The organism is Nocardia farcinica, from assembly GCF_001182745.1.
Lineage (GTDB): Bacteria > Actinomycetota > Actinomycetes > Mycobacteriales > Mycobacteriaceae > Nocardia > Nocardia farcinica.
The window spans coordinates 2227582-2341850 of the sequence record NZ_LN868939.1; the positions used below are offsets into that span (position 1 = coordinate 2227582).

Here is a 114269-nt window from a genome sequence, read left to right on the forward strand (position 1 = left end):
GCCTTGCGCACCCAGCGGCCGGTGCGCACGGTCGAGACCGTGTAGCCGCCACCGGGCCGCGGGCGCACGTCGGTCACGGTGGTCAGCGGGTGCACCGTCGCCCCGGCCTGTTCTGCGAGGTAGAGGTAGTTCTTGACCAGGGTGTTCTTGGCGTTGTGGCGGCAGCCGGTCATGCACTCGCCGCAGTGCGTGCAGGTGGCCCGCGCGGGCCCGACACCGCCGAAGAACGGGTCGGGCAGGTTCTCGCCCGGTCGCACGCCCTTGCCGCCGAACAGCACACCCACCGGGGTGCTGCGGTAGCTCTCCGCCACACCCATCTCCTCGGCCACCTCGGCCAGCACCCGGTCGCTGGGGGTGGTGGCCGGGTTGGTCGTCACGCCCAGCATCCGTTTGGCCTGGTCGTAGTGCGGGGCGAGTTCGGCCTTCCAATCGGTGATGTGGGCCCACTGGCGGTCGCGGTAGAACTTGTCCGGCGGCTCGTAGAGGGTGTTCGCGTAGACCAGCGAGCCGCCGCCCACCCCGGCGCCCGCCATGATGAAGGTGTCCTTCAGCAGGGTCAGCCGCTGGATGCCGAAGCAGCCGAGCGCGGGCGCCCACAGGTATTTCCTGGCGTCCCAGGAGGTTTCGGCGAACTCCTCGTCGGCGAAGCGCCTGCCCGCCTCCAGCACGCCCACCCGGTAGCCCTTCTCGGTCAACCGCAGCGCGGTCACGCTGCCGCCGAAACCGGAGCCGACGACCACCACGTCGTAGTCGAACGTCATCTGATCTCCACCACTTCTCGTCGTCAGGAAACGGGCTTGCACTCGAAGTCCGCCGGGTCGAACCGGCGGGTCTGCCACCGGTAACTGGTGACGGTGCCCGGCCAGTTGTTGGTGATGCGTCCCGCGGCGTTGCGATACCAGCTCGAGCAGAAGTTCCAGGGGGTGCGGTCGAGCCGGGCCTGGAGCTTGCGGTCGAACTCGGCCGCCACCTGCGGGCGCACGTCGAGCACGTGCCCGGGGCGCCGGGCCAGGTGCGCGACGGCCTGGCGGATGTAGCGGGCCTGCGATTCGATCATGTAGACGATCGAGCCGACGCCCAGGTTGGTGTTCGGGCCGTACATCAGGAACAGGTTGGGATAGCCGGGCACCGTCATGCCGCGGTAGGCCCGCGCCCCATCGGCCCACTCGTCCTGCAGCTTGCGTCCACCGCGCCCGGAGATCCGCATGGGCCAGAGGAATTCGGTGCCCTTGAAGCCGGTGCCGAACACGATCGCGTCCACCTCGTGCAGCACGCCGTCGGCGGTGCGCACCCCCTCGGGGGTGATCTCGGTGATGGCGGTGGTCTCCACCGCGACGTTCGGGCGGGTCAGCGCGGGCAGGTAGTCGTTGGAGAACAGCGCCCGTTTGCAGCCGGCCGGGTAGTCCGGGGTGAGCACGGCGCGCAGCCGGGGGTCGGGTACCTGGTTCTCCAGATGGCGCAGGCCGATGTCGGTCACGAGTTTCCGGATCACCGGGACATCCACGATGCCCAGCGACAGGAACTCGCAGAACGCCCAGAACGCGAACCGCTCCGAGAGCCGGGTGATCGGCAGCAGGTCGAACGCACGATGGTGCCAGGGCCGGTATTCGACGTCCGGCTTGGGCATGATCCAGGCCGCCGAGCGCTGGAACAGCGTCAGGTGCGCGACCTGCGGCGCGATGGCGGGCACGAACTGCACCGCGCTGGCGCCGGTGCCGATCACCGCGACCCGTTTGCCGGTCAGATCGGCCTCGTGGTCCCACTCGGCGGAGTGGAAGGCGGTGCCGCGGAAGGTCTCCACGCCGGGGATGTCCGGCAGCGCGGGCCGGGAGAGCTGGCCGACGGCGGAGATCAGCACGGCGCAGGTGTATTCGGTGCCGTCGGCGGTGCGGACGCGCCAGCGGCCGGTGGCGTCGTCGTATTCGGCGTCGGTGACCTCGCTGCGGAAGCGGATCTTCGGCAGCAGGTTGTTGTCCCGGGCGATACCGCGCAGGTAGTCCAGGATGTCGGGCTGCTGGGAGAACCGCTTGGGCCAGTCGGTGCGCGGGGCGTAGGAGTAGGAGTACAGCGGCGAGGGGATGTCGCAGCCCGCACCGGGATAGGTGTTCTCCCGCCAGACGCCGCCGACGTCCTCGGCGCGCTCCAGGATGACGAAATCGTGCACGCCGGCACGCTGGAGTTCCATCGCCATGCCGAGCCCGCCGAAGCCGGTACCGATGATGACGATCGACGGTGTGTTCATGAACACAACGCTAGGACCTGGACAAATGACTCCGGCAAACACCTGAGGTCAACAAATCAATACTTTCGGCCATAATCGGGGGGTGAGCACCATCCACCCCGAGGTCCGTACGTGGGATTTCCCGCGCGGCGTCGCCGGGGTCGCGGTCATGGCCGAGTTCGCCGCCCGGCACGGGGTACCGGTCGAGCGGGTGCTGGCCGGCACCGGACTCGACGAGCAGGCGCTGGCCGAACCCGACCGCCAGATCCCCGCGCGCACCGAGCTGGCGGCGGTGCGCAACCTGCTGGCCGCCTTCGACGGTGAGCCCGGTCTCGGCCTGCGGGTCGGCCGGCGGTACCGGGTGAGCACCTTCGGCATCTTCGGCTACGCGTGTGTCACCAGCCCGACCCTGCGCGAGGCCATCACGCTGGCGCTGCGCTACTACCGCCTCGGCTACGCCTTCTGCACCCCGATCGTGGAGTTCCGGCCCGGGGAGGTGGTGGCCTGGATCAACCATGAACTGATCCCCGCCGACGTGCGGAACTTCCTGGTGGAACGCGACGTGGTTGCCATCCACCGGGTGATGAGCGACCTGCTCGGCGAGCGGCTGAACCTCGCCCGCGCCGAATTCGCCTGTCCCGAACCCGAACACGCCGCCCGGATGGCCTCGGTGTTCGGAGTGCGTCCGCGGTTCGGCAGCGAGCACACGCTGTTCGCGATCGACCCCGAGGTGCTGAATCGCCCTCTGCCGCAAGCCAATCAGCCGACCTGGCAGATGTGCGTGGCGCAGTGCCACGAGCTGATCCGCCGCCGCACCGCCCGCACCGGCATCGCCGCCGAGGTGCGCGAGCGGCTGCTACCCGGCAGCGGGGCGATGGGGGTGGGCACGCCACCCACCATCGACGCGGTGGCCCGCGACCTGAACATGAGCGCGCGCACCCTGCGCCGCCGCCTGGACGAGGCGGGCACCAGCTACCGCGCCCTGCTGGACGAGGTGCGCCGAGCGCTGGCCGAGGAGATGCTCACCGCCGCACCGCTGTCGGTCGACGACATCGCCATCCGGCTCGGCTACGCCGAGGCCACCCCGTTCATCCACGCGTTCAAACGCTGGACCGGACTCACGCCGGCGGCGTACCGCCGCGCGCATCACCGGCCTTGAGCGGGGTGGGCAGTCCGCACAGCCGCGCGCTCACCTCGACCAGCCGCGCGCCCAGCTCGTCGTCGGTGGCGCGCCGGCCCGGCTGCTTAGGTCTGTTGCGCTGGAAGTAGCAGCCGGTGGTGTCGGCCACCTCGGGGTCGGTGGCCAGATAGGTGAGGGCTTCGGCGCCCTGCTCCGGCGAGATCATGAAGATCCGCTTGGCGATCGCGGCCAGCGGCTTGCCGTACCAGGGCATGGTGTCCCAGATGCCGGTCGCCACGGCGCCCGGGTGGAAGGCGTTGACCGTCACGCCGGTGCCGTCGAGCCTGCGGGCCAGCTCCCGGGTGTAGAGGATCAGCGCCAGCTTGGAACGGCTGTAGGCCTTCTCGCCGGTGTAGCCGTGTTCGAAGGGCAGATCGTCCAGGTCGAGGCGGGCGCCGAAATGCAGCACCGAGGAGGTGAACACCACCCGCGCGGGGGCGCTGTCGAGCAGCAGGTCCAGCAGTAGTTCGGTGAGCAGGAACGGGCCGAGATAGTTGACGGCGAAGGTGGTCTCGACACCGTCCTCGGTGAGCGCGCGGTCGGGGAAGTGCCCGCCCGCGTTGTTGGCCAGCACGTCGAGGCGGTCGTAGCGCTGCCGGACCTGCTCGGCCAGCTCGCGGATCGCCGCCTGCGAGCCGACATCGCAGCGCAGCGTGTCGACCGCGCCCGCGCCGGCCGCCCGCACCCGCTGCTCGGTGGCGGCCAGTTTCTCCGGGTTGCGACCGACGAGAATCAGATGCTCCCCCCGCGCGCCGAGCTGCTCGGCCGCCGCCGATCCGATACCCGATGTCGCCCCCGTGATCAGGATCGTCTTCATATACGCCACCGTGCCACAGCGGCGGACGTCGCGCCGGGACGCGCCGAAATCCGCGCCGGCCGGGCTCGGCCGGGGCCCGCGTCAGTCGGTCTTCGCCGACGCCTCCGCCTGGTCCGGGGGCGGCGGTGTGGTCACCAGATCGATCTGCTCGCCGACGTAGCGCAGGATCACCGCCGCCACGGCCGCGACCGGCACCGCGAGGAACGCGCCGACGATGCCGTAGAGCGAGCCACCGGCGGTGACCGCGAGCAGCACCACCACCGCGTGCAGCTGCATGCTGCGGCTCTGCAGCACCGGTTGCAGGATGTTGCCCTCCAGCTGCTGCACCGCGATGATGATCGCCAGCACGATCAGCGCCGTGGTCACGCCGTTGGCCACCAGGGCGACCAGCACGGCGAGCGCGCCGGCCACGAACGCGCCGACGATCGGGATGAAGCCGCCGATGAAGGTCAACACCGCCAGCACCAGCGACAACGGGACACCGAGGATCACCAGGCCCGCGCCGATCAGCACCGCGTCGATCAGGCTCACCAACGCCTGGGTGCGGATGAATCCGCCCAGGGTGACCCAGATCCGGTTGAGCACCTCCTCGAAGTGCCTGCCCGCGCCCGCCCCGGTGACGCTGTGCAGCCAGGGCAGGAACTTCGGCCCGTCCTTGATGAAGAAGAACGCCAGCACCAGCACCAGGAACAGGGTGATCAGGGCGGAGGTGGCGGTGGTGACGCCGCTGAAGACGCCGGTGGCGATCTGCTCGGCACTGGACTGCAGGCGGTTGCCGATGGTGTCCACGGCCTGGTCGAGCTGTTCGTCGCGGATGCGCAGCGGCGGGCCGCGCAACCAGTCGCGCACCTTGTTGATGCCCTCGCTGGCCTTGTCGGCCAGGTCCGGCGCCTGATCGGCGACCGAGGGCACGATCAACGCGATCACTCCGGCCAGTATGCCGAGGAACCCGAGCACCGACAGCGTCGCCGCCAGCCCGGGCCGCACCCCGTGGTTGGTCAGCCACCGCGTCGGCGGCCACAGCACGGTGGCCACCACCAGCGCCAGCGCCACCGGCAGCACGATCACCCACAGCAGCGCGATGGTCCAGCAGACCACCCACACCCCCGCCGCGACCGCGACGATGCACAGCGACCATTTGGCGAGCCAGAACAACCCCTGGCCGATGACGTCGCCCCGGTCCCGCGCTGTCCGGGCGCCCGTTCCGATCTCCTTCGTGGGCTTGCTCTCCTCGCTCACCGGCCCAGTCTTACACGACACACCGGCGCGGGCCCGCCAACGACGAGCCCCGATTGCGTCACTCGGCACCGGGTAAGGCTGCCGGTGAACGGACTTTCCGCGAGGGCAGGAGGCGAGGCATGGTGGCACCGACGGCGTTGGCACTGGTGTGCACGTTGAAGAAGTCTTCGGCGCAGTCGAGTTCGGAACTGATCGCGCGACAGGTGCTCGACCGGCTGGGCGGGCACGGGGTGCGGGGAGAGCTGGTGCGGGTGGTCGACTACGACGTCCGGCCCGGCGTCACCGCGGACGAAGGGGACGGCGACCAGTGGCCGCAGCTGCGGGAGCGGATCGCCGCGGCCGACATCCTGCTGGTGGCGACGCCGACGTGGGTGGGGCACATGTCGTCGGTGGCGCAGCGGGTGCTGGAACGACTCGACGCCGAACTGTCGACCACCGACGACCAGGGCAGGCCCGCCATGGTCGGCAAGGTCGGACTGGCCGCGGTGGTCGGCAACGAGGACGGTGCGCACAAGATCGTCGCCGATCTCTTCCAGGGGCTGAACGACATCGGCTTCACCATCCCGGCGCAGGGCTGCACCTACTGGAACGGCAACGCCATGCAGACCACCGACTACATCGACCTGGACGAGACGCCCGAGACGGTGGCAAGCACCACCGCGGCGATGGCCCGCAACGCCGCCCACCTCGCCGGGCTGCTGCGCGAGCGGCCCTATCCCGCCTACGAGTAGCCCCCGGTTGACCGCGGCCGGGCCGGGTATCCCGCGCCACAGAGGAGGTGTGTCATGCCGAAGGAATGGACCGACAAACAGGAACGGCAGTACGAGCACATCAAGGACTCGGCGAAGGAGCGCGGCGCGGGCACCAAGCGCGCCAAGGAGATCGCCGCCCGCACCGTGAACAAGAACCGCGCGCAGGCCGGCCAGACCAAGACCGCCAGCCGCTCCTCCACCAAGGACCGCTCCCCGCAGCAGCGCGGCGGACAGCGTTCGCACAGCGGCTCGAAGGGCCCCACCCGCGACCAGCTCTACAACGAGGCCAAGAAGCGCGGCATCAAGGGCCGCTCGAGCATGAACAAGAGCCAGCTCGAGCGCGCACTCGGCCGCGGCTGAACCCGCCGCGGCACGCCCGCGCGGTTCAGCCCGCCGTCCGGCCCTCCGGCTGGTAGAACCACTCGTGCAGATCGAAGTCCTGGCGGATCTTGCCCTGGTTCACCAGGAACTCCTTGGTGCCGGTCAGCAGCCGCACCCCGGCCTCGTCGAACAGGCCGGTGGGGATGTAGTCCGGGTGGGCGGTGGCGCGCACGACCGCTTCCGGCGCCTTGGACTGGGCGACCTCGTAGGCCACGTACTCCTCCCAGTGCGCGGCGGCGTAGGCGTTGGCCTCGGTCAGCGCCCGCTGCCAGGTCGGCCCGAACTCCGGGTGGGTGTCCAGGAACGGCTGGCTGCTGACCGCCGCGGTGGTGCCCGCCAGCTCGGGATGGTTCTCCCGCACCGAGTCCACCAGCCGGAATCCCTTGGCCAGGAAGGCCTGCAGGAAGGACGACGGGTTGACATCCGGCAGCGCGACCGCCGCCACGTCGCCGTTGGTCAGCGGGGCCTCCGCGTCGGCGGAGAGCAGGTGCACCAGCTCGGCCTCGATGCCCTCGGCGCGCAGCGCGCCCTGCAGATAGCGGTCGATGTAGGAGCCGGACTGCACGCCGATCTTCTTGCCCGCCAGGTCGCGCAGCGTGCGCAGCGCCGGATCGCGCACCACCACACCGGCGTTCAGTCCGACGGCGTTGACCGCCAGCAGCCGGGTGGGCAGGCCGCTGCCCTTGGCGACCAGGGCGGGGGTGTCGCCGTAGGTGGCGACGTCGAGCCTGCCGCCCACCAGGGCCTGGTTGAGATCGGGGCCGTTGGGGAAGCTGTAGACCTCGATGGCGTCGACGCCCAGCGGTTGCAGCGCAGGCAGCAGCGCGCCGCGCTGGTGGGCGAAGCCGAGCGTGCCGGTGAGCACGTTGCCGGTGCCGATCACGCCGACGCGCAGCGTCTGGATCTCGGCCCGGGTCGCCGACTCGTCGGAGCCCGCGCCGCAGCCGGTGAGCGCGACGAGGGCGGTGGACAGCAGGAGCGCGGCGGCCAGCCGCAGGGTACGCATGGGATGGAGCTTCTTTCCGGTGGTGGGATCAGGACCGCAGTCGCGGCGGTGGGGTGCCGTGCGGCAGCTCGGGGCCGAGTGCCACGAGGCTGCCCGGCCTGCGGCCGCGACCCCAGCCGAGCTTCTCGCGGTACCGGCCGATCTGGTCGGCGGGAATGGCGGTCGGGTCGGCCAGCGGGGTGTCCTGCGGGGCGACGTAGAGCGCGTCGGCCGGGCAGTAGGCCTCGCACATGAAGCACGTCTGGCAGTCACTCTGCCGGGCGATCACCGGGATGCCGCTCGCGGTCCGGTCGAAGACGTTGGTCGGGCAGGCGTCCACACATTTGTCGCAGCCGATGCAGTCCTCGGTGCGCAGCAGTTCGATCACGACGCCACCGCCAGTCCGCTGTGGTGCGCGGGCCCGGTGTCCGTCCACACCCGGTCCAGGCCACCGGCCAGGATGTGGTGGTGCTGGGCCGGGTCCTGCTCGGGGTGATCGGCCCGCTTGTTCATGCCGCGTGTCTCCGGACGCGCCAGCGCCGAGCGGTACATCAGCCTGCCCACGGCGGTGATGGCGGCGGCCTGCCGGGCGCGCACCCGCTGTTCGCCGGTGTGCCCGCCCAGGCCGGACGCCGCCGCGGTCCACAGCGCGTCGAGCTCGGACAGCGCCGGGCGCAACCGGTCGCCGTGGCGCAGGTAGTTCTTCTCGAACGGGATCAGCTCGCGCTGCGCGGCCGCCACCACCTCGGCGGCGTCCACCGCGCCGGACCCGCTGGGCCGCAACCCGACCCGGCCCGCGCCCCGCAGCCGGGCGTCGGCCGGTCGCCCGGAGCGCAGCGCGAACCGGGCCGCGCCGCGCCCGGCCCAGCTGCCCGAGGACATCGCCCACGCGGAGTTGTGGCTGCCGCCGCCGGTGAATCCGCCGCAGATGCGCTCCCGGGTGGCGGCGTCGCCTGCGGCGAACAGACCGGGCACGGTGGTGGCGCAGTCGTCGTCCACCACGTCGATGCCGCCGGTGCCGCGCACGGTGCCCTCGGCGAGCATGTCGATCTCGAAACGCTGCCGGAACGGGTCGATGCCGCGCCGGTCGAACTGCAGGAAGAAGTTCGGCTGGCCCAGCCGCATCTGCGCCTGCACCCGGTCGTCGGCGCGATCGATCTGGGCGAAGACCCGCTCGTGCAGCAGCGCCCGGGCGATCACCGACCGGCCCTTCTGCGATCCCGCGCCCTCGAGCACCCGGCCGTCCTCGTGGAAGAAGGTGGCGTAGCCGTAGTAGGCGGTCTTGGTGATCGTGGAACCCTTGGGCACGATGGCGTAGGCGTTGGAGAACTCCATACCGGAGAACCGGGCCCCGACCTCGGCGGCCATCAACGCGCCGTCGCCGGTGTCGACGTTGGTGCCCAGCGCGCGGGACAGGAACGCGCACCCGCCGGTGGCCAGCACCACCGCGCCCGCGGTGATCCGGTAGTCGCGGCCGAGCTGGCGCTGATGGCCCGCCGCGCCGCGTACCACCCCGGCGTCGTCGACGAGCAGCTCCAGCGCGGGGGAGTGGTCGAGGATGCGCACGCCGATCCGCTTGAGCCAGGCGCGCATCCGGCGCATGTACTCCGGGCCCTGCACGCCGGTGCGGATCTGTTCGCCGGTGGCGGGGTCGACCGGGAAGGGATAGCGGCCCTCGACCGCGAGGCGGTGCATGTTGGTGTAGGTCTGATCCAGCACCCGGTCCATCCAGCGGTGGTCGGCCAGGTGTCCGCCCAGTGCCTCGCGGCTCGCCTTGGCCCTGGCGCGGGCGGCCGGCTCCGGCGCGACGTACCAGACGCCGGTACCCGCGGGTGCGGTCGCGCCGCTGGTACCGCAGTAGCCCTTGTCCACCAGCGTCACCTCGGCACCGGCTTCGGTGGCGTGCACGGCGGCCCAGGCCGCGGCCGGGCCACCGCCGATGATCAGCACGTCGGTGCTGCTCTGCCAGGTTGCGTCGGCTCGGGTCTCGTTCATGACTGCGCTCCTGTCGGTGCGTCGGGGTCCACGCCGAGAGCCAGCAGCAACCTGCGGCGCAGCGCGGAGAATTCGGGATCGACCACCGCCGGCCGGTGCTGCTGCCACAGCCGCGCCACCAGCGCCTGGGCTTTGAGCCGGGTGAGCGCGTCCAGCGCGCCGAACGGTTCGTCGAGCAGCAGCAGGTCGGGGTGACGCACCAGCGCGCGGGCCAGTGCCACCCGCTGTGCTTCGCCGCCGGACAGCGTCGCCGGCCACGCGTCGGCCTCGGCCGACAGGCCGACCTCGTCGAGCGCGGTGCGGGCGCGCGCGGCCAGGTCCCGGCCGCGCACGCCGAGAACCACATTGCGCCACACCGAGATCCACGGGATCAGCCGGTGCTCCTGGAACACGATGGCCTTCGAGCGCGGCGCCTCCAGCGTGCCGGTGAAACCGCGGTCGAGGCCGCCGATGGCGCGCAGCAACGTGCTCTTGCCCGATCCGCTGGCGCCCAGCAGCGCGACGAATTCGCCGGGCGCGATGTCGAGGTCGACGCCGCGCAGCACCTGCCGCCCGGCGAAGGCGCGGCCCGCACCGCGCACTCGCACCGCGGCGGTCGTCGTGGTGGTCGTCGTCGTGGTGGTGGAGCCGGCCATCACTGCCCCTCGAATCCGGTGCGCCAGGCCAGGAACCGCCGCTCCAGCAGCCGCACCAGCAGGTCGCTGAGCAGCCCCAGCAGCGCGTAGACGACCAGCACCAGGAAGATCTGGTCGGTGCGCAGGAACTCCTTGGCGTCGTTCATCAGGAACCCGAGCCCGACCGGCGTGGTCTGCATCTCCGCGACCACCAGCGCGAGCCAGCCGATGCCGAGTGCCTGGCGCAGACCGACGAAGATCTGCGGCAGCGCGCCGGGCAGGATGATGCGGGTGGTCAGCTCGAAGCGGTTGAGGCCGAGCGATTCCCCGGCCTCCACCAGCCGCCGGTCCACCGAACGGATACCGGCGAAGACGTTGAGGTAGATCGGGAAGACCGGCGCGACGGCGATCAACGCGATCTTGAAGGAGTCGCCGATGCCGAACCAGATGATGAACACCGGCAGCAGCGCGAGCGCAGGCATCATCCGCAGCGCCTGTACCGGTGCGTTCACCAGATCCTCGGCCAGCCGGAACAATCCGGCCGCCACACCGAGGACCAGTCCGATCCCGATTCCGAGCGCCAACCCGGTGCCCACCCGGCGTGCGGACGCCGCCAGATGCCGCCACAGCTCCCCGGAGCTGATCAGATCCCAGCCCGCTGCCACCACCTCGGTGGGAGCGGGTGTGGTCGCGCCGAGCCAGCCGCGCGCGCCGAGCTGCCACAGGATCAGTACGAGCACCAATCCGGCGGATTTGCGCGCCAGGCCGGTCGCGCGCCGCCACGCGGCCGACAGTGGTGCAGTGGTGGCGGGGGTGGGCACCGGCACGGCCGTGGGCGGGGGTGCGGTGGCGACCGGATCCAGTTGGAGTGTCATCGGGCAACGGTCCTAACGCGAGGGAGTGCGTTGCCACGCTAGGGGCCGCCTGCGGGCCGGAACACGGTTGCGATCAGCGAGATTCGAGGGGCGGCACGACGGCGCCCGCGGCGAGGCCGGGCCGGTCAGCCGGGGGTGTCGCCGCAGTGCGCGGCGAACGCGGCGAGCGTGGGCGAGCAGCCCGCGTCCAGGCGCAGGGTGGCGAGGTCGTCGCCGCGGGTGGGTCCGCGGTTGACGATGACCACCGGGTGGCCGTTGCGAGCGGCGCGGCGCACGAAGCGCAGGCCGGACATCACGGTGAGCGAGGAGCCCGCGACGAGCAGGGCGTCGCAGGAGTCGACGAGGTCGTAGGCGGCGGCGACGCGGTCCTTGGGGACGTTCTCGCCGAAATAGACGATGTCGGGTTTGAGCATGCCGCCGCAGTGCGCGCAGTCGACCATGCGGAAGTGCTCGGTGTCCTCGACCACCGCGTCGGCGTCCGGGGCGACCTCGATGCCGGTCGCGGTCGCGGCGTCGGCGAAGCCGGGATTGGCGGCCTCGAGCAGGTCGGCCAGCGTCATCCGGGACATCAGCGCCCCGCAGCCGAGGCAGCGGACCCGGGCGTAGGTGCCGTGCAGGTCGATGACCCGGCGGCTGCCCGCCTTGGTGTGCAGCAGGTCGACGTTCTGGGTGATCACCCCGCCGACCGCGCCGAGCCGTTCGAGCCGGGCCAGCGCGCGATGGCCGGGGTTGGGGCGGGCGGCGTCCATGCGCCGCCAGCCGATGTGATTGCGCGCCCAGTACCGGCGGCGGAACACCGGATCACCGACGAACTGCTGGTAGGTCATCGGATTGCGCGGCGGTGAGTCCGGCCCGCGGTAGTCGGGGATGCCGCTGTCGGTGGACAGGCCCGCCCCGGTGAGCACCGCGACGCGCAGGCCGGCGAGCAGATCGATCAGCCGGTCCACGCCGGTGCCGAGCGGCGACGGGGCGAGCTGCGTCATGAGACGAGCGTACCGACCCGCTCGGCGGACCGGCGCCGCCTCAGTTGCGGATGAGCAGGACCACCCCGGCCACCACCAGGCCCAGGATCACGAACCCGAGGCCGGAGGCCAGGCGGGGGTAGCGCAGCGCGGGCACCGCCGCGTCGACGGAGATGCGGCCCGCGCCGGTGAAGGCGAGCGTGGTCGCGCCCAGCGCCAGCAGCAGCTCGTATTCGATGCCCTTGGGCGCCCAGAAGCCGCCGCCCCATTTGACCGAGATGGCGTTGACCATCGTGCCGAGGATCGCGGCGGCGGCCAGCGGGGTGAGCAGGCCCAGGGCCAGCGCCAAGCCGCCGAAGGTCTCGGTGACGGCGGTGATGACGGCGAAGATCTGCGGCGAGGGATAACCCATCGATGACAGCATGGCCTCGGTGCCGTCCAGGCCGGGGCCGTCGAACCAGCCGAGCAGCTTCTGCGACCCGTGCGCGGCCATGGTGAGGCCGACGGCCAAGCGCAGGATCAGCAGGCCGACGTCGACGCCGGGGTTGACCCGGGCCGGGGTGAGTGCGGTGGATGCGGTGTTGCCGGTCGTGGTCGTCATGCCGTGTCCTTACTGTCCGGGTTGTTCGGTGGGTATACGCCGGTGGACCGGGGTGCGGTTCAGCCGACCTGGATGGAGCGGCGGGCCATGCCGTACCAGTAGCCGTCGATGACCGTTCGTAACGTGTCCAGCTCATTCTCGCCCGCGCCGAGCGTGACGAACAGGGGTGCGAAGTGGTCCGCGCGCGGGTGCGCGAGCCGGGCCGCCGGCGCCTTGTGTTCGAAATCGAGCAGCGCGTCGAGGTCGCGGTCGGCCAGGGCGCGGGCGCCCCAATCGTCGAACTCGGCGGTGAAGCGATGCACGTGGACGTCGTCCTCGGTCATGGCACGCAGGTTGTGGGTGAAGAATCCGCTGCCGACGACGAGCACGCCCTCCTCGCGCAGCGGGGCGAGCTTGCGCCCGATCCCGAACAGCGCCTCGGGGTCGAGGGTGGGCATGGACAGCTGCAGAACGGGCACGTCGGCGTCGGGGTACATCTGCGTCAGCGGCACGTAGGCGCCGTGGTCCAGGCCGCGGTCGGGGACCTCGGCGACACCTGCCCCGAGCAGGCCGCGGACCGTGCGCGCCAGGTCGGGCGCGCCCGGCGCGGGATAGCGCACCTCGTAGTAGTGCTGAGGGAAGCCCCAGAAGTCGTAGACCAGCGGCACCGTGGTGGTGGCGCCGAGGGCGATGGGCGCGGCCTCCCAGTGCGCGGAGACGATCAGGATCGCGGTGGGCCGCGGCAGCTCCGCGGCCCACGCCGCCAGCTCGGCGGGCCAGCGCTCGTGGTCGACCAGCGGCGGCGCGCCGTGCGAGAGGTACAGCACCGGCATGCGCTCGGTGGTGGTGCTCGCCATGACTCACTCCGTTCTCGGTCCAGATAGTTCAAATTTGAACGATGCCAGCATAGCGCCTAGTTCAAATTTGAACAACATGGTTAGGGTGGTGGTGTGACCGAGACACGGTGGCTCGACGCCGACGAGATGCGCGCCTGGGAGGCATTCCTGGGTGCGGGGGCCCTTGTCAATCGGGAGATCGAACAGCATCTCAAGCGGGAGGGGTTGTCCCATCCCCAGTACGAGACGCTGGTCCGGTTGTCGGCGGCGCCGCAGGCGCGACTACGGATGACCGAGCTGGCCGATGCGCTCTTCACCTCCAAGAGCGGGCTGAGCTATCAGATCGGCCAGCTGGAGAAGGCCGGGTACGTGCGGCGCGAAGCCGCCGACGCCGACGATCGCGGCGTGCTCGCGGTGCTGACGCCCGCGGGCCGGGAGCGGCTGGCCGAGGTGGCGCCGGGACACGTCGCGACGGTGCGGCGCGCCCTCATCGACGTGCTCACCGAACAGCAGCGGCGCGCGCTCGCCGACGGGCTCGGCACCGTGGTGGCGCGGCTGAGTACGCCGAAGGGCGGGTGAGCCACCGGCCCACCCGCCCTCCGGGGTGTTCTTATCGGTTGTCGTCCTGGTGGGCGCGCTGGCGCGCCTCGTCCACGTCGGCCTCCGAACGCGCCTTCTCCGCAGCGGCCTCCTTCTCGGCGGCCTTGCGCTGGGATTCGGCCTTGTCCTGCTGGGCGCGGCCCTCCTGCTCGAGGTCGTCGTGGCCGGTGAGGACGCCGGCGGCTTCCTTCACCTTGCCCTTGGCGTCCTCGACGACGCCCTTGATTCCCTCGCGCGGACCACTCTCGTGCTGTGTCATTCTGACACCTCCGAATTATCGGCTCGGTCGCTGACATCAGCCGCATACCCGGTCGAGCCGGCCTCAATCGTGGACTGTGACCGGCGCCGCGTCCCCCGGCCACCGAGCGGACGGGTGACGGCGGCCGGGAGAGCGGCGGATCCGCAGAATCCTTGTCGTGTCAGGGTTTTCGCCGGCTCAGGCGCGCCAGATCTGCTCGCCCGCGCGGGAGAGCACGATGTTGGGCACCACCGCGTTGCGAGACAGCCGGGTGATCGCCAGCACCATCTCGGCCACATCACCGGTGGTCAGCATCGCCGCGCGGTCGAGTTCGTCGCGCTTCCACGCCGTCATGTCGGTGTCCACATAGCCGGGCGAGATGGCCGTGGCGCTCACCCCGCCCGCCGACTCCTCGAGCGACACCGTCTCGCACAGCGAGATCAGCGCCGCCTTGGTCGCGCCGTAGGCAGCCAGGCCCGCCTCCCCGGCGACGCCCGTGATCGAGGCCAGCGCAACGATTTTCGCACCGCGGGCGGCATCCTCGGCGGCACTCTTGCGCAGCAGCGGCAGCGCCGCCTGGATGAGGGTGATCGGCCCGCGGAAGTTGACGTCGAGCATCCGCTCGTAGGTCTTGGCGGGCATGTCGGCGACCGCGCCCGCCGTGCCGGTGCCCGCGCTGAGCACCAGCACGTTCATTCCGCCGAACGCCGCATCGTGCGCGGCGGCCAGCGCGCGCACCTGCTCGGGCTCGTTCATGCGCGCGACCACCGGCTGCACCCGCACGCCGTACTCCGCGCGCAACCGCTGGGCGGTCTGCTCGAGGGTGTCGGCGGTGCGGGCGGCGAGGGTGAGCTGGTAGCCCTCGGCGGCCAGCCGGGCGGCGATCTCGGCACCGATGCCCCGCGACCCGCCGGTGACCAGCGCCGATCGCGTGCCCGTCATCCGAGCCGCTCGATGATCGTGGCGTTGGCCAGCCCGCCCGCCTCGCACATGGTCTGCAGGCCGAACCGGCCGCCGCTCTGCTCGAGGTGGTTGACCAGGGTGGCCAGGATGCGGGTGCCCGACGCGCCGAGCGGATGGCCCAGCGCGATCGCGCCGCCGCGCGGGTTCAGCTTGGCCGGGTCGGCGGCCAGTTCGTGCTGCCACACCAGCGGTACCGAGGCGAACGCCTCGTTGACCTCGTAGGCGTCGATGTCCTCGATGCCGAGGCCCGCGCGCTCGAGCACCTTGCGGGTGGCCGGGACGACGGCGGTCAGCATCAGCAGCGGGTCGTCGCCGACCACGGCGAAGGAGTGGAACCGGGCCCGCGGGGTCAGCCCGAGTTTCGCGGCGGCCTCCTCGGTCATGATCAGCGCGGCGGAGGCGCCGTCGGTGAGGGGGGAGGAGTTGCCGGGGGTGATCGACCAGTCGATCTCCGGGAAGCGGGCCTGATAGGCGTCGTCGGCGAAGGCGGGACGCAACCCGGCCAGCCCCTCCACCGTGGTTCCCGGACGGATGGTCTCGTCGGCGGTGAGTGCGCCCGCGGCGACCAGCTCGCGGTCGAAACCGCCCGCGGCCGCGGTCGCGGCGGCCAGCCGGTGCGAGCGGGCGGCGAACTCGTCGAGCGCGGCGCGGTCGAACTTCCACCGGGCGGCGAGGATTTCGGCGGCGATGCCCTGCTGGATCAACCCGTCCGGGTAGCGGTGCGCGAGCGGGCCGCGGTTGGTGTCCTTGTCCTGGGCGTTGGAGAACATCGGCGCGCGGCTCATCATCTCCACGCCGCAGGCGATGGCGACGTCGTAGGCGCCGGAGATCACGCCCTGCGCGGCGAAGTGCGCGGCCTGCTGGCTCGAGCCGCACTGCCGGTCGACCGTGGTGGCGGGCACCGTCTCGGGGAAGCCGGCGGCCAGCACGGCGGTGCGGGTGATGTTGAGCGCCTGCTCGCCGCTCTGGGTGACGCAGCCGCCGATCACGTCGTCGACCACGGCGGGGTCGAGGTCGTTGCGCGCGACGAGTTCGGCGAGCACGCCCGCGAGCAGCGTCGCCGGGTGCACCTCCGCCAGGCCGCCCCCGGCCTTGCCCTTCCCGGACGGTGTGCGGACGACGTCCACGATGACGGCGGACCTCATAGCTGGCTCCGATCGCTCCGTAAGTTAATACTCATTCGGAGTTAAGTTAACACGGATTCGCCTGCGCTCGTCCAGTGTCCCCGGCGTCGCGCGGGCGGCCGGGACCGATGGCCCCTGGCGCGCATCGCAACTCGGGCTACCCTGGGCTGATGCGATTCCAGCGGGTGCGCACGCGCCTCACCCGGCACACCGGCACGGCGAGCAGCCTCGACGTATGGCTGGTCGCCCGCAGCGCGCGGGTGCGGCCCACCCGCGCCGACCGCGCCCTGCGCCTGCTCAGCACCAGCGCGAACCACAACCGGCTGTGGCTGGGCTTCGGCGCGGCCATGCTGCTGCTCGGCGATCGCCCCACCCGGCGTGCGGGCGCGCGCGGACTGCTGGCCGTCGCGCTGGCCAGCGGCATCGCCAACGGCGTCGCCAAGCCGCTGTTCCCGCGCAGGCGGCCACCGGACGAATCGGTGCCGTTCGTGCGCAGGCTGGTCAAGCCGCCGGTCTCCTCGTCGTTCCCCTCCGGGCACGCGGCCTCGGCGGCCGCCTTCGTCACCGGGGTCGGGTTGGAGAGCCCGGCCGCCGCGGCGGTGGTCGCCCCGGTCGCGGCGGCCGTGGGATATTCGCGCGTGCACATCGGCGTGCACTGGCCCTCCGACGTGGTCGCCGGGGCGCTGCTGGGCGCCGGGGTGGCGCTCGGCACGCACCGGTGGTGGGCGGTGCGGGTCGACGAGCCCGCGCTGGTCGGCGTCGCCGAACAGGTCGATCCGCTGCCCCAGGGCCGCGGACTGCTGCTGGTGGCCAACACCCTCTCCGGCAGCGGAGCCGCCGAAGTGCACCTGGCGCAGGTGCGCGCCGGGTTGCCCGCCGCCCGCATCCTGGCCTTCGACCCGGACCGCGATCTCGACGAACAGGTCACCGACGCCGTGCGCGCGGGCGAGGTGACCGCTCTCGGCGTGCTCGGCGGGGACGGCACCGTCTCGGCCGTCGCCGAAATCGCTGTGCGCGAGAAGCTTCCACTGGCCGTGTTCGCCGGCGGCACGCTCAACCACTTCGCCAGGGACGCCGGGGTGGACTCGGCCGAGGCGACGGTCGCGGCGCTGCGCACGGGGACGGTGGTGCGGGTCGACACCGCCCGCGTGGCCCTCGACGGCGACGGCTCGCGGGTGTTCGTCAACACCGCCAGCCTCGGCGGCTACCCCGACTTCGTGCGACTGCGCGAGCGCTGGGAGCACCGGATCGGCAAGTGGCCCGCCGCCGGTATCGCCATGGTGCGGGTGCTGCTGCGCGCCCAGCCACTGCACGCGCTGGTCGACGGTGTGCCGGTCGCGCTGTGGATGCTGTTCGTGGGCAACGGCCGCTACAGCCCCGCCGACCAGATCCCCATGTCGCGCCCCGAGCTGCATCGCGGCACCCTCGACGTGCGCTACCTGCGCGCCGACGTCGCCTTCTCCCGCACCCGGCTGATCTGGGCCACCCTCACCGGCACGCTCGCCCACTCCGCCACCTACGTGCGCCACGAGACCGACCGCCTCGAGGTCCGGGTCGGCGGCGGTGCGGTCTCCCTCGCCACCGACGGGGAAGTCGGTTACCGCGGAACCCATTTCGTGTTCGGCAGCGAGCCGGGCGCGCTGGCGCTCTTCCGCGCGGGGGACTGAGGCCGCGCGCACCGGCCGGGCTGTCAGGCCGGATAGACGTGGGTCTCGGTCGCCTTGACCGCCGCCCACAGCCGCGCGCCCGGCGTCAGGTCCAGTTCCGCGAGTGCGGCGGGCGTGACGTCGGCGAGGACGGGCGGGGCGCCGTCCAGCCGCACCCGCACGGTGTGGGCGTGCTGTTCGACGGCCGACACCACCACCGGCCAGGTGTTGCGCGGGCTGCCCGCCGGGCGCTCGGGATGCAGGCCGACGGCGTTGGGCGGGAAGGCCAGGTGCACCGGGCCGGTGCCGGGTTCCACGGTGGTGAACGACCCGCCGCCGTCCACCGCGACGGCCGTGCCGTGCGCGGTGCCACGGTAGAGGTTGAGGCCGACGAGATGGGCGACGTAGTCCGAGCGCGGGCGACGGGCCACCTCGGCCGGGGGACCCTGCTGCACCATCCGGCCGTGCTCCAGGATGACCAGGCGGTCGGCGAGCACCATCGCGTCGAGCGGGTCGTGGGTGACCAGCACGGTGTGGCCGGGGTAGTCGCGCAGGTGGCCGCCCAGTTCCGCGCGCACCTGCGACCGGGTGGCCGCGTCCAACGCGGCCAGCGGCTCGTCGAGCAGCAGCAGGCTCGGTTCGGTGGCCAGCGCGCGGGCCAGCGCGACCCGCTGGGCCTGCCCGCCGGAGAGCGCGCGCGGTGACCGCGCGGCGAACTCGGCCAGCCCCACCCGGTCCAGCCAGCGCGCGGCGGCCGTGCGGGCGGCGTGGCGGGCGGTGCCGCGGGCGCGTAACCCGAAGGCCACGTTGTCCAGCACCGACAGGTGCGCGAAGAGCAGGTAGTCCTGGAACACCACGCCCACGTGCCGCCGCGGCGCGGGCACGAACACGGCCGGTGGCGCGTCCCAGGTGCGGTCACCGAGGCGGATGCGTCCACCGTCGAGCGCGGTCAGTCCGGCCAGCGCGCGCAGCGCCGTCGTCTTGCCCGCCCCGTTCGGCCCGAGCAGGGCCACCACCTCGCCCGCGGCCACCTCCAGGTCCAGCTCCAGCGCGAAAGCCCCGCGCCGCACGCGTAATTCGGCCCGCAGCGTCACAGCGCGCCCCGCATCCACCGCTCCCGCAACGCCACCAGCACCACCACCGAGACTGCCAGCAGCACCAGGCTGAGCACGATCGCCGCGTCGGGATCGGTTTCCAGCGCCAGATAGACCGCCAACGGCATGGTGGTGGTGCGCCCGGGGAAGTTGCCCGCGAAGGTGATGGTGGCGCCGAATTCCCCCAGTGCCCGTGCCCAACACAGCACCGCGCCCGCGAGCACACCGGGCAACACCGAGGGCAGTGTCACTCGGCGGAAGGTGTACCAGCGGGTCGCGCCGAGCGTGGCCGCGGCCTCCTCGAATCGCGGATCCGCCGCGCGCAGTGCGCCTTCCACCGAGATCACCAGGAACGGCATCGCCACGAACGCCTCCGCCAGCACCACCCCGGCGGTGGTGAACGGCAACGAGATGCCGAACCACTCGTGCAGGTGGCTGCCGATCAGCCCGCGCCTGCCCAGCACCAGCAGCAGCGCCACACCGCCGACGACCGGCGGCAGCACCAGCGGCACCGTCACCAGCGCGCGGATCAGTCCCCGGCCCGGCACGTCACCGCGGGCGAGCAACCAGGCCAGCGGAATACCGAGCACCAGGCACAACCCGGTCGCCAGTGTCGCGCACACCAGCGAAAGGCGTAGGGCCTGGAGCACTTCCGGCTCGGCCACACGCTGCGGCATGGTCGCCCACGGCGCCCGGGCCACCAGGCCGAGCAGCGGCGCCACCAGGAACGCCAGCGCGAGCACGGCGGGGACCAGCAGGATCAGCGGCCGTCGCCCGTGTACCGCTCGCCGCCGCGCCACGGTGTTCACGGCGCGGCGAACCCCGCGCGGTCGAAGATCTCCCGCGCCTGCGGTGACCGGACGAAGTCGACGAACGCCGCCGCGGTGGCGGGTTCGGGGGCGGCGGCCAGCGGCGCGATCGGGTAGTCGTTGAGCACACGCTCGGATTCGGGGAAGTCGATGCCCTCCACCCGCTCGGCCGCGGCGGCCACATCGGTGCGGTAGACCAGTGCGGCGTCCACCTCGCCCAGGGTCACCTTGGTGAGCACCGCCTTGACGTCGGCTTCGCGGGTGTCCGGCTGGGCGGTGATGCCCGCCAGGTCGAATACCTTCCGCGCCGCGGCACCGCAGGGCACCTGCTCGGCGCACAGCGCGAGCACCGGTTCGGGCCTGCCGAAATCGGCCAGCCCGGTGATGCCCGCCGGGTTGCCGGCCGGCACCGCGATCTGGAGCCGGTTGCGCACGAACGTGACCGGGGTCGCGGTGATCCGGCCCGCGGCCACGACCTGGCCCATGTTCTCCGGTGACGCGGCGGCGAAGACGTCGGCGGGCCCGCCCTGGCGCAGCTGCTCGGCCAGGGCGGAGCTGGCGCCGAAGCTGAACACCACCTCGGTGCCCGGGTTGGCGGCTTCGAAGCGGTCGCCGAGCTCGGTGAAGGTCTGGGTCAGCGAGGCCGCGGCGAACACCGTGATCGTGCGGGTGGCGTCCGGCTCGCTCGCGCAGCCGGTCGCGCAGGTGGCCAGGACGACGACGGCGGCGACTGCGCCGACCAGGCTTCTCATCCGCGGGTACCTTCCGGGATCTCGACCACGACGTGGGTGGACTTCACCGAGGCGACCGCGACGCTGCCCACCTCGAGGCCGAGTTCGTCGACCGATTCCCGGCTCAGCAGCGACACCAGCCGGAACGGGCCGGCCTGCATCTCCACCTGCGCCATCACCGTGTCCTTGACGATCCGGGTGACGATCCCGCGCATCCGGTTACGGGCCGACGCGGCCACGGTGACGCCGGGTTCCGGCGCCTCGGCGGTGCTGCGCAGGAATTCCGCGAGATCCTTGCCCGCCACCCCCTTGCGCCCGTTGTCCAGCTGGATGGCGGGCAGCTTCCCCTGATCCATCCAGCGCCGCACGGTGTCGTCGCTGACACCGAGCAGCGCGGCGGCCTCGCTGATCCGCAAACTCGTCACGGATCGCACAATACAGGCGCATCTGCGGAATAAGCACCTGATCCGATCCTCATCTGAGATCGAAGAGCGCTTTCTCGTGGAGGCCGGCGTAGCCGATCGGGTCACCATTGTGTGACGAGCGTCACGATTGCCGGTTTGGTGCCTGGTGAGCGGGTATGCGTTCGCCGGATGGTTGCGCCCCGGTGAGTTTGCCCCGTGCGGAACGTGGGTAACGGTTCTTTTCGTGCCCGGACCGAACGTAGCGGGACGGGTGCGCGAGAGGCAGAACCGGAGGTCTGCGGACGCGGGCCGGTGAGGAGGCGCAATGACCGAGACGCAGAATCCCGGGCGGCTGCGACGATCGGTCGCCGCGTCGGCGATGGGCAACGCCACCGAGTGGTTCGACTACGGCGTCTACGCCGCGACGGCCACCTACCTCACCGACGCGTTCTTTCCCGGTGAACTCGGCACGCTGGGCACCATGCTCGGCTTCGCCATCTCGTTCGTGCTGCGCCCCCTCGGCGGCATGGTCTGGGGCCCGCTGGGTGACCGGCTCGGCCGCAAGCGGGTGCTGGCCAGCACGATCCTGTTGATGTCGGCGGCCACCGGCGCGATCGGCCTGCTGCCCACGCACGCCTCGGTCGGCGTGCTCGCGCCCATCCTGCTGATCCTGCTGCGCGTGCTGCAGGGCTTCTCCACCGGCGGCGAGTACGGCGGCGCGGCGACCTACCTCGCCGAATCCGCCAGCGACCGCCGTCGCGGCTTCTTCGGCAGCTTCCTCGAGTTCGGCACGCTCGCCGGATTCGTCGGCGGCTCGGCCGTGGTACTGGCCTGCCAGCTGGTGCTCGGCTCGGACGCCATGCACGACTGGGGCTGGCGCATCCCGTTCCTGATCGCGGTGCCGCTCGGCCTGACCGGCCTGTACCTGCGCTCGCGGTTGGACGAGTCGCCGGTGTTCAAGGAGGTGGCCCAGAACCCGCACCCGCCGACCGGCCTGCGCGAGCTGATCCTGCACTACCGCCGCGAGCTGCTCACCCTGGGCGGCCTGGTGATCGCGCTGAACGTGGTCAACTACACGCTGCTGACCTACCAGCCGACCTACCTGCAGAAGACCATCGGCATGTCCGAGTCCGCCACCACCACGATGATGCTCATCGGGCAGGTGGTGATCATGCTGGTGTTGCCGTTCTTCGGCGCGATCTCCGACCGGGTCGGCCGCCGACCGATGTGGTTGTTCTCGCTGGTCGGCCTGGCCGTGTGCGCGGTGCCGATGTACTGGCTGATGGGCCAGGGTCCGGTGTGGGCGGTTCTCGGCTTCGTGGTGCTCGGCCTGCTGTACGTGCCGCAGCTGTCCACCATCAGCGCCACCTTCCCGGCGATCTTCCCCACCCATGTCCGGTACGCGGGCTTCGCGCTGGCCTACAACGTCTCGACCGCGGCCTTCGGTGGCACCGCGCCGCTGGTGAACGAGGCTGTCATCGAGTCGACCGGTTGGGTGCTGTTCCCCGCCCTCTACATGGTGGGCGCCTCGTTGCTCGGCCTGGTCGCCTGGGCCTATCTGCGCGAGACCGCGGGCACGTCGCTGCGCGGTACCGAGGTTCCCGACGCCCAGCGGGCGGCCGTTCCGGTCGCCGCCGCGGCGGCGGGCTGACCGGCGGCGCCCACGGTCACGGTCCGGCGTCGGGGGTCGGGCCGGGTTCGGGGGTGCGGTCGCCGGGGCGGCGCCGTCGAGGGTGCGGGTGGATCACTCACTCGTCCTCGGCGGCGATCGCTTGCTGCGTGGTTGCCGAAAGCGCCGTGCCCCGGCCCGAGCGCGCATGGTGCGCGGAACATCGTGCGGCGCAGACCCTTTCGAGCGCGCAGCCTAGGTGACCGTTGCCGGTGTGACAAGAGTGCGGTCGACTGTTTTATGTCACAACGGTTCCCGCTGGCGTGTAGGTGTCCGGTGAGTAACCTACTGTCGAGTAGCCCGTCATCGGGCCCGCCGGAGCGTGATGCGGCACAGTTCGTACAAAACGGGCACAGCACGAAAGCGTAAGGGACAGTGGTGAACCAGCAGGCTCGTCCGGTCGTTCGCCGAGCCACCCACCGGGACGCGGACGACATCGTGCGAGTCATCGCACAGGCCTTCGAGACCGACGATCCGATCGAGGAGTACGTCTTCCCGTCGCTCGCGGAGCGGCGCAAGCGCACACCGGCGATGCTGCGGGTGATGCTCCGCCATCGTTTCCTGCCGATCGGCGGCGCCTCGGTCGCGCTGCTCGACGACCGCGTCGTCGGCGCCGCGCTGTACTACCCGCCGCGGCACCGCACACCGCTGTGGCACCAAGCGGTGGCCGGTCCGCAACTGATGCGGGCGATGGGGGCGGCGGGCACCCGCCGCGGCATGGCGGTCGACGCGGCGATGGCGCGGGTGGCGCCGAACCGACCGCACACCTTCCTGGTGTACCTGGGATGTGCGCCCGGCCTGCAGCGCCGCGGCGTGGGCAAGGCGCTGTGGGGCGCGCTGGCCGAGGCATCCGATGCCGCCGAGGCGAGTCTCGGCGGCATCTGCAAGGACGACAATGTCGCCTACTATCGCGCGCTCGGCTGCGACGTGGTCGAGCGCGTCCGGGTCGGCCGGGACGGGCCGGAGATGAACATGGTGCTGCGCCCACCCGCGCGTCCCGCCCCGCGCTGATCAGCCCCCGGCGCCGGGTTGTTTCGAGTTCGCCGGGTCTTTCGAGTTCTACGAGGAGTCGTTGTGTCTGACATCGCCGTTGTCGGTATCGGTTGCCGGTACGCGGGCGGTATCGATTCGCCGGAATCGTTCTGGGACTTCCTGATCGACAAACGCGACGGCGTGGTCGACATCCCACCGCAGCGCTGGGACTACCGGCGCTTCTACGACCCGGACAAGCGCACCCCGGGCCGCATGTACACCAAACGCGCCGCCTTCATGACCGGCGATCCGTGGGAATTCGACCCCGATTTCTTCGGTATCTCCCCGCGCGAAGCGGCCTCGATGGACCCGCAACAGCGCCTGATCCTCGAGGTGGCCTGGGAGGCGCTCGACGACGCGGGCATCGCGGGCCGGGTGGCGGGCAGGCCGGTCGGCGTCTACGTCGGTGCGTTCACCCTGGACCAGCTGGCGGTGTCGGTGGCCGGTGACGCGCTGCCGCACGTGGACATGCACACCGCCGTCGGCGCCTCCTACACCATGCTGTCCAACCGGATCGCCTACGCGCTCAACCTGGTCGGGCCCGCCGTCACCGTCGACACGGCGTGCTCGTCCTCGCTGGTCGCCCTGCACCTGGCCTGTCAGGCGCTGGACAACGGCGACTGCGAGGTGGCGATGGCGGGCGGCGTCACCATGCTGCTGCAACCCGAACCGTTCGTGTCCATGTGCAAGGGCGGCTTCCTGGCCGCCGACGGCCGCAGCAAGCCGTTCGACGCCGCCGCCGACGGCTACGGCCGCGGCGAGGGCTCGGGCATGGTCGTGCTCAAGAAACTCGCCGACGCCGAACGCGACGGCGACCGGATCTACGCGGTGATCAAGGCGACCGGGTCCAATCAGGACGGCCGCACCACCGCCATCACGGTGCCGAACGCCGATTTGCAGGAGGCACTGGCCAAGTCGGTCACCGAGCGGGCCGGTATCGCGCCGCACCAGGTGACCTACGTCGAGGCGCACGGCACCGGCACCCCCGTGGGTGACCCGCTGGAGCTGCGGGCCATCGGCCGCGCCTACGGGCAGGTGCCCGGCCGCACCCGGCCGCTCGGGGTCGGTTCGGTGAAGGGGCAGCTCGGGCACACCGAGGCCGCCTCGGGCATCGCGAGCGTGATCAAGTCGGCGCTGGCCATCGCGCACCGCACGATCGCGCCGCAGGGCTGGCTGAACGAGCCGAACCCGGAGATCCCCTTCGACGAACTGGGGATCCGGCTCCAGCTCGAGGCCGAACCGGTCGGCCCCGAGGTGGAGCGGATGACCATCGCGGTCAACGGTTTCGGCTACGGCGGCACCAACGCGCACGCCATCCTCCAGGAGTACGTGGCGCCGCCGCGTCCGGCGCGGCCACCCCGCCATCACGGCGTGCTGCCGCTGTCGGGCCGCAGCGAACCGGCCGTGCGGGAGCTGGCCCGCGGCTTCGCCGAACAGATCGCCGCGGGCGGCGATCCGCAGCGCCTCGCCGAAGCCGCCTGGACCCGCCGCCAGCACCACCCCTACCGCACCGCGGTGCCCTTCGGCGACGAGGCCGACCTGGTGCGCGGCCTGGTCGAGCTGGCCGAGGGCAGCGCGCGGGGGGCGACCAAGGTGATCCCGCGCCGCGCCGCCGAGCCGGTGTTCGTGTTCACCGGTATGGGCCCGCAGTGGTGGGGGATGGGCAGGCAGCTGCTGACGGCCGACGGCGCCTTCGCCGCCGAGGCCCGCCGCATCGACGCGGTCTTCCGCGAGATCGCCGGCTGGTCCATCGTCGAGGAGCTGCTGCGCCCCGAGGACGACTCGCGGGTCACCAGCACCGCCATCGCGCAACCGGCCAATTTCCTCGTGCAGGTGTCGCTGGTCGCCGCGCTCGCCGAACTCGGCATCCGCCCCGCCGCGGTGGTCGGGCACAGCGTCGGTGAGGTGTCGGCGGCGTATGTCACCGGCATGCTGTCGCTGCACGACGCGCTGCTGGTGAGCTACCACCGGGCGCGCTTGCAGGCAGGCACGGCCGGCTCGGGCGGCATGCTCGCGGTCGGTCTCGCACCCGCCGCGGCCCGCGACCTCATCGACGGCGACACGCGGGTCGATATCGCCGCGATCAACAGCCCCGGCGCGGTGACCCTCGCCGGGGCGGTGGACCGGCTCGACGAGATCGCCGAAAGCCTCACCGCCCAGGGCGTTTTCGCCAAGCGGTTGCACGTCGAGGTGCCCTACCACAGCTATCTGATGGAGCCGATCCTCGACGAGCTGCGGGGCGCGCTGGCCGACCTGAAGCTCACCGATCCGGTGCTGCCGCTGTATTCGACGGTGACCGGGCAGCGGGTCACCGCGGGTGACTGGGATGCCGAATACTGGTGCGGCAACGTGCGCAACCCGGTGCGCTTCGCCGACGCGGTGAGCGCCCTGGTGGCCGACGGCAGCCGGGTGTTCCTCGAGGTCGGCCCCCACCCGGTGCTCGGGGCCAACATCCGCGAGATCCTGATCGGCGCGGGCGAGACCGGCACCACCGTCGCCACCCTGCATCGCAAGCAGGACGATCACGACAGCCTCCGCCGCACGCTGGCCGGGCTGTACACCGCGGGCGTGCTCGACATCGACGCGCTCTTCGCCGACCTGCCCGCCACCCCGCACGCCGACCTGCCGCGTTACCCCTGGCAGCGCACGAAGCTGCGCGCGGACCTGCCCGCCTTCGAACAGCGCAGGCACGGCACACCCGGCGCCTACCCGATGCTCGGCGACCCGGATCTCGGTGATCCGCGCACCACCTGGACGGTGCAGCTGAGTGTGGGGGCGATGCCGTGGCTGGCCGACCACGTCGTCGGCGGCACCCGTATCCTGCCCGGCGCCGCCTACCTGGACGCGGCGTTGAGCGCGGCCGCGGTCCGCACCGAGACCACCCGGGTCGCGGTGGAGGAGGTGCGTTTCGTCGCGCCGCTGGTCGTCGAGGACGGCGACGCGCCCGTGATGGAGCTGCGGGTGGCCGAGTCGACCGGGCAGTTCGTCCTCCGTTCGCGCGGCGCGGCGGCCGACGCGTGGACGGTCAACGCCACCGGCAGGCTCGTCGACGGCGTGTTCGCGCCCACCGAGGTGCGCCTGCCCGACACCGCGGGCATGCACGAGATCGCGCCCGAGGACTTCTACGGCGGGCTGGCCGAGCGCGGTCTGCAGTACGGTCCGGCCTTCCGCCGGGCCACCGCCGTGCGGGTGCGCGAGACCACCGTGTTGGCCACCCTGGACGCGACGATCGCCGCCGACTCGGGGCATCTGGCGCACCCGTGCGTCGTGGACGCCGCGCTACAGAGCATCGCCGCCCTGCTGGTGGGCAGCGGCAACAGCCGGGACGGGGCGATGGTGCCGGTCGGTGTGGACTCGGTACGCGCCTTCGCGGCACTGCCCGAGCAGGTGACCGTGCTCGCGCGGCTCGACACCGTCGACGAGCCGCGCGCCGACATCGACCTGCTCGGCGCGGACGGGGCCGTGCTGATGCAGATCCGCGGCATGCGCTTCGGCTCCATCGCTCCCGGCCGTGGCGCACTGGCCAGGATGACCGACTTCTTCTACGAGAACCGGTGGGAGATGCGCGATCCGGTGGACCGCGGCGCGCTGCCGCCCGAGGACGCGGTGCACACGCTGGTGGTCGATCTGGCCGCCGAGCCGTCCGCGCGTGCCCGCCGCATCGCCGGGCTCGTCCCGCGCGGCGAACTGCTCACCGTCGGCGAGCCGGGCCGCGCGGATCTCGAGGACGAATTCGTCGCCCGGCTGCACGCCGCCGTCGCCGCGGCGGATGTGGACCGGGTGCACGTGGTGGTCGTCGCGGGCTCGGGCTACACCGACCTGGACAACCTGTGGACGCTGCGCAGGCTGGCCGTCGCGCTGGAGGGCTTCCTGGAGGTCCGCATCGACCAGCTCGGCATCGACATGCCGATGACCGGCGACGGCTCGATCCACGCCACGGTCGTCACCGAACAGGCCTACGCCCATCCCGACGGCGACACCGCTCCCGACCCGGTGCACGCCGCCGTCGCCGGTGCGCGCCGGGTACTGCTCAACGAACAGCCCCGGCTGCGTTGGCGACTGGTCGACCTCGACGCCGACACCGCCGACCCCGAACTGGCCGCGGAGCTGGCCGTGCCCGGCGCCTTCAGCTACGACCACGCCGACGAGGTGTTCCTGCGCCACGGCGTGCGGTGGGTCACCGTGGTGACCGCGAGCCTGCCCGAGCGGATCGAGGCCCTCGACCAGGCGGCGCCGCTCACCGATCCGGAGGCGAACTTCGCGCTGGAGATCCCCAAGTCGCGGGTGCTTTCCCGGCTGGCCTGGCGCGAATGCGGCCGCCGCGCACCGGGTCCGGGCGAGGTGGAGGTGCGGATGCGGGCCGTCGGCCTGAACTACAAGGATCCGCTGAAGATCCTCGGCGTGCTCACCGAACGCGATCTGGCGCAGACCTTCTTCGGCGGCTCGCCGGGCATGGAGGGCATCGGCACGGTCGTCCGGGTGGGCGCGGGCGTCGACCACGTCGCGGTGGGTGACACGGTCAGTCTGGGCTGCAAGGACATGATCCGCCGCTACAACACCGCCGACGCCGACCTGATCAGCCGGCTCGACCCGGACACCGAGCCGGGGCACTGCACCAACTCCACCGCCTTCGGCACCGCCGAATACGCGCTGCTGGAGCTGGCCCGGGTGCGGGCGGGCGAGACCGTGCTGGTGCACGGCGCGGCCGGTGGTGTGGGTTCGGCGGCGGTGCAGATCGCGAAACTGCACGGCGCCGTCGTGATCGGCACCGCGAGCACCGACGAGCGCCGCGCCTACGTGCGCACCCAGGGCGCCGACCACGTGCTGGACTCCCGGTCGCTGAACTTCGCCGAGGACGTGCACGCGCTGACCGACGGCCGGGGCGTGGACGTGGTGATCAGCACCGCCCCCGGTGACATCCTGCGGCGCAACTTCGTCGCCGTCGCGGAGTTCGGGCGCATCGTGGAGGTCGGGAAGGCCGACATCTACACCGGCGGCATGCTCGACATGCGCCACTTCGACAAGAACGTCTCCTACCACTCCCTCGATCTGGACCGGATGCTCGCCCGGCGGCGCGCCGAGACCGTGGCACTGCTGCGCGGTGTCAACGCCAAGCTCGCCGACGGCGTGTACCGGCCGCTGCCCTACGAGCTGTACGGCACCGCCGATGTGGCGAAGGCGTTCGAGGAGGTGGCCCGCTCGACGCGGATCGGCCGGGTGGCGCTGACCTTCGAGGAGCCGGCGCCGCTGGTGCGGCCGCGCATCCCGGAGGTCGAGATCGACCCGGCGGCACAATATCTGGTCACCGGCGGCTACGGCGCTTTCGGCCTGGCGGTCGGCCGGTGGCTGGTGCGCAAGGGCGCCACCCGGCTCGCCCTGCTCGGCCGTGCCGGCGCGAGCAGCGAGGCGGCGCGCAGGCAGCTGGCGGTCTGGCAGGAGATGGGCGTGGCGGTGACCGCCGCGCGCGGCGACGTCACCGATCCGGCGGCGATGACCGAGATCCTGCGTGAGCTGCACACCGCCGAGCATCCGCTGCGCGGCATCTTCCACACCGCGGGTGTGCTGGACGACAAGCGCATCACCATGATGGACCGCGACAGCCTGGCCGCGGTCTACCGGCCGAAGGTGGACGGCACCCGGGCGCTGGTCGATGCGCTCGCGACCATCGGTGCCGAGTTGGACATGTTCGTGCTGTTCTCCTCCGGCAGCGCCATTTTCGGCGGCGTCGGCCAGTACTCCTACACCGCCGCCAACATCGCGTTGCAGGCCCAGGCCGATGCCGTCGTGCGCGCCGGCGGCACCGCGCTGGCCATCGGCTGGGGCCACATGTCCGGCGGCGGCATGGCCGAGCACGACGACAACATGGCCCGCTACCTGCGCAACACCGGCTTCGACTCGATGCCGCTGGACGAGGGCACCGAGTACATGGAGAAGGCACTCGAACTCGGCCTGCACCACCACGCCGACATCATCCCGATCGACTGGGGCAAGGTCGCCGCGTCGGGCCCGCACTTCGCCCAGACCGGGCGGGTGGCGGCACTCATCGCCGCCGCCGCGCAGGACGATTCGGAGACCGCCCGGCTGGCGGCGGCGCTGCGGGAACTCGACGAGGGCAAGCGCGGCGAGGTGGTCGCCTACATGCTGGCCGAGCAGCTGGCCACCGTGATGGGCGTGGCCGCCGAATCCATCGACCTCACCGTGCCGGTGCCCGAACTCGGCCTCGACTCGCTGATGGCGGTCGAGTTCGGCGCGCTGGTGACCAAGACGCTCGGCATCGACATGTCCTCGTTGAGCATGGGCCGCACGTTCACCCTCGAGCAGGCCGGTGCCCGGATCGCCGAGCATCTGGTCGGCGGTTCGGGGGACGGCGGTGACGCCGGGGCCGGAGCGGCGGGGGCGGCAGCGCCAGGGCCGAACGGCGGGACAACCGATCCGGACGGCGCGGCGGTGGCGCCGAACGGTGCGGCGGACGCAGCGGCCCCCGCGGAGGTGCGGTCGTGAGCGAGTCCGCCCGCGAGTTGGCGCGCAAGTTGTTGTCCGCCGGCGGCGCCGCCGCGGGAGCGCCCCCCACCGGCGGGCCGGGCAGGCCGGGGTCGGGCGTGCCCGCCGCGGCCCCCGCGCGCCCCGCCACCAGTCCGGGACGGCCGGGCGGCACGGCGGCCCGTCCCCGCCGCGGCCCCGGCAAGCAGTTCGCCGACCACCCCGAGGTGGCCGCGACGGTGGCCAAGCAGGCCGCGATCGACAAGCTCTACGGCGACAGCGACATGCCCAATCCGCTGTTCCTGGTGCGGTCGGGCCCCAACGACGCCACGATCCGTGCCGACGATCGCGACCTGATCAACTTCAGCGCCTACAACTACCTCGGCCTGGCCAACCATCCCCGGGTGGTGCGCGGCGCGAAGGAGGCGCTCGACCGCTACGGCGCGTCCGCCTCGGCCAGCCGCATCATCGCCGGGGAGATCCCGCTCTACCGTGAGCTGGAGGCCAGGCTGGCCGCACTCTACGGTGTCGGCGACGCCATGATCACCACCAGCGGCTACCTCACCAACGCGGGCGCGCTCGGCTTCCTGCTGCGCGAGGGCGACGTGGCGGTGTGCGATGCGCTGATCCACGGCAGCGTGGTCTCGGGGACGCAATGGTCGGGGTGCCGCCGGATCACCTTCCGGCACAACGATCCCGACGCGCTGCGCGCCGTCCTGCGGATGTCGCGCGCGGGCTTCGACCGCGCCCTGGTGGTGCTGGAGGGGCATTACAGCATGGACGGCACGGTCGGCCGGGTCGACGAACTGGCCGCCGTGGCACGGGAATACGACTGTGCCGTGATGGTCGACGAGGCGCACTCGTTCGGCGTGTTCGGCGACCGTGGCCACGGCATCCGCGAGCACTACCGGATGCCCGCCGACGCGGTGGACATCTGGATGGGCACGCTGTCGAAGGCGCTGGGCAGTTGCGGCGGGTTCCTGGCCGCCGACGCCGACCTCATCCGCGCGATGAAGGCCGCGGCACCGGGCATCGCGATGCTGACCGGCGGGCCCGCACCGGCCGCGGTCGGCGCCGCGCTGGCCGCGCTCGACGTGCTCGCGGACGAACCCGAGCGCCTGACCCGCCTGTGGGCCAACGCGAAACAGTTCACCGCGCTGCTCACCGAACGCGGCCTCGACCTGGGCAGCTCGGAGGGCACGCCGATCTGCCCGGTGATCGTGCCCGGTGAGGTGCGCTCCGGATTCGTCTCCTCCTACCTGCTGCAGCGCGGGGTGTACGCGGGCAACATCTCCGCGCCCGCGGTGCCCGCCGGTCAGGAGCGGCTGCGGTTCTTCCTCACCAGCGAACACACCGACGAGCAGCTGGTCACCGCGGCGGATCTGCTCGCCGAGGCCATCGGTCACGCGCGGCACCTGCCCGACCCGACCGTGCAGTAGTGCGAGAGCCCGGCCGGGCCCTGTTCCCCCCTCCTGGATCAGGGACCGGCCGGGCTGGAACAAACCATCCCTCGGGGGTCTTGACAGGGGCTTACAGAGCCCTTAATGGCCCGGTCGTGGCGCTCAGCCGAGGCGCCGCACCACCGCGTCGGGCAGGCGCGGCAGCACCGGGTCGAGCAACCGCCACGGCCAGCCGGGCACGCACGCGCGGCGGCGTTCCCGCTCGATGGCGTCCACCATCGCCGCCACGCCCTTGTCCAGGGGTGCGACCAGCTGCGCGTCCCCCGCCTTGGCCGCCATGTCGGTGGCGATGAAACCGGGCAGCAGCGTCGTCACCGCGATGGGCGAATCCGCGAACTCGGTGGCCAGCGCCTCGCCCAGCGCGGCGAGCCCGGCCTTGCTCGCCGAATAGGCGGCCTTCTTTCCGGGCAGCCCGCGCACGGCGCTCATCGAGGAGACCAGCACCAGGTGTCCGCCGTCCTGGCCGCGGAAGATCTCGAGCGCGGCCTCGGCCTGGGCCAGCGCGCTGACGAAATTCGTGGTGGCGGTGGCGAGATTGGCGTCGGCGCGGCCGGTGCCCAGCCGGGCGCCCTTGCCGATACCGGCGTTGACGATCACCCGGTCCAGGCCGCCGAGTTCGGCACGCAGCTCGGCGAAGACGCGCGGGACGGCGGCGTGGTCGTCCACATCGAGCGCCCGCACGGCGACGGTGATGTCCGGGTGGGCGGTGGTGAGTTCGCTCCGCAACTCCTCGAGCAGCTCCAGCCGCCGCGCGCACAGCGCCAGATCGCGCCCCTTGCGCGCGAACTCGCGTGCCATGCCCGCGCCGAGCCCGGAGCTCGCGCCGGTGATCAAGATCCTGGTCCTCGTCATGGGCCGACCCTAGCCGCGGACCGGGGCCGGGTCACTGCCCGCGGAACCGCTCACCCCCGCGGAATCGGCGGCCGGGAAACTCGACAAAGAGATACACGTCACAACGCTCGCGTTCGCGCATGAATTGCGGTCGGGGTGTGGCGGCGGTAACAGTTCGGCAACTGGGGGTTGTCTGGGTGATGCTGGCGTTGCCAGAGTGAAGCGTTGGGTTTGGTGTTGCCAATGGGAAGGGAGGGGTGCTCCGTTCCGGGGCACCGACCGAAACATGAAGCCGACCGTCATCACCGCCGCCTGCGCCCTCGCACTGGCCGTCGTGGGAACCGGGCCCGCGGTCGCCGAACCGGTGTCCCCGGAGATGGCCACCAAGCTGGCCGGCCGCACCGTCTTCCTGGACCCCGGGCACCAGGGACCGAACCACTCCGAAGACCTGTCCCGCCAAGTCGACAACGGCCGCGGCGGTACCAAGGACTGCCAGACCACCGGCATGACCACCGTCAACGGGGTCGCCGAACACACCATCAACTGGAACGTCGCCCAGCTGGTGAAGGCGTCGTTGGAGAGCCTCGGCGCGCGGGTCGTGCTGAGCCGGCAGGACGACAGCGGCTGGGGCGGCTGCGTGGACGAACGCGCCCGCGCCGCCAACGAGTCCGGCGCCGCCGTCGCGGTCAGCATCCACGCCGACAGCGCACCCGCGAGCGAGCGTGGCTTCCACCTGATCGTCCCGCAGTTGCCGGTCCCCGATCCCGAGGTCGATCGGGTGCAGTCCGGACCCGGACTGGCGGTGTCGAAGGCCGTGCGGGACGCCTACGTGCAGGCCGGTTTCCCGGCCGCCACCTACGCCGGCGTCCGGGAGGGCCTGCAGTCGCGCGCCGATGTCGCCGGGCCCGCGCTGACCGCGGTGCCGAACGTCTTCGTGGAGATGGGCAACGGCGCCAACCCCGAGGACGCCGCCGTACTCGAATCCGGCGACGGACAACTGAAACACGCCATCGCCATCACCACCGGCGTGGTGAGCTACCTGCTCAACGCCCCCGTCGACCCGGGCTCCGGCTCGGCCGACCTGCCCGCGGGCGCGGCCCCCGCCCGCACCGAGCCGAGCGACCCGCTGCCCGCCGCCCCGGAGAACGCCGCCCCGGAGAACGCGCCCACCTCGCCGTCGCCCACGACGCCAGGCTTCACCGCACCGACCGCCACCGCACCCGCACCGGGTGGGGCACCGGCACCCGCGCCCGGCGCGACCGCACCCGCTCCCGGCACGGCGACCACTCCGGGTGGCGCGACTGCTCCGGGCGTCGCGCCGTCACCTGCCCCCGGTGCCGCACCGACACCCGCGCCCGGCGCCGCCCCCACGCCGGGCACCACCGCCACACCCGCGCCGGGCGCGCGCACGACGCCCGCACCGGCCGGTACCGGCACACCCGCCACCCCGACCTCATCGGCCGCCCCCGCGGTCACCGGCCCGGCGGGCAAGGCACTGGAGCTGCTCATGCCCCTGGCCCGCGCGCTGGGCATGGACCAGGAGGCCGTCACCGCCGAACTGATCAACCTCGCCTACACCCTGGCCGCCACCCTGTTCCCGCCCACCAGGTAGGAAACCTGCCCGACCACCGGGCTCCGCTCAGGCACGCACGCTCGGCCGGCCCGAGCGAGGTGAACGCCGACCGTCTCCACCTCCGGTCCGGATCCCGCCGCGGTGATCCGGACCGGCGAGCAACGGGTTCCACGGACCCGAATCCTGGGGTTCTCGGCGGCGAGGGTGTCGGACGGCGGCCTCCTGGTCGCTCGCCTCGGCCGGTGCGGCGCGGGCAGCGCCCGCGACCGCTCGCTCACACCTGCGGCGGGCGGCCCGGTGGCGGCGCCTAGGGTGGTCGGGGTGAGCGAGCGGATTCCTGTGCTGATCGTGGCCGGCTTTCTCGGCGCCGGGAAGACCACCATGCTCAACCACCTGCTGCGTGACGACAGCGGCACGCGGATCGGTGTGGTGGTCAACGACTTCGGCGCCGTCAACATCGACGCGATGCTGGTCGCCGGGCAGGTCGACGCGATGGTCTCGCTCGGCAACGGCTGTGTGTGCTGCGCGATCGACGTGAGCGAACTGGACGAGATGTTCGAGCGGCTGACCCAGCCGCAGGCCCTCATCGACGTCATCGTGGTGGAAGCCAGCGGCCTGGCCGAGCCGGGCAATCTGATCCGGATGGTGCTGGGCAGCGAGAACCCGCGCATCCGCTACGGCGGGCTGATCGAGGTGGTCGACGCCGAGCAGTTCCCGGACAGCCGGGCCCGCCACCCCGAGCTGGCCGGTCACCTGCGCATGGCCGATCTGGTGGTGCTCAACAAGGCCGATCGGGTCGAGCCCGGCGTGCTCGACCGGCTGCGAGCCGAGATCGCCGAGCACGCCCGCGGTGTCCCGGTGTACGCGACCGCGCACGGCCGCATCGATCCGGCCCTGCTGTTCGACCCGCCCGCGCGCGAGCGAACACCGGTGGCCGAGCAGCTCAGCTTCGACGAGTTGTGGCGCGAGCACGACCACGGCGACCCCGGGCACCGGCATCTGCACGACGACTACACGAGCGTGTCGTTCACCAGCGACCGAGATCTGCACCCGCGCAGGCTGATCGGCGTCCTGGAGGATCCGCCGCCCGGGCTGTTCCGCGCCAAGGGCGTGCTCGCGTTCGCCGGTGACCACCGCAAGTTCACCCTGCACGTGGTGGGCAGGCACATCCGCCTCGAACCGCAGTCCTGGCGGCGCGACGAGGCACGCGCGAGCTCCCTCGTGCTCATCGGCGCGGGCCTGCCCGCGGACACGGCGCTGGCCCGGTTGCGCGACACCGTGCACGCCGAGCCCGAGCCGCCGGACGAACAGGCCATGCTCGGCGTGTGGCGGTACGTGCCGCACTGACCGCTCAGGTGCAGGCGTTCACCCATTCGGAGAGGCCGTCGGCGAAGAGTTGACGCTTCCAGATCGGCACCTCGTGCTTGATCCGGTCGACCAGTTCGGCGCAGGCGGTGAAGGCCTCGGCCCGGTGCGGTGCGGCCACCGCCACCACGATGGCCGGATCGCCGATCCCGAGCGCCCCGACGCGGTGCTCGGCCGCGACCGGCAGGCCGCTGCTCGTCGCGATCGCCGCGCAACATTCGCGCAGGAAGCGCTCGGCCCGCGGGTGGGCGGAGTACTCCAGCGCCGCCACCGCCTGCCCGCCGTCGTGGTTGCGGACCTTGCCGGTGAACACCACCACCGCCCCGTGTTCGGGGCCGGTGACGGCTGCTTCGGCCCTCGTTGGGTCGAGCGGCTGGTCGCTGATGCGGGCCAGCCGCACCCCGGTCGTCGTCTCACTGGTCATGGGCACCGCCTCCGGCTACTTGCGCGAGCAGATGGTCGAGCAGCGGCTCGAGCACCGACATACCGTCCTTCACCCCGCCCGGGGAACCCGGCAGGTTCACGATCACGGACCGGCCGGCCAGCCCGGCGACCCCGCGGCTCAGCGCGGCCAGCGGGAACTTCGCCGCGCCCTTGGCCCGGATGGCCTCGGCGACCCCGGGCAGTTCGCGGTCCAGCACGGCCAGCGTCGCCTCCGGTGTCGCGTCGGAGGGTGCCGCGCCCGTGCCGCCGGTGGTGATCACCAGGTCGGGGCCCGAGCACAGCGCGTCGGCGAGCCCGACGGCGATCTCGGCGTCGGCACAGACCAGCGGGCCGCGCACCTCGAAACCGAGCCCGGCCAACCAGGCCGCCAGCGCCGGGCCGGTGGTGTCCTCGCGGGTGCCCACCGCCGCACCGGTGGAGGCGACCAGGACCACCGCGGAGCGCACCGGCCCGGCGGCGCTACCGGCTGCCGTGCCTTCGGTGACCGCACCGGCCGCGCGGTCCTGCGCGGCGGTGCCGTGCCGGTGATCCTCCGCTCGGGCGGGTTCGCCGGGCCGCTCCCAATGCCCGTGTTTCCCACCGTCTTTGGTGAGCAGCCGGACGTTGTGCAGGCTGGCGGCCGGATCGACGGCCTTGACCATGTCGTGCAGCGTCAGCCCCGCCACCGCCACCGCGGTGAGCGCCTCCATCTCGACGCCGGTGGGGCCCTTGGTCTTCGCGGTGGCCTCGATGGTGACGGCGCTGTCGGTGAAGCCGAATTCGACCGTCACCGAGGACAGCGCGAGCTGATGGCACAGCGGGATCAGTTCGGAGGTCTTCTTGGCGCCGCCGATACCGGCCAATCGCGCGGTGGACAGCACATCGGCCTTGGGCAGATCGTCGGCGCGCACCAGGGCCACCACTTCGGGCGTGGTGCGCAACTCGCCCGCGGCGACCGCGACGCGCGCGGTGTCGGCCTTGGCGCTCACGTCCACCATCCGGGCACGGCCCTCGGCGTCGACATGGGACAGCTCGCTCATGAACTCCAGCCTGGCACAGTCGCCGCCGCGGTCGCCGCGCCGGATCTCACAGTTCCCGCACCCACACCGGGGCGCCCGCGGCCAGTTCGGTGGCCTCGGCGGGCACGTCGATGAGCACATCGGCCCGCGCCATGCCCGCGATCAGGTGCGACCCCGGCCCGGACACGGTCTCGACACCGTCGTCGGTGAGCCGCCCGCGCAGGAACTGGCGCTTGCCCGCGGGGGAGCGCACCGCCTCGCGCAACGTCGTCTCGAAGCCGCGCAGAGGCGGCAGGCCGGACAGCCTGCGCAGCACCGGCCGGGCCAGCACCTCGAACGAGACCAGCGTGCTCACCGGATTGCCGGGGAAACTCAGCACCGGCGTGCCGTCGACTACGCTCAGCCCCTGCGGCCCACCCGGTTGCATGGCCACCGCACCGAACGCCCCGCGCGGCCCGAGCACCTCCTTGACCACCTCGAAATCGCCCTGGGACACCCCGCCGGAGGTGAACACCACGTCGGCGGATTCGGTTGCGGCGGTGAGCAACCGGCGGAAGGCCGCGGGATCGTCGGTGCTGTGCTCGACCGAGACCACCCGCACCCGGTCGGCGGTGAGCGCGGCGGCGAGTGCGATGCCGTTGGAGTTGTAGATCTGTCCGGGCCGCAGGGTGCTGCCCGCGGGCACGAGTTCGTCGCCGGTGGTGATCACCGCGGCGCGCACCGGCTCGAACACCCGCACCCGCGCCACCCCGACCGCGGCCAACGCGGCGATGTGGCGCGGAGTGAGCCCGGTGCCCGCCGCGACGAGCAACGCGCCCGCGCGCACATCGGTACCCGGCTCGCGGATGAAATCGCCTGCCGCACGGCCACGTTCGACGACGACCCGATCTCCCTCGGCGCGCGCGTCCTCGACCGGCACCACACAGTCCGCGCCCGGCGGCACCGGGGCGCCGGTCATCACCTTCCACGCGCCGCCCTCGGGCAACGGCGTGTCGCCCGCCTCGCCCGCGGCGACGACCCCGGCCAGCCGGAGCGTCACCGGCGCGTCCGCCACCGAGGCCGCGCGCACGGCGTAGCCGTCCATGGACGAGTTGCGGAACACCGGCAGGTCGACCGGCGAGTGCACGTCCTCGGCGAGCAGGCGGCCCAGCGCCGCGGGCACCGGCACCGTCTCCAGCCGGCGCGCCGCCAGTGGCCGCAGGACCTGCTCGATGGTGTCGCGGTACTCGTCGACGGTTCTGGCGGCACCGTCCGCGGCCCGTGCGTTCATGGCGGTCAGCCTATCGCGACACCCCGATCTCACGGCCTGACGTGGTGATTTGTGAGAGCCCCAGGTCGAACGGGTTCTCCCGTCGGGCCTGCCCGTGTCGGGGGCAGCGGTCATAATGGAGCGGTGACGTTGGTCGATATGGGCATCCCCGCCGTGCGATCCGGGCGGCCCTCGCTCGACGGACGGCCCGATACGCCCGTGCTCATCGACCGCTTCGGCCGGGTCGCCCGCGACCTGCGCGTGTCCATCACCGAGAAGTGCTCGCTGCGCTGTACCTACTGCATGCCCGAGGAGGGCCTGCCGCCCATCCCGGCCGAGGAACTGCTGACCGTGGACGAGATCGTCCGCCTGGTCGCCCTGGCGGTGGAGGAACTGGGGGTGCGGGAGGTCCGGTTCACCGGCGGTGAGCCGCTGCTGCGGCGTGACCTGGAGCGGATCATCGCGGGCTGCCATGCGCGGGTGCCGCAGACGCCGCTGGCCATGACCACCAACGGTGTCGGCCTCGCGCACCGGGCGCGGGGGCTGGCCGCCGCCGGGTTGCACCGGGTGAACGTCTCGCTCGACACCGTCGACCGGCTCGGCTTCGCCCGCCTCACCCGCCGCGACCGCCTCGACTCGGTGCTCGCCGGCATCCGCGCCGCGCGGGCGGCAGGCCTGGCCCCGGTCAAGGTGAACGCCGTGCTGATGCGCCAAACCCTCGCCGACGCACCGGATCTGCTGCGATGGTGTCTGGACGAGGAGTGCGAGTTGCGGTTCATCGAGGAGATGCCGCTGGACGCCGACCACGAGTGGGCGCGCGCCAACATGGTCACCGCCGCCGAACTGCTCGACGTGCTCGGCACCCGCTTCGCGCTCACCGAGGCCGGTCGCGCCGACCCGTCCGCGCCCGCGGAGAAGTGGCTCGTCGACGGCGGCCCGGCGACCGTGGGCATCATCGCGACGGTCACCCGCAAGTTCTGCGACACCTGCGACCGCACCCGGCTCACCGCCGACGGCATGCTGCGCTCCTGCCTGTTCAGCGATCAGGAGTTCGACGTGCGCCAGGCCATGCGGGCGGGCGCCGACGACGCCGAGATCGCGGCCATCTGGCGCGGCGCCATGTGGCAGAAGTGGGCCGGGCACGGCATCGAATCGGAGAACTTCGTCCCGCCCGAACGCACGATGGGAGCCATCGGTGGTTGAGATCCGCTATTTCGCCGCCATCGCCGACGCGGTCGGCAAGGAGACCGAACAGCTCGACCTGCCACCCGGCGCCACCGTCGCCGACCTGCGCACCACCCTCGCCGACGCCTACGGTCCCGACCTGGACAAGATGCTGGGCGTGTGCGCCTACCTGATCGGCGACGAGCTCACCCGCGACCCGGCCGCCGCGCTCGGCCGCCAGGTCGACGTGCTGCCCCCCTTCGCAGGCGGCTGACACCGCCGCAAGAACTTCTCGCGCGGATGTAGAAGAAGCCCGATCCCGATCGTCGTCCTCATAGCCGGGGGTAACCGCTCCCGCCGAATCGAGAAAGGATGACGCCATGCACTACCTGGTGACACTCGCCGGACCCGAGGACGGGCCGGTCTACCAGCCGGGCACGCCCGAGTTCGAGGCCGAGGTGGCGCAGTTCGCCGAGTTCGAGCGGCGCTCGGGGCACGCGATCGCCGGCGGTGCCGCGCTGCACCCGTCCGAGACGGCGCTGACGATCCGCCGCGGTGAGGGGCGCACACTGGTGACCGACGGCCCGTTCGCCGAGCAGGCCGAGGTGGTGGGAGGCTTCTACGTCTTCGACGCACCCGACCTGGACGCGGCCATCGAACTCGCCGAACAGTTGCCGATGTCGGAGACCGGCTGCTTCGAGGTGCGGCCGATGGTCATGTGGAACCCGCACGAGGAGCCGGGACCGGACTGGTGGCTCGCGCTGCTCTGGGAGGCTCCCGACGCCGTGCTCGCGCCCGGCACCCCGGCGTGGGACGCCGCGGTCGAGGAGCATCGCCGGTTCGGCGAGAAATACGCCGAGGCGATCCGCGGCGGCGGGGCGCTGCATCCGCCCGCGACCGCGACCACCCTGCGCAAGCGCGACGGCCGGGTGCTGCTCACCGACGGCCCGTTCGTCGAATCCGCGGAGGTCGTCGACGGCCTCTACCTGTTCACCGCCCCGGACCGGGCCACCGCCGCCGAGATCGCCGCGCAGATCCCGCTCGGCGAGCGCGGACACACCGAGGTGCGCCCGATCGTCCACCTGGGGCAGTGAGGTGGCGGGCCCGGCCGTCGACGCGGTCTACCGCGCCGAGTTCGGGCGGGCCCTGGCCACCGTCGCCCGGCTGGTGGGCGATATCGCCGCCGCCGAGGACGCCGTACAGGAGGCCTTCGCCGAGGCGTTGCGCACCTGGCCCGCCCGCGGCACACCCGCCAACCCGGGCGCCTGGATCACGACCGTCGCCCGCAACCGGGCGCTGGACCGGTTGCGGCGCGAGGCCACCCGCGCCGACCGGGAGGTCGAAGCGGCGCGGGTGCGTCCGCCGGACGAACCGCAGGAGGTGACCCCGGTGCCCGACGACCAGTTGCGGATGATCTTCACCTGCTGCCACCCGGCGCTGTCGAGCGAATCCCAGGTGGCCCTCACCCTGCGCCTGGTCTGCGGGCTGCGCACGAGCGAGATCGCGCGCGCCTTCCTGCAACCGGAACACACCGTGGCCCAACGGCTCTCCCGGGCCAAGGCGAAGATCCGCCGGGCCGCCATCCCGTTGCGCGTGCCGCCGCCACACCTGCTGCCCGAGCGGCTGCCCGGCGTGCTGGCCTGCGTCTACCTGGTCTTCACCGAGGGCTACTCGGCCACCGGCGGCCCGGCGGCGGTGCGGGCGGAGCTCTGCGACGAGGCGATCCGGCTGGGCAGGCTGTTGTGCGCCCTGCTGCCCGCCGAGCCGGAAGCCCACGCCCTGCTCGCGCTCATGCTGCTGCACGACAGCAGGCGCGGGCAGCGCCGCGGCCCGGACGGCGCGGCCGTGCCGCTGGAGGAACAGGACCGCGGGGGCTGGAACCGCGCGGCCATCGCCGAGGGCCGGGCGCTGCTGGCCGACCTCGCCGACGCGCGCGGGCCCTATCTCGCGCAGGCGCGCATCGCCGCCGCGCACGCGAGCGCCCCGGACTGGTCCACAACCGACTGGGCGCGGGTGGTGGCGGGCTACGACGAACTGCTGCGGTACTCCGCGTCCCCGGTGGTGCGGCTCAACCGCGCGGTCGCCCTCGGTTTCCTGGCCGGGTTCGACGCCGGGCTGGCCGCGATCGACGAGATCGCCGGGCATCCCCGGCTCGCGGCCACGCACATGGTCGCCGCGAGCCGCGCCGACCTGCTGCGCCGGGCCGGACGGCCACGGGAGGCCGCCGAGCAGTACCGGATCGCGCTCGACCGCGCGGGCAACGACGAGACCCGCGCGTTCCTGGCCCGCCGGCTACGGGAGGTGCAGACCGCGCTCAGCGGCGGGTGACGCCGCTGTGGTTCAGCGCCACCAGGAATCGAGCGGCGACACGGGCACGGTGCGCTTGTGCCGAGTGGCGGTGTAGAGCTGCTCGACCCGTGCGGCCACCGCCTCGGTGACCTCCTTGCCCTCGAGGTAGTCGTCGATCTCGCTGTAGCGCAGTCCCAGCGCCTCCTCGTCGGGCAGCGCGGGCCGGTCGTCCTCGAGGTCGGCGGTGGGCACCTTGGACCAGGTGCTCGGCGGTGCGCCGAGTTCCTGCAGCAGCGCGGCGCCCTGCCGCTTGGTCAGTCCGGTCAGCGGCGTCAGGTCGACACCGCCGTCGCCGTACTTGGTGAAGAACCCGGTCACCGCCTCGGCCGCGTGATCGGTGCCGACCACCAGCAGGTTCTCCTGCCCGGCGATCGCGTACTGGATGATCATCCGTTCCCTGGCCTTGATGTTGCCGCGCACGAAATCGCGCAGCGCGTCGAGGCCGAGGCCCTCGGCGACCGCCCCGGCCGTCGCGTCGACCCCGGGCTTGACGTTCACCGTCACCGCCCGATCGGGGCGGATGAACTCCATCGCCACCGCCGCGTCGTGCTCGTCGGCCTGCACCCCGTAGGGCAGCCGGACCGCGACGAAGGTCGCCTCGCCGCCCTCGGCCCTGACCTCCTCGGCGGCCAGCTGGCACAGCCTGCCGGTCAGCGTGCTGTCCTGCCCGCCGCTGATGCCGAGCACGAAACCCTGTGCGGGCGTGGACCGCAGGTAGTCCTTGAGGAAGTCGACCCGGCGGCGCACCTCGGTCTTCGGTTCGATGACCGGCTGGACGCCCAATTCGGTGATGATCTGTTCGCGCAGGCTCGCCATGGCCTCACTCTACTGGCGCGACGACCCCGGCCACCCGTCGAACGAAAGCTTCCCAGTTGTCGCCGATCTGCGTGCGGCTGTAACCGAGCACGTCGAGCTGGTGCATCACCAGCGGCGCGCTGAGCAACGCGAGCAGGCCGTCGGCGAGCAGATCGGGCTCGCCCGCGGTGCGCGCCTCCCGCAGCAACATCCGGACATGGGCCTTGAGCAGGCTGTACGGCGCGCCCACGTACCGTTCGCCCGCCTCGCCCACCTCGGCGGCGCGATACAGCTCGCCCTCCACCTCGATGTCGAGCAGCCGGGCGCGGCCGAGCGCGACGAGCCGGTCGAGCGGCGGCGCGCCGGGGCCGAGCGGGGGCGGGCCGAACATGAAGCCGTGCTGGAACTTTCGTTCCGAGTGGTCGAGCAGCGCGCGCAGCAGGCCCGAGCGGTTGCCGAACCGCCGGAAGACCGTGCCCTTGCCGACACCGGCCCGGCGGGCCAGCGCGTCCATCGTGAGGCTGTCGACGCCGTGCTCGCGGACCAGCTGCTGGGCGGCGTCGAGCAGCAGCTGGCGGTTGCGCGCGGCGTCGGCGCGCTCGCCCGGCTCGCCGGTACCGGGCAGTGGAGCGCCGACGCGCGGCAGCGAACGGTGCGCGCCGTTCGGCGCGGGTGTGATGGAGCCCACGTCTGTGTGCACCCCTCCCGGGAATGTAATCGGACCGTGGTCCGGTTGAGTCGGTTGAGTCAGACGACCGCAACGGAAACCACCACCATCAGTACACCAGGAGTTGTGATGAGCCAGACCCGAATCCTCGCCCTCTCCGGCAGCCTGCGCAGCGCCTCCATCACGCGTCAGCTCGCCGAGGCGGCGGCGCAGACCGCGCCCGAGGGCGTCGAGGTCACCGTCTACGACGGCCTCGGTGAGATCCCCTTCTACAACGAGGACATCGACGTCGAGGGTGCGGTGCCCGCGCCCGCCCAGCGGTTGCGCGACGCGGTGGCCGACGCCGACGGCGTCCTGCTGGTCACTCCCGAGTACAACGGCACCCTGTCGGCCGTGCTGAAGAACGCCATCGACTGGATCTCGCGCCCCTACGGCGCCGGCGCGCTCAAGGGCAAGCCGGTCGCGGTGCTCAGCGCCTCCATCAGCCCCAACGCCGCCCGGTGGGCCCACGGCGACGCGGTGAAGGCCGTCGGCATCGCCGGTGGCACCGTCGTCGAGGCCGCGCACGCCCACTTCGGCACCATCGGCGAGCGGTTCGGCGCCGCCCATCCGCGCGAGGACGCCGAGGCGCTCACCGAACTCGGCGCCAGCGTGCACGAGCTGGCCGAGGCCGCGCGCAAGCTCGTCTCCGCCTGACCCGACCCGCCGGAACCGACCCGCCGGATCCACCACGCGCGACACGCAGGGGCCGCTCCCGTCCGGGAGCGGCCCCTGCCGCTGTTTCGCCGGTCTACCGGAGGGAATGCCGGGGTCGATGCGGCTGGTGTGACCAGCGTGGCGGGAGGGTTTGCTGGGAGGGCGCTGCGCGACGAAATTGTGATGTCGGCCACCGCCGTGTCGGGTTGCGAATCGCGTGTCCTGGGGCTTACGCCGCCGAAATTTCATCTTTGTTGTTCGCAACATGTCGTGTTGTAGAGAACTGTCGGCCACTAGGTGTAGTGTCTTCCCTGCTGGAACACGGGGTGAGGCCCCAGGCGCTCGGCGACACCGCAGGTGGTGTGAGCAGGGTCTTCTGCACCGGATCCAGGAGTTTGCGCAGCGTACGTCGATCAAGGCCGATCAAGGCACTGCACATGGATCACCGGCTGTGGATCAGGCATAGGAGAGAGGGACTGTCATGACCGTCACTGTGTACACCAAGCCCGCTTGCGTTCAGTGCAATGCCACCTACAAGGCGCTCGACAAGGCCGGGGTGGACTACGAGGTCGTCGACATCACCGAGAACCCCGAGGCGCGTGACTACGTCATGGCGCTGGGCTACCTGCAGGCGCCGGTCGTCGTCGCGGGCGAGGACCACTGGTCCGGCTTCCGCCCCGACCGCATCAAGGCACTGGCGACCGTCGCGGCCTGACCGGCCGCCGCGCTGCCGGTTCATCCGAGGAGAGGGCAGGTGGGCATGGCTGTGTCACCCGAGGGCGTCGCGTCGCGCGGCACCGAGGCGTTCGGCGACACCGCGCTCGTCTACTTCTCCAGCGCATCGGAGAACACGCACCGCTTCGTCGAGAAGCTGGGACTCCCGGCGACTCGCATACCGCTGCACACCGCCGACTCGCTGCGCGTCGGCGAACCCTACGTGCTGATCGTCCCCACCTACGGGGGCGGTCGGCACGTGCTCGGTGGGGCCAGGTCCGACAAGGAGTTCGTGCCGCGCCAGGTCGCCAAGTTCCTCAACGATCCGCACAACCGGTCGCTGCTGCGCGGCGTCATCGCGGCGGGCAACACGAACTTCGGCGACACCTATTGCTATGCGGGCGAGGTCATCTCGCGGAAATGCGGGGTGCCGTACCTGTACCGCTTCGAACTGATGGGAACCGCGCAGGACGTCGAGCGCGTCCGAGAGGGATTGGGATTGTTTTGGCAACAGCAACGACAGCGCCGGCCGGAAAGTCGGCCCGCCTAGAGCAGCCCGCGGCGCGTACCGCCGACACCGCGGGCGAGGTACTCGACTACCACGCTCTCAACGCGATGCTGAACCTGTACGGCCCCGACGGCAAGATCCAGTTCGACAAGGATCGCGAGGCGGCGCGCCAGTACTTCCTGCAGCACGTCAACCAGAACACGGTCTTCTTCCACAATCTCGACGAGAAGCTGGACTACCTGGTCGAGGAGAACTACTACGAGCCCGAGGTGCTCGACCGGTACAGCCGCGCGTTCGTCAAGAGCCTGTTCCAGCAGGCCTACGACAAGAAGTTCCGGTTCCCCACCTTCCTCGGCGCGTTCAAGTACTACACCTCGTACACGCTCAAGACCTTCGACGGCAAGCGCTACCTGGAGCGCTTCGAGGACCGCGTGTGCATGGTGGCGCTGACGCTGGCCGCCGGTGACGAGGAGCTGGCCCGCAAGCTCGTCGACGAGATCATCGACGGTCGCTTCCAGCCTGCCACGCCCACCTTCCTCAACTCGGGCAAGAAGCAGCGCGGCGAGCCGGTGTCGTGCTTCCTGCTGCGCATCGAGGACAACATGGAGTCCATCGGGCGCTCCATCAACTCCGCCCTGCAGCTGTCCAAGCGCGGCGGCGGTGTGGCACTGCTGCTGAGCAACATCCGCGAGCACGGCGCGCCGATCAAGAAGATCGAGAACCAGTCCTCCGGCGTCATCCCCATCATGAAGCTGCTCGAGGACTCCTTCTCCTACGCCAACCAGCTCGGCGCGCGGCAGGGCGCGGGCGCGGTGTACCTGCACGCGCACCACCCCGACATCTACCGCTTCCTGGACACCAAGCGGGAGAACGCCGACGAGAAGATCCGCATCAAGACCCTCTCGCTGGGCGTGGTGATCCCCGACATCACGTTCGAACTGGCGAAGAAGAACGAGGACATGTACCTGTTCTCGCCGTACGACGTGGAGCGGATCTACGGCAAGCCGTTCGCCGACATCGACGTCACCGAGAAGTACTACGAGATGGTCGACGACAAGCGCATCCGCAAGTCGAAGATCAAGGCGCGCGAGTTCTTCCAGACCATCGCCGAGCTGCAGTTCGAGTCGGGCTACCCGTACATCATGTTCGAGGACACGGTGAACCGGGCCAACCCGATCGCGGGCAAGATCACCCACTCCAACCTGTGCTCGGAGATCCTGCAGGTCTCCACGCCCTCGGAGTTCAACGACGATCTGTCCTACGCCAAGGTCGGCAAGGACATCTCCTGCAATCTGGGCTCGCTCAACATCGCCAAGGCGATGGACTCGCCGGATTTCGCGCAGACCATCGAGGTCGCGATCCGGGCGCTGACCGCGGTGTCGGACCAGACCCACATCACCTCGGTGCCCTCCATCGAGCAGGGCAACCAGCAGTCGCACGCCATCGGCCTCGGCCAGATGAACCTGCACGGCTACCTGGCCCGCGAGCGCATCCACTACGGCTCGGACGAGGGCATCGACTTCACCAACATGTACTTCTACACCGTGGTGTATCACGCGCTGCGGGCGTCGAACCGGCTCGCGATCGAGCGCGGCACCTACTTCGGCGGATTCCCCGAGTCCAAGTACGCCAGCGGCGAGTACTTCGACAAGTACACCGAGCAGGTGTGGGAGCCCAAGACCGAGCGGGTGCGGCAGCTGTTCGCCGACGCGGGTGTGCGCATCCCCACCCAGGACGACTGGCGTGAGCTGAAGGCCTCGGTGATGGAGCACGGCATCTACAACCAGAACCTGCAGGCCGTGCCGCCGACCGGCTCGATCTCCTACATCAACCACTCCACCAGTTCGATCCACCCGGTGGCGTCGAAGATCGAGATCCGCAAGGAAGGCAAGATCGGGCGCGTCTACTACCCGGCGCCCTACATGACCAACGACAACCTGGAGTACTACCAGGACGCCTACGAGATCGGCTACGAGAAGATCATCGACACCTACGCCGCGGCCACCCAGCACGTGGACCAGGGCCTGTCGCTGACGCTGTTCTTCAAGGACACCGCCACCACCCGCGACCTGAACAAGGCCCAGATCTACGCCTGGCGCAAGGGCATCAAGACCCTGTACTACATCCGCCTGCGGCAGATGGCGCTGGAGGGCACCGAAGTCGAGGGTTGCGTGAGCTGCATGCTCTGATCCGCGGTTCGCGCCGAACGGGCCCGGGAGCTTCCGTCGCGGAAGCTCCCGGGCCCGTGGCCGTTTCAGCGCAGGGCGGGGATCACCTCGCGTTCGAAGAGTTCGATGCCCGAGGTGTCGTAGGCGGATTCGGGGAAGTTGAGGATGGCGTAGCCCAGGCCGACCTTGCTCATGTTCTCGGCGACCTGCTCGGGGGTGCCGACGGCGAGGCTGGTGCCGAAGAGGCGATCGACCCATCCGTCGGCGACCTCGGCGGTGACCGCTCCGGTGAGGCGGGCGCGCAGGGCGGCGAGGCGGTCCGCCACCTCGGCCCGGTCGGCGCCGATGATCGCGTTGTAGTTGGCCGAGCGCACGATGGCGTCGAAATCGGTGCCGACCTCGGCGCAATGCCCGCGCAGGATCTCCGATTTGCGGGCGAATTCGTCGGGCTCACCGGCGAAGTTGGTGTAGTTCGCGTACTTCGCGGCGATCCGCAGCGTCTTCTGTTCGCCGCCGCCGGCGATCCACACCGGGATGCCGCCGTCCTGCAGCGGGAGCGGTCGCACGATCGCGCCGTCGACCTGATAGTGCTTGCCCGACAGGTGCACCTCGCCGGTGGTCCACGCCTGCCGGAAGATCTGCACGCCCTCGTCGAGCCGGGCCAGCCGCTCACCCGCGGACGGGAAGCCGTAGCCGTAGGCCCGCCACTCGTGCTCGTACCAGCCGCCGCCGATGCCCATCTCCACCCGGCCACCGGAGACGATGTCCACGGTGGCCGCCACCTTCGCCAGATAGACGGGGTTGCGGTAGCTCATCGCGGTACACATCTGTCCCAGCCGCACCCGCTCGGTGCTCGCCGCGAACGCCGACATCAGCGTCCACGCCTCGTGCGTGGCCTCCTGAGTCGGCTCCGGCACGGTGTGGAAGTGATCGTAGACCCAGATCGACTCCCACTCCGCGTGCTCGTCGGCCCGCCGGGCCAGCCCCCGCATCACGTCCCAGTGCCGTTCGACCTCGATCCCCACCAGATCCAGCCGCCATCCCTGCGGGACGAACAATCCGAAACGCACCCGAGTTCTCCTTGTCTCGACCAGTCGGCGGTCCACCCGCCGTCGTCACTCTCAACCGTCGGCATACCCCAGGCAATCCTTCCACGCGCGCCGGTTCGAAAGGGGGCGGCAGCTGGAGGCGGTGGCCGCTCAGCCGACGTCGTAGCGGAGGTGGGTGGCGGTCGAGGTCGGGGTGACGCTGCGTTGCCGCAGGGTGCGGGGTGGACCGTCGGTGAACAGCGGGGTTCCGGCGCCGAGCAGGACCGGGGCGAGGTGCAGGGACAGCACGTCCACCAGACCCGCGGCGAGCGCGGACCCGATGAGGGTGCCGCCGCCCATGAGCACGACGTCGAGGTCCTCGCCGCGTTCGGCCGAGGCCGCCGTCGCGCGGGCGCGCGCGGCGGCGACCGCGTCGGACAGGCCGGTGGTGACGAAGGTCCAGTCGAGGTGCGCCAGCCGCACCGAGGTCGGCGGTGCGCTGGTCACGACCACGAACGCGGGCGTGCCGACCTCGGCCGCGCCGTAGCCGACCTCGTCGTTCCAGCCGCCGGGCGCGTCCACCACGTCGAACAGGTTGCGGCCGAGGACGACGGCCCCGGAGCGGGCCGTCCCCTCGCTGAGCATGCGGCGGTCCTCGGGGTCGTCGGAGAACGCCCAGGTGTGTAGCGGCTCGCCGCCGGTACCGAGGCCGTTGTCCGGGCCTGGGTCGGGGCCGGTGACGAAGCCGTCGAGGGACATCGAGATGTCGGCGACGATACGAGTCATAACCGTTCAGACCGGATTCGCCGCGCGAACTCATCGGTGGCCGGCGAGGGTTCGGATCCTGATCAGCTCCACCACCGCGGCGGCCGGGTACCGCCGATACCCGGAGTGGTCCCGCTCGGGTTCGGCCAGCAAACCCTTGGCGTGGTAGTGGCGCACCGCGCGCACCGTGACTCCGGCGTGGGCGGCCAGCTCACCGATGGTCAGCATGGGACCGGTCTCCCGGCCCTCGGCGGCAGCGATGAATCTCGGCCCGGGTGTGCACCAGGTCGTGACCGGCCGTCAGCCACCGGGTGCGGATGTGCGGGTGTTCGCGGACCAGGCGCTCGATCCCGGCCCGCCAGTTCCGAATTCGCCGTCGGGCGCGGTCGTCGCCGTCGTCACCGGCCATCGCGGTCGACATGACCATCCGGACCGGGCACTCGATCCGCGCGAAGCGGGGCAGGATCGCCGCGCGCATCGCGTCGACCTCCCGATTGACGGCGAGGATGTCCGCGGCGGTGAGCAGTACCCGGTGCGGTGTGTCCGCGACGCTCGCGGTCCAGGCCGCCACGTCCTCGAACATCGCACGGAACTCGGGCAGGTCGTCGTCGGTGACGAACGGCTCGGGGACCGGATTCGCCCCGTCCAGCAACACCAGTTCGGCGGCGGCGCCGGGATGATCGGACGCATAGTGCACCACCAGGTCGGCCCCGAGCGAGTACCCGACGAGCACCGGCGCCACCGCCGAGCGGCCGCGCACCCGCGTGAGCACGGCGGTGACATCGGCCAGGAACCCGGCGACGGTGTACCGGTCGGCGGCACCGGAGACGCCGTGCCCGCGCAGGTCGAAGGAGTAGACCTCGTGGTCGCGCCGCAGCACGCCGATCAGCGCGGACAGCCCGGCCCGCGTGGTACACAGGCCCGGGCACAGGACCAGTGGTCGTCCGCGACCGGCGCGGACGACGGGGATGGTGGCGCCGTCGACCCGGACGGTGAACTCGTCGCTCATGCCGATCACGCTGCGAGGGTGACCCTGCGCCAGGGTCAAGCGCAGACAAGCCCGGGCACGCCCGAGATGTCCGTTCTCCGGGAGGTGGCGGCTTACCATTTCGCATACGGGGTCCAGTGGAGGTGGGTATGGCGCGGGTGACGATCGAGGTCGACGAGGCAGCGCTGGCAATGGTCGGCGCGCTGCTGGGCACCGCGGGCCGGACGGAGGAGACGGTGAACGCGGCGCTGCACGAGGTGCTCGCGCAGCGCAAGCGCATGGCCGTGCTCGAGCGGATGATGGTGCGGGCGGGGGAGCGGGTGGTGCCGGCCGATCCGTGGCGGAAAACGCCCGCTTGGCCGTAGCGGTCGACTGCGGCGAGGTGCTGAGTGCGTCCCGGGGGGTGCATGCGGTACACGTCCAGGGTCGCGAGAGCGGAAACGAGGCTACGAGCTTCAACGGGCTCGTTGTGGGGGCTGTTGGAGCTCGCGGGGCCTCCCTTCCGGTGTTGTAGGCGTAGGTTGTGGGAACCTGTGCGGAGGCTCACGCGGGACGACGGAGGTGTGATGTATCAGGAGGTGGATTGCGGCGCGTGAGTTGGGTGAAAGTGAATGAAAACTGGGGTGGTGGGCTGAGAACATGCAGGTCAGGAAGTGCGCTCCCCGCGCATGCGGGGATGAGCCCCCGCTCCCCCTATCCGGCTGGTAACCGGATTCGCGCTCCCCGCGCATGCGGGGATGAGCCTCCGAGCCCGACCAACCCCAGGTCAGAGGCACAGCGCTCCCCGCGCATGCGGGGATGAGCCCGCATGGACCCCGGCCACATGCGCGGCTTCATAGCGCTCCCCGCGCATGCGGGGATGAGCCCTAGGCGGTCACCGTGTTGCTGGGTTTGAATCGGCGCTCCCCGCGCATGCGGGGATGAGCCCCGAATTGGGTATCGAAATGGTTTGCCACGTCAGCGCTCCCCGCGCATGCGGGGATGAGCCCGCGGTCAGGCTGGTGTTGATCTCGCTGATCTGGCGCTCCCCGCGCATGCGGGGATGAGCCCGCCTGCCTAGGGAGTCCGCCGAACATGACAACGCGCTCCCCGCGCATGCGGGGATGAGCCCGCCAAACCCACCACCACCACCGCGGCGACGCGCTCCCCGCGCATGCGGGGATGAGCCCGCCGACTCCTTGGACTCGACGTAGTTCTTCAGATGCTCCCCGCGCATGCGGGGATGAGCCGCCGAGGTCGATTCCGCGGGCGTCGGCGTAGGCATGCTCCCCGCGCATGCGGGGATGAGCCCTGCTCGACACCGCTTCGCGTGAGGCACCAGGCATGCTCCCCGCGCATGCGGGGATGAGCCCTTCCGCTTCTGACGAGCCGAACGCCGCTCGGTATGCTCCCCGCGCATGCGGGGATGAGCCCCCTTCGACCGGTCGGGCGTCGTCCTCGAGGACATGCTCCCCGCGCATGCGGGGATGAGCCCGGGTTCACGGGCTGGGCGACCGGGAAGCGGTTATGCTCCCCGCGCATGCGGGGATGAGCCCACCGCGCCCCAGACGGACGCCCACACCCAGGAGTGCTCCCCGCGCATGCGGGGATGAGCCTCACCCGGTCACCGTCCGCCACTCGGTGACGTAGTGCTCCCCGCGCACGCGGGGATGAGCCCTCGCCAGCGTGCCCGCGAAGGTGGCCGATGCGGTGCTCCCCGCGCATGCGGGGATGAGCCCGACGTCGAGAAGGCGCAGGCCCAGGTCAACTTGTGCTCCCCGCGCATGCGGGGATGAGCCCGCGAACGGGCGCCGCCGTCGTCGGGGAAGAGGTGCTCCCCGCGCATGCGGGGATGAGCCCCCGGTACCGCCGCCGCCACCCCCCCGCCCCCGCCGTGCTCCCCGCGCACGCGGGGATGAGTCCGACGACAACAACCTATGGGTGCTGTGCGACAGGTGCTCCCGCACGGGGATAAGCCCGCGACTTGGTCGCGTTCGGGCTGGGCGAGGTCGTACCCCCGCGCACGCGGAGCCGCCTTCTTCGGTCGGGGCAGCAAGCAACCGCACCAGCCGCCCGCTGGGCTCCGGTCGAATCCGCCGGTCCCACCAGCGGCCCGCGTCCTCGACCCTCGGGTGCGCACCTGGTGTCCGAAAACGGCTGGGGTGGCCTGGATCACCTCGCCGGGGTCGTTGTGCGGTCGGTGGGGGCTCGCCGTGAAAGTTCCCGGCGAAAGAGGTATCCTGCCGGAGGACGCATTCGCGTTCGGTCAGAATTGTGTTCGAACACGTCGTGTTCGGGCATATTGGATTCGAGCACACGCTGTGTTCGAGCAATGTGAAGGTTCCCCGGAACGAAACGCGGGGACGAACGGCGCGCGCGATCGGCAGGATCGCCGCCTAGGACGAGGAGGTGGGTCGCATGCGCAGTGAACCTCCCAGTCGAAGGCCGCGCGGCGCCGCCCCTTCGCATTCCTAGACGTCGTTCGACGTTCTGCGTCGCCGGGGCAGGCGCCACGCGGTGTGAATCTCGCGCTCATTCACCCACGGTGAGCGGTGCCCCTGTGCTCGCGCGGGGCGCCCGCCGTGGTCACGCTCCGCTGCCGCCTTCGGGCGCCGACCACTCGAGCTGAGGACTCCCCATGTCGCAGATCGATCTCATCGAAGCACGCCCGGTTCCGGCCGAATCGCTGCCGGAATTCGTCGCCGACCACCGCGTCGATGCCGCACTGGACTGGCTGGACAACCATCCGCCGCACCTGATCGCCGACCAACTCGCCCGCATGGACGCCGTCCAGGCAGGCGTGGCGTTCCGGCTGCTGGACAAGGATCAGGCGCTGGCGGTGTTCGAGGAACTCGAACCGGTCGACCAGCAGCAGATCCTGCAGGGCTTGCGGGATCAGAGTTTCCGCGAGCTGGTGGAAGGGATGGCGCCCGACGACCGCGCCCGCATGCTGCGCGAGGCGCCGGCCAAGGTCGCCAAGAAGGTGCTGGCCGGGCTCAGCCCGCGGGAACGGCGGATGACGGCGAGTTTGCTGGGGTACCCGGAAGGTTCGGCCGGGCAGTACATGACTCCCGAGGTGGTCGCGCTGCCCAGCGATCTCACCGTCGCCGAGGCGCTGGCGACCGTGCGGGCCAAGGGCGCGCACGCCGAGACCGTGTACACGCTGCCGGTGGTCGACTCGGGCCGGCGGCTGACCGGCATCGTGGAGCTGCGGGAACTCGTGCTGGCCCGGCCGGAGACGATGGTGTCCGAACTCGTCGTCACCGAACCGGCGTTCGCGCGCGCCACCGACTCCGCCGAGAAGGCGGCGCGGTTGATGCGCGAGACCAACGACATCAACCTGCCGGTGGTGGACAGCGAGAACCGCCTGGTCGGCCTGCTCACCATCGACGACGCGGTCGAGGTGATCGAGGCCGCCGACAGTGAAGACGTTGCGCGGCAAGCGGGTTCGGCGCCGTGGGAGGGTCATTACATGGCCGCCGGGGTGTTCCAGCTGGCCCGTTATCGTGCGCTGTGGTTGATGCTGCTGCTGTTCGCGGCGACGTTGACGGTGAGCGTCACCGACTTCTTCCAGGCCACCCTGGAACAGGCCGCCCACCTGGCGCTGTTCATCCCGCTGCTGATCGGCGCGGGCGGCAACGCGGGCGCGCAGGCGGCGACGGCCTGTGTGCGCGCGCTGGCGGTGGGCGAGGTCCGGGTGTCTGATCTGTTCAAGGTGATCTGGCGGGAGTGCCGGGTCGGGTTGGTGCTGGGGTCACTGCTGGCCTCGGCAGGCCTGGCGATCGCGGCCCTGTTCGTCGGCCCGCGCATCGCCGTGGTCGTCGCGATCACGCTGGTGCTGATCTGCGGCTGGGCGGCCACCATCGGCGGCACCATGCCGCTGCTGGCCAAGAAGCTCCGCATCGACCCCGCCGTCGTCTCGGCCCCGATGGTGACCACCCTGGTCGACGCGACCGGCCTGGTCATCTACTTCACCACCGCCAAACTGGTACTGGGGATCTGAGGTCGGGGGAACATCGAAAGCGCCGCCGCCCTCACCTCGTTCGCCATCGCCTCGTTCGCCAACTCCGCGGTGCGGAGTGGCGGGTCAGGCCGGGGGACGCGGTCCCTCGCCGGGTGGGATCGGGGTGGTGTTGTCGCGGCAGGGTTGGCGCAGCGTCGTCGCGCACGACGGGAGCGCCGGTGCGTGCGGGTACGGCGTGTAGCCGAGGACGACGCTGGACGGGTGGGCGGCATCGAGCAGGACGGTGTTCACCGCCTCGGTGGTGATCCGGTCGAACTCCCAGAAACCGGTCTGTGCGGGGGCGTCGATGGTGATCCGGATGCTGGAGCCGGGCCGGAAGGTGTGCGCGAACTTGGGAAGTTCGACGCGGAGCAGGGCCGGTTCGCCCGGGGTGAGTGGCTCGGCGGCGCCGGGGCCGAAGTCGCCCCAGGGGCGCAGTTCGGTGGACAGTGCGGGGTCCAGTCGTCGTTCGGAGGCGCGCAGCCAACCGCGTTGGACGAACATCTCCTTGCCGTCGGGCCGCACCTCCGACAGGGTCACCTGCACGTCGGTGTCGGGCGCGGTCGAACTCAGCCACAGGTCGACCGAGCCCGCGCCGAGGAAGCTCAGCGCCTGCGGCAGCGCGGCCGTGGTGAAGGCGCGCCTGCCGTCCGGGGCGGTGTCCGGCGACCAGCCCTCGGCCGGCGGATCGTTCACCACGCTGCCCGAGACGGGATACCGGTATTCGGCACCGGGCGTGTCCGGGGCCGGGGGTGCCTGCGTGAGCGTGTCGTCCGGACCGAACCACAGGCGCAGCGGTGTGACCGGCACCGGCAGGCCGAATTCGGCGACCGCGGTCGGCGTGGTCGTCTGTTCCTCGCCCGAGCCGGCGACCTGCATCTCCTGGAGCACACGCACGCGGGGCTCGCGCTCGAACCCGTTGTCCTCGTCCTTGACGTAGCGGGCCAGGAAGCGGCGCATGAGTTCCCGGATGTCGGCGGAGGTCAGGTCGGTGTGGTGGTCGCCGTTGGAACTCACCGTCCACAGCAGGTCCGGGCGCACCGTCTCCTCGACGTAGCCCATCCGGGTGCCGACCTGTTCGTCCTGCCAGGACTGGGTGGCCAGCACCGGTACGTCGATGCGGTCGGTGCGCGACCGGGCGCTCTTGTCGACGTAGAAGCCCTCGTGCTCGGTGGTTTCGGTGATGCGGCGGCCGAAGTCGAACTCCGGGCGCTGCGCCTTGGCGATGTTGTCGGCCACAGTGGCCGCGCAGTCGGTGTCGCCGTCGAGTTCGGCGGCCCGCTGGGCCGCCGACCGCCAGATCTCCGGGAACTCGCCCCACCACGCGGTCGGGAACCCCGAGTTGCGGATGCCGCCCGGGTAGGCGACATCCCGATAGGGATCACCGACGTTCTTGCTCGGGGTGATGGCAGTGAGCCCGCGCGGCCGCTCGGCGGCGGTCCAGAGCTGGTTGTAGCCGGAGTAGGAGTAACCGATCATGCCGACCCGCCCGGTGGACCAGGGCTGCTGTGCCGCCCATTCCACGGCGAAGGCGCCCGCGGCCCCGATCTCCGCGCCGAACATGTGGTTGTCACCGGTGGAGCAGCCGGTACCGGGCACATTCAGCCCGACGACGGCGTAACCCTCACGCACCCAGGGCATGCCGATCGAGGGCTCGGTTCCCGCGCCGTAGCCGTCGTATTCCACCAGTACCGGGAACTGCCCGCTCGCCTCGGGGAGCACCACCGAGTACCGCATGCGTTCGCCCGTCGGCAGGGTGAGGTAGCCCCATTGCCGCACCGGCTCGTTCGAGGCCGGCGCCTCGGCCGTCGCGCAGGCCGTGGCGGCGACGGCGACCGCCGCCAGCACGGCCGCGACGCGGCGGCGGCGCGAAACCCGTGTCGCACTGTTCATACCGGTCACCGTGCCCGGTGCGGTGGCGCGCGCGCATCGTCCGGCGGGGCGATCTTTCCCGGAGTGGCGGTGCCCTCCCCATCGTTCTCGGGGATGACGCGCACCCTGAGAATCCGTGGGCGGCGAAGCCGACCGCAGGCCGATTCCGCGGCAGGACGTGCCCGCCTAGTGTCGGAACGATGATCGAACTGCGTCGCCTCGTCGCCGCCGCGCTGGCGGTGGCGGTCCTTCCGCTGGGAGCCGCCACCGCCGCCCCGGTGACCGCCGCACCGGTCGCGGTGGCCCCGGTGTCCGCGCCCGAACTGCCCATGCCGACCGGCGTTTTCGCGGTCGGCCGCGATACCTGGCATGTCGTGGACGACTCCCGCCGGGACCCCTGGGTGCCGAGCGAGCCCCGCGAACTGATGGTCGGCCTGTTCTATCCCGCACTACCGGGCGTCGGCGCCGTGGCGCCGTATGCCACGCCGGCCGAGGCGCGCCTGCTCGTCACCCGCGACGGCGCCCGGTCGAGTGACGCGGGGGAAGCGGTGCGCGCCACCGGAACCCACAGCGTCACCGGCGCCACACCGCAACCGGGTTCGTTCCCGCTCGTCGTGCTCTCCCCGGGCTTCGGGATGCCGCGCTACACCCTGACCTCGCTGGCCGAGGAGCTCGCCTCGCGCGGATACGTCGTGGCCGCGGTCGATCACGCGAACGAGGCGATGGGCGTCGAATTCCCGGACGGGCGGATGTCGACCTGCCGCGCCTGCGAAACACTGGAGGACCAGGGCGCTTTCGCCCTCCTCGTGGAGACGCGCGCCCGGGACGTGTCGGTGCTGCTGGACCGCCTCGCCGCCGCCGACGCGCCGTCGGTGGCCCGGTCGGTCGACTTCACCCGCATCGGGATGGCGGGCCATTCGATCGGCGGGGCGAGCGCCGCCGCGGCCATGACGCGCGACGGCCGGGTGCGTGCCGGGGTGAACATGGACGGGGCGTTCTTCAGCCTGCCGCCCGCCGACGATCAGGCCGGGCGCGCGTTCCTGTTGCTCGGCACCGACGACGAGGTGCACCGGCCCGGCGGTTCGGATCCGACGTGGACGCTGACCTGGCCCGCGCTGGGCATGTGGAAGCGCTGGGTGACCTTCGCCGGGGCCGACCACTACTCCTTCACCGACATCCCGGTGCTCGCGGAGCAACTGGACGGGAGCGAACTCGGATTGCCGCCCGGCGGCACGCTGTCCGGGCAGCGTGCCGTGGCGCTCACCCGCGCCTACGTCGGCGCGTTCTTCGATCAGCGGCTGCGCGGGATCCCGCAGCCGCTGCTGGACGGCCCAACCCCGGGGCGCCCCGAGGCGCGATTCCACATGCTCTGAGCAGCCCGCGGCCCGTCGGGATCGCGGTTCGGGCAGGTCGGCGAGCCGCCGAGCAAACCATCGGCGACCGATCCGCGGGGTCGGCTCGGACCCGGTGCGGCCCGCGGGATCGGGTGGCGCACAATAGGGGCCGCGCGTTGCCGGTCCGCGGCGGATCGACCGCCGGTGTCGCAACTGCGGGCAACACAACACCTTGTGTTGCGTGGAGTTGTCGGACACAACGAGTAGTGTCTGACTGGGTAGGTACTCGGTGACCGCGGGGTGTCCGGAGAACCGCAGTGTGTTCGGGAAAGGGTGTGGAGGCAGCATGAAACTGATCGATCGGGTGTCGGCCATCAACTGGAATCGGGTGCCCGACGAGAAGGACGCCGAGGTCTGGGATCGGCTGACCGGCAACTTCTGGCTGCCGGAGAAGGTGCCGGTGTCCAACGACATCCCCTCGTGGAACACGCTGACCCCGCACGAGCAGCAGCTGACCATGCGGGTCTTCACCGGCCTGACGCTGCTGGACACCATCCAGGGCACCGTCGGCGCGGTGAGCCTCATCCCGGACGCGCTGACGCCGCACGAGGAAGCGGTGCTCACCAACATCGCGTTCATGGAGTCGGTGCACGCCAAGAGCTACAGCTCGATCTTCTCCACGCTGTGTTCCACCAAGGAGATCGACGAGGCGTTCCGCTGGTCGGAGGAGAACCGGAATCTCCAGCGCAAGGCCGAGATCGTCCTCGACTATTACCAGGGCGACGACCCGCTCAAGCGCAAGGTGGCCTCCACCCTGCTGGAGAGCTTCCTGTTCTACTCCGGCTTCTACCTGCCGATGCACTGGTCCTCGCGGGCCAAACTCACCAACACCGCCGACATGATCCGGCTGATCATCCGCGACGAGGCGGTGCACGGCTACTACATCGGGTACAAGTACCAGCGCGGCCTGGAACAGGTGTCCGAGGCCGAGCGCGAGGAGCTGAAGAACTACACCTTCGAGCTGCTCTACGAGCTCTACGAGAACGAGGTCGAATACACCCAGGACCTCTACGACGAGGTCGGCCTCACCGAGGACGTCAAGACCTTCCTGCGCTACAACGCGAACAAGGCGCTGATGAACCTCGGGTACGAGGGCCTGTTCCCGGCCGACGAGACCAGGGTGAACCCGGCGATCCTGTCCGCGCTCTCGCCGAACGCCGACGAGAACCACGACTTCTTCTCCGGTTCCGGCTCCAGCTACGTCATCGGCAAGGCCGTCAACACCGAGGACGAGGACTGGGACTTCTGAGTCCGTAGGCACCGCCCCGCACCCCGCGGGACACGCGGGGTGCGGGGCGGGTCAGCGGCCGCGCGGCGGCGCGCCACCGGGCGCCATCGGGTTCCGCGGGGTGTTCTGCGCGCGCTCGGCGACGCCGATCGTCAGCGAGACCAGCATCCGGTCCGCCGGGCTGCCGGTGACGGTGGCCAGTTCGGCATCCCAGCCGTCACCGAAGACGTTGTCGGAGTCCAGCGACACCCGCGACAGGTTGGTCACGCTGCGGGCATAGCCGGAATCGTGCGCGAACACCTGCTCGCAGGACTGCTGTGGCAGCGCGATCTGCGAGGTCAGCCGGGCGTTCTCGCCCGAGAGCGCCGAAGCAGGCGAGTCGTAGACCTCGAAATGGATGTGCGGCCAGCGGCCGGAATAGCACGCCGGGAAGATCGAGGTGAACGTGACGGTGCCGGAATCGTCGGCCACCTGGACACCGCGCAGATAGTTCTCACCGGTGACGTTCGCGCCGTAGAGCGAGTACTCGCCGTCGCGATCGCAGTGCCACACGTACACGGCCATGCCGGTGCCCGCCGCGCCGCCGTTCGCGAGATCTCGCAGCGACAGCGACAGCGTCATCGGCACCCCCTCGGCCACGCCGGTCGCGCCGCCGAAACTGCGCGTGATGTCGGACCGGAGCACGCCCGACTGGACGAGGACGTTCGGCCCGTTGGTCCCGTCGCCCGGATAGGGGCCCGCGGTCTCCTGCGGCGCCGCCGCGACCGCGCCGGCCGAGGTGGATGTCGCGCCGCCCGTCGTCGTGCCGCCCGTCGTCGCGGTGATGTCGTCGGCGGACGCGCAGCCCGCCGCCACCGCCGCGGTGCCCGCCGCGCCCAGGAAGAACAACGCCCGCCGCCGCGACATCACCGCCATGTCGTAGCCGAGCCCGCGGTCGTGCTCGTGTCGATCGTCTCCGCCCATCCCTGCCTCCTTCAGCCGTGTCCGTGCCGACGGTAGGAAGCGCCGCTGCCATCCGGCTGGGGGACCGCTGGGAGATCGCTGGGAGCGGGTCGAAGCTGCCGCCGGGCCGCTCAGTCGGTGACGAATCCGTTGAGGGTGTTGCGGAGGTCGGTGAGCAGTGCGCGGGCCGCGGTGAGGCCGCCGCCGTGCCAGACGCTGTCCTCCACGGCGAAGACGCGATGGTCGGACACCGCGCCCAGGTCTTTCCACTCCCGGCCGCGCATCACCGACTCGCCGTACTCCTTGCCCTGCTCACCGGCCAGGATCACATAGATCAGGTCGCCTTCGACCTGCTCCTGGTACCGGCCGGCGGCCACGTCGAAGGAGGCGCCGCGCTGGGCGGCCGGGCGCTGCACCCCCGCGTCGGCGAGTACGCCGCCCGCGAAGCTGTCGGCACCCTGCACCCGCATGGTGTCGGCGGTGAACCGGACGACCGAGGCCTGGCTCTCGGTGGCCGCGATCGCGGTGCCCGTCTCGCGGGCTTCGTCACGGTAGCTCCGCAACGCCGCCGCCGCGGCCTGCTCGCGACCCAGTCCCGCCGCGAAGGCGGCGAATTCGGCCTGCCAGCCGGTGGGGGAACCGACCAGCACCGTGGGGGCGATGGCCCGCAACGCGTCGAAAGTAGCCGCGCCCGAGGGGGTTTCGCCGATGATCACATCCGGTCGCAGCCCGGCGATGGCGGCGAGATCCGGCTCGGCGGCACTGCCGACCACCGGAATCTCCAGCACGCCGGTGCCCAGATACTGCGGCTGCGGACGCGGCCCGTCCACCGCGACCGCGCCGACCACGCGCTCCCACAGGCCGAGCGCGCAGGTGGCGTCCAGGGCCGAGGTGGTGAGCACGACGATGCGCTGCGGGTCGGCGGGCACCTCCGACACGCCCGCCGCATGGGTCACCGAGCGGGTACCCGACGCCTGGTCGGGGGCGCTGGGCAGCGGGCAGGCGTGCGTGGTGTCGCGTTCCAGGCCGACCACGCCCGCACCGGCGATGTTGGTGGTGGTGCGCACGATCGAACTGGCGTCGTCGGCGCGATCACCGCATCCGGTGAGGGCGGCCGCGCACAGCGCCGCCACGGCCGCGACGGCGAATCGGGTGGCCACGGTGCGGTTTCGGGTGCGGACGAGGGCGCTCACCGGCATGCCGGAGAGGGTACAGGCGAGCGCCCCCTGGCGATGGTGCCGGGCTCAGGATCCGGGCACGTCCCCGCCGACGCAGAAGCGCGCACCGGTCGGATCGGCCAGCACCGCCATCCGCCCGTACGGGCTGTCCTCGGCCGGGTGCAGCACGCGTCCACCCAGGTCCACCGCCTTCGCCACGGTGGCGTCCACGTCCTCGGCGCCGAAGTACACCGTCCAGCCCGACATCCGCTGGGCCGGATCCACCACGGCGGCGTCCATGACGCCGCCGAGCATCGGACTCGTCGAGTGGATCGTGGTGTAGCGGAAGTCCGGCGCGCCGGGCATCTCGAAGGTGTCCGCCCAGCCGAACACGTCGCGGTAGAAGGCCAGCGCCTTCTCGTACTCGGTGGTGTGCAGCTCGAACCAGGACGGCGCGCCCGCGTGGTCGCGCCACCGCCCGCCCTCGACCATCGCGCTGGTCTCGATGCCCGGGAAGGTGCCCGCCTGCCATACGCCGACCCCGGCCCCACCGGGATCGCCGAGCACCACCATGGTGCCGAGATCGCCCACGTCGATGGCGGGCACGACGACCGTGCCGCCGTGCGTGGCGGCCGCCGCCGCGGTGGCGCGGGCATCGGCGGCGGACAGGTAGATCGTCCACTGGTCGGGGGCGTCGGCGTCGGCCTCGGTCTTGCCCATGCCGCCCGCGACGGCCTTGCCGTCCTTGCGGAAGGTGAGATAGCCGCCGAACTCCTCGGCGCGGTCGGCCGTCCAGCCGAACAGCCCGCCGTAGAAGGCGACGGCGCCCTCGGGATCGGAGGTGAACAGGTCGACCCAGACGGGATCGCCCGGCTTGGTGGTCATGATGGTCTCCTCGGGGGTCGGGAACAGTGGCCGTGTGCTGCTGTCACCCCTTCAGACGTGCGGCGTCGGTGGAATTCATCGGCCCGGCGGGAGGTTCGCGCGCGGGACCGCCGCCGGGAAATACGACGCAGAGTAGGACCACCTGCCGTGTGGCACGGGCGCACGGTTTACGATCTGTGGAGCGCAAGCGAACTGTCCGCTGTTCCGGTAACGGGATGTGTGCGAGCAGCGGAGCCTGCGGAGCGACCTAAAGGCACCTTCAGGAGGATCAGTGACTGCGGTAGAGCCCAGACCAGTCCCTCAGTTGGAAGCGACTCGACCGTATCCGGCACGGACCGGACCCAAGGGTTCTTTCCTCTACAAGATGGTCACCACGACCGACCCGAAGGTGCTCGGCACCATGTACCTGGTGACCGCCATGAGCTTCTTCATGATCGGCGGTCTGATGGCCCTGCTGATGCGTGGTGAGCTGGCGCGCCCGGGTCTGCAGTTCCTCTCGCCCGAGCAGTTCAACCAGCTGTTCACCATGCACGGCACGATCATGCTGCTGTTCTACGCGACCGCGATCGTGTTCGGCTTCGCCAACATCATCCTGCCGCTGCAGATCGGCGCCCCCGACGTCGCCTTCCCGCGCCTGAACGCCTTCAGCTACTGGCTCTACGCGTTCGGCGCCACCATGGCCACCGCGGGCTTCATCACCCCCGGCGGCGCGGCCGACTTCGGCTGGACCGCCTACGTGCCGCTGACCGACATCCTGCACTCGCCCGGTGTCGGCACCGACCTGTGGATCCTCGGCCTCGCCGTCTCCGGTCTGGGCACCATCCTGGGCGGCGTGAACATGCTGACCACCGTCGTCTGCTTGCGCGCCCCCGGCATGACCATGTTCCGGATGCCGATCTTCACCTGGAACATCGCCGTCACCAGCGTGCTGGTGCTGCTGGCCTTCCCGCTGCTCACCGCGGCCCTGTTCGGCCTGGCCTACGACCGCCACCTGGGCGGGCACATCTACGACCCGGCCACCGGCGGCATCCTGCTCTACCAGCACCTGTTCTGGTTCTTCGGCCACCCCGAGGTCTACATCATCGCGCTGCCGTTCTTCGGCATCGTCTCCGAGATCTTCCCGGTGTTCAGCCGCAAGCCGATCTTCGGCTACACCACCCTGGTGTACGCGACCCTGGGCATCGCCGCGCTGTCCATCGCCGTGTGGGCGCACCACATGTACGCCACCGGCGCGGTGCTGCTGCCGTACTTCTCGTTCATGACCTTCCTCATCGCGGTCCCGACCGGCGTGAAGTTCTTCAACTGGATCGGCACCATGTGGCGGGGTCAGCTGACCTTCGAATCGCCGATGCTGTGGTCGCTGGGCTTCCTGGTGACCTTCCTCTTCGGTGGTCTGTCCGGCGTCATCCTGGCCAGCCCGCCGCTGGACTTCCACGTCACCGACTCCTACTTCGTGGTCGCCCACTTCCACTACGTGCTCTTCGGCACCATCGTGTTCGCCACCTTCGCCGGCATCTACTTCTGGTTCCCGAAGATCACCGGCCGCATGGTGGACGAGCGCCTGGCCAAGTGGCACTTCTGGGCCACCTTCGTCGGCTTCCACACCACCTTCCTGGTGCAGCACTGGCTGGGTGCGGAGGGCATGCCGCGCCGCTACGCCGACTACCTGCCCTCGGACGGCTTCACCACGCTGAACACGATCTCCACGATCGGCGCGTTCGTGCTCGGCGCCTCGATGCTGCCGTTCATCTGGAACATCTTCAAGAGCTACCGCTACGGTGAGGTCGTCACCGTGGACGACCCGTGGGGTTACGGCAACTCGCTGGAGTGGGCCACCACCTGCCCGCCGCCGCGGCACAACTTCTACGAGCTGCCGCGCATCCGGTCCGAGCGTCCGGCCTTCGAGCTGCACTACCCGCACATGATCGAGCGCATGCGCGCCGAGGCGCACGTGGGCTGGGGCTCGGGCAAGCACGGGACCCCGCAGGACGACGACGCGTTGCTGGCGAAGAAGTAACGACGACGACTGTGCACCCGCTGGGCCCCAGCGGGTGCACACTCGTGTGACGAGCAGAAAGACTTGGAGCGCACCGACGTGGCCGACACCACCGTTCTCGTGACCGTCACCGGGCCGGACCGGCCGGGCGTGACGTCCGTGCTGCTCGCGGCCATGTCGCGGCACCAGGTGAGCCTGCTCGACGTGGAGCAGGTCGTCATTCGCGGCAGGCTCACCCTGGGCGTGCTGATCAGCTGTCCCAGCGACCCCGAGGCGTTGCAGGACGAGCTCGAGGAGGCGATGAACACCGTCGGCATGGCCGTCGAGGTGGAGGTGGGCGCGGCCATCGGCAGGCAGCCGATGTCCACGCACGCCGTCGTCATCCTCGGTGCGCCGGTCACCGCGCGGGCGTTCAGCGCCGTCTCGCGGCAGCTGGCCGCGCTGGGCGCCAACATCGACACCATCCGCGGTATCGCCGACTACCCGGTGACCGGTATGGAGCTGCTGGTCACCGCGATCGACACCGGCAGCGACACCGATTCGCGGCTGCGCACGGCGCTGGCCGAGGTGGCCGTGGCCGAGGAGGTCGACGTCGCGGTGGAGCGGGCGGGCCTGGCCCGGCGCGCCAAGCGGCTGATCGTGTTCGACGTCGACTCGACCCTGATCCAGGGCGAGGTGATCGAGATGCTGGCCGCGCACGCCGGGGTGGAGGAGCAGGTCCGGCAGGTCACCGAGGCCGCCATGCGCGGGGAGATCGACTTCGCCGAATCGCTGCGTCAGCGCGTGGCCACGCTCGCGGGCCTGGACGAGTCGGTCATCGACGAGGTGGCCGAGCGCATCGAGCTGACGCCGGGCGCGCGCACCACCATCCGCACCCTGCGCAGGCTCGGCTTCCGCTGCGGCGTGGTCTCCGGCGGGTTCCGCCAGGTGATCGAGCCGCTCGCGCACGACCTCGAACTGGATTTCGTGCAGGCCAACACCCTCGAGATCGTCGACGGCAAGCTCACCGGCCGGGTCGTCGGCGAGATCGTCGACCGCGCGGCCAAGGCGACCGCGCTGCGCAAGTTCGCCGCCGAGGCGGGCGTGCCCATGGAGCAGACGGTGGCGGTCGGCGACGGCGCCAACGACATCGACATGCTCAACGCGGCCGGGCTCGGGGTGGCGTTCAACGCCAAGCCCGCGTTGCGCGAGGTCGCCGATGCGGCGCTGTCGCACCCGTACCTGGACGCGGTGCTGTTCATCCTCGGCGTCACCCGGGACGAGGTGGAGGCGGCCGACGCGCGCGACGGCCTGCTGCGCCGGGTGCCGTTGATCGGCTGAGCGGGCCGCGGGCCGCCGCCGGGAATGCCCGGCGCCGCCCGCGCCTTGCACACGCCAGGCATCCGCACGCACCGGATGCACCGTGACGCCCGAAGGGGGAGCGCATGACCGACCCGGACAGCGGCGGCGACATCCGGTTCGTCGACGAAATCCCGGACACACCGGCGGCTTTCCGTGCCAGGCATGCCGTGTTGGCCCGCGGTTACGGCGGCGCCGACGATCCGGCGGACCCGGATCGCGTACAGGCCATGCAGATGGTGCTGCACCTGCCCAAGGTGGATCCACCCGCGCGCAGCGCCCTGCTCGCCGCCGCCGCGTCGGCGGTGGTGGCGCTGTGCCTCGACCCGCGGGTCGGCCACGGCGGGCCGTGGGAACAGCGGTTCCTGGCCTGGACCGGCGCGCGTATCCGCAAGGTGGCCCGGCGGGCGCGCGGCGCGCAGTGGCAGGCCGCGACCGAGGTCGACGGGGTGACCGTCGAGGTCGACGGCGCCGCGGCGCGGGCCTATGTGCCCGGCCCGGTCGGGGAGGTGGACCCGCGGATCAGGAAGCTGCAGATCGGCGGCACCGACCTCGCCCACGACGAGCCGGGCCCGCCCGACCCGGATCTGCCCGTGCTGTGGGTGAATTCGGCCCTGGGCATGTCGCTGGGCAAATCCGCGGCACAGGTGGGACACGCGAGCATGCTGCTGGCGGGCGCGATGAGCGCCGAGCACGCGTTGCGCTGGGCCGGAGCGGGTTTCCGCTGTTCGGTGCGCGAGGCCGACCCGGACCGCTGGCGTGCGCTGACCGCGCTGGTGGACGCCGGCGCGGCGATCGCCGTGCGGGACGCCGGATTCACCGAGATCGCGCCCGGTTCGCTGACCGTGATCGGGGTGCCCGCCGACACCTGGTGAGGGCCGGTCCGACACCGCCGCGGGATCTGAGCCAAGATGGAGCGCGTGCCGCAACCGGATCCCGATCTGCTCATCGACTTCACCGACGTGACCATCCGACGCTCGGGGCACACCCTCGTCGGCCCGGTCACCTGGCAGGTCGAGCTCGACGAACGCTGGGTCGTGCTCGGACCCAACGGCGCGGGCAAGACCTCCCTGCTCCGTATCGCCGCCGCCGAGACCCACCCCACCTCGGGCACGGCCAACCTGCTCGGCGAAACCCTCGGCCGGGTGGACGTCAGCGAACTGCGCCCGCGCATCGGCCTGTCCTCGGCCGCGCTGGCCGGGCGCGTGCCCCGCGACGAGAAGGTGCTCGATCTGGTGGTCTCCGCGGGCTACGCGGTGCTCGGCCGCTGGCGCGAGCGCTACGACGACATGGACACCGACCGGGCCGTGGACATGCTGGAAAGCCTCGGCGCCGAACACCTTTCCGACCGCACCTACGGCACCCTGTCCGAGGGTGAGCGCAAACGGGTGCTGATCGCCCGCGCGCTGATGACCGATCCCGAACTGCTGCTGCTCGACGAACCCGCCGCCGGGCTCGACCTGGGCGGGCGCGAGGAGCTCGTCGAGCGACTGGGCGACCTGGCCGCCGACCCGGACGCGCCCGCCATCGTGCTGGTGACCCATCACGTGGAGGAGATCCCGCCCGGGTTCACCCACGCCCTGCTGCTCAACGAGGGCGAGGTGGTGGCCCAGGGCCTGCTCGACGACGTGTTGACCTCCGAGAACCTCAGCGAGGCATTCCGCCAGGCCATCGCCCTCGACCGGATCGAAGGCCGCTGGTTCGCGCGGCGGGCGCGCCGGGCGGGCAGGCACCGCTCGCGCTGACGCCACAGTGACGCGGGTTATGGTGCTGGGGTGAGTGAGACCAATTCGGCGGGCGCCCCGGCGTCGCAGGCGCCCCAGCCCAAGGACGCCTCGACGGTGATGCTGGTGCGCGACAGCGCACGCGGACCCGAGGTGTTCCTGCAGCGCCGCGTCGGCGGGATGGCCTTCGCGGCGGGCATGACGGTGTTCCCCGGCGGCGGGGTCGACCCCTCCGACGCCACCGCCGACATCGCCTGGGCCGGTCCCGAACCGGCCTGGTGGGCACGCCGTTTCGACACCACCGAGCCACGGGTCAAGGCCCTGGTCTGCGCGGCGGTGCGGGAGACGTTCGAGGAATGCGGGGTGCTGCTGGCCGGGCCGACCGCCGACACCGTCGTGGGCGACACGGCCGCCTACCGCGAAGCACGCGGGAAGCTGGAGCGGCGCGAACTCTCGCTGGCCGCCTTCCTCGCCGAGGAGAAGCTCGTCCTGCGCGCGGATCTGCTGCGGCCGTGGGCGAATTGGATCACCCCGGTGATCGAGCCGCGCCGCTACGACACCCGGTTCTTCGTCGCCGTGCTGCCCTCGGGCCAGCGCGCCGACGGCGCCACCTCCGAGGCCGCCGAGGTGCACTGGCGCACCCCCGCCGAGGAACTGGACCGCTGGCGCGAGGGCGTCGACATCCTGCTGCCGCCCACCTGGGCCCAGCTGGACGCGCTCGCGGCCTTCGACTCGACTGCCGAGATCCTGGCCGCCGAACCGGTGATCGAGCCGATCATGCCGGTGTTGGCCCCCGCCGGCGGCGCACAGAAGCTGACGTTCCCCGACGGCGCCCGCTACTTCGCCGACCTGCCGGAGGCGGGCAAGCTGCGCGGTTCGGCGCGCAGCTGAGCGCCGGGCATCGCGCGGGCGCGGGTGCGCCGGGCGGTAGGTTGCCTGGTATGGCCGAATTCGTGACCCTGGGGCAGCCGGACGAGGACGGGGTCGCCGTCCTGCGCATCGCCCGCCCGCCGATGAATCAGATCAACATCCAGGTGGCACGCGAGGTGGCCGAGGCCGCGGCGCGGGTGGCCGCCGATCCGGCGGTGGCGGCGCTCATCGTCTACGGCGACGAGCGGGTGTTCTGCGCGGGGGACGACATGGCCGAACTCGCCGGGCTCGACCGCGACGGCGCCGCGGCACGGGCCGCCGATCTGCAGGACGCGCTGGGATGTCTGGCCAGGGTGCCGCAGCCGACGGTCGCCGCGATCTGCGGGTACGCCCTGGGCGCCGGGTTGGAACTCGCGCTCGGCGCCGACCGCAGGATCATCGGCGACAACGTCAAACTCGGTCTGCCGCAGATCCGTGCCGGGTTGATCCCGCTCGCGGGCATCCGGCGGCTGGCGCTGTCGATCGGCCCGTCCGCGGCCAAGGATCTGGTGTACTCCGGCCGCTTCGTCGCGGCCGACGAGGCGCGGACGCTGGGTCTGGTGGACGAGGTGGTCGCTCCCGACGACGTGTTCGCGGCGGCTCGGCGCTGGGCCGGGCAGTTCACCGGCGGTCCGGCGCGGGCGCTGGCCGCCGCCAAGGCCGTGTTCGAGGCCGGGCCGCACGGTCTCGACCGTGCCCGCACCGAATGGGCCGCCCTGTTCGACACCGCGGACCGGCGCATCGGCACCAGCTCCTACGTCGCCGAAGGGCCGGGCTCGGCGGTGTTCACCGGGCGGTGACGGACCCCGAAGGCAGCCCGAGCGACCGACTCGGGCGGGGTGTGCGGCACGATTGCGCTGATAGGAACAGGTTCTAGTTCCGGCGGCTCTCGGTCACCTGTCCGAATGACCGGCCCGCGCACCGTACCGCCGGGTAGATCTGGGTAGGCTTGGCGACCATGACGGTACGTCCCTCCGACCCCGCGCCGAACCCCCACGCCACCGAGGCGGAGGTGGAAGCGGCGTTCAAGGATACGAAGCTGGCCCAGGTGCTCTACCACGACTGGGAGGCCGAGACCTACGACGACAAGTGGTCCATCTCCTACGACGAGCGCTGCATCGAGTACGCCCGCGGTCGGTTCGACGCCGCGGTCGGGCCGGCTCCGCTGCCCTACGAGCGCGCGCTCGAACTGGGTTGCGGCACCGGCTTCTTCCTGCTGAACCTCATGCAGGGCGGGGTCGCCAAGTCCGGTTCGGTCACCGACCTGTCGCCGGGCATGGTGAAGGTGGCGCTGCGCAACGCCGAGAACCTCGGACTCGACGTGGACGGCCGCGTCGCCGACGCCGAGACCATCCCGTACGACGACGACACCTTCGACCTGGTGGTCGGGCACGCGGTGCTGCACCACATCCCCGATGTGGAGCAGGCGCTGCGCGAATGCCTGCGCGTGCTCAAGCCGGGCGGCCGCTTCGTCTTCGCCGGTGAGCCGACCACCGTCGGCAACTTCTACGCCCGCTGGCTCGGCCGCATCACCTGGAAGGCCACCACCACCGTCACCAAGCTGCCCGCCCTGGCCGGGTGGCGGCGTCCGCAGGAGGAACTGGACGAGTCCTCCCGCGCGGCCGCCCTCGAGGCCGTCGTCGACCTGCACACCTTCGATCCCGCCGACCTCGAGGCCATGGCCCGGTCGGCGGGCGCCACCCAGGTGAAGGCGACCACCGAGGAGTTCGCGGCCGCGCTGTGGGGCTGGCCGGTGCGCACCTTCGAAGCCGCGGTGCCCGAGGAGAAGCTGACCTGGCGCTACCGGATGGCGATGTACCGGGCGTGGCTCGGCCTGAGCTGGGTGGACGAGAAGGTGATGCGCCACGTGGTGCCGCGCCAATTCTTCTACAACGCCATGATCACGGGCGTGAAGCCCGCGAAGTAGGTGGGCTACGGCTTCGGCCGCGCCGACGTCGCGTTCCTCGCGAGTGCGGCGGGTCGCGCTGCGCTCGCGGAGGTCGCGGGGCTGGAGTTGAGTGCCGCCTCGCACCTGCACGACCTGGCGCGGGTCCGCCGCGCGCACGGCGCGGCGGCGCCCGCCCTGATCGAAACCGTGCGGTTGCGCCGGAAGGCGGCCGCCAAACTGGCCGATGCCGCCGACTGGTTGCTCACCGACGACGCCGTGCAACAGGCCACCCCGACCGCGGTCGCCCGGCACCGCGCCCGGCGGCTGGCCGGGCGCGCCGTGCACGACGTCACCTGTTCGATCGGCGCGGAGCTCGCCGAGCTGGCCCCGGCGTGCCCGGCGGTGATCGGCAGCGACCTCGACGAGGTGCGGCTGGCGATGGCGGCCCACAACCTCGGCGGGGCCGCGAACGTTCTGCTGGCCCGCGCCGACGCGCTCGCGCCCGTCACCCGCGACACGGTGGTCGTCGCCGATCCGGCGCGCCGCGCGGGCGGCAGACGCACGCACGACCCGGCCGCCCTGCAACCGCCGCTGCCGGACCTGCTGTCGGTGTACGCGGGCCGCGACCTGGTCGTGAAGTGTGCTCCCGGATTGGATTTCGCGCGCCTGGACTGGGCGGGCGAGGTCGAGGTGATCTCCCTCGACGGCGCGGTCCGTGAAGCCTGTCTCTGGTCACCCGGTCTCGCCGAGCCCGGCGTGCGCCGCCGCGCCACGGTGCTGTCCACCACCGGCCCCGGCATCACCCTCACCGACACCGAGCCCGACGACATCCCGCAGCGCCCGCCCGGCACCTGGATCATCGACCCCGACGGCGCGATCGTGCGCGCCGGGCTGGTCCGCCACTACGCCGCGAAACACGGCCTGTGGCAACTGGATCCGCAGATCGCCTACCTCACCGGTGACCGGGTGCCACCCGGGGTCCGCGGCTTCCGCATCGACGACCGCCTCGACCTGCGCGAGAAGACCCTGCGCCGGGAACTCACCCGCCGCGACTGCGGCGCCCTGGAAATCCTCGTCCGCGGCGTCGACATCGACCCCGACGCCCTCCGCAAACGCCTCAAACTCCGCGGCACCCGGCCCTACACCCTCGTCCTCACCCGCATCGGCCGCACCGCAACCGCCTTCCTCTGCACCGCGCAGGCGCCGGCGGACCAGCACTCCCTCCGCTAGGACTCCATCTTCTTGACCACCTTCTGGACCGTGAGCCAGGTGCGGGTGGTGATGTCCTTGCCGTAGGTCTTGTCCAGCCAGGCCATGAAGTCGGGGGTCTTCGGGGTGCTGTTGTCGATGACGGTGAGCAGGGCCCGGGTGGGCTCGTCGTAGCCGACGACGCGGGTGAGCGGGTCGGCGGGGGCCGCGGGCTCGGGATCGTCGATGGGCCGTTTGAAGAAGGTGACGGTGAGGTAGGAGGCGCGTTCGTGGACCAGGCCCTCGAACGGGTCGCGGTCGAGCAGGTCGCGCAGTTCGTCGTAGTCGCGCACCAGCGTGCCGCCCGCGATGCTCAGTTCGGCGTTGAGCGCGCCCTGGATGCGGTCCTCGAGCTCGGCGGTGTCGGTGGGCTCGGTGCGGAAGACGAGATTGCCGCTGGAGAGCACGGTGGCGACCTTCTCGAAACCGAGGCCCTCGAACACGCCGCGCAGCTTGTCGTTGCGCATGTTGGGGTTGCTCGGCATGATCCCGCGCAGCAGCGCCGCGTACCTGTGCATGGGCCGAACCCTAGTTCACCAGGCCGACGGATTCGTCAGGATTGCGTGCTCACACCGTTCTTCTTGCGTTCGATGTCCTCGAGCGCGGCCAGGTACTTCGCCCGCTCCTCGGCGCCCGCCTCCCAGGTGGCCTTGCGGTTCTTCACCACTTTGGCCGGGGCGCCGACGGCGATGCTGTAGTCGGGGATCTCGCCCTTGACCACCGCGTGCGCGCCCAGCACGCACCCGCGCCCGACCCTGGTCTCGCGCAGCACCGTCACCTTGGCGGCGATCCAGGTGTCCGGGCCGATGCGCACCGGGCTCTTGACGATGCCCTGGTCCTTGATCGGCAGGGTGATGTCGTCCATCTTGTGGTCGAAGTCGCAGATGTAGCACCAGTCCGCGACCAGGGTGGACTCGCCGATCTCGATGTCGAGGTAGGTGTTGACGACGTTGTCCTTGCCGAAGACCACCTTGTCGCCGATGCGCAGCGAGCCCTCGTGGCAGCGGATGGCGTTGCCGTCGCCGATGTGCACCCAGCGGCCGATCTCCATGCGGCCCAGTTCGGGGGTCGCGTGGATCTCGACGCCCTTGCCCAGGAAGACCATGCCGCGCAACACGATGTGCGGGTTGGCGAGCTTGAACTTGAACAGACGGTAGTACCGCACCAGGTACCACGGCGTGTACGCGCGGTTGGCGATGACCCAGCGCAGCGACGCCATGGTCAGAAACCGCGCCTGCTGCGGATCCCGGCGCCGCGACCCGCGCCAGCGCGAGCGCAACGGTGCGCCCCACATGCTCGTCACGAACCTTCTCCCGTCGTGTTCCCGGACCCCGTCGCGGGGGCCGTCTCGTTTGGATGAACAGCGTACTTTCGCGCCGTCACCCGCCGGGGACGACCCTGGGGATCAGGCTCCGTCGATGGCGCAACCGGCGACGGGTTTGCCGGCGAGCCGGTCGAGCAGGTAGGTGACGGCGTTGTCCGGACCGAAGGCGTCGATCATCTCCGGGCCGAAATGGTTGGGGATGGTCGCGCCGGGCAGGATCGGCGGCAGCTCGTTGGTGCGGAAGGTGACCGTCGCGCCCTGCGCGCACCAGGTCTCGGCGAGCGCGCGGGCCTGCCCGTAGGGGACGGTGTCGTCGTTGCGGCCGCTGGTGATGAACACCGGGCCGGCCGGGGTGAGCGTGCCGACGCGTTGTTCGGCGAGCGCGGGTGCGGCCTCGGGGATGTCGGCCAGGTGTTCGGTGAGCGAGCGGCCGTCGACGGTCAGGCTGTTCGTGCGCAGGAACGGATGCCGGGTGATGACGTCGGCGATGCAGGCGTTGCTCAGTGTCTCGAGCATCGCGCGGCCCTCGGCGCTGGTCACCCGGTCCAGGGCCTGGTACAGGGCGGGATAGCGGGCCAGCAGGGCGTTGACGGCGAAGCCGATGGCCCCGCCGATGAGTGCGCCGTCGATGGTCTTCAGGATCTCGGCGAGGTCGGCGACCGGTCCGCCCGCCCAGGTGCCCTTCAGGTTCAATTCCGGCGCGTACCGCGGTGCCAGCTCGGCCGCGGCCGCGGTGGCGCCGCCGCCCTGCGAGTACCCCCACAGCACCACGGGCGTCTCCGGGCCGACACCGGCCAGCGTGTTGGCCGCGCGCACGGCGTCGAGGACGGCGTGCGCCTCCTCGATCCGGTTGGCGTAGGTGTGGACGCCCGGGGTGCCGAGCCCGATGTAGTCGGTCACCAGAACGCGCGCGCCGAGCCTGCTCCACACGGCCGAGGACGGCAGTTCCTGGTTGGCCGAGATGCCGAGGGCGGGTTCGGTGAACGCCGCGACCCCGGTGGCGAAGGCACGCGACATCGCGCACTGGTCGCCCTGCCCGGAGGTGCCGGGCGCGATGACGACCGTGGGGCGCGGACCCGCGCCGAGCCACGGACCCGCGGCATCGATGAAGGTGCCGGTGACGACCGCCGGGGTGCCGTCCTGCGATCGGCTGGTGTACATCACCAGATCGGCGGCGGCGGGCCAGCCCTGTTCACTGGGCAGCGACGCGTACAGCGGCATCGGCTGCGTCTTGACGATGGCGCCGGGCTCGGTGGGGAATTGCGCGGGCGGGGTGTAGAAGTCGGTCACCGGCGCCGCGACCGCGGGCGCGGGCTCCGGTCCCGCCACCGTCGCCGTGGCGGCGCAGACGCCTGCCACCGCCGCGGCGATCGCGCGCCCCACCCACCGTCGCGCTCCCGCCCGAGAACGTCGCTGTTGCCGTGCCATTCGATACCTCTCCCGCCCGCCCGGCGCCGTCGCCGGGTGTCCCGCACCGCGCCGGTGACCCGGCTATGAACCCGATCACACGGCAACTTACCGGACAGTAACACACGCGCGAGCAAAGCGAACCCGCTCGGTTTCAAATTGCTCGGGGGAGGCTCGCGCTCGCGCCGGCGCTCGGCCACCTGCCGGGACCGCCGGGCGAACACGCCGTGCGGCGGGCGTGGCCGGGCCCGGACCCGCTAGTCTTGCGTGCGGCCGTCGACCAGAGGGGAGATCAGCAGGTGCGAACCGGTTGCGCGCGGGCCGAGTCCACGCGGGATGTGCCCCCGCCGGATGTGCCGAAGCCGGATGTGCCGAAGCGCGGGCGATCGCGCGTCCGTACCGCGGCGGCGCTGGTCGTCCTCGGCGCGATGGCCGCCGGGTGCGGCACCGACGTCGACGACATCACGGTCGGCTCCGGCGCGGGCTGGCCGGCGGTCCACCACGACGGCCGCAACGCCGCCACGAGCCCGGTGACCGGCGCCGAACGGATGACGTTGCGCTGGTCGCGTCCGGCGGGCGGCCCCATCGCCCACCCCGTCACCATCGGCCCGGACAGCCAGATCTTCCTGACCACCCGCACGGCCAGCGGCTGCGCCATCCTGTCGTTGCAGATGCCCACCGGCCGTAAGCGCTTCTGCGATCGCCTCGGCCCCAACACCATCTCCTCGCCGACCGCCGTCGACGGTGGCACCAACGTCTATTTCGGCGACGACGGGGCGGTGAACTCCTACAACCTGCTCGGCCAGCCGCGCTGGCGCACCCCGGTCGCGGGCGTGCCGGTGTCGGTGCAGTTCACCGGCGACGGACACGTGCTCACCATCACCCAGTCCGGCCAGGTCGACGTGCTCGAACGGCAGACCGGCAAGCGGGTGGTGCCCACCACCCAGTTGCTGGGCGAACCGGACTTCCTCGAGCATCCCGACCTCACCCGACCGGCCTCCGGAAACGGCCTCGAGGACTGCGCCACCGGTGGGCCGCAGTGCCCGATCGCCACGGTCTCCGCGATCGACGAGTCCTCCGGCCGCTTCTTCGTCACCGTGTGGCAGCCGGGCGAGCCCGCCGCCGACCTGGTCGCGATGCGCTACGCCGACCAGCGTCTCCACCGGGAGTGGAGCGCCCAGCTGCTCACCGGCGGCAGCGCCACCAGTCCGGCGCTCTCGGCCGACGGCGGCACCGTCTACGTCGGCGACAACAGCGGCCGGTTGTTGGCGCTCGACACCGCCGACGGGCGCACCAAGTGGGTCCATCAGCTCGCGTTCACCCCGGCCGGGGCGATCTCGGTCGCCGCCGACGGGCTGATCGTGCCCGCCGGTGACGAGGGCTATCTGATGGCGTTGCGCGACACCGGAGACGGCGTCGAAACCGCCTGGGAGCGTAAGGATCTGGCGCTGCGCGGGCTCCCGGTGCAGACCGCGGGCGGGATCGGCTACACCACCGCCGCGATCGGCGCGGGCCTGAACCTGGTCACCTTCGACACCGCCACCGGCGCCACCATCGATTCCGATGTGCTGCCCGGCGCGCAGGGCAGCACCACCGGCACCTCGGTCGGCCCGAAGGGCGAGGTCGTGGTGGCGACCAGGATCGGCGAGGTGTTCGCCTTCGAGCCGGAGGACTGAACCGGCGGTCACACCGGGTTGTTCGGATCCCGTTCCGGCAGCGGCCGTTCCACGATGACCGGGCGGCCCAGCGGATTGCGCACTCGCCGCTTGGCCGAGGAGTACACCTGCGCGGTCTCGGCGGCCACCACGTCCCAGGCGAAGTCGGCGGTGAGGCGTTCGCGGGCGGCGTAGGCGCGCTGTTGCGCGGCGGCGGGGTCGTCGAGGGTGGCGCGCACCGCCTCCACCAGCCCGTCCACATCGGCCGGTTCGAACGAGGCCCCGGTGACACCGTCGATCACGGCCTCGCCGAGCCCGCCCGCGGTCGAGGTGACCAGCGGGGTGCCCGCCGCGGCCGCTTCCAGCGCCACGATGCCGAACGGCTCGTAGCGGCTGGGCAGCACGATCGCGTCCGCGCCGTGCAGCCAGCCGAGCAGTTCCGCGTGGCCGAGCTGCCCGGTGAAGGTCACCGCCCGTGCCACCCGGTGCACGCGGGCGCGTTCGCGCAGCCATTCGAACTGGGTGCCGACCCCGGCGACGGTGAGCGTGGTACCCGGGTGCGCGCGCCGGATGCGCGGCAGCGCGGCGATCGCGTCCTGCACGCCCTTCTCGTATTCGAGCCTGCCGACGTAGAGCAGCCGCGGCGGGCCGGTACGCGGCGCGCGCGGCCGGAAGGTCCACGCGCCCACGTCGATGCCGTTGCGGATCACCGTGATCGGCACGCGCTCGGGCCCGTAGAGCCGTTCCACCTCGTCCTGCATCGACGACGAGCAGGTGATGAGGGCGTCGGATTCGTTGGCCAGCCACCACTCCACCGAGTGCACCTGCTTGTTGACCCGGCCGGCCACCCAGCCGCTGTGCCTGCCCGCCTCGGTGGCGTGGATGGTGGAGACCAATGGCACGTCGTAGTACTCGGCCAGCGCGATCGCCGGGTGCGCGACCAGCCAGTCGTGCGCGTGCACCACGTCGGGCGTCCAGCCCTCACCGATGCCGGGCTTGCCGAGACCGACACCCGCGCGCACCATGGCGTGCCCCATCGCCAGGGTCCAGGCCAGCATGTCCTCGCCGAAGTCGAAGCACGGCGGGTCCTCGGCGACGGCGACCACGAGCACGCCGTCCTCGATGAACGAGTGCGTCGGGTGGGTGGTGGGGTCGGTGCCGGTGGGTCTGCGCGAGAGCACGACCACCTCGTGTCCGGCCGCGGCCAGCTCGACCGCCAGGTGGTGCACATGTCTGCCGAGCCCGCCGACCACCACCGGTGGGTACTCCCACGACACCATCAAGATCTTCATGCAAGTCCTTCTGAGGCTGGGCCCGGCGTCCCGGCGGCGGGTGGGCGGGGCGCGTCAGCGCTGGGCACGGGCGGCGCGTCGGCGTCGGGCAGCCGTCGCGCATCCACTCCGGGGAAGAATCCGTCGGCCGCGCTCCATCTTGCCGCCAACTGGCGCGCTTTGGCGACCTGACCCGCCCCCACCGCGGCCGCGATCTCGCGGACGGCATGCGCGTGCTGGTGGGCCCGGTCGCGCGCGTAGCCCGCGGCGGAGTCCTTGCTGACCATGAACGCCCAGTCGCTCGAGACGGTCAGGATCGCCTCGCGCAGCAGCTGATCGGCCACCGGGTCGCGCAGTGCCGGGGCGCCCGGGTCGGCCGCGCGCATCTTGTCGACGGTGTCCAGGGCCAGCCCGACGACCTCGTCGTTGAGCTCGACCAGATCGCGCACCTGATCACCGGCCCACACCCGCCAGTCCTTGCCCGAGCCCCACGAGGAATCGGCCAGCGGCACCGGTTCGCCGACGAAACCGCGGGCCCGCGCGTCGGCGAGGGTGCCGACGGTGACCCCGGCCTCGGGCAGCGCCCGCAGCACCTGCGCCAGCCACTGCGGTCCCTCGTGCCACCAGTGGCCGAAGAGTTCGGTGTCGAACGCGGCCACGACCAGCGCGGGACGGCCGATGCGGTCGGACTCCGCGATCAGCCGCGCCCGCACCGTCCGCACGAAGTCCTCGACGTCGCCGACGACCGCCGCGGCCGCCAGCTCGGGATCGTAGGGGGCCTTGTCGGGCCCGGCGACGGTCTTGCCGGTGACCCGGGACGGCTTGAGACCCGTCGCGTGGTCGTAGTGATGAAAATCACGGTAGGCGGCGTGGCCGGGATAGCCGGATTTGGGCGACCACACCCGGTAGCTGACGTGCAGATCGCGCCCGAACGCCACCACATCCGAGTCGTGCACGGGCCTGCCGAGGCTGCTGTCGCCCCGCAGCGCGGGTCCGTCGACCATGAAATGCGTCACGCCCGCCGCGGCATAGCCGCGTTCCATACCGGGGGTGTAGCCGCATTCGGGCGCCCAGATGCCGGTGGGCCGGGTGCCCCAGCGGTGCCGGGCGTCGGCCAGTCCCTCGCTCAGCTGGAAGGCGCGCAGCCGCGGATGCAGCAGCGGCTGGAACGGGTGCGCCAGCGGGCCGCCGAGCAGCTCGACCACCTCGGCGTCGACCAGGCTGCGCCACACCGGGGCCGCGCCGTGGCGCCAGTGCTGTTCGAATTCGGCCAGCGCCGCGGTGGCCAGTCGGTGCTCGTGCCGCCCCAGCGCGACGTTGCCCGCCGCCGACGCCTCGTCGGCGCGCAGCTGCCAGTTGCCCAGCCAGTGGTGCATGCCGGCCAGGCAGTGCGGATCGTCGAGCTGGGCCGCGAGCACCGGGGTGATCCCGAGCGTCAGCAGATGCGAACGGCCTTCCGCGGCAAGCGTTCTCAGTACCTCGACCACGGGAAGGTAGGAGGCGGCCCAGGACTGGTAGAGCCATTCCTCGCCCACCGGCCAGCGTCCGTGGTGGGCCAGCCACGGCAGGTGGGAATGCAGGACCAGCGTGAACTGGCCCGGAACCTGTTGCGACGACACGGAATTCACGACCCCGGCTTCACCGCGACGGCCACCAGGTCGAGGCTGGCGTCGATGTCATCGGCGCGCAGATCGAAGTCGTCGATCGTCACCGCGGCCACGTCGGCGGTCAGCTCGGCGGGCCACGGTTGCCCGGCCAGCGCCCGCTGGATCTGCGCGTCGATGAACGAGCCACCGTGCTTGGTGTCGAGGGCGCGCAGCGTCGCGCCGTGGTGCACCCCGGTCATCGATTCGACCCGGAAACCGGCCTCCACCAGCAGCTCGTCCAGTTCGGCCGCGTTCAGCTCCCGGGTGTGGAAGGGGTTGAGCGGGGTGTCGCGGCCGGGGGAGAAGGTGATTCGGTTGGGCGTGCTGATCAGCAGCTCACCGCCGGGACGCAGCACCCGCAGGCACTCGCGCAGGAACTGGCTCTGGTCCCAGAGATGTTCGATCACTTGGAAATTCACCACCACGTCGACCGCGGCGTCCGGCAGTGGCAGGGCGGCGAGGTTGCCCCGGATCATCCGCACCCGCGGGTAGCGTCCGCGCACGTGCGCGGCGGCGCTCGCGTCGTAGTCCAGCCCGACCACCGCCGCGGCGACCCCGGCGATCATGTCCGCGCCGTAGCCCTCGCCGGAACCGGCCTCCAGCACGGTCTTTCCGGCGCAGCGCGACAGCAGCCGCGCGTAGACGACCTCGTGCCTGCGGAACCAGTAGTTCTCCTCGGCGATGCCGGGCACGGTGCGCTCTCCGGTGAGCGGCAGCGTCTGCTCGCCGCCGGTGTCCGCAGTCATGACCTCGTCGTCGCCCACTGCGGCAGGGATCACAGCCTCGCTCATCCCGTCGACGTTACTGGTAGGGGTGCGTCCCGGCGTCGCCCGGAGGGGCTTTCGCGAGACGGCGTAGACTAAGTTACCCACGAGTAACTTAACGTAAGGTAATGTCACCGACCGAGCTACTCAATGGACGTACGGCCCAGCTCGTGCGACCGCCAGATACCCGCCCCCAGAACAGGAGGTCGACGAAGACCGATGCCGAACATCGTCGTACTCATCAAGCAGGTTCCCGACACGTGGTCCGAGCGCAAGCTGTCCGACGGGGACTTCACCCTGGACCGCGAGGCCGCCGACGCGGTGCTGGACGAGATCAACGAGCGCGCCGTCGAGGAAGCGCTGCTGATCAAGGAGGCACAGGGCGGTGAGGTGACCGTGCTGTCGGCCGGTCCCGACCGTGCCACCGAGGCCATCCGCAAGGCGCTGTCCATGGGCGCCGACAAGGCCATCCACATCAACGACCCGGCCATCCACGGCTCCGACGCGGTGCAGACCGCGTGGGTGCTGGCCTCGGCGCTCGGCCAGGTCGAGGGCGTGGAGCTGGTCATCGCGGGCAACGAGGCCACCGACGGCCGCGCGGGTGCCGTGCCGGCGATCATCGCCGAGTACCTGGGCCTGCCCCAGCTGACCCACCTGCGCAAGCTCACCGTCGACGGCGACAAGATCACCGGCGAGCGCGAGACCGACGAGGGCGTCTTCAAGCTGGAGGCGACCCTGCCCGCCATCGTCTCGGTCACCGAGAAGATCAACGAGCCGCGCTTCCCGTCCTTCAAGGGCATCATGGCCGCCAAGAAGAAGGAAGTGCAGGTCTTCACCCTCGCCGACCTCGGCGTCGATCCCTCCACCGTCGGTGTGGCCAACGCGGGCAGCACCGTCACCTCCTCGACCCCGAAGCCGCCGCGCACCGCAGGCGAGAAGGTCGTCGACGAAGGCGACGGCGGCACCAAGATCGCCCAGTACCTGGTCGGCCAGAAGATCATCTGATCCGCGCCACATCGGACTGAGACTTCCTAGGAGAGAACACAAATGGCTGAAGTACTCGTGCTCGTCGAGCACGCCGACGGTGCGATCAAGAAGGTCAGCACCGAACTGCTCACCGCCGCCCGCACCCTGGGCAGCCCGGCCGCCGTCGTGCTTGGCGCGCCCGGCACCGGCGAGAAGCTCGCCGACGCGCTGACCGCCGCGGGCGCCGAGAAGATCTACATCGCCGAGTCCGACGATGTGGAGAACTACCTGGTGACCCCGAAGGTCGACGTGCTCGCCGGCCTCGTCGAGTCGGTCTCCCCGGCCGCCGTCATCGTGGCCGCCTCCGCCGAGGGCAAGGAGGTGTCGGGCCGCCTCGCCGCCCGCATCGGCTCCGGCCTGCTCGTCGACGTCATCGGCGTGAACGCCGACGGCTCGGCCGTGCACTCCATCTTCGGTGGCGCCTTCACCGTCGAGGCCAAGGCCAACGGCGACGTGCCGGTCATCTCGGTGCGCCCCGGCGCCATCGAGGGCGTCGCGCAGCAGGGCGCGGGCGAGAAGGTCACCGTCGAGGTGCCCGCGCAGGAGGAGGGCGTGGTCAAGGTGACCGCGCGCGAGCCCGTCGTCGCCGGTGACCGCCCCGAGCTCACCGAGGCGAACATCGTCGTCTCCGGTGGCCGCGGCGTCGGTTCCGCCGACAACTTCTCCGTGGTCGAGGAGCTGGCCGACTCGCTCGGCGCGGCCGTGGGCGCCTCCCGCGCCGCCGTCGACTCCGGCTACTACCCGGGTCAGTTCCAGGTCGGCCAGACCGGTAAGACGGTCTCCCCGCAGCTGTACATCGCGCTGGGCATCTCCGGCGCCATCCAGCACCGCGCGGGCATGCAGACCTCGAAGACCATCGTCGCGGTCAACAAGGACGAGGAAGCCCCGATCTTCGAGATCGCGGACTACGGCATCGTCGGCGACCTGTTCAACGTCGCCCCGCAGCTGACCGAGGCCATCAAGTCCCACAAGGGCTGAGCCTCCAGCGTTGTGCGCAATGCCCGGCCGGTTCCCCGGCCGGGCATTGTCGTTTCCTCAGGCCGTGTGCAGGGCGGAGAGGAGGGTGTCCAGGATGGGGGAGTGGCGGGCATCGGAGCGCAGCACGGCCGAGACGGGGACGCGCAGCGGGCGGTCGGCCAGCTCGACGGTGGCGATGCCCTCGGTGGGGCTGTGCGCGTAGAGGATGGTCCAGGCGTCGGGGTGGTTGATCAGCTCCATGGTGGCGGTGTGGTCGGGCGGGATCGGCGGGCCGTAGATGGGGCCGGTCGGCAGGTCGGCGAAGGCCGCGCGGACCACGTTGTGCAGCAGGACCTGCTCGGACTCCGGGGGGAGCAGCAACGGGTAGTCGCCGAGTTCGCGCAAGGTCACGTCGGTGCGCCCGGCCAGCGGATGCTCCGGCGCGGTGGCGATCATGAGGTCCTCGACCCAGAGCTGTTCGACCGACAGACCCTGTTGCTGCACGCTGCCGCGGATCAGTGCCAGATCGCAGTCGCCGTCGGCCACGGCCGCGATGCGCTGGCGGAACGGCTTGATGACGAACTCGATCTCCGCGTCCGGATGTGCGGCCCTGGCCCGGGCGATGGCCGAGAGCGAGCGGGTCGCGAAGGACATGTTGGCGGTGAGCCGGATGCGCGGGCTGGTGGTGCGCACCGCCGCCCGGATCGCCGATTCCAGGCTGAGCATCTGCTTTGCCAGGGGTAGTAATCTTGTGCTCGCGTCGGTCGGGACCACCGAGCGGGTCGAGCGTTCGAACAGCTGTACCCCGAGGTCGTGTTCGAGCCGGGCGATCTGATGACTGATCGCCGATTGCGAGATGAAGCAGCGGGCCGCGGCCCTGCTGAAACTGAGCTCCTCGCACACCGCGACGAAGTACGTGAGCTGGCGAAGCTCCACCACGATCTCCATTCATGAGCGATCCAGATAATAGTCATCTGAATTATGCGCCCTGACCCCTGAAATATCCGAGTTCCCGATAACGGTTTGTCATGACAGAAGGAGGCTGTCATGGATAACGTCGCTGTGGTGGAAGCCACGGGAATCGAATACTCGGATGTCGTCATCGTCGGATCGGGCTTCGGCGGACTGGCCGCTGCCAAGCAGCTGGCCAAGTCGAACGTCGATTACGTCCTGATCTCGAGCACGCCGGAGCACCTGTTCCAGCCCTTGCTGTACCAGGTCGCCACGGGGGTGCTGGCCGCCGAGGAGATCGCCCCGCCCATCGCGAAGATCCTGCGCCGCCACGACACCGCCGACGTCCGCCAGGGCACCGTCGTCGCCATCGAACCCGACACCGCGGTGCTGACCTACCGCACCCCCGGCGGCGAGCTACGCCGCATCCGCTACGGCTCGCTGATCGCCGCGACCGGCGCCTCGCAGTCGTACTTCGGCCGCGACGACTTCGCCGAGAAGACCTATTCGCTCAAGACCATCGAGGACGCGAAACTGCTGCGCGCCCAGATCGAGCGCGTGTTCACCGAGGCCGCCACCGCCGACGAGGCGACCAGGCAGCGGCTGCTCAGCTTCGTGGTGGTCGGCGCGGGCGCGACCGGCGTCGAGGTCGCCGGGCAGCTCACCGAACTCGCCAAACGCCACTTCCACCAGGAGGTTTCGGTCACCCTGGTCGAAGGCGCCGGTGCCGTGCTGCCGCCGTTCGGCGGCGGGCTGTCGGAGTACGCGAAGAAGTCGCTCGCCAAGGGCGGCGTCGAGGTGCTGCTGGACACCTTCGTCACCGACATCGAGCCGGGCAAGGTGACCGTCAAGGACAAGGCGGGCGTGGAGCGCAAGATCGCCGCGGAGACCGTGGTGTGGTCGGCGGGCGTGCAGGCGGGCGGATTCGCCGAGATCCTCGCCGAGGCCACGGGTGTCGAAACCGACCGCGCCGGGCGGCTGTTGATCAATCCCGACCTGACCGTGGGCGGCTACGCCGACATCTACGCCATCGGCGACATGACCTCGCTCAACGGCTACCCGGGCCAGTCGCCGGTGGCGATGCAGGAGGGCAGGCACGCCGCCGACATCATCCGGCGCAAGAAGCAGCCCGGCACCCCGTTCGTGTACTGGGACAAGGGCAGCATGGCCGTCATCAGCCGGTTCAGCGCGGTGGCGAAACTCAACGAGCACATCACCTTCCGCGGGGTGATCGCCTGGTTCATGTGGCTGGCGGTGCACCTGTTCTACCTGGTCGGCTTCCGCAACCGGTTCGCCGCGGTGGCGTCGTGGCTGGTGGCGTTCATCGGCACCGGCAGGCCGGGATTCGACGAGGTGGACCGGACCGTCGAGGAACCCCGACGGGAACGCGTAGCGGCCTGATTCCGACGCCCCGGTGAACGCCCGGTGTGACCGGCGTCTCGTTCACCGAACCGGCATTCCGCCGACACTTCGAGGTCGCTCCGGCGCAGTCTGGGGCTGGCTTCATCACGGATATGACTATTTCGTCCGTGTTGACGGCCCCGGCTCGACCGACGGAATCCGGGGGGCAGCGGTACGCGTTGGTGGTCGCCTCCGACGCCGAGCACCGCGAGGCGGCGCAGCGCCTGCGCTACCGAGTGTTCGCCGACGAACCCGGTTTCCGGATCCCCGACACCGGCACCGGGCTCGACGCCGATCGGTTCGACGAGCACTGCGATCACCTGCTCGTCCGGGACGAGCGGACCGGGGCGTTCGTCGGCTGCTACCGGATGCTCCCACCGGACAAGGCCGCCGGGGCGGGCGGGTACTACACGGCCACGGAATTCGACCTGACCCGGCTCGACCCGCACGGGCGCCGGATCGTGGAGATGGGCCGCGCCTGCGTGGTGCCCGAGCACCGCAACGGCTCGGTGCTCACCCTCATGTGGGCGGGCATCCTGCACTACATCCAGCTCACCGGCTACGACTGGGTGATGGGCTGCGTGTCGGTGCCCATGCAGAACAGCCCCACCGATCCCGCGGGTGTGAACGTGCGCGGCGTGCGGGACCTGCTGCTGAGCAAGCACGCCTGCGAGCCGCGGCACCGCGTCCGCCCGTACCACCCGGTGGTGGTCGACGGGCGCGGCCTCGACGACCTGACTCCGCCCGCCCGGCCCACGCTGCCGCCACTGCTGCGCGGCTACCTGCGCCTGGGCGCGCAGATATGCGGTGAGCCCGCGCACGACCCGGATTTCGCGGTCGCCGATTTCGTCGCCCTGCTCGGGCTGGACACCATCAACACCCGCTACCTGGAACGCTTGCAGGGCGCCGCGACGGCCTTCGACGGGGGACGGTGAGGACCGTGGTGTTCGACGCGCCGTTGGCGAAGGACGCACACAGCTGGATGCCGTCGAGCCCGTGCGGGCCCGCCTGCATCGAGCGCACCGACGAGGTGAGCCCGGCCCGCGTGCTCGCCCGCACCGCGGGCATCGCCGGGCTGCTGGTGAGCTACCCGGTCGCCCACCTGGCCACGCCGCCCGCCCGCCGCGCCGCCGTGCAGCGGCGCTACGCCCGCGCCCTGCTCGGCTGTCTGGGGATGCGGCTGCGGGTGGTCGACAACCGCCGGCCCGATCCGGAGCACCCCGACGGCCGCTACGCGTCGGCCGGCACCGGCGTGCTCGTCGTCGCCGGGCACGTCGGGTGGACCGATGTGGTCGCGCTGGCCGCGGTGCAGCCGCTGGGCTTCGTCGCGCGCGCCGACCTGATCGACTGGCCCGTCCTCGGCGGGCTCGCGCGGCTCATGCGCGTCGTGCCGATCGAGCGGGAACGACTCCGCGCGCTGCCGGCCACCGTTGCCCGGGTCGCCGAGCGGCTGGCGGCCGGGGAGCGGATAGCCGTGTTCCCCGAGGGCACCACCTGGTGCGGCCGCGCCTACGGCACCATGCGCCCGGCCTTCTTTCAGGCCGCGATCGACACCGGCACCTTCGTGCAGCCGGTGCGCCTGCGCTACCTGGACCGCCGCGGCGCGCAGTGCACCGTGCCGGGCTTCGTGGGCGAGGACTCCTTCCTGGCCTCGGCCAAGCGCGTGCTGCGCGCGGCGGGCACCACCGCCGAGATCGTGCTCGAGCCGCTCGAGTACCCGGGCCTGGACCGGCGCGACCTGGCGCGGCGGTGCGAGCGCGCGGTGCGCGGGGCGGACCTGTCCCGGCACGGGCTGGACGCCACGCAGTGGATCGAGGCGACCACCACCAGGGTCGCCGACCCGTCCCCGGCCCCCACATCCGACCCCACCCGGCTCCCGCACTGAGTCGCGCGCCCCGGTCACGGTGTGCGTGTGTGCCTTCTCGTGACAATCGCCGGGGTCCGGCTCGACACGGTCCGGGTCGACACCGCACCGGGCCGGGTCGCGCCGGTGTCCGGGCCGCCTCACCTGCGGGTGACCGGGATCGCGACCACCGCCCGCTCGGCCGGGAATAAGCGCGCAGCGGCGGCGGCTATCCTCTGATGGTCATGAAGTCGGCTTATTCGGGTCCGGTCACCGGTGCTGCGCCCCAGACGGTCTACCTCGATCATGCGGCCACCACACCGATGCTGCCCGCCGCCATCGAGGCGATGACGGCTGCGATGGCCCGGCCCGGCAACGCCTCCTCGGTGCACGGCTCCGGCCGCGCCGCCCGTCGCATGCTGGAGGAGGCGCGCGAGTCGATCGCGGCGAATCTGGGCGCCCGGCCCTCGGAGGTCGTGTTCACCTCCGGTGGTACCGAGAGCGACAACCTCGCTGTCAAGGGCATCTACTGGGCCCGTCGTGACGCCGATCCGCGCCGCGTGCGCATCCTGACCAGCGCCGTCGAGCACCACGCCGTGATCGACGCGGTCGAATGGCTCGAGCAGCACGAGGGCGCCCGGGTGACCTGGCTGCCGGTCGACGCGCAGGGCCTGGTCTCGCCGCGCACGCTGCGCGCCGCGCTCGACGAGCACGCCGACGAGGTCGCGCTGATCTCGATCATGTGGGCCAACAACGAGGTCGGCACCATCGAGCCGATCCACGAACTGGCCGCGGTGGCACAGGAATTCGGCATCCCGATGCACAGTGACGCCATCCAGGCCGCCGCTCAGCTGCCGATCGACTTCGGGGCGAGCGGGCTGGCGGCCGCCAGCTTCGCCGGCCACAAGGTCGGCGGCCCGCACGGCGTCGGCGTGCTGTTGCTGGGCAGGCAGGTGCCCTGCGTGCCGCTGTTGCACGGCGGCGGCCACGAGCGCGATCTGCGCTCGGGCACCTCCGATACGCCCGCCGCCGTGGGCTTGGCCGCGGCCCTGGACGTCACGGTCGCCGAACTGCCCGCCAAGACCGCCGAGCTGATCGCGTTGCGGGACGAGTTGATCGCCGGTGTGCTGGCCGCCGTACCCGATGCCGTGCTCAACGGCCCGGCGGGCCAGGGCCGCCTGCCCGGCAACGCGCACTTCACCTTCGCCGGCTGCGAGGGTGATTCGCTGCTGATGCTGCTGGACGCGGCCGGGATCGAATGCTCGACGGGTTCGGCCTGCACCGCCGGGGTGGCCACACCCAGCCACGTGTTGATCGCGATGGGCGTGCAGCCGTGGGTGGCGCGCGGGTCGCTGCGTTTCTCGCTCGGTCACACCTCGACGCGCGCCGACGTGCGGGCCCTGCTCGAGGTGTTGCCCCAGGTGGTGGAGCGGGCCAGGGCGGCTGGTCTCGCCGGTGCGAAAGGTGGTGTGTGATGCGGGTTCTCGCGGCGATGAGCGGTGGCGTCGACTCGGCCGTCGCGGCGGCGCGCGCCGTCGACGCCGGACACGACGTGGTCGGCGTGCACCTGGCGCTCTCGGCGACCCCGGGCACCCTGCGCACCGGTTCGCGCGGCTGCTGCTCCAAGGAGGACGCCGGTGATGCCCGGCGCGCCGCCGACGTGCTCGGCATCCCCTTCTACGTCTGGGATTTCGCCGACCGCTTCAAGGAAGACGTGATCGACGACTTCGTGGCTGCCTACGCCGCGGGCGAGACCCCCAACCCGTGCCTGCGCTGCAACGAGAAGATCAAGTTCTCCGCGCTGGCCGACCGCGCCGTCGCGCTCGGCTTCGACGCCGTGGTCACCGGTCACTACGCGCGGCTGTCCGACGGTGTGCTGCGCCGGGCTGTGGACGCCGACAAGGACCAGTCCTACGTGCTGGCCGTGCTGACCGCCGAGCAGTTGGCGCGCGCGATGTTCCCGGTCGGTGACACCCCGAAGCCGCAGATCCGCGCCGAGGCCGCCGAGCGTGGTCTGGCCGTGGCGAACAAGCCGGACAGTCACGACATCTGTTTCATTCCCTCCGGCGACACCCGCGCCTTCCTCGGCGCCCGGATCGGCATCCGGCCGGGCGCGGTGGTCGACGCCGACGGGCAGGTGCTCGCCGAGCACGAGGGCGTGCACGGTTTCACCATCGGCCAGCGCAAGGGGCTCGGCCTGCCCGGTCCCGCGGCGGACGGCAAGCCGCGCTACGTCACCGACATCGACCCGGCCTCGGGCACGGTGCGGGTGGGCTCCGCCGAGGATCTGCAGGTGCGGCAGGTGCGGGCCGAGCGCGCGGTGTGGACCTCCGGGCGCACCCCGGAGGGGCCGATCGACTGCGTCGCCCAGGTGCGCGCGCACGGCGGCACCGCGCCCGCGACCGCCGAGGCGGTGGACGGCGGGCTGGTGGTGCGCCTGCACGAGCCGTTGACCGGGGTCGCGAAGGGGCAGGCGGTGGTGCTGTACCGTCCCGACCCGCTGGGCGACGAGGTGCTCGGCAGCGGGACGATCAGCGGCACCGCCCGCACGCACGCGCTGGACGGCGCGGCGGGCGCGTCCGCGCGATGACACCGCGCCGCGCCCGGCACTCGACATCGACGACGGGGTAGCACAGGTGAGGGAAACAGCAACGCCGGCAGCGGATTCCGGTGAGCTCGTGCGCGGTGGTGTCGCGACCGGGGTGGGTTCGTGGCCGGGTACCGATCCGCGGGAGGCCGCCGCCACCGTGCTCGGCGAACTGCCCGATCTGGCGCACCTGGTGGAACTGCCCGAGCGCGGCGTCGGCGCGGACATGATCGGCCGGGTCTCGGCCCTGCTGGTCGATCTGCGCTTCGACACAAGCACCCGCGGCTACCGCCTCACTCCGCGGCCCGGCGCGGTCTCCCGGCGCGCCCGTGACCTGCTGCGCGCCGACCTGGACGCGCTGGAAGAAGCGTGGGAGACCTCGGGGTCGGCGGGTACCGGGCGGGTGCTCAAGCTGCAGTCGGCCGGTCCGCTCACGCTGGCCGCCCAGGTCGAATTGCCCAACGGCCATCGTGCGCTGACCGATCCCGGTGCGGTCCGCGACCTGGCGGATTCGCTGGCCGAGGGTCTGGCCGGGCACGCCGAGGAGGTGCGGGCGCGACTCGGCGCCGAGGTGGTGTTGCAGCTGGACGAGCCCTCGCTGGGCGCGGTCCTCGCGGGCACGCTGCGCGGTGTCAGTGCCCTGGACACCGTGCGGGCGCTGCCCGAACCCGAAGCGCAGGCCGTACTGGACCGGGTGATCGACGCCCAGTCCGCCCCCGTCGTGCTGCACTCCTGCGCCGACCGCCCCCCGCTGGCACTGCTGCGTCGCACCGCGGCCGCCGCCCTGGCCGTCGACGTGTCCACCCTCGGCACCGCCGACCTCGACCACCTCGGTGAAGCGCTCGACAGCGGCACCCGCCTCGTCCTCGGCCTCGTCCCGACCACCGAGCCCGCGGGAGAATTCGGCTGGCGCGAGGCCGCCGAACCCGGCGTCCGCCTCATCGACCGCCTCGGCTTCCCCCGCACCCTCCTGGCCACCCACATCCTGGTCGCGCCCGCCTGCGGCCTCGCCGGCGCGCCGCTATCCTGGGCCCGCCGCGCCCTCACCCTTGCCGCCGAGGTCACCCGCGCCTACACCGAGTCACCGGAATCCCTCCACCTGTGACGCCCGCCGAGGACGGTGAGCCGACCACTTCCGCCACCTCGGCGGCGGGCCGAGACCCCGCCGCGACGAAGGAGCGGCAAAATAGACACAGTGAGCGACAGCGCGGCTATCTCCGCGGCCGAGGAATCCGCGGCCGCAGCAGCACAGGATCCCGCTTCCGACGAGGATCGGGTGCGGTGGCAGCGGCTCGCCGAGGAGGTGCGCGAGCATCAGTTCCGCTATTACGTCCGTGATGCCCCGATCATCTCCGACGGCGAGTTCGATGCCCTGCTGCGCGAGTTGCAGGAGCTGGAGGACCGGCATCCGGATCTGCGGACGCCGGATTCGCCGACGCAGCTGGTGGGCGGCGGGTTCGCCACCGATTTCACCCCGGTGGATCATCTCGAGCGGATGCTGTCGCTGGACAACGTGTTCGATGTCGACGAGTTGCGCGCCTGGGCGGCGCGGGTGGAGGCCGAGACCGGCCCGGATCTGCACTACCTGTGTGAGGTGAAGATCGACGGCGTGGCGTTGAACCTCGTGTACGAGCGGGGGAAGCTGGTGCGCGCGGCGACCCGCGGTGACGGCCGCACCGGTGAGGACGTCACGCTGAACGCCCGCACGATCGAGGATGTGCCCGGCGAGTTGTCCGCGGGGGGCGAGTTCCCGGTGCCGGAGCTGCTGGAGGTGCGCGGCGAGGTGTATCTGCGGCTCGCGGATTTCGAGGCGCTGAACGCCGCGATCGTGGCGGAGGGCAAACCGCCGTACGCCAATCCGCGCAACACGGCGGCGGGGTCGTTGCGGCAGAAGGATCCCGCGGTGACGGCGCGGCGCCGGTTGCGGATGATCTGTCACGGGCTGGGCCGGATCGAGGGCTACACCCCGGCGTCGCAGTTCGAGGCGTATCGGGCGCTGTCGGCGTGGGGGCTGCCGGTTTCCGAGCACACCCGCCGGGTGCGGGGCATCGACGCGGTGATCGAGCGGGTGGCCTATTGGGGCGAGCACCGCCACGACATCGAGCACGAGATCGACGGCCAGGTGATCAAGGTGGACGAGACGTCGCTGCAGCGGCGGCTCGGCGCGACCTCCCGGGCGCCGCGGTGGGCGATCGCCTACAAGTATCCGCCGGAGGAGGCGACGACCAAGCTGCGCGCCATCGAGGTCAACGTCGGCCGCACCGGCCGGGTGACGCCGTTCGCGGTGATGGAGCCGGTGGTGATCGCCGGGTCGACGGTGGCGATGGCGACGCTGCACAACGCGTCGGAGGTCAAGCGCAAGGGCGTGTTGATCGGCGACACGGTGACCATCCGCAAGGCCGGTGACGTGATTCCGGAGGTGCTCGGTCCGGTGGTGGACGCGCGGACCGGCGCCGAACGCGAGTTCGTGATGCCCACGCACTGCCCGGAGTGCGGTACCGAGCTGGCGCCGGAGAAGGAGGGTGACGCCGACATCCGCTGCCCGAACCAGCGGTCCTGCCCGGCGCAGCTGCGGGAGCGGGTGTATCACGTGGCCGGCCGCAGCGCTTTCGACATCGAGGCACTCGGATACGAGGCGGCCATCGACCTGTTGCAGTCCGGTGCGATCGGCGACGAGGGCGACCTGTTCGATCTGGACGAGGCCCGCCTGTTGACCACCTCGCTGTTCACCAACAAGAACGGGAGTCTGTCGGCGAACGGCAAACGGCTGCTGGAGAATCTGGACGCGGCCAAGGACCGGCCGCTGTGGCGGGTGCTGGTCGGGTTGTCGATCCGGCACGTCGGCCCGACCGCGGCGCGGGCGCTGGCCGCGGAGTTCGGCAGCATGGAGCGGATCGAGCAGGCGAGCGTGGACGAGCTGGCCGCCACCGACGGGGTGGGGCCGACCATCGCGGCGGCGGTGGCGGAGTGGTTCACCGTCGATTGGCACCGGGCGATCGTGGCGAAGTGGCGCGCGGCCGGGGTGCGGATGGTCGACGAGCGCGACGAGTCGATCGAACGCACGCTGGAGGGGCTGTCGATCGTGGTGACGGGCTCGTTGCAGGGGTTCTCCCGCGACGGCGCGAAGGAGGCGATCTTGGCGCGGGGCGGTAAGGCGGCCGGTTCGGTGTCGAAGAAGACGGCGTTCGTCGTGGTCGGGGACGCGCCGGGTGCCAAGGCGGCCAAGGCCGAGGAGCTGGGCGTGCCGATCCTGGACGAGGAGGGGTTTGTGCGGTTGCTCGCGGAGGGGCCCGCGGCGGTCGCCGCCGAGGAACCGGAATCGGGCTAGCGGGGGCTCACCTGGACGGTGGCGCTGTACTGGCCGCCGATCTCGAGCCTGGTGCAGTGCCCGGGGTCGAGTTCGATGTGCTGCCGGTTGACCCGGCGCGCGCCGTCGGAGTCGACGGTCACCGCGGTGCCGCTCATCGCGCACACCTTGGCGACGGCGGGCCGCGCGGTGTAGGTGGTGGTACCCGCGCCCTGGCAGTGGTGGGTGGCGTCGTTGAGGAACACGCTGGCGGTGCCGACCGGGCACGGCCCGTCGGCGGCGGCGGTCTGCGGGATCGCGAGCACCGCACCGCTGCCGAGCGCCGCGGCGGCGAGACCACGGATCATCACACGACCGACTCGAACTGCCATCGTTGCACCACCTCATCGCTGGACGTCGATTCTGCATGCTAGCGCCGATGGGCCGGGCTGTCCGGGTGAGGGCCGCGGGGCTGCCGTCGACGCCGCGCGGCGTGGACGGGAGTATGTCGGCATGCTGCGCAGTTTCCAGGTGACCAACCATCGATCGCTGGCCGAGCGCCAGGAGTTGCGACTGACCAAGGGGAGCGGGCCGGTCGCGGTCCCGGTGACCGCGATCCACGGCGGCGCCGCGGCGGGCAAGTCCAGCCTGGTCCACGCGCTCGGACAGCTGCGCGACGCGGTGCTGCATTCGGTGACCGGCTGGGACCCGTACGCCGGGCCGGTGCGTTCGCCGCACCTGGCGCGGGCGGACCGGCCCTCGGAGTTCGAGGTCGCCTTCGTCGCCGAGGGCTGCCCCTACACCTACGGCTTCCGCCTCGACAACGCCGACGTGACGGCCGAGTGGCTGTACAGCCATCCGCGCTCACGCAAGCGAATCGTGTTCGAGCGCACCGGGACCGAGGTCAAGGTCGGGCCGATGTTCGAGGCCGCCCGGTACGGCATCGTCGCGCTGGCGCCGCTGGTGCGGCCGAACGCGCTGCTGCTGAGCCTGGCCGGGCAGATGTACGCCGAGGCGCTGGTGCCCGCCTACCGCTGGTTCTCCTCGATGCTCGAGGTGCGGCAGGGGCCGGTCGACCCGGCCGAGGTGGCGCATCGGCTCGGCGGGCACATCTCGCGCTCGCCCGATCATGCCGCCCGGCTGTTGCTGTTGCTGCGCACCGCCGAGCTGGGCATCACCGATCTGCTGGTGGCCGAGCCGGATCCGCTCTACGCCGACTACCTGCGCGAGCTCGACGCCGAGATCGCCGCCGCGGTCGAGCAGACCGATCTCGCCGCGGCCTCGCCCGCGCACGCCGAGCGGCTGTTCGAGCAGACCGGTCTGACGCCGGTGCTGGCCGAGCGCGAGCTGACCAACCTGCGCGCGGCCCGCGATGCCCTCTACGCGCGCATGGTCGCCCGCCGCGGCGTGGGGTTGCAGCTGGTGCACGAGGGCATCGACACCCCGTTCGAGATCGCCGACGAGTCCTCGGCGACCCTGGCCCTGTTGCGGCTGCTGCCCGCGATGCTCGACGCGCTCGACGAGGGCCGGGTCCTGGTCGTCGACGACATCGGCGCGGGCCTGCCGATCGAGCAGGCCGACCGGCTGGTCCAGCTGTTCCAGAATCCGGAGACCAACACCCGCGGCGCGCAGTTGGTCTTCACCACCGACGACCGCGGCCTGATCGATCGCGGCAACGGCCGCTCGCAGCGCACCCGCACGGCGGTGTGGCAGGTCCGGCGCGAGGACGGCGCGAGCACGCTGACCCCGCGCTGAGCAGCGGGTCCGGCCGCCGCCCATACGATGGGCGGCATGCTGGAGTTCGCGATGCTGCTGATGATGGTCACCGTGCTGGTGGCCCTGCTGGTCGCCTATCGGCGCGGCCGCGGCGGCGCGGTGCCGCCCGCCGAACCCGAGCACGGATCGCTGCGCATCACCGGTGTCAGCCCGCGCCCGGAGGCGATGGGGGAGCAGTTCGTGACGATCACCGGCACGCTCAGCGGCCCGTCGGTGCCGGGCACCGTGGTCTACGGGCGGTTCGTGTGGGACGGCGCGTACTGGCCGCAGATCGGCGACGAGCTGCCGGTGATCTATCCGGCGGGCAAGCCGGACCGCTGGCAGCTGGTCCGTCCCGCCGGTCCGGCCTGAACCGAGTCCAGAGGAGCATGTCTCGATGACCACCGGCAACGACCTGGTGACGATCCGTACCGCCACCACCGCCGACCACGCCGCCGTGGGCGAACTCACCGTCGCCGTGTACGTGGGGGAGGGGTATGTGCGGGCCGACAGCCCCTACGCCGCCGAACTCGCCGACACCGCCCGCCGCGCCACCGCCGCGCAGATCCTGGTGGCCGAGCACGCGGGCGAGCTGGTCGGTTCGCTGACCGTCGCCCGCCCCGGCACCCCCTACGCCGACATCGCCCGGCCGGGAGAGCTGGAGTTCCGGATGCTCGCGGTGTCGTCGCGAGCGCGCGGTCTCGGCGCGGGAACGGGCTTGGTGCGCAGTGTGATCGACCTCGCGCGCGCCGAATCCTTCGAGGCCGTGGTGCTCACCACGATGCCCGCGATGGCCGATGCCCGCCGCCTCTACGACCGGCTGGGTTTCGCCCATGTGCCGCAGCGGGATTGGACGACCGAGACCGGACTGCCGCTGACGGTGATGCGGCTGCCGCTGGACTGACGGCGAATCGTCCGCTCAGCGACTTGTCCGCTCAGCGACTTGTCCGCTCAGCGACTTGTCCGCTCAGCGAATCGTCCGCTCAGCCGAGGACGGTCGCGACGATGCCCGCGAGGTAGCCCAGGCGCGCGACCTCGGAGGGGCGGAAGTCCGGTCCGCCCGGCCTGCCGAGCATGAGCACCTTGCCGGTGTTGCCCAGCGGCGCGGCGGCGAGCTTGGTGTCCATGTCGCGCCAGATCTGCGGCACCCAGTCGGCCTCGGGGTCGAGCACCGAGGGCTTCTCCAGCGGCATCCACGGCGCCGAGGCGGCCTGGGTCTGCGGCGCGCTCTGGCTGCCGACCACCCGGTAGGCGCCCTGCGGACCGTGGTCGAGGACGGTGCTCCAGCCGACGCGCAGCACCCGCGGCACGCCGTCCACCAACACCTGCAGGCGGTCGTCCCGGGCGCTGGCGACCTGGTCGATCAGCTCGAGCTCGCGGTGGGTGTCCAGCACACCCGAGTACGGACGGATGGAGTCGACGTGCACGTCACCGATCGATTCGGCGGCGGTGATGAGCGTGTCGGGAAGCGCGTTCGGCGGCACCTCGACCACCAGGTCGTCCACCGCGAAGCCGGCGCCACGTTCGACGACGTCCAGCGACAGGATGTCGGCTCCGACGGAACCCAGTGCGAGTGCGAGTGCGCCGAGGCTTCCCGGGCGATCCGGAAGTTGCACGCGGAGCAGGTAAGACACGCGCATTCCTTTCCTCTGGGCCGGCCGAGCCTGCTGCTCGGATACCCGGGTCTGGCAATACTTACACCCGTCCGCGCCGGTTATCGAGTCGAAGCGCGGGCCGTGACGTATACCACACCACGGTCTCGGTGGCCGACGGCGTGTCGCTGTGTGTCCCTTGGCGTGTCGCGGCGTGGCGGCCGACGGGAGGCTGTGTTGACGGGCCTGGGAGGCGGTGTCGATGGGCCTGGCGGTCGGTGTCGATGGGCCTGGGCGGCGGTGTCGACGAGCCCGGGAGGCTGCGATGTCGGGGCGCCGGGCGGGGTCGGTAGGGTATTGCCTGGCCGATCCACACGCTCTTCACGCCGAAAGGGGTCCCGCGGTGCCCGCCATCTCCCGCGACGAGGTCGCACACCTCGCCCGGCTGTCCCGGCTCGCGCTGTCCGATGCCGAACTGGACCAGTTCGCCGGTCAGCTGGATTCGATCCTGAGCCACGTGCGGACCATCTCCGAGGTCGCCGCCGCCGACGTCCCCGCCACCGCTTCGCCCGACCCGGTGACCAACGTGACCCGCCCCGACACCGTGGTGCCCGGCCTGACGCCGGACCAGGCGCTCGCCGCCGCGCCGGCGGTCGAGGAGCAGCGGTTCATGGTTCCGCAGATTCTGGGAGAGGGCGAATGAGCGACCTGACCACCCGCACCGCGGCCGAACTCGCGCAGCAGATCCACGCGCGCGAGATCAGCTCCGTCGAGGTCACCCAGGCCCACCTGGACCGCATCGCCGAGGTGGACGGCGAGCTGAACGCCTTCCTGCACGTGGCGGGCGAGCGCGCGCTGGAGGCCGCCGCCGCGGTCGACGCCGCCCTGGCCGCGGGCGAGGCGCCCGCCTCCCCGCTGGCCGGTGTTCCCTTGGCGCTCAAGGACGTTTTCACCACCACCGACATGCCGACCACCTGCGCGTCGAAGATCCTCGAGGGCTGGATGTCGCCCTACGACGCGACGGTGACCACCAAGCTGCGCGCGGCGGGCATCCCGATCCTCGGCAAGACCAACATGGACGAGTTCGCGATGGGCTCCTCCACCGAGAACTCCGCCTACGGCCCGACCCGCAACCCGTGGGACACCACCCGCATCCCCGGCGGCTCCGGCGGCGGCTCGGCGGCCGCGCTGGCCTCGCGTCAGGCGCCGCTGGCCATCGGTACCGACACCGGTGGCTCCATCCGTCAGCCCGCCGCCGTCACCGCGACCGTCGGCACCAAGCCGACCTACGGCACCGTCTCCCGCTACGGGCTGGTCGCCTGCGCGTCCTCGCTCGACCAGGGCGGGCCCTGTGGTCGCACGGTGCTCGACACCGCGCTGCTGCACGAGGTGATCGCGGGCTACGACCCGCGCGATTCCACCTCCCGGGACGTGCCGGTCCCGCCGGTGGTCGAGGCCGCTCGCCGGGGCGCCGCGGGCGACCTGCGCGGCGTCAAGGTCGGCGTGGTCAAGGAGTTGCACTCCGACAGCTACCAGCCGGGCGTCCTCGCCTCCTTCGACGCCGCGGTGGCGGTGCTGAAGGATCTGGGCGCCGAGGTGGTCGAGGTGTCCTGCCCGCACTTCGAGTACGGCCTGCCGTCCTACTACCTGGTGATGCCGTCGGAGGTGTCGTCGAACCTGGCCCGCTTCGACGCCATGCGGTACGGCCTGCGCGTCGGCGACGACGGCACGCACAGCGCCGAGCAGGTGATGGCGATGACCAGGGCCGCCGGTTTCGGCCCGGAGGTCAAGCGCCGCATCATGATCGGCACCTACGCCCTGTCGGCCGGTTACTACGACGAGTACTACGGCCAGGCGCTCAAGGTGCGTACCCTCATCGCCCGCGATTTCGACCGTGCCTACGAGCAGGTCGACGTGCTGGTCTCGCCGACCAGTCCGTTCACCCCGTGGAAGCTGGGCGAGAAGGTCGACGATCCGCTGGCGATGTACCTGTCGGATCTGTGCACGCTGCCCACCAATCTGGCCGGGCACCCGGCCATGTCGGTGCCGTCCGGGCTGAGCAAGGACGACGGCATGCCGGTGGGCCTGCAGATCATGGCGCCCGCGCTGGCCGACGACCGGCTCTACCGGGTGGGCGCGGCGTACGAGGCCGCGCGCGGTCCGATCGCCTGAAGCAGGGTGTGAGCGCCGCTGAGGACGCCCGCGGTCCTCAGCGGGCGCGCAGGGTTTCGGCCTGCCGCTGGACGGCGGCGGTCATCCCCTCGAAGCCGTGCCGCAGCCGGGCGCCCAGTGCCGCGGCGACCACCGGGTGCAGCCAGCCGCCGAGTTCGAAGTGCGACTCGTAGCGGGTGCGCTCCGGGCTGACCTCGGTGACGGTGTGCGAGCGCAGGCTGCGCAGGGTGCCCAGCGGGATCGGCTTCATGGTGTAGCTGAACTCGCGGCCCGGCGTGTGTGAGCGCATGTACTCCCGCTGGCGCTTGGGCTTGGCACCGCCGAGATCGACGACCATGTCGATCGGCTCGCCGGGTACCAGGCTGGTCGCGCATTCGAGCACGAACGGATTCCACTGTCCGTAGCTGTCGAAGTCGGTGAGGACCTCCCACACCGTCGCGGCGGGGGCGTCGATGTAGACGGTGGAATCGATGACGAAGGCCATGCGAGAAAACTAGAACAAGTTCTAGCGGCCGTCAACGGTGGTCGCGCACTCGCCCAGCGCCGTGCCCTGGTCGGCGCCGTAGCGGTGGCCGTGGCCGGGTGGCGCGTCCAGGGCGGCGAGCAGGTCGGCGGTGGTCTGGACGAAGCTGACCAGTGGCAGCCACCCGGGTACCGGGGCGTCCCGGCGCACGCCGGTGAGATCCGGGGCCCGCCACAGCAGGGCCGGCGACCAGTGCACCACCGGGTCGGAGCTGTTGGCGAGGATCGTCGCGCCGCCGCGGTGGGCGTCGTTGGCCGGTGGGCCCGCCCACAGCACCGCGCAGGTGCGCCGATCCTGGTCGGCGTCGTCGGCGAAGATCGCGCTGCCGCCCACCGCGCCGAGGCTCTGGCCGTAGACGAACAGCCGCGGCGGCCGCGGCAGGCCGGCCACCCGGCGCTCGACCGCCTCGAACAGCGCGCGGGCGGCATCGACCGCCTGCGAACGCCCGAACACGAAGCTCACCCAGCTGGGGGTGTAGGAGTACTGCAGGCCGAGCACGGCGACGTCGTCGCCGAAGCGGCGGGCGAAGCCGTCCATCGCGTTGGCATCGATCCAGCCCGAGCCGGTGGGCACCGCCACGACGAGATTGCCGCGGGTGAAACCGCCCGAACGCTCGAGTTCCCGGACCGCCAGCGCCACCCGGGAATCCAGGTCGGGCGCGGAGTCGACGCCGACATACATCCGGATCGGCCCGCCGGCCTCACCGCCGACGAACCGGCGGCCCTGCGCCCCCAGGGTGGACCAGGACACCGCCGAATCGGCGCTGCCGGAATGAATGGACACCGGCGGTGCCACGCCGGGCTCCAGGACGGCATTGGCCGCCGCGTAGGTCTGCATCCGCCAGTCGGCGACCCCGGGAACCAGCACGAACCACCCCGCCAACCCCGTCACCAGGCCCGCGGCCAGCACCCGTGCCCGCCCGAGCTTCCGGATCGAATACCGCAGTCCGCGCCCGAGACCCACCAGCGCGCCGCCGACCAGTACCGCCCCGAACCCGCACCGCACCCAGTACCCGGGATCGATGGGCGCGGTCCCCATGGCCGCGCGCAGCCCGTTCTGCCAGTGCCCGGCCCGCCACGCCGCCAGCCCGACCACCACCGCGACGGCCGCGGCGGCCAGGGCCCGGCCGCGGGCCGAGGCGCGGTCGGTGTCGAAACCCGCTCTGCGCAGCGCCCATCCGAGGCAGGCGGCGACCGCCAGCGCGGCGGCGACCAGCAGACCGGTGAGGATCGCCTGGGCACCCGCGGTGCGCGGCAGCAGGCCGGGCGCCAGCGAGAGGAGCGCGCCCGCACCGATTCCCACGCTCGTGCCCACGCGGGGCAGCCGCCCGATCATGCCGTCACCTCCGCGGCCGCGCCGGCGCGCCACCCGAGACCGGCCGCCGGCCGCGACCCGGTCACCCGGGTGCGCCGGACCAGCACCAGGGCCAGCCCGAGGGCGGCGGCGAGGCCGGCCCCGCGGGCGCCCACGCCACCGAACCGCTGGGCGAGCGCGGGCTCGACCACAGGCACGCCGTAGTCCTGGCGGCGCGAATTGAGGTCGACGAAGACACTCGCCACGTCGGCCATCACGGTGCAGCGGGCACGGGCCAGGGTGCCGGGCCGGCTGTCACACGCCGCCCGCATGTTCCGGTCCAGCGCGGCGTCGAGGGACTGGCGGGCCCAGGGGCCGAGCGGCGCACCCCGGCCGTCCGCGTACCGGAGCAGGTCGTAGCCGAGATCGTGGGCCTTGCAGGCACTGTCGAACTCGACCGGCAGCGGCACCGGGGACGAGCAGTCCCCCGAGGGTTTGACCACCAGTCCGTCGAGCATCGCGGGCCGGTACCCGAAGGTGGCAGTGAAGTCCGCGGGCACGAACGCGACCGTCTCGGCGGCATCACGGCTCAGCGCCGAGATCGCCTCGGCCGCAAGGAATTCCGATGCCGCCGGGCTGTCGGACGTCACGGAGCTGGTCGACGTGCCAGGGCTGGTCGCCGTCGCGGTGTCCTCGGATGCCGCGGTGCTCGATGCCACGATGTTGTTCGACACCGCGGTGGGTGCCGACGGCGCGGATACGGCGGCCCCGGCGGTGGGGGTGAGGACGACGACGGCCGAGGCGGCGGCCAGGGCGGCCAGCGCGGTGGCGCGGCGTCGCGACACCGGCCGGTCGGCGGCGGAGTTCGAAGTCTGCATGGCTCCCGACGCTAGGAACGCGACACCGCGTCCGGCCTCCCGCTGCGGAGCGGTCCGCGCGTCGTCCGTGCGGTCCGCACCCGTGCCGGGTCTCCCCCTCGGGTACGGGGGCGAATTACCCCGCCGGTATGAGGCCGCGCGACGGTGATGTTCCTAGTGTCGTAGTCATGAGAGGCAGGCGACGGAATCGGCGGGCATCCTCGACGGCGGCGGATCCCGCGCCGTCGAGCACCGAAGCGACGGTCGGAGGACACAGCGTGGAGCAGGACACGGGGCAGGCGGTGGCGCGGCGCGGACTGCGCGCCCGGCTGCGGGCGCAGGCCGCGACGATGAGCGGCACCGCCTGGTTCGACCTGGCGATGGTGTTCGTCGTCCTCGTGCTCTACACCGTCGCCTGGCCGACGCTGCACCTGACGCACGTGGTCGCGCCGGGCGCGCAGCCGTTCGTCGCCGCGCTGGCCGCCTTCCCGCTGCTGCTGGTGCGGATCAACCCGGCACTGGGTTGGGCGGTGTCCGCGGGCTCTGCCCTGGTGATCGCGCTCGCGATCCCGCACCAGCCGGCCAACGAGATGCCGTTCCAGGTCGTGCACGTGCTCTCGCTGATCGTGCTGCTGTTCGCGGTGGGACTGCGCGCGCCGATGCAGCTGGTGCTGCTGGCCTGGGCGTCGACCTCACTGCTGTTCGGCACCACCATGCCCGGTGAGGGCGAGGCGTTCGCCAACGCGGCCTGGGGTTGGCCGATCGCGCTGACGGTGGTCGTGCTGTTCGCGATGCTCATCCGCTGGCTGGTGCTCTCCCGCAGGCAACTGGTGCGCCAGGAGGAGGAGAACGAGCTGGAGCGGGCCCGCCGCGCCATCCTCGAGGAGAAGGCGCGCATCGCGCGCGACCTGCACGACGTCGTCGCTCACCACATGTCACTGGTGGTGGTGCAGGCACAGACCGCGCCCTACCGGGTGGCGGGCGTGAACGAGGCCGCGCGCGCGGAGTTCGAATCCATCTCCACCACCGCGCGCGAGGCGCTCAACGAGATCCGCGGGATGCTCGGGGTGCTGCGCAGCGACGGTGTGGCGCCCGAGCACTCCCCGCAGCCGAAGGCGGGGGAGGTGCTCGCCCTGTTCGAGGGTGCCCGCCGCGCGGGTGTCGACATCGACTGGACCGTCGAGGGCGACCTGTCGCGGGTGGCCGACACCACCGGGCTCGCGCTGTATCGGATCGTGCAGGAGTCGCTGTCCAATGCGTCCCGGCACGCGCCGGGCGCGGCCGTCCGGGTGACCCTGCGCTGTGCCGACACCCTCGACCTGCTGGTCGTCAACGGCCCGGCGGCGGCCCCGGCCGGGTCCGCGGGCAACGGCGGGCACGGCATCGCGGGGATGCGGGCCAGGGCGCTGGCCGCCGGTGGCGAACTCGTCGCGGAATCGACCGCCGACGGCGGTTTCGAGGTGCGCGCCCGGATGCCGCTGACCCCCGACCCCGTCGTCACGGTCGCCGCGCCGGCCGTGCCCGCCGCATCGGTCGCGCCTGCCGCATCGGTCGCGCCGGATTCTGCCGTCGTGGCGCAGCCCGCGCCGGTCGACGCATCCGGTCGCGGGGCGTGAGCACCGCGCGATCGAACACCACACCGGGGAGTCGGCCGCGCGGCAATTAGGGTGGGCGAGTGGCAACAACGGTTCTCATCGCCGACGACCAGGCAATGGTGCGGCAGGGCTTCGGCGCGCTGCTGGCCGCCCAACCAGACATCAGCGTGGTCGGCGACGCGCCGGACGGCAAGGTCGCGGTCGCCGAGGCCAAGCGCCTGCGTCCGGATGTGGTGCTCATGGACGTACGCATGCCGGAGATGAACGGACTCGACGCCGCGCGGGCCATCCTCGCGGCCGGCTTCGATCCGCCGGTGCGGGTGCTGATGCTCACCACCTTCGACATCGACGACTACGTCTACGAGGCGCTGAGCATCGGTGCCAGCGGGTTCCTGCTCAAGGACGCCCCCGCCGAGGAACTGGTGCGCGCGGTGCGGGTGGTCGCCGAAGGGCAGGCGCTGCTCGCGCCGACGGTCACCCGCAGGCTCATCGCCGAGGTCACCAGCCGCCGCGCCGCGAGCCGCAAACCCGCCCCGGAACTGGCCGCACTCACCCCGCGGGAACGGGAAGTGCTCGAGCTGGTCGCCCGCGGCATGTCCAACACCGAGATCGCCGAGGCGCTCTTCGTCGCCGAGCAGACGGTGAAAACCCATGTCTCCAAGGTCTTCTCGAAGCTGAACCTGCGCGACCGGGCCCAGGCGGTGGTGCTGGCCTACGAATCCGGACTGGTCACGCCGGGCTGATCCGGCGGTCAGTGCGCGCAGTGGCCGCCGCGCAGCTGATCCAGGTGCCGGGCCAGCAGCGCGGCCATGTCGTCGAGCAGGTGGGTGGCGTCGGTGAAGTCGCCGGATTCCGCCTGGGCCGCCATCGACACCGCGATCAGCCCGTTGCGCGCGGGGACCAGCCCGAACTGGCGGACCAGATACACGCCGGTCTCGTCGTCCGGACCCCAGCCACCCTTGAAGATCGCGCCCTCGATGGTGCCCAGCCCCCAACCCTGGTCGGGGGTGATCCGGCCCATGAGCTGGGTGACGGCGTCGGCCTGCGGCAGGCACGGCAGCCGGGAGGCGAACCGCACCTGATCGGTGAGCGACCACTCCGTCGTGCCGAACGCCTCGTAGTCGAGCCGAGTGCGCGGGCCGGGCACCCCCGTCGTGGCGTCACCCGCCTCGTCGAGGACCTGCTGCACGGCCTCGGCCGCCGCCAGCCCGTCGCCGAGAGAATCCCACAGCGCGTCGGCGGCATCGTTGTCGGAGACGGTGATCGCGGCCTCGGCGTCGGCCATCGCGCCTTCGGGATCGCGGCGCAGCGCCGCCACGGCCAGCGGCACCTTGATCGTCGACCAGGCCAGGCCGGTCGTCCAGTCACCGAACACCGTCGTCCGGTTGCCGCCCACCGGCATGATCGCCAGACCCACCTGCCCGCGCAGCCGCGGCTGCGCCTGGGTGAACTCGACGGCCAGCGCGTCCGGCCGGTCGATGGTGTGCCCGCGCCAGGCCGCGGACTTGGCCGCGACCAACACCGTCGCCTGCGGCTCCACCCGTTCCGCCATCAGCCCGCAGGACGCGAGCACGAGCATCGTGACCGCGAGACCTCCCTGTACCGCCGACCTGCCCAGGGACATCCACCGAAGCGACCTCACGCAAACCCCAACTACCCGTGCTGCCCCGGTACGGCATCGCGCCGCCCGGCACGCATCCGCGCGCCTGCGAAACTGGCGCGGCGGCGGTGCGCGCTAGATAGTTTTGCCGATAGTCGCGAGAAATCGAAACCGCAGGCGGCGATCCGGCGACGGTAGGCTGACGACCTGGACAGGAAGGGGGACGCCTTGCTCGAACGGGGTGAGGTGTTCGCGGGATTCACCGTCGAACGACTACTCGGCCAGGGCGGCATGGGCTCGGTCTACCTCGCGCGCCATCCCCGGCTCGGCAAGCTCACCGCCCTCAAACTGCTCAACCCGGAACTGTTCACCGACCGGCAGGTGCGCGCCCGCTTCGACCGCGAGGCGGACCTGGCCGCGCAGCTCGACCATCCCGGCATCGTCGCCGTCTACGACCGCGGCTCGGAGAACCACCAGCTCTGGATCAGCATGCAGTACGTCGACGGCGTCGACGCGGCCTCGGTGAACCCGCTGACGCTGCCGCCCGAACGCGCCGTCCAGATCATCGAGGGGGTCGCCGACGCGCTCGATTACGCGCACGGGCGCGGTGTGCTGCACCGCGACGTCAAACCCGGCAACATCCTGCTGGCCAGGGCGAGCGCGGGCCAGGGCGAGCGAGTCTTCCTGAGCGACTTCGGGATCGCGCGGCTGCGCGAGGACACCACCCACCTCACCCAGACCGGCATGTTCACCGCGACCCTCGCCTACGCCTCACCGGAACAGATGACCGGCGCACCGCTGGGCAACCGCTCCGACCAGTACTCACTGGCCTGCGCCCTGTACTGGTTGCTGGTCGGGGTCGGCCCGTTCGACGCGGCCAATCCCGCCGACATCATCCACGGCCACCTCAACCTCGCCCCCGTCCCCGTCAGCGTGCGCCGTCCCGGACTCAACCCGGCCCTCGACGCGGTGCTCGCCGCGGGCCTGGCCAAACACCCCGACCACCGGTACCGCACCTGCACCGAATTCGCCACGGCCGCACGGAAAGCCCTCACCGCGACCGGCGCACCGCCACTGCCGACGCCGTATCCCCCTGGCCACCCCTACCCGGGCGCGCAGGCGTTTCCGGCGCCCGGGGGAGTGCCGGTCGGCCACGCACCGGCTGCGCCCGGGGGCCACGTCGTCCCGCCGGGTGGCGTGCCCGCGGGTCCCGGTGGAGCGGGGGGATTCCCGCCGGGCGGCGCGCCGATGCCGGTTCCGGGCGCAGCCGGTCCGGTTCCGCCGGGCGCGGGTGGGCCCGATGCCGCCCCACCCGCACCGGCCTCGATGCCCGCACCTGCCCCCGCGCCCGACTCGCCGCCCGGGGCCGCCTCCGGGACAGCCGTCTCGTCACCCGCCGACGCCCGTCCCGCACAGGGTGATTCGTCCATCCCAACCGATACGGACGTCGCGCGGTCCGAGACCGTCCCGCACCACGAGGTGCGCGGCGGGCCGCCGCGGGAACCGGCGGACGTCGCGCAGCCGGGGTCGGCGGCGCCCGCCTCCGCGGACGCCGACGGGCCTATCCGCGTGAGTTTGCGAAAGGACTCGACGCCCGATATCGGTGGTACCGAACAGGATTCGGACGGTGTCGAGCGGGAGGAAATCGTCTCGCCCGCGCAGCCCGCGGCTTCCGCCGCGCCGTCCTCGGATCCCGCGCTCGGTGCGCCCGCGTCCCCCTCCGCTGCGGATGCGGCCGATTCCGCCGGAGGCGCGCGCTCTCCCCACGAGGACGATCCGCCGGCCGGCCCGCGCGATGACGACCACGGCGGCGAGCGGGATGCGGCGCGCACCGAGGTCCTCGCCGAGGCCGTCCGGCGCCCGCGGCCGGCGGGATGGCAGGCGCCCGGTGCGGGTGCGCCACCGCCGCCCGGCGGGTTCTCCGGCCCGCCGCCCTACCCGCCGCCCGCTCACCCACCGCGACCACGGAGCGCGTGGCGGTGGGTGGCCCCCGTGGTGCTCGGGGTGGTCGCGGTGCTCGTGCTCGCGGTGGGCGCCGTGGCGGTGTTGTTGCTGAGCGGGGAGCCGGACACCGAATCGGCCGCGGACTCCGCGCAACCCCCGGGGCCCACCGGATCGATGTCCGGCGACCCGTTCGCGCAGAGCCGCAGGGCTTTTCCCGGCTTGCTGCCGCAGGGCACCGAGACGGAGGGACCGGGGTACGGCGACACCACCTGTATCGCGCTGCGGCGGGGGCAGAACCTGCGGATCGACGACGAGATACTGGCGGGCGGACCCTGGCTGGTGGCGTGGGAGTGCCGGGCCGGCGCGGGGAGCGCGGACGGCGTGGATTACACCATCCTGCACTATGATTCGTCCGCCACGGCTCGCGACACCATCGAGGACCTGCCGACCGCGGTCGGGCTGACCGGGCGGAAGGACGGCGTGCCCTACACCCAGCACGCCTGGGTCGACCGGGATTCGCGCCAATCCTTGGACTACACCGCGAAACTCGTCGTCGCCTTCCCGACCGACGCCACCCGCGCCCCCTACCTCCTCTACGCCAGCCATCACGGCGCCTCCCGGCACCCGATGGCCACCCTGCCCTCCGCCGACGAAGAACTGGGCGCCTGGTGGGCTTCGGCCCCGCTCTGAGGGGGCCGAAGCATCAGTCCACCGCGAGCGCTTCCACGATCGGCATGCGCGCCGCGCGCAGGGCGGGCGGCACGGACCCGAGCAGCGCGAGCAGCAGCGCCACCAGGGCGTAGACCAGCAGGATCGGGCTCGGCTCGTAGACGAGGTCGATGGTGACGGCGTGCCCGATCGCGACCCCCGCCAGATACTGCACACCGGCGCCGACCAGCACGCCGATCGCCGCGCCGACCACGCCGATGCCGGCCGCCTCGGCCAGCACCGACCGCAGCAGGAACCTGCGGCTGGTCCCCATCGCCCGCAGCACCCCCAGTTCGCGGCGGCGTTCCAGGACCGAGAGCATCAGCGTGTTCAGCAGCGCCACCGTCGCCACCAGCACCACGATCCACAGGATCGATCGGCTCATCGCCGAACCCTGGCGCAGGCTCGACGACACCGCCGCCACCGCCTCGTCACCGGTGTCCACGTGGTAGCCGGCCGGTGCCACCGCCAGGATCGCCGCGCGCACGGTCTCGGAGTCGGCGCCGGGCGCGAGGTCGACGGCCAGCACGGTCTCGCCGGGCCGCTGGTACCACTCGCGCAGCGTGTCCAGGTCCATCATGACGATGCCGGAGATCGCCGACATGTACGGAATCACCTGCAGGACTTCCACTTCGTGCGGCCCGGACGGGGTCTGCAGGGTGAGCGTCGCGCCGGTGTCGACGTCGAGCGATCGCGCCACATCCCGCGAGATCACCACGCCCTCCCCGCTGTCCATCCGCGGCAGCAGCGAGCGGTCGACCGCGCGGGACCGCAGTTCGCCACGCTCGGTCGGATAGCCCTGCAACATCACCCGCCCGCTGCCCACCGTGGCGAACGCCATCTGCGCGGGCTCGGCCGCCGCCACACCGGGGACGGCGGCTACCCGCGCGCGCAGGTCGGCGGGCAGCAGCGGGCCGGTGGGGAACTGGGCCATCGAGCCGGGCGTCACGTAGAGGTCGGTCTCGGCGAGGTCGGCGAACGACGCGGTGGCCGAGTCGACCATGTTCTGCGACGCGCCCCCGACGGCGACCGTGGCGGCCACCCCGATCATCACCGTCATCGCCGTCGCCCACACCCGGCGCGGCGCCCGCTCCAAGGTGGTCGCGCCCAGCGCGCCCGGCCCGCCGAACCACCGCGCGATCACCGCCGTGCCGCGCACGATGGGTTCGGTCGCGGCGAAGCAGATCAGCACCGCCGCGAGGAACGACAGCGAGATCGCCGCGAGCGAGAGCCTGCCCAGATCGGCGCGCGCGACGAACACCGCGGCGACCGCCAGCGCGACGCCGAGAACGGCCGCGGCCCAGCGCAGCACCGGCCCGCCGCGTTCGCCGCCGCTCGCCTCGACCGGCGCCAGCGCCTCGACCGGCGCCACCCGGTACACCTGCCGGGCGGCCAACGCGGCGGCGGCCACGCTCGCGAGCACACAGGCCGCCACCGCCACCGGCACCGCGTAACCGGGCACCAGGTATTCGGTGCGCGCCTCCACCGACTGCACCATCGCCGCGGGCAACCGGTCGATCGCGGTGCGGCCCATGACCATGCCGACGACCGCGCCCACCGCGCCGCCGCACAGCCCGAGCAGCGCGGCCTCGACGAGCAGGTCGCGCACCATCGGCCCGCGCCTGCCGCCGATCGCGCGCAGCAGCGACAGCGCCGGTCGGCGCTGCGCCACCGCCATGCTCATCGCGTTGTAGATCAGGAAGGCCGACACGATCAGCGCGGCCGCGGCGGACATCAGCGTCGAGTAGCGCACGATCTGGATGGCCCCGCCCGCCTGCGCGGTGCGCAGATCGGGATCGGCGACCACCGCGCGCCCGCCCACCGCGGTGGTCAGGTCGGCGCGCAGCTGGTCGATGTCGGCGCCCTCGGCGGCGAGGATCTGCACCGAGTCGAGCCTGCCGACGCGATCGGTGATCCGCTGCGCCAGCGGCAAGGGTGCCGCGACGATGTGCCCGCCGTTCAGCTTGTCCGAGGTCTGCGCGTCCAGCACGCCCGCGACGGTCACCGTCTCGCGGCCGAGCGGGAAGCGCTCGCCCTCGGCATACCCCATCGCCGCGCCGACCAGCACGCCGTTGGGGGTGGTCAGCAGCTTGCCCGCCTGGGTGCCCATCGGCCCGGCCAGCTCGCTGCCGAGCGCGGTGATCGACGCGTCCGCGCCGAGCAGCAGCGCGCGGTCCTCGTCCGCTCCGATCGGCGCGCGCAACATCGGAACCGCGTGTGCCACACCGGGAGTCGCCTCGATGACGGGCAGCAGGTTCTGCTCGAAACCGGCGTCGGTGATGCCGGTGACCTCCAGCACGGCCGCGCCGCCGAGCGAGCGGGTCAGCCGTTCCACCGACCCGGTGACCGACCCGGAGATGCTCAGCACCGCCACCAGCAGCCCGGCACTGATCCCCATGACGGTGAGCGACATGAGGGTGCGGCCCGGGTGGGCGATCAGCTGGCCGAGGTTGAACAGCCGCAGGCGGTCCAGGGCGGCGCGGATCATGCGGGCACCGTGCCCTCGTCCAGGCCGGTGCGGCGCTCGGTGCGCTCGATCGAGCCGATGGTGCCGTCGCGCAATGTGATCACCCGGTCGCAGTAGCGCACCGCGCCCATGTCGTGGGTGACCATCACCACCGAGTTGCCCTCGCCGGTCAGCCCGCCCAGCAGTTCCAGAATGGCCGCGCCGGTCTTGGAATCGAGATTTCCGGTCGGCTCGTCGGCGAGGATCAGCGGCGGGTCCATGATCAGCGCCCTGGCCACCGCCACCCGCTGCATCTGGCCGCCCGACAGCTCGGCGGGCCGGTGCTCGGCCCGGTCGGCCAGGCCGACCCGTGCCAGCAGTTCGAGCGCGCGGGGCTTGGCCTTGCGCAATCCGGTGCCGTCCAGCAACTTCGGAATCGCGACGTTCTCCCAGGCGCTCAGCGTGGGCAGCAGGTTGAAGAACTGGAACACGAAACCCACCTGGTGCCTGCGGAACTCGGCCTGCCGCTCCTCGGTCAACGAGCCGATCTCCTTGCCCTGGAACCGGATCGAGCCGGCATCGGGGGTGTCGAGCGCGCCCAGCAGGTGCAGCAGGGTGCTCTTGCCGGAGCCGGACGGGCCGATGATCGAGGTGAACTCACCCCGCTCGATCCGCAGGCTCACCCCGTCGAGGGCGCGCACCGTCTGCCCGCCGACCCGGTACTGCTTGGTGATGTCCGAGAGCTCCAGCATGGCCGGTTCCGACATGGCTTGGTCCCCAACTCTGTTCGACGACTCGGTTCTGGCTGCCGCGCCCTCCCCACCTGAGCAGGGCGCCCGCCGTCGCTACCGCCCGCGGGCGCCGACCCGCTCGGGCACCGGGGCGACGGCGTCCAGGTTGCGGCGACGATACTGCGCGTCCAGCAGTGCGCGCAGTTCGGGCTGTTCCGCGCACAGTTCCCGGTACATCTGCGCCGCCGAGCGCCCCTGCACCAGGCCCAGTTCGATCTTGACGTCGAGATGGTTGCGCCACCGGTGGCCCAGCGCGAGCAGCAGCCCCTCGGGCCCGCCGAAGAGGCGGTCCAGATCGCCCAGCCCGTCGAAGATGCCGGGGTCGTCGGGATCGACGGCCGCGCGGGCGAGCACGGTGTGCACGATGCGGGTCCGTTCGTGCAGATCTGCCCAGGACATGAGAATCACCTCCGTGGTCCGCCGCCGGTGTGGCGGCCCGACGACGCCAACGCTACGGGCGCCGCGCCGCCCGGTCGTCGTGCCTGGGCACCGAATCCGCGTCCTACCGTGGTAGGAGTTCCCGACCTGTCGCGGGACGATGTGCGCGGGGCGGTGCCGGGGCTAGCCTGGTCGGCATGGATGTGCTCCAGGCCACGCCGGTGGGCGTCCGCGCGGGGGTGCCGTTCCGGCGCAGCGGCACCGTCCGTGACCGTTTGGCGGCCTTCGTGCGTCAGCCGGTCGCGGTGTTCCGCCGGAACCTGGAAGAGCTGCCGTTCGACTACCCGCCTGCCGTGCTGCTGTGCGCCGACGCGGCGCTGCTGCTGTTCAGCGTGGGCGCGTGCGTGCAGCGCCACGAGTACTTCCCGACGCTGCTGCCGGTGCTGGCCGTGGTGCTGCTGTTCCTGCCGCTGCCGTTGTTCGGCCTGCTGGGCGTGACGCCGACCCCGATCCTGCTGGGCGGGGCGGCGCTGGTGGCGGCCGGGCTGTTCCTGCTGCAACCGGTGCCCGCCGATCTGGCGCCGTTCGTCCTCGTCGTCGTGGTCGGCGAGGTGGCCGCCATCGCGCCGAAGCGCTGGAGTGCGCTGTTCGCGGCGCTCGCCGTGGCGGAACTGGTCGCCTTCGACGCCGCCGGGCACCTGCTGTGGAGCGCGAGCGGACAGCGATTGCAGGGTCTGCAGATGTACACCACCGGGATCGCGCTGGGCTGGCTGGTCGGGGTGATGCTGCGGTATCAGCGCCGCTTCCTCTACCAGGAGCGGGAGAGCCAGTACATCCGCACGGTGCAGGCCGCCGAGGAGGAACGCAGGCGGATCGCCCGCGAGGTGCACGACGTCATCGCGCATTCGCTGAGCGTCACCCTGCTGCACCTCACCGCCGCCCGGCACGCGTTGCAGACCGACCGCGACGTGGACGAGGCGGTGGATGCGCTGGTCGATGCCGAGCGGCTGGGCAGGCAGGCGATGGCCGACATCCGGCGCACCGTCGGCCTGCTCGGCGAACGCACCGCGAGCCCCGCCCCCGAACCGGGTGTCGGCGACCTGCCCGAGCTGATCGCCGACTTCGCCAAGGCCGGGCTGCGGATCGAGCACGCGCACGTCGACGCCGATCTGGACGCGGTATCGGCCGCGGTCGGGCTGGCGCTGTACCGGATCGGGCAGGAGTCGCTGGCCAACGTGGTCAAACACGCGCCCGGCGCGACGGTGCGGGTGGAGGTGCGGGTGCGGGCGGGCGCGGCGACGCTGCTCGTGCACAACACCCTGCCCGACGGCCTGCCCGCCCGGGGCGAGGGCATGGGCCTGTCCGGGATGCGCCAGCGCGCCGACCTGCTCGGCGGGCGGCTCACCGCGGGTCCGGTCGACGACGGGTGGAGCGTGCGCGCCCGGTTCCCGCTGGCAGGTGGGCGCGCCTGGCCGCTGTGCTCGGGCGAGAGCGGGGAGCGCGGGTGACGGCCGCGCACGGGGCCGACGACCGCCCGCTGACCGTCCTGGTCGTCGACGATCAGGAACTGGTGCGCGGCGGACTACGCCGCATCCTGCGCCGCCGCGACGGCTTCGTCGTGCACGAATGCGCCGACGGGGACGAGGTGTTCGCCGCCGTCGCCACCACCGATCCCGATGTGGTGCTGATGGATCTGCGGATGAAACGCCTCGGCGGCATCGACGCCACCCGTCAGCTGCGCTCGCGGCCCGGTGCGCCGCCCGTGCTCGTGCTCACCACGTTCGACGACGACCAGCTGCTCTCGGGCGCGCTGCGGGCGGGCGCCGCAGGCTTCCTGCTCAAGGACTCACCCGCCGAGGACCTGATCCGCGCCGTGCGGACCGTGGCCGGTGGTGGCGCCTGGCTCGACCCGGCGGTCACCGGCCGGGTGCTCTCGGCCTACCGCACCGTGCGGCCCGCGCCCGCCCGGCGCGACGACCGGCTCGCCGAGCTGACCGCCCGCGAGTACGAGGTGCTGGAGCTGATCGGCCGGGGCCGGGTGAACGCGGAGATCGCCACCGAACTCGGGATCTCCGAGGTCACCGTGAAAAGTCATGTGGGCCATATCTTCGGCAAGCTCGACCTGCGCGATCGCGCCGCCGCCATCGTCTTCGCGTTTGACCACGGGGTGGTCTCACCAGGAGAATCCAACATCTGACGGGCGGCTGGAAGCCCACGCCGCGGCCCGAGACTTGGAGGTTGCACGGCGGTGGACGGACCTGGACGGCGAGTCGGTACCCGATTCGGCCCGTACGAGCTGCGTTCCCTGCTGGGCAAGGGCGGGATGGGCGAGGTCTACGAAGCCTTCGACACCTCCCGGCACCGGCTGGTCGCGGTGAAGCTGCTCGCCGATGAACTCGCCAAGGACCCCGTCTACCAGGAACGATTCCGGCGCGAATCGCAGGCCGCGGCCCGGCTGGCCGAACCGCACGTCATCCCCATCCACGACTGGGGCGTCCTGGACGGGGTGCTGTTCATCGATATGCGCCTGGTGGCGGGCACCGATCTGCGCACCATGCTGCACCACACCGGCCCGCTCGAACCCGAGCGCGCGGTGCGCCTGGTCGAACAGGTCGCCGCGGCGCTGGACGCCGCGCACGCCGACGGCCTGATCCACCGCGACGTGAAACCGGCGAACATCCTGGTCACCGATGCCGACTTCGCCTACCTCGCCGATTTCGGCATCGCCCACACCGAGGGCGACTCGGCCATCACCCAGGTCGGCATGGCGGTCGGCTCCTACATCTACATGGCGCCCGAACGGTTCGATTCCGGCACCGTCACCGGCCGCGCCGACATCTACTCGCTGGCCTGCGTCCTGCACGAATGCCTCACCGGGGCAGCGCCCTTCCCGTCCGCCAGCATGAACGTGCTGGTCAAGGCGCATCTGTCCGAGCCGCCGCCGCGGGCCAGCGCCCTGCGTCCCGGTCTGCCCGCGAGCATCGACGCGGTGATCGCCCGCGGCATGGCCAAGAATCCGGCCGACCGCTTCGCGTCGGCGCTGGAGATGACCCGTGCCGCCCGTGCCGCCCTCGGCATGCGCGACACGGCGGCCCCGCCTCGGCCGGGCGTTCCCGGCGGTGTCGCCCCCGCCGCGCCGGTTCCGCCCGCCCCGGCCACCGGCGGCGTGCCGGTCACCACCGGCACCGGTCCCACGTTCGTGGTGCGCGCTCCCGACCCGTCCCGGTTCGGCGCCAAGTCCGAACCGACGGTGGCGGCCTCCGTGCTGCCACCGGAGTCGACGGGGGAGATGTCGGTGCCCGCCGTCATCCACCCGACCGCGCCGACCGTGGTGCGGCCCTCGGAGTTCGAGTTCAGCCCGCTGCCCACACAGGAGCAGGCGATCGTGCCACCCGCCTCGGGCGCGATCCCGCAGGTGCGGCCGTTCCCGGACGAGCATCTCTACCCGGAGTCGCAGCGGTACGGCAGCGAGTCGGTCAGTGCTCCGATGCCCGCGGTGCCGCCGATCGCTCCGAGCCCGGTCGCGTCCGCGCCGGCGGCTGCCGCGCCGCGGGTGGCCCCGCCCACGGTGTCGACCAGCGCGGCCTCGCCCGGGCCGGGCGGACCCGTTGTCGCGCACGACGATCCACCGGCTCCGGCCGCCCAGCCCTACTCCGACGAACACCCGTCGGGCACCTACCCGGTGGCCGGGCGCGCGCCCGCCGACGAGCCGGTCGGCTATGTCGGCGCCCGGGCCTACAGCGACACGGACCGGCCCGCCTTCACCGCGCCGGAGACCACGCGTTACCCGGTGCCGCCGGTGCCGGAGGTCCGTCAGCCGGCCCCGGAGACCGCGCGCTACGACGACCCCGCCGCCCCGGCCACCCGCGCCCTCCACCAGCCCTACCCACCGCATGCGTTCGGGCCGGCGGGACCGCACGGCGGTGGTCACGCCGCGCCCGATCCGCACGCCGCCTACGGGCCCGGTGATCCGCACGGGGTTCAGGCCTACAGCGCGATACCGGACGACCGCGACCGGTACGGCCACCCCGATCCGTACGGCGGTCAGCCGGGACACCACCCCGACCCGTACGCGGGCGCGGAGTACGCGGCCCCCGGCGAGCCCTACGCCGACCCCCGGCGCGACCGCCACGCGCAGCCCGGCTACGGCGACCCGCACGCCTACGCCCCGCCCGGCCCGGAACGCGGGCGGGCGATGGCGCTGCCGCTCCTGGCCGCCCTGGCGGTCGTCCTGGTGCTCGTCGCGGGCGGCCTGGTCGCCTGGCGGATGTTCGGTGGCGGCGACACCGACACCACCGCGAGCGAGGGCACCGTCCCGGTGGCGACCACCGCCGCCCGGCCCACCGGGGCCGCGCCGCCGCCCGCCACCAGCGCCAGGCCCACGACCACGACCACGACCCGGGTCCAGCTGCCTGCGGGCGCGAAGACCTGCGGCAGCACCTCCAGCGCGCCCAACGGCAATGCGGCGGCGGGCAATTCGGTGACCAGCTGCCCCTTCGCCGAGGAGGTCCGCCGCGCCTACGCCGCCGAGGCCACCCCCGGCACCCGTGCGCCGCAGACGATCACCGCCGTCAGCCCCGTCACCGGCCGCTCGTACACCATGACCTGCGTCCCGGACGACGGCCTGGTCACCTGCACCGGCGGCGAGAACGCGATCGTCTACGTCTACTGAACCGCCGCCGCTGCCTTCGTAGCCGCCCACGAGGTGTTCGGTCTCCCCGCGTGGGCCGGCGACCGTGCCGCGTCGGCGGCCGACGCGGCGACGGTCCGTGCCGTGCCGGCGATCGCGCCCCGGCGTCCGGCCTACGTCCCCCGAGCGCGCGAGCGTGTGCTCGCGGCGGGCAGCTGCGCTCGAGATTCAAACAATGATTGAATCGCTGCCTGAAACATGTTCTACTCGGTGGGTGACCGAGCGGATCCAGACACCCACCACCACTCGCGAGCGCCTGCTGGCCGCCGCCGAGCGCCTGTTGCTCACCGAGCGGTTCGACGACGTCTCCGTGCGGGGCATCTGCGCCGCGGCCGGTGCCAATCCGGCGGCCGTGCACTACCACTTCGGTTCCAAGGAGGCGCTGGTGGCGGCGCTGCTCGAGGATCGGCTCGGTGACCTGTGGGACGAGCGGCTGGCCGAGGTCACCGCCGCGGACGGCTCGGTGGCCGCGGTGGTCGACGCGGTGCTCGCCCCGTTTCTCGACCTCGCCGAGGATCCGGTGGGCCGCCTGCATCTGCGGCTGCTCGCCCAGTTCGTGCTCGCCCGCCCGCCCACCACCTGGCGCAGGCACTGGTTCCGGATGGAGTCGTGGATCGGCCTGCTCCCGCACCTGAGCGCCGCGGAGAGCCGCCGCCGCTGGATGTTGGCCTTCGACCTGATCATCATGCGTTTCGGCGGCGCCGGAACCGACGACCGGCACCTGTCGGAGCACGCGGTGGCCACCCTGCGCGACTTCGTCGTGGCCGGATTGACCGCTCCCCGAGGAGAATTGCGATGACCGAGATCTTCCACCCGGCCGCCCTCGGCCCGATCACCCTGCGCAACCGGGTGATCAAGGCCGCGACCTTCGAGGGCCGCACCCCCGACGCGATCGCGAGCGAGGACCTGATCGCCTTCCACCGCGAGGTCGCCGCCGGCGGGGTCGGCATGACCACCGTTGCCTACTGCGCGGTCGCACCGGAGGGCCGCACCGAGCGCCGCCAGATCTGGCTGCGGCCGGAGGCGGTGCCGAGTCTGCGCAAGCTCACCGACGCCGTGCACGCCGAGGGCGCGGCCGCCTGCGCCCAGATCGGGCATGCGGGTCCGGTCGCCGACGCGTCCTCCACCCGGCTGCCCGCTCTGGCGCCGAGCCCGATGTTCAGCCCGCTGGGCGTGCGGAGGATGAAGGTGCCCGCCGAGCACGAGATCGCCGACCTCGTCGCCGCCCACGCCCGCGCCGCGCTGCTGGCCGAGG

The 114269-nt window shown here is 71.9% G+C and carries 102 protein-coding genes, 1 pseudogene and 1 CRISPR repeat array (2 of these 104 only partly in view); of the genes and pseudogenes, 54 read left to right on the plus strand and 49 right to left on the minus strand.

The features are described from left to right. A protein-coding gene (locus AMO33_RS27020) for a GMC family oxidoreductase (protein WP_060594742.1) crosses the window boundary here: on the minus strand, positions 1-761 show its start. It extends 985 nt beyond the left edge of the window; 761 of the gene's 1746 nt are visible here — the first part of the coding sequence; its start codon is at positions 759-761; its stop codon lies off the left edge, out of view. A 23-nt stretch (positions 762-784) separates the two neighbouring features. After that, the gene (locus AMO33_RS27025; protein ID WP_060595177.1) at positions 785-2242 is read right to left on the minus strand and encodes a flavin-containing monooxygenase; all 1458 of its coding nucleotides are present in this window, start codon (positions 2240-2242) and stop codon (positions 785-787) included. An 82-nt stretch (positions 2243-2324) separates the two neighbouring features. Between AMO33_RS27025 and AMO33_RS27030 the strand changes: the two genes are divergently transcribed. Beyond that, complete coding sequence (locus AMO33_RS27030; protein ID WP_060594743.1) at positions 2325-3380, plus strand: AraC family transcriptional regulator; 1056 nt, start codon at positions 2325-2327, stop codon at positions 3378-3380. Here the strand turns inward: AMO33_RS27030 and AMO33_RS27035 are convergent. Continuing rightward, entirely contained in the window at positions 3340-4218 is an 879-nt protein-coding gene (locus AMO33_RS27035; protein WP_050768145.1) for an SDR family oxidoreductase, read from the minus strand. The two genes, AMO33_RS27030 and AMO33_RS27035, sit on opposite strands and share 41 nt — an antisense overlap. Before the next feature lie 81 nt (positions 4219-4299). Then, positions 4300-5457, minus strand: a complete 1158-nt coding sequence (locus AMO33_RS27040) for an AI-2E family transporter (protein ID WP_060594744.1) — start codon at positions 5455-5457, stop codon at positions 4300-4302. 119 nt (positions 5458-5576) lie between these two features. On the opposite strand from AMO33_RS27040, the gene AMO33_RS27045 reads away from it, so the two are divergent. Further along, a complete protein-coding gene (locus AMO33_RS27045; RefSeq protein WP_060594745.1) occupies positions 5577-6188 on the plus strand; it encodes a flavodoxin family protein in 612 nt (203 codons plus the stop codon). 54 nt (positions 6189-6242) lie between these two features. Continuing rightward, on the plus strand, positions 6243-6569 hold the full coding sequence (locus AMO33_RS27050) for a hypothetical protein (RefSeq protein ID WP_060594746.1): 327 nt from the start codon (positions 6243-6245) through the stop codon (positions 6567-6569). Positions 6570-6594: 25 nt separating this feature from the next. Here the strand turns inward: AMO33_RS27050 and AMO33_RS27055 are convergent, their stop codons facing one another. The 8 genes from AMO33_RS27055 to AMO33_RS27090 all read right to left on the minus strand — a co-directional run bounded on the left by AMO33_RS27055 (position 6595) and on the right by AMO33_RS27090 (position 13458). Beyond that, entirely contained in the window at positions 6595-7596 is a 1002-nt protein-coding gene (locus AMO33_RS27055) for an ABC transporter substrate-binding protein (protein WP_011210877.1), read from the minus strand. A gap of 28 nt (positions 7597-7624) precedes the next feature. Further along, complete coding sequence (locus AMO33_RS27060) at positions 7625-7963, minus strand: 4Fe-4S dicluster domain-containing protein (RefSeq protein ID WP_011210876.1); 339 nt, start codon at positions 7961-7963, stop codon at positions 7625-7627. After that, positions 7960-9570, minus strand: a complete 1611-nt coding sequence (locus AMO33_RS27065) for an FAD-binding protein (RefSeq protein ID WP_060594747.1) — start codon at positions 9568-9570, stop codon at positions 7960-7962. The genes AMO33_RS27060 and AMO33_RS27065 overlap by 4 nt, the downstream gene beginning before the upstream one ends. Further along, positions 9567-10205: an ABC transporter ATP-binding protein gene (locus AMO33_RS27070; RefSeq protein ID WP_060594748.1), complete on the minus strand. Its 639-nt coding sequence runs from the start codon at positions 10203-10205 to the stop codon at positions 9567-9569. Before AMO33_RS27070 ends, AMO33_RS27065 begins: the two co-directional genes overlap by 4 nt. Beyond that, positions 10205-11059, minus strand: a complete 855-nt coding sequence (locus tag AMO33_RS27075; RefSeq protein ID WP_060594749.1) for an ABC transporter permease — start codon at positions 11057-11059, stop codon at positions 10205-10207. Before AMO33_RS27075 ends, AMO33_RS27070 begins: the two co-directional genes overlap by 1 nt. Before the next feature lie 125 nt (positions 11060-11184). After that, positions 11185-12042, minus strand: a complete 858-nt coding sequence (locus tag AMO33_RS27080; protein ID WP_060594750.1) for an NAD-dependent protein deacetylase — start codon at positions 12040-12042, stop codon at positions 11185-11187. Between the two features lie 40 nt (positions 12043-12082). Beyond that, positions 12083-12622: a DoxX family protein gene (locus AMO33_RS27085; protein ID WP_011210871.1), complete on the minus strand. Its 540-nt coding sequence runs from the start codon at positions 12620-12622 to the stop codon at positions 12083-12085. A gap of 59 nt (positions 12623-12681) precedes the next feature. After that, positions 12682-13458 carry a dioxygenase family protein gene (locus AMO33_RS27090; RefSeq protein WP_060594751.1) on the minus strand — a complete coding sequence of 259 codons (777 nt, stop codon included), beginning with the start codon at positions 13456-13458 and terminating at the stop codon, positions 12682-12684. A gap of 93 nt (positions 13459-13551) precedes the next feature. Between AMO33_RS27090 and AMO33_RS27095 the strand changes: the two genes are divergently transcribed. Continuing rightward, on the plus strand, positions 13552-14016 hold the full coding sequence (locus tag AMO33_RS27095) for a MarR family winged helix-turn-helix transcriptional regulator (RefSeq protein WP_060594752.1): 465 nt from the start codon (positions 13552-13554) through the stop codon (positions 14014-14016). Positions 14017-14047: 31 nt separating this feature from the next. Here AMO33_RS27095 and mbp1 read toward each other — a convergent pair whose 3' ends face one another. The 3 genes from mbp1 to AMO33_RS27110 form a co-directional block, all read right to left on the minus strand. Next, positions 14048-14296: a microaggregate-binding protein 1 gene (gene mbp1 / locus AMO33_RS27100; RefSeq protein WP_060594753.1), complete on the minus strand. Its 249-nt coding sequence runs from the start codon at positions 14294-14296 to the stop codon at positions 14048-14050. Between the two features lie 177 nt (positions 14297-14473). Further along, positions 14474-15217 carry an SDR family NAD(P)-dependent oxidoreductase gene (locus AMO33_RS27105; RefSeq protein WP_060594754.1) on the minus strand — a complete coding sequence of 248 codons (744 nt, stop codon included), beginning with the start codon at positions 15215-15217 and terminating at the stop codon, positions 14474-14476. Next, positions 15214-16383, minus strand: a complete 1170-nt coding sequence (locus tag AMO33_RS27110) for a thiolase family protein (protein WP_060594755.1) — start codon at positions 16381-16383, stop codon at positions 15214-15216. Before AMO33_RS27110 ends, AMO33_RS27105 begins: the two co-directional genes overlap by 4 nt. Positions 16384-16532: 149 nt before the next feature. Here AMO33_RS27110 and AMO33_RS27115 point away from each other — a divergent pair, with 149 nt between their 5' ends. Beyond that, positions 16533-18029, plus strand: a complete 1497-nt coding sequence (locus tag AMO33_RS27115; RefSeq protein WP_082668822.1) for a bifunctional phosphatase PAP2/diacylglycerol kinase family protein — start codon at positions 16533-16535, stop codon at positions 18027-18029. A gap of 23 nt (positions 18030-18052) precedes the next feature. Here the strand turns inward: AMO33_RS27115 and AMO33_RS27120 are convergent, their stop codons facing one another. Genes AMO33_RS27120 through AMO33_RS27135 form a run of 4 tightly spaced genes read right to left on the minus strand, consistent with a single transcriptional unit; the run spans position 18053 to position 21067 of the window. Continuing rightward, entirely contained in the window at positions 18053-19102 is a 1050-nt protein-coding gene (locus tag AMO33_RS27120; protein ID WP_011210864.1) for an ABC transporter ATP-binding protein, read from the minus strand. Continuing rightward, positions 19099-19911, minus strand: coding sequence for a molybdate ABC transporter permease subunit (gene modB, locus AMO33_RS27125; RefSeq protein ID WP_060594756.1), 813 nt, complete (start codon positions 19909-19911; stop codon positions 19099-19101). The genes AMO33_RS27120 and modB overlap by 4 nt, the downstream gene beginning before the upstream one ends. After that, positions 19908-20663: a molybdate ABC transporter substrate-binding protein gene (modA, locus tag AMO33_RS27130; protein WP_060594757.1), complete on the minus strand. Its 756-nt coding sequence runs from the start codon at positions 20661-20663 to the stop codon at positions 19908-19910. Before modA ends, modB begins: the two co-directional genes overlap by 4 nt. Beyond that, positions 20660-21067: a TOBE domain-containing protein gene (locus AMO33_RS27135; RefSeq protein ID WP_060595179.1), complete on the minus strand. Its 408-nt coding sequence runs from the start codon at positions 21065-21067 to the stop codon at positions 20660-20662. The genes modA and AMO33_RS27135 overlap by 4 nt, the downstream gene beginning before the upstream one ends. 304 nt (positions 21068-21371) lie before the next feature. Between AMO33_RS27135 and AMO33_RS27140 the strand changes: the two genes are divergently transcribed. The 4 genes from AMO33_RS27140 to AMO33_RS27155 all read left to right on the plus strand — a co-directional run bounded on the left by AMO33_RS27140 (position 21372) and on the right by AMO33_RS27155 (position 31666). Beyond that, positions 21372-22697, plus strand: coding sequence for an MFS transporter (locus AMO33_RS27140; protein ID WP_060594758.1), 1326 nt, complete (start codon positions 21372-21374; stop codon positions 22695-22697). Positions 22698-23153: 456 nt separating this feature from the next. Next, positions 23154-23726, plus strand: coding sequence for a GNAT family N-acetyltransferase (locus tag AMO33_RS27145; RefSeq protein WP_240327335.1), 573 nt, complete (start codon positions 23154-23156; stop codon positions 23724-23726). Positions 23727-23789: 63 nt separating this feature from the next. Further along, on the plus strand, positions 23790-30248 hold the full coding sequence (locus AMO33_RS27150; protein ID WP_060594760.1) for a type I polyketide synthase: 6459 nt from the start codon (positions 23790-23792) through the stop codon (positions 30246-30248). Then, positions 30245-31666, plus strand: a complete 1422-nt coding sequence (locus AMO33_RS27155) for an aminotransferase class I/II-fold pyridoxal phosphate-dependent enzyme (RefSeq protein WP_060594761.1) — start codon at positions 30245-30247, stop codon at positions 31664-31666. The genes AMO33_RS27150 and AMO33_RS27155 overlap by 4 nt, the downstream gene beginning before the upstream one ends. A 123-nt stretch (positions 31667-31789) precedes the next feature. On the opposite strand, the gene AMO33_RS27160 is transcribed toward AMO33_RS27155, so the two are convergent. Beyond that, complete coding sequence (locus AMO33_RS27160; RefSeq protein ID WP_060594762.1) at positions 31790-32539, minus strand: SDR family oxidoreductase; 750 nt, start codon at positions 32537-32539, stop codon at positions 31790-31792. Positions 32540-32804: 265 nt separating this feature from the next. On the opposite strand from AMO33_RS27160, the gene AMO33_RS27165 reads away from it, so the two are divergent. Together AMO33_RS27165 and AMO33_RS27170 are read left to right on the plus strand one after the other, a co-directional pair. Then, positions 32805-34130, plus strand: coding sequence for an N-acetylmuramoyl-L-alanine amidase (locus tag AMO33_RS27165; RefSeq protein ID WP_060594763.1), 1326 nt, complete (start codon positions 32805-32807; stop codon positions 34128-34130). Positions 34131-34472: 342 nt separating this feature from the next. Continuing rightward, the gene (locus tag AMO33_RS27170) at positions 34473-35438 is read left to right on the plus strand and encodes a CobW family GTP-binding protein (RefSeq protein ID WP_228790519.1); all 966 of its coding nucleotides are present in this window, start codon (positions 34473-34475) and stop codon (positions 35436-35438) included. 4 nt (positions 35439-35442) lie between these two features. On the opposite strand, the gene AMO33_RS27175 is transcribed toward AMO33_RS27170, so the two are convergent. From AMO33_RS27175 to AMO33_RS27185, 3 genes are read right to left on the minus strand one after another with little or no spacing between them, the layout of a single operon-like run. Continuing rightward, complete coding sequence (locus tag AMO33_RS27175; RefSeq protein ID WP_060594764.1) at positions 35443-35880, minus strand: molybdenum cofactor biosynthesis protein MoaE; 438 nt, start codon at positions 35878-35880, stop codon at positions 35443-35445. Further along, complete coding sequence (gene moaCB, locus AMO33_RS27180; RefSeq protein WP_060594765.1) at positions 35870-36919, minus strand: bifunctional molybdenum cofactor biosynthesis protein MoaC/MoaB; 1050 nt, start codon at positions 36917-36919, stop codon at positions 35870-35872. Before moaCB ends, AMO33_RS27175 begins: the two co-directional genes overlap by 11 nt. Positions 36920-36965: 46 nt before the next feature. Then, positions 36966-38168, minus strand: a complete 1203-nt coding sequence (locus AMO33_RS27185; protein ID WP_060594766.1) for a molybdopterin molybdotransferase MoeA — start codon at positions 38166-38168, stop codon at positions 36966-36968. Between the two features lie 123 nt (positions 38169-38291). Between AMO33_RS27185 and moaA the strand changes: the two genes are divergently transcribed. From moaA to AMO33_RS27205, 4 genes are all read left to right on the plus strand, one after another. Continuing rightward, positions 38292-39350: a GTP 3',8-cyclase MoaA gene (gene moaA / locus AMO33_RS27190; RefSeq protein ID WP_041560334.1), complete on the plus strand. Its 1059-nt coding sequence runs from the start codon at positions 38292-38294 to the stop codon at positions 39348-39350. Continuing rightward, complete coding sequence (locus AMO33_RS27195) at positions 39343-39585, plus strand: MoaD/ThiS family protein (RefSeq protein ID WP_011210849.1); 243 nt, start codon at positions 39343-39345, stop codon at positions 39583-39585. Before moaA ends, AMO33_RS27195 begins: the two co-directional genes overlap by 8 nt. Before the next feature lie 106 nt (positions 39586-39691). Continuing rightward, complete coding sequence (locus AMO33_RS27200) at positions 39692-40405, plus strand: YciI family protein (RefSeq protein ID WP_060594767.1); 714 nt, start codon at positions 39692-39694, stop codon at positions 40403-40405. 1 nt (position 40406) lies between these two features. Then, a complete protein-coding gene (locus AMO33_RS27205) occupies positions 40407-41639 on the plus strand; it encodes an RNA polymerase sigma factor (RefSeq protein WP_060594768.1) in 1233 nt (410 codons plus the stop codon). A 12-nt stretch (positions 41640-41651) separates the two neighbouring features. Here AMO33_RS27205 and nadE read toward each other — a convergent pair whose 3' ends face one another. Together nadE and AMO33_RS27215 are read right to left on the minus strand one after the other, a co-directional pair. Then, a complete protein-coding gene (nadE, locus tag AMO33_RS27210; RefSeq protein WP_060594769.1) occupies positions 41652-42476 on the minus strand; it encodes an ammonia-dependent NAD(+) synthetase in 825 nt (274 codons plus the stop codon). 4 nt (positions 42477-42480) lie between these two features. Further along, positions 42481-43143: a TetR/AcrR family transcriptional regulator gene (locus AMO33_RS27215; protein WP_082668823.1), complete on the minus strand. Its 663-nt coding sequence runs from the start codon at positions 43141-43143 to the stop codon at positions 42481-42483. A 108-nt stretch (positions 43144-43251) separates the two neighbouring features. On the opposite strand from AMO33_RS27215, the gene AMO33_RS27220 reads away from it, so the two are divergent. The 4 genes from AMO33_RS27220 to nrdE all read left to right on the plus strand — a co-directional run bounded on the left by AMO33_RS27220 (position 43252) and on the right by nrdE (position 47229). After that, complete coding sequence (locus tag AMO33_RS27220; protein WP_060594770.1) at positions 43252-43818, plus strand: NAD(P)H-dependent oxidoreductase; 567 nt, start codon at positions 43252-43254, stop codon at positions 43816-43818. Positions 43819-44299: 481 nt separating this feature from the next. Then, on the plus strand, positions 44300-44533 hold the full coding sequence (locus AMO33_RS27225; RefSeq protein ID WP_011210843.1) for a redoxin NrdH: 234 nt from the start codon (positions 44300-44302) through the stop codon (positions 44531-44533). A 45-nt stretch (positions 44534-44578) separates the two neighbouring features. Further along, positions 44579-45082: a class Ib ribonucleoside-diphosphate reductase assembly flavoprotein NrdI gene (gene nrdI, locus AMO33_RS27230; protein WP_041560332.1), complete on the plus strand. Its 504-nt coding sequence runs from the start codon at positions 44579-44581 to the stop codon at positions 45080-45082. Positions 45083-45147: 65 nt separating this feature from the next. Beyond that, the gene (gene nrdE / locus AMO33_RS27235) at positions 45148-47229 is read left to right on the plus strand and encodes a class 1b ribonucleoside-diphosphate reductase subunit alpha (RefSeq protein ID WP_060594771.1); all 2082 of its coding nucleotides are present in this window, start codon (positions 45148-45150) and stop codon (positions 47227-47229) included. A gap of 65 nt (positions 47230-47294) precedes the next feature. Here nrdE and AMO33_RS27240 read toward each other — a convergent pair whose 3' ends face one another. The 4 genes and pseudogenes from AMO33_RS27240 to AMO33_RS27250 form a co-directional block, all read right to left on the minus strand. Then, entirely contained in the window at positions 47295-48278 is a 984-nt protein-coding gene (locus AMO33_RS27240) for an LLM class F420-dependent oxidoreductase (protein ID WP_060594772.1), read from the minus strand. 129 nt (positions 48279-48407) lie between these two features. Then, positions 48408-49022 carry a dihydrofolate reductase family protein gene (locus AMO33_RS27245; RefSeq protein ID WP_060594773.1) on the minus strand — a complete coding sequence of 205 codons (615 nt, stop codon included), beginning with the start codon at positions 49020-49022 and terminating at the stop codon, positions 48408-48410. Between the two features lie 42 nt (positions 49023-49064). Further along, positions 49065-49229, minus strand: a pseudogene (locus tag AMO33_RS30725) (MerR family transcriptional regulator); the annotation flags it as partial. Then, complete coding sequence (locus tag AMO33_RS27250) at positions 49213-50010, minus strand: alpha/beta fold hydrolase (RefSeq protein ID WP_060595182.1); 798 nt, start codon at positions 50008-50010, stop codon at positions 49213-49215. The gene AMO33_RS27250 and the pseudogene AMO33_RS30725, both read right to left, overlap by 17 nt. A gap of 128 nt (positions 50011-50138) precedes the next feature. On the opposite strand from AMO33_RS27250, the gene AMO33_RS27255 reads away from it, so the two are divergent. Both AMO33_RS27255 and mgtE read left to right on the plus strand, forming a co-directional pair. Continuing rightward, positions 50139-50354: a hypothetical protein gene (locus AMO33_RS27255; protein ID WP_041560331.1), complete on the plus strand. Its 216-nt coding sequence runs from the start codon at positions 50139-50141 to the stop codon at positions 50352-50354. Between the two features lie 290 nt (positions 50355-50644). Next, positions 50645-51891: a CRISPR direct-repeat array (repeat unit 29 nt; unit sequence GTGCTCCCCGCGCATGCGGGGATGAGCCC). A 715-nt stretch (positions 51892-52606) separates the two neighbouring features. Continuing rightward, positions 52607-53971, plus strand: a complete 1365-nt coding sequence (mgtE, locus tag AMO33_RS27260) for a magnesium transporter (protein ID WP_011210835.1) — start codon at positions 52607-52609, stop codon at positions 53969-53971. 84 nt (positions 53972-54055) lie between these two features. On the opposite strand, the gene AMO33_RS27265 is transcribed toward mgtE, so the two are convergent. Further along, on the minus strand, positions 54056-55864 hold the full coding sequence (locus AMO33_RS27265) for a CocE/NonD family hydrolase (protein WP_060594774.1): 1809 nt from the start codon (positions 55862-55864) through the stop codon (positions 54056-54058). 179 nt (positions 55865-56043) lie between these two features. Between AMO33_RS27265 and AMO33_RS27270 the strand changes: the two genes are divergently transcribed. Together AMO33_RS27270 and nrdF are read left to right on the plus strand one after the other, a co-directional pair. Continuing rightward, positions 56044-57216: an alpha/beta hydrolase family protein gene (locus AMO33_RS27270; protein ID WP_060594775.1), complete on the plus strand. Its 1173-nt coding sequence runs from the start codon at positions 56044-56046 to the stop codon at positions 57214-57216. A gap of 307 nt (positions 57217-57523) precedes the next feature. Then, positions 57524-58486, plus strand: coding sequence for a class 1b ribonucleoside-diphosphate reductase subunit beta (nrdF, locus tag AMO33_RS27275; RefSeq protein ID WP_060594776.1), 963 nt, complete (start codon positions 57524-57526; stop codon positions 58484-58486). 51 nt (positions 58487-58537) lie between these two features. Here the strand turns inward: nrdF and AMO33_RS27280 are convergent, their stop codons facing one another. From AMO33_RS27280 to AMO33_RS27290, 3 genes are all read right to left on the minus strand, one after another. Then, positions 58538-59428 (minus strand): peptidase associated/transthyretin-like domain-containing protein, encoded by an 891-nt coding sequence (locus tag AMO33_RS27280; protein ID WP_060594777.1) that lies wholly within the window; start codon positions 59426-59428, stop codon positions 58538-58540. 110 nt (positions 59429-59538) lie between these two features. After that, complete coding sequence (locus tag AMO33_RS27285) at positions 59539-60606, minus strand: ABC transporter substrate-binding protein (RefSeq protein ID WP_060594778.1); 1068 nt, start codon at positions 60604-60606, stop codon at positions 59539-59541. A gap of 45 nt (positions 60607-60651) precedes the next feature. Further along, complete coding sequence (locus AMO33_RS27290; protein WP_060594779.1) at positions 60652-61449, minus strand: VOC family protein; 798 nt, start codon at positions 61447-61449, stop codon at positions 60652-60654. Positions 61450-61720: 271 nt separating this feature from the next. Here AMO33_RS27290 and ctaD point away from each other — a divergent pair, with 271 nt between their 5' ends. The 8 genes from ctaD (at position 61721) to AMO33_RS27330 (ending at position 70534) form a co-directional block, all read left to right on the plus strand. Continuing rightward, positions 61721-63466, plus strand: a complete 1746-nt coding sequence (gene ctaD, locus AMO33_RS27295; RefSeq protein WP_011210828.1) for an aa3-type cytochrome oxidase subunit I — start codon at positions 61721-61723, stop codon at positions 63464-63466. Between the two features lie 78 nt (positions 63467-63544). Next, complete coding sequence (gene serB / locus AMO33_RS27300; RefSeq protein WP_041561272.1) at positions 63545-64765, plus strand: phosphoserine phosphatase SerB; 1221 nt, start codon at positions 63545-63547, stop codon at positions 64763-64765. A gap of 104 nt (positions 64766-64869) precedes the next feature. Beyond that, positions 64870-65658: an aminoacyl-tRNA hydrolase gene (locus AMO33_RS27305; RefSeq protein WP_170916161.1), complete on the plus strand. Its 789-nt coding sequence runs from the start codon at positions 64870-64872 to the stop codon at positions 65656-65658. 36 nt (positions 65659-65694) lie between these two features. Then, a complete protein-coding gene (locus AMO33_RS27310; protein ID WP_011210825.1) occupies positions 65695-66528 on the plus strand; it encodes an ABC transporter ATP-binding protein in 834 nt (277 codons plus the stop codon). A 99-nt stretch (positions 66529-66627) separates the two neighbouring features. Then, positions 66628-67398, plus strand: coding sequence for an NUDIX hydrolase (locus tag AMO33_RS27315; protein WP_220276279.1), 771 nt, complete (start codon positions 66628-66630; stop codon positions 67396-67398). A 50-nt stretch (positions 67399-67448) separates the two neighbouring features. Next, positions 67449-68216 (plus strand): enoyl-CoA hydratase-related protein, encoded by a 768-nt coding sequence (locus tag AMO33_RS27320; RefSeq protein WP_060594781.1) that lies wholly within the window; start codon positions 67449-67451, stop codon positions 68214-68216. A 158-nt stretch (positions 68217-68374) separates the two neighbouring features. Further along, complete coding sequence (locus AMO33_RS27325; RefSeq protein ID WP_011210822.1) at positions 68375-69343, plus strand: class I SAM-dependent methyltransferase; 969 nt, start codon at positions 68375-68377, stop codon at positions 69341-69343. Further along, positions 69344-70534, plus strand: coding sequence for a THUMP-like domain-containing protein (locus AMO33_RS27330; protein WP_060594782.1), 1191 nt, complete (start codon positions 69344-69346; stop codon positions 70532-70534). On the opposite strand, the gene AMO33_RS27335 is transcribed toward AMO33_RS27330, so the two are convergent. The 3 genes from AMO33_RS27335 to AMO33_RS27345 form a co-directional block, all read right to left on the minus strand. After that, complete coding sequence (locus AMO33_RS27335) at positions 70531-71070, minus strand: DUF1697 domain-containing protein (protein WP_060594783.1); 540 nt, start codon at positions 71068-71070, stop codon at positions 70531-70533. The two genes, AMO33_RS27330 and AMO33_RS27335, sit on opposite strands and share 4 nt — an antisense overlap. Before the next feature lie 35 nt (positions 71071-71105). Continuing rightward, entirely contained in the window at positions 71106-71855 is a 750-nt protein-coding gene (locus AMO33_RS27340; RefSeq protein WP_011210819.1) for an acyltransferase, read from the minus strand. Positions 71856-71957: 102 nt separating this feature from the next. Continuing rightward, positions 71958-73304: a lipase family protein gene (locus tag AMO33_RS27345; RefSeq protein WP_170916162.1), complete on the minus strand. Its 1347-nt coding sequence runs from the start codon at positions 73302-73304 to the stop codon at positions 71958-71960. 278 nt (positions 73305-73582) lie between these two features. Between AMO33_RS27345 and AMO33_RS27350 the strand changes: the two genes are divergently transcribed. Then, positions 73583-74959 carry an outer membrane protein assembly factor BamB family protein gene (locus AMO33_RS27350; RefSeq protein WP_240327336.1) on the plus strand — a complete coding sequence of 459 codons (1377 nt, stop codon included), beginning with the start codon at positions 73583-73585 and terminating at the stop codon, positions 74957-74959. Positions 74960-74967: 8 nt separating this feature from the next. On the opposite strand, the gene AMO33_RS27355 is transcribed toward AMO33_RS27350, so the two are convergent. The 3 genes from AMO33_RS27355 to AMO33_RS27365 are packed head-to-tail and all read right to left on the minus strand — an operon-like array spanning position 74968 to position 78601. After that, a complete protein-coding gene (locus tag AMO33_RS27355) occupies positions 74968-76230 on the minus strand; it encodes a glycosyltransferase family 4 protein (protein ID WP_011210816.1) in 1263 nt (420 codons plus the stop codon). Continuing rightward, positions 76227-77837: a 1,4-alpha-glucan branching protein domain-containing protein gene (locus AMO33_RS27360; protein WP_060594784.1), complete on the minus strand. Its 1611-nt coding sequence runs from the start codon at positions 77835-77837 to the stop codon at positions 76227-76229. Before AMO33_RS27360 ends, AMO33_RS27355 begins: the two co-directional genes overlap by 4 nt. Next, positions 77834-78601, minus strand: coding sequence for a class I SAM-dependent methyltransferase (locus tag AMO33_RS27365; protein ID WP_060595185.1), 768 nt, complete (start codon positions 78599-78601; stop codon positions 77834-77836). The genes AMO33_RS27360 and AMO33_RS27365 overlap by 4 nt, the downstream gene beginning before the upstream one ends. 237 nt (positions 78602-78838) lie before the next feature. Between AMO33_RS27365 and AMO33_RS27370 the strand changes: the two genes are divergently transcribed. Next, entirely contained in the window at positions 78839-79624 is a 786-nt protein-coding gene (locus AMO33_RS27370; protein ID WP_011210813.1) for an electron transfer flavoprotein subunit beta/FixA family protein, read from the plus strand. A gap of 42 nt (positions 79625-79666) precedes the next feature. Then, positions 79667-80623, plus strand: coding sequence for an electron transfer flavoprotein subunit alpha/FixB family protein (locus AMO33_RS27375; protein ID WP_060594785.1), 957 nt, complete (start codon positions 79667-79669; stop codon positions 80621-80623). A 57-nt stretch (positions 80624-80680) separates the two neighbouring features. On the opposite strand, the gene AMO33_RS27380 is transcribed toward AMO33_RS27375, so the two are convergent. Next, entirely contained in the window at positions 80681-81538 is an 858-nt protein-coding gene (locus AMO33_RS27380) for a LysR family transcriptional regulator (RefSeq protein ID WP_041561269.1), read from the minus strand. A 111-nt stretch (positions 81539-81649) separates the two neighbouring features. Here AMO33_RS27380 and AMO33_RS27385 point away from each other — a divergent pair, with 111 nt between their 5' ends. The 7 genes from AMO33_RS27385 (at position 81650) to ligA (ending at position 90712) form a co-directional block, all read left to right on the plus strand. After that, positions 81650-82954, plus strand: coding sequence for an NAD(P)/FAD-dependent oxidoreductase (locus AMO33_RS27385; protein WP_060594786.1), 1305 nt, complete (start codon positions 81650-81652; stop codon positions 82952-82954). A gap of 113 nt (positions 82955-83067) precedes the next feature. Continuing rightward, complete coding sequence (locus tag AMO33_RS27390) at positions 83068-83889, plus strand: GNAT family N-acetyltransferase (protein ID WP_060595186.1); 822 nt, start codon at positions 83068-83070, stop codon at positions 83887-83889. Continuing rightward, positions 83886-84839, plus strand: a complete 954-nt coding sequence (locus AMO33_RS27395; RefSeq protein WP_373862115.1) for a lysophospholipid acyltransferase family protein — start codon at positions 83886-83888, stop codon at positions 84837-84839. The genes AMO33_RS27390 and AMO33_RS27395 overlap by 4 nt, the downstream gene beginning before the upstream one ends. Positions 84840-85042: 203 nt before the next feature. Beyond that, positions 85043-86272, plus strand: a complete 1230-nt coding sequence (locus AMO33_RS27400) for a cysteine desulfurase family protein (protein ID WP_041560329.1) — start codon at positions 85043-85045, stop codon at positions 86270-86272. Continuing rightward, complete coding sequence (mnmA, locus tag AMO33_RS27405; RefSeq protein WP_041560328.1) at positions 86272-87387, plus strand: tRNA 2-thiouridine(34) synthase MnmA; 1116 nt, start codon at positions 86272-86274, stop codon at positions 87385-87387. Before AMO33_RS27400 ends, mnmA begins: the two co-directional genes overlap by 1 nt. Positions 87388-87433: 46 nt before the next feature. Beyond that, positions 87434-88489 (plus strand): methionine synthase, encoded by a 1056-nt coding sequence (locus AMO33_RS27410; protein WP_060594787.1) that lies wholly within the window; start codon positions 87434-87436, stop codon positions 88487-88489. A 171-nt stretch (positions 88490-88660) separates the two neighbouring features. Then, complete coding sequence (gene ligA / locus AMO33_RS27415; RefSeq protein WP_050768315.1) at positions 88661-90712, plus strand: NAD-dependent DNA ligase LigA; 2052 nt, start codon at positions 88661-88663, stop codon at positions 90710-90712. On the opposite strand, the gene AMO33_RS27420 is transcribed toward ligA, so the two are convergent. After that, the gene (locus AMO33_RS27420) at positions 90709-91062 is read right to left on the minus strand and encodes a hypothetical protein (protein WP_127516208.1); all 354 of its coding nucleotides are present in this window, start codon (positions 91060-91062) and stop codon (positions 90709-90711) included. The two genes, ligA and AMO33_RS27420, sit on opposite strands and share 4 nt — an antisense overlap. Before the next feature lie 121 nt (positions 91063-91183). On the opposite strand from AMO33_RS27420, the gene AMO33_RS27425 reads away from it, so the two are divergent. Genes AMO33_RS27425 through AMO33_RS27435 form a run of 3 tightly spaced genes read left to right on the plus strand, consistent with a single transcriptional unit; the run spans position 91184 to position 93329 of the window. Further along, entirely contained in the window at positions 91184-92425 is a 1242-nt protein-coding gene (locus AMO33_RS27425) for an AAA family ATPase (protein ID WP_060594788.1), read from the plus strand. Positions 92426-92461: 36 nt separating this feature from the next. Next, positions 92462-92797: a hypothetical protein gene (locus AMO33_RS27430; RefSeq protein ID WP_041560326.1), complete on the plus strand. Its 336-nt coding sequence runs from the start codon at positions 92462-92464 to the stop codon at positions 92795-92797. Between the two features lie 25 nt (positions 92798-92822). Beyond that, the gene (locus AMO33_RS27435) at positions 92823-93329 is read left to right on the plus strand and encodes a GNAT family N-acetyltransferase (protein ID WP_082668824.1); all 507 of its coding nucleotides are present in this window, start codon (positions 92823-92825) and stop codon (positions 93327-93329) included. Positions 93330-93408: 79 nt separating this feature from the next. Here the strand turns inward: AMO33_RS27435 and AMO33_RS27440 are convergent, their stop codons facing one another. Next, on the minus strand, positions 93409-94059 hold the full coding sequence (locus AMO33_RS27440) for an ACT domain-containing protein (RefSeq protein WP_041561266.1): 651 nt from the start codon (positions 94057-94059) through the stop codon (positions 93409-93411). A gap of 361 nt (positions 94060-94420) precedes the next feature. Between AMO33_RS27440 and gatC the strand changes: the two genes are divergently transcribed. Both gatC and gatA read left to right on the plus strand, forming a co-directional pair. Continuing rightward, the gene (gene gatC / locus AMO33_RS27445) at positions 94421-94720 is read left to right on the plus strand and encodes an Asp-tRNA(Asn)/Glu-tRNA(Gln) amidotransferase subunit GatC (protein ID WP_011210793.1); all 300 of its coding nucleotides are present in this window, start codon (positions 94421-94423) and stop codon (positions 94718-94720) included. After that, a complete protein-coding gene (gene gatA, locus AMO33_RS27450; protein ID WP_011210792.1) occupies positions 94717-96189 on the plus strand; it encodes an Asp-tRNA(Asn)/Glu-tRNA(Gln) amidotransferase subunit GatA in 1473 nt (490 codons plus the stop codon). Before gatC ends, gatA begins: the two co-directional genes overlap by 4 nt. Positions 96190-96226: 37 nt before the next feature. On the opposite strand, the gene AMO33_RS27455 is transcribed toward gatA, so the two are convergent. The 3 genes from AMO33_RS27455 to AMO33_RS27465 are packed head-to-tail and all read right to left on the minus strand — an operon-like array spanning position 96227 to position 98883. After that, complete coding sequence (locus AMO33_RS27455; RefSeq protein ID WP_060594789.1) at positions 96227-96673, minus strand: SRPBCC domain-containing protein; 447 nt, start codon at positions 96671-96673, stop codon at positions 96227-96229. A gap of 21 nt (positions 96674-96694) precedes the next feature. Beyond that, positions 96695-98047, minus strand: coding sequence for an alpha/beta-hydrolase family protein (locus AMO33_RS27460; protein ID WP_060595189.1), 1353 nt, complete (start codon positions 98045-98047; stop codon positions 96695-96697). Next, on the minus strand, positions 98044-98883 hold the full coding sequence (locus AMO33_RS27465) for a hypothetical protein (protein ID WP_060594790.1): 840 nt from the start codon (positions 98881-98883) through the stop codon (positions 98044-98046). Before AMO33_RS27465 ends, AMO33_RS27460 begins: the two co-directional genes overlap by 4 nt. 257 nt (positions 98884-99140) lie before the next feature. On the opposite strand from AMO33_RS27465, the gene AMO33_RS27470 reads away from it, so the two are divergent. Next, positions 99141-100478 (plus strand): sensor histidine kinase, encoded by a 1338-nt coding sequence (locus tag AMO33_RS27470; RefSeq protein WP_060594791.1) that lies wholly within the window; start codon positions 99141-99143, stop codon positions 100476-100478. 59 nt (positions 100479-100537) lie between these two features. Beyond that, positions 100538-101200: a response regulator gene (locus AMO33_RS27475; protein WP_011210787.1), complete on the plus strand. Its 663-nt coding sequence runs from the start codon at positions 100538-100540 to the stop codon at positions 101198-101200. A gap of 8 nt (positions 101201-101208) precedes the next feature. Here AMO33_RS27475 and AMO33_RS27480 read toward each other — a convergent pair whose 3' ends face one another. After that, positions 101209-102036 (minus strand): serine hydrolase, encoded by an 828-nt coding sequence (locus tag AMO33_RS27480; protein ID WP_228790404.1) that lies wholly within the window; start codon positions 102034-102036, stop codon positions 101209-101211. A gap of 249 nt (positions 102037-102285) precedes the next feature. On the opposite strand from AMO33_RS27480, the gene AMO33_RS32270 reads away from it, so the two are divergent. Beyond that, positions 102286-104691, plus strand: a complete 2406-nt coding sequence (locus AMO33_RS32270; protein WP_060594793.1) for a serine/threonine-protein kinase — start codon at positions 102286-102288, stop codon at positions 104689-104691. Between the two features lie 13 nt (positions 104692-104704). Here AMO33_RS32270 and AMO33_RS27490 read toward each other — a convergent pair whose 3' ends face one another. The 3 genes from AMO33_RS27490 to AMO33_RS27500 all read right to left on the minus strand — a co-directional run bounded on the left by AMO33_RS27490 (position 104705) and on the right by AMO33_RS27500 (position 108345). Beyond that, positions 104705-107197: an ABC transporter permease gene (locus tag AMO33_RS27490; protein WP_060594794.1), complete on the minus strand. Its 2493-nt coding sequence runs from the start codon at positions 107195-107197 to the stop codon at positions 104705-104707. Continuing rightward, the gene (locus AMO33_RS27495) at positions 107194-107922 is read right to left on the minus strand and encodes an ABC transporter ATP-binding protein (protein WP_060594795.1); all 729 of its coding nucleotides are present in this window, start codon (positions 107920-107922) and stop codon (positions 107194-107196) included. The genes AMO33_RS27490 and AMO33_RS27495 overlap by 4 nt, the downstream gene beginning before the upstream one ends. Before the next feature lie 78 nt (positions 107923-108000). After that, positions 108001-108345: a hypothetical protein gene (locus AMO33_RS27500; protein ID WP_060594796.1), complete on the minus strand. Its 345-nt coding sequence runs from the start codon at positions 108343-108345 to the stop codon at positions 108001-108003. 176 nt (positions 108346-108521) lie between these two features. On the opposite strand from AMO33_RS27500, the gene AMO33_RS27505 reads away from it, so the two are divergent. The 5 genes from AMO33_RS27505 to AMO33_RS27525 form a co-directional block, all read left to right on the plus strand. Further along, on the plus strand, positions 108522-109832 hold the full coding sequence (locus tag AMO33_RS27505) for a sensor histidine kinase (protein ID WP_011210781.1): 1311 nt from the start codon (positions 108522-108524) through the stop codon (positions 109830-109832). Next, positions 109829-110521, plus strand: coding sequence for a response regulator (locus AMO33_RS27510; RefSeq protein WP_011210780.1), 693 nt, complete (start codon positions 109829-109831; stop codon positions 110519-110521). Before AMO33_RS27505 ends, AMO33_RS27510 begins: the two co-directional genes overlap by 4 nt. Positions 110522-110572: 51 nt before the next feature. Further along, positions 110573-112996: a protein kinase domain-containing protein gene (locus AMO33_RS32900; RefSeq protein WP_076573816.1), complete on the plus strand. Its 2424-nt coding sequence runs from the start codon at positions 110573-110575 to the stop codon at positions 112994-112996. 232 nt (positions 112997-113228) lie between these two features. Next, positions 113229-113813 carry a TetR family transcriptional regulator gene (locus AMO33_RS27520; RefSeq protein WP_060594798.1) on the plus strand — a complete coding sequence of 195 codons (585 nt, stop codon included), beginning with the start codon at positions 113229-113231 and terminating at the stop codon, positions 113811-113813. Next, positions 113810-114269 carry the beginning of an NADH:flavin oxidoreductase gene (locus AMO33_RS27525; RefSeq protein ID WP_060594799.1) on the plus strand. Its footprint extends 752 nt past the window's final position, so the window shows 460 of its 1212 coding nt (coding positions 1-460); its start codon is at positions 113810-113812; its stop codon lies off the right edge, out of view. The genes AMO33_RS27520 and AMO33_RS27525 overlap by 4 nt, the downstream gene beginning before the upstream one ends.

Excerpts from the sequence above, each read along its gene's own strand:
- AMO33_RS27375 (WP_060594785.1), top strand. The coding sequence starts at position 79,667 with ATGGCTGAAGTACTCGTGCTCGTCGAGCACGCCGACGGTGCGATCAAG.
- AMO33_RS27105 (WP_060594754.1), bottom strand. The coding sequence starts at position 15,217 with ATGACGGGCACGCGATCGGCGCTGGTCACCGGCGGGTCGCGGGGCATC.
- AMO33_RS27025 (WP_060595177.1), bottom strand. The coding sequence starts at position 2,242 with ATGAACACACCGTCGATCGTCATCATCGGTACCGGCTTCGGCGGGCTC.
- AMO33_RS27420 (WP_127516208.1), bottom strand. The coding sequence starts at position 91,062 with ATGGCAGTTCGAGTCGGTCGTGTGATGATCCGTGGTCTCGCCGCCGCG.
- AMO33_RS27170 (WP_228790519.1), top strand. The coding sequence starts at position 34,473 with ATGCTCAACCACCTGCTGCGTGACGACAGCGGCACGCGGATCGGTGTG.
- AMO33_RS27505 (WP_011210781.1), top strand. The coding sequence starts at position 108,522 with ATGGATGTGCTCCAGGCCACGCCGGTGGGCGTCCGCGCGGGGGTGCCG.
- AMO33_RS27425 (WP_060594788.1), top strand. The coding sequence starts at position 91,184 with ATGCTGCGCAGTTTCCAGGTGACCAACCATCGATCGCTGGCCGAGCGC.
- AMO33_RS27390 (WP_060595186.1), top strand. The coding sequence starts at position 83,068 with ATGACTATTTCGTCCGTGTTGACGGCCCCGGCTCGACCGACGGAATCC.
- AMO33_RS27285 (WP_060594778.1), bottom strand. The coding sequence starts at position 60,606 with ATGCCGGTGAGCGCCCTCGTCCGCACCCGAAACCGCACCGTGGCCACC.
- nrdF (WP_060594776.1), top strand. The coding sequence starts at position 57,524 with ATGAAACTGATCGATCGGGTGTCGGCCATCAACTGGAATCGGGTGCCC.
- AMO33_RS27220 (WP_060594770.1), top strand. The coding sequence starts at position 43,252 with ATGAGCCAGACCCGAATCCTCGCCCTCTCCGGCAGCCTGCGCAGCGCC.
- AMO33_RS27075 (WP_060594749.1), bottom strand. The coding sequence starts at position 11,059 with ATGACACTCCAACTGGATCCGGTCGCCACCGCACCCCCGCCCACGGCC.
- gatA (WP_011210792.1), top strand. The coding sequence starts at position 94,717 with ATGAGCGACCTGACCACCCGCACCGCGGCCGAACTCGCGCAGCAGATC.
- AMO33_RS27345 (WP_170916162.1), bottom strand. The coding sequence starts at position 73,304 with ATGGCACGGCAACAGCGACGTTCTCGGGCGGGAGCGCGACGGTGGGTG.
- AMO33_RS27055 (WP_011210877.1), bottom strand. The coding sequence starts at position 7,596 with ATGCGTACCCTGCGGCTGGCCGCCGCGCTCCTGCTGTCCACCGCCCTC.
- AMO33_RS27200 (WP_060594767.1), top strand. The coding sequence starts at position 39,692 with ATGCACTACCTGGTGACACTCGCCGGACCCGAGGACGGGCCGGTCTAC.
- modA (WP_060594757.1), bottom strand. The coding sequence starts at position 20,663 with ATGAGAAGCCTGGTCGGCGCAGTCGCCGCCGTCGTCGTCCTGGCCACC.
- AMO33_RS27310 (WP_011210825.1), top strand. The coding sequence starts at position 65,695 with ATGGAGCGCGTGCCGCAACCGGATCCCGATCTGCTCATCGACTTCACC.
- AMO33_RS27290 (WP_060594779.1), bottom strand. The coding sequence starts at position 61,449 with ATGACCACCAAGCCGGGCGATCCCGTCTGGGTCGACCTGTTCACCTCC.
- AMO33_RS27250 (WP_060595182.1), bottom strand. The coding sequence starts at position 50,010 with ATGAGCGACGAGTTCACCGTCCGGGTCGACGGCGCCACCATCCCCGTC.
- AMO33_RS27160 (WP_060594762.1), bottom strand. The coding sequence starts at position 32,539 with ATGACGAGGACCAGGATCTTGATCACCGGCGCGAGCTCCGGGCTCGGC.
- AMO33_RS27140 (WP_060594758.1), top strand. The coding sequence starts at position 21,372 with ATGACCGAGACGCAGAATCCCGGGCGGCTGCGACGATCGGTCGCCGCG.
- AMO33_RS27455 (WP_060594789.1), bottom strand. The coding sequence starts at position 96,673 with ATGGCCTTCGTCATCGATTCCACCGTCTACATCGACGCCCCCGCCGCG.
- AMO33_RS27355 (WP_011210816.1), bottom strand. The coding sequence starts at position 76,230 with ATGAAGATCTTGATGGTGTCGTGGGAGTACCCACCGGTGGTGGTCGGC.
- AMO33_RS27050 (WP_060594746.1), top strand. The coding sequence starts at position 6,243 with ATGCCGAAGGAATGGACCGACAAACAGGAACGGCAGTACGAGCACATC.
- AMO33_RS27325 (WP_011210822.1), top strand. The coding sequence starts at position 68,375 with ATGACGGTACGTCCCTCCGACCCCGCGCCGAACCCCCACGCCACCGAG.
- AMO33_RS27185 (WP_060594766.1), bottom strand. The coding sequence starts at position 38,168 with ATGAACGCACGGGCCGCGGACGGTGCCGCCAGAACCGTCGACGAGTAC.
- AMO33_RS27080 (WP_060594750.1), bottom strand. The coding sequence starts at position 12,042 with ATGACGCAGCTCGCCCCGTCGCCGCTCGGCACCGGCGTGGACCGGCTG.
- nadE (WP_060594769.1), bottom strand. The coding sequence starts at position 42,476 with ATGGCGAGCCTGCGCGAACAGATCATCACCGAATTGGGCGTCCAGCCG.
- AMO33_RS27280 (WP_060594777.1), bottom strand. The coding sequence starts at position 59,428 with ATGGGCGGAGACGATCGACACGAGCACGACCGCGGGCTCGGCTACGAC.
- AMO33_RS27430 (WP_041560326.1), top strand. The coding sequence starts at position 92,462 with ATGCTGGAGTTCGCGATGCTGCTGATGATGGTCACCGTGCTGGTGGCC.
- AMO33_RS27320 (WP_060594781.1), top strand. The coding sequence starts at position 67,449 with ATGGCCGAATTCGTGACCCTGGGGCAGCCGGACGAGGACGGGGTCGCC.
- AMO33_RS27335 (WP_060594783.1), bottom strand. The coding sequence starts at position 71,070 with ATGCACAGGTACGCGGCGCTGCTGCGCGGGATCATGCCGAGCAACCCC.
- AMO33_RS27305 (WP_170916161.1), top strand. The coding sequence starts at position 64,870 with ATGACCGACCCGGACAGCGGCGGCGACATCCGGTTCGTCGACGAAATC.
- AMO33_RS27435 (WP_082668824.1), top strand. The coding sequence starts at position 92,823 with ATGACCACCGGCAACGACCTGGTGACGATCCGTACCGCCACCACCGCC.
- nrdI (WP_041560332.1), top strand. The coding sequence starts at position 44,579 with ATGGCTGTGTCACCCGAGGGCGTCGCGTCGCGCGGCACCGAGGCGTTC.
- AMO33_RS27165 (WP_060594763.1), top strand. The coding sequence starts at position 32,805 with ATGAAGCCGACCGTCATCACCGCCGCCTGCGCCCTCGCACTGGCCGTC.
- AMO33_RS27115 (WP_082668822.1), top strand. The coding sequence starts at position 16,533 with ATGCGATTCCAGCGGGTGCGCACGCGCCTCACCCGGCACACCGGCACG.
- moaCB (WP_060594765.1), bottom strand. The coding sequence starts at position 36,919 with ATGAGCGAGCTGTCCCATGTCGACGCCGAGGGCCGTGCCCGGATGGTG.
- AMO33_RS27090 (WP_060594751.1), bottom strand. The coding sequence starts at position 13,458 with ATGGCGAGCACCACCACCGAGCGCATGCCGGTGCTGTACCTCTCGCAC.
- AMO33_RS27460 (WP_060595189.1), bottom strand. The coding sequence starts at position 98,047 with ATGATCGGGCGGCTGCCCCGCGTGGGCACGAGCGTGGGAATCGGTGCG.
- AMO33_RS27225 (WP_011210843.1), top strand. The coding sequence starts at position 44,300 with ATGACCGTCACTGTGTACACCAAGCCCGCTTGCGTTCAGTGCAATGCC.
- AMO33_RS27255 (WP_041560331.1), top strand. The coding sequence starts at position 50,139 with ATGGCGCGGGTGACGATCGAGGTCGACGAGGCAGCGCTGGCAATGGTC.
- AMO33_RS27085 (WP_011210871.1), bottom strand. The coding sequence starts at position 12,622 with ATGACGACCACGACCGGCAACACCGCATCCACCGCACTCACCCCGGCC.
- AMO33_RS27490 (WP_060594794.1), bottom strand. The coding sequence starts at position 107,197 with ATGATCCGCGCCGCCCTGGACCGCCTGCGGCTGTTCAACCTCGGCCAG.
- AMO33_RS27465 (WP_060594790.1), bottom strand. The coding sequence starts at position 98,883 with ATGCAGACTTCGAACTCCGCCGCCGACCGGCCGGTGTCGCGACGCCGC.
- mbp1 (WP_060594753.1), bottom strand. The coding sequence starts at position 14,296 with ATGACACAGCACGAGAGTGGTCCGCGCGAGGGAATCAAGGGCGTCGTC.
- AMO33_RS27270 (WP_060594775.1), top strand. The coding sequence starts at position 56,044 with ATGATCGAACTGCGTCGCCTCGTCGCCGCCGCGCTGGCGGTGGCGGTC.
- AMO33_RS27500 (WP_060594796.1), bottom strand. The coding sequence starts at position 108,345 with ATGTCCTGGGCAGATCTGCACGAACGGACCCGCATCGTGCACACCGTG.
- AMO33_RS27315 (WP_220276279.1), top strand. The coding sequence starts at position 66,628 with ATGCTGGTGCGCGACAGCGCACGCGGACCCGAGGTGTTCCTGCAGCGC.
- AMO33_RS27035 (WP_050768145.1), bottom strand. The coding sequence starts at position 4,218 with ATGAAGACGATCCTGATCACGGGGGCGACATCGGGTATCGGATCGGCG.
- AMO33_RS27065 (WP_060594747.1), bottom strand. The coding sequence starts at position 9,570 with ATGAACGAGACCCGAGCCGACGCAACCTGGCAGAGCAGCACCGACGTG.
- AMO33_RS27370 (WP_011210813.1), top strand. The coding sequence starts at position 78,839 with ATGCCGAACATCGTCGTACTCATCAAGCAGGTTCCCGACACGTGGTCC.
- AMO33_RS27110 (WP_060594755.1), bottom strand. The coding sequence starts at position 16,383 with ATGAGGTCCGCCGTCATCGTGGACGTCGTCCGCACACCGTCCGGGAAG.
- AMO33_RS27245 (WP_060594773.1), bottom strand. The coding sequence starts at position 49,022 with ATGACTCGTATCGTCGCCGACATCTCGATGTCCCTCGACGGCTTCGTC.
- AMO33_RS27175 (WP_060594764.1), bottom strand. The coding sequence starts at position 35,880 with ATGACCAGTGAGACGACGACCGGGGTGCGGCTGGCCCGCATCAGCGAC.
- nrdE (WP_060594771.1), top strand. The coding sequence starts at position 45,148 with ATGCTGAACCTGTACGGCCCCGACGGCAAGATCCAGTTCGACAAGGAT.
- mgtE (WP_011210835.1), top strand. The coding sequence starts at position 52,607 with ATGTCGCAGATCGATCTCATCGAAGCACGCCCGGTTCCGGCCGAATCG.
- AMO33_RS27400 (WP_041560329.1), top strand. The coding sequence starts at position 85,043 with ATGAAGTCGGCTTATTCGGGTCCGGTCACCGGTGCTGCGCCCCAGACG.
- mnmA (WP_041560328.1), top strand. The coding sequence starts at position 86,272 with ATGCGGGTTCTCGCGGCGATGAGCGGTGGCGTCGACTCGGCCGTCGCG.
- AMO33_RS27365 (WP_060595185.1), bottom strand. The coding sequence starts at position 78,601 with ATGACTGCGGACACCGGCGGCGAGCAGACGCTGCCGCTCACCGGAGAG.
- AMO33_RS27265 (WP_060594774.1), bottom strand. The coding sequence starts at position 55,864 with ATGAACAGTGCGACACGGGTTTCGCGCCGCCGCCGCGTCGCGGCCGTG.
- AMO33_RS27495 (WP_060594795.1), bottom strand. The coding sequence starts at position 107,922 with ATGTCGGAACCGGCCATGCTGGAGCTCTCGGACATCACCAAGCAGTAC.
- AMO33_RS27070 (WP_060594748.1), bottom strand. The coding sequence starts at position 10,205 with ATGGCCGGCTCCACCACCACGACGACGACCACCACGACGACCGCCGCG.
- AMO33_RS27385 (WP_060594786.1), top strand. The coding sequence starts at position 81,650 with ATGGATAACGTCGCTGTGGTGGAAGCCACGGGAATCGAATACTCGGAT.
- AMO33_RS27480 (WP_228790404.1), bottom strand. The coding sequence starts at position 102,036 with ATGCTCGTGCTCGCGTCCTGCGGGCTGATGGCGGAACGGGTGGAGCCG.
- AMO33_RS27045 (WP_060594745.1), top strand. The coding sequence starts at position 5,577 with ATGGTGGCACCGACGGCGTTGGCACTGGTGTGCACGTTGAAGAAGTCT.